The sequence below is a fragment of the Aminobacter sp. DSM 101952 genome, assembly GCF_001424795.1.
Classification (GTDB): Bacteria; Pseudomonadota; Alphaproteobacteria; order Rhizobiales; family Rhizobiaceae; genus Aminobacter; species Aminobacter aganoensis.
This window is the reverse complement of the sequence record NZ_LMCL01000003.1, coordinates 156,587-266,776: the sequence shown is the minus strand read 5'-3', so window position 1 is coordinate 266,776 and position 110,190 is coordinate 156,587. Positions and strand designations below refer to the sequence as shown.

Annotated in this window: 114 protein-coding genes and 2 tRNA genes (2 of these 116 only partly in view); 61 read left to right on the top strand and 55 right to left on the bottom strand. The window is 63.6% G+C overall.

Annotated elements, in window-relative coordinates:
* The 4 genes in view from ASC75_RS05840 to ASC75_RS05825 are tightly spaced (at most 5 nt apart) and all read left to right on the top strand, a layout consistent with a single transcriptional unit that may run on beyond the window.
* Positions 1 to 968 carry the 3' portion of a hypothetical protein gene (locus ASC75_RS05840; protein WP_156381119.1) on the top strand. Its footprint begins 193 nt before the window's first position, so the window shows 968 of its 1,161 coding nt (coding positions 194-1,161); the start codon falls outside the window, past its left edge; its stop codon occupies positions 966 to 968.
* A complete protein-coding gene (locus ASC75_RS05835; RefSeq protein WP_244487763.1) occupies positions 965 to 1,744 on the top strand; it encodes an FRG domain-containing protein in 780 nt (259 codons plus the stop codon). The genes ASC75_RS05840 and ASC75_RS05835 overlap by 4 nt, the downstream gene beginning before the upstream one ends.
* A 5-nt stretch (positions 1,745 to 1,749) precedes the next feature.
* Complete coding sequence (locus ASC75_RS05830) at positions 1,750 to 2,109, top strand: hypothetical protein (RefSeq protein ID WP_055971582.1); 360 nt, start codon at positions 1,750 to 1,752, stop codon at positions 2,107 to 2,109.
* Complete coding sequence (locus ASC75_RS05825; protein WP_244487762.1) at positions 2,093 to 2,680, top strand: VUT family protein; 588 nt, start codon at positions 2,093 to 2,095, stop codon at positions 2,678 to 2,680. The genes ASC75_RS05830 and ASC75_RS05825 overlap by 17 nt, the downstream gene beginning before the upstream one ends.
* A gap of 310 nt (positions 2,681 to 2,990) precedes the next feature.
* On the opposite strand, the gene ASC75_RS25875 is transcribed toward ASC75_RS05825, so the two are convergent.
* Positions 2,991 to 3,203, bottom strand: coding sequence for a hypothetical protein (locus tag ASC75_RS25875; protein WP_156381118.1), 213 nt, complete (start codon positions 3,201 to 3,203; stop codon positions 2,991 to 2,993).
* Positions 3,204 to 4,318: 1,115 nt separating this feature from the next.
* On the opposite strand from ASC75_RS25875, the gene ASC75_RS05820 reads away from it, so the two are divergent.
* The 6 genes from ASC75_RS05820 (at position 4,319) to ASC75_RS05800 (ending at position 9,264) form a co-directional block, all read left to right on the top strand.
* Entirely contained in the window at positions 4,319 to 4,984 is a 666-nt protein-coding gene (locus ASC75_RS05820; protein ID WP_055971576.1) for a hypothetical protein, read from the top strand.
* A gap of 365 nt (positions 4,985 to 5,349) precedes the next feature.
* Complete coding sequence (locus ASC75_RS25870) at positions 5,350 to 5,538, top strand: hypothetical protein (RefSeq protein ID WP_156381117.1); 189 nt, start codon at positions 5,350 to 5,352, stop codon at positions 5,536 to 5,538.
* 180 nt (positions 5,539 to 5,718) lie between these two features.
* Positions 5,719 to 6,240, top strand: coding sequence for a hypothetical protein (locus ASC75_RS26260; protein WP_162244895.1), 522 nt, complete (start codon positions 5,719 to 5,721; stop codon positions 6,238 to 6,240).
* Positions 6,237 to 8,009, top strand: coding sequence for an ATP-binding protein (locus ASC75_RS05810; RefSeq protein ID WP_162244894.1), 1,773 nt, complete (start codon positions 6,237 to 6,239; stop codon positions 8,007 to 8,009). Before ASC75_RS26260 ends, ASC75_RS05810 begins: the two co-directional genes overlap by 4 nt.
* A gap of 86 nt (positions 8,010 to 8,095) precedes the next feature.
* Positions 8,096 to 8,434, top strand: coding sequence for a DUF6634 family protein (locus ASC75_RS05805; RefSeq protein ID WP_055971569.1), 339 nt, complete (start codon positions 8,096 to 8,098; stop codon positions 8,432 to 8,434).
* Between the two features lie 77 nt (positions 8,435 to 8,511).
* Positions 8,512 to 9,264, top strand: coding sequence for a hypothetical protein (locus ASC75_RS05800; RefSeq protein ID WP_055971566.1), 753 nt, complete (start codon positions 8,512 to 8,514; stop codon positions 9,262 to 9,264).
* Between the two features lie 211 nt (positions 9,265 to 9,475).
* Here ASC75_RS05800 and ASC75_RS05795 read toward each other — a convergent pair whose 3' ends face one another.
* The 5 genes from ASC75_RS05795 to ASC75_RS05770 all read right to left on the bottom strand — a co-directional run bounded on the left by ASC75_RS05795 (position 9,476) and on the right by ASC75_RS05770 (position 14,791).
* Complete coding sequence (locus tag ASC75_RS05795; protein WP_156381116.1) at positions 9,476 to 9,814, bottom strand: hypothetical protein; 339 nt, start codon at positions 9,812 to 9,814, stop codon at positions 9,476 to 9,478.
* Between the two features lie 362 nt (positions 9,815 to 10,176).
* Positions 10,177 to 11,125, bottom strand: a protein-coding gene (locus ASC75_RS25130; RefSeq protein ID WP_156381115.1) for an IS630 family transposase whose coding sequence is annotated in 2 segments (ribosomal slippage) — positions 10,177 to 10,788 and positions 10,790 to 11,125 — 948 coding nt in all. Because the reading frame shifts where the segments join, the coding sequence is not laid out codon by codon here.
* A gap of 244 nt (positions 11,126 to 11,369) precedes the next feature.
* Positions 11,370 to 13,511 carry a DUF6538 domain-containing protein gene (locus tag ASC75_RS26370; protein WP_184117324.1) on the bottom strand — a complete coding sequence of 714 codons (2,142 nt, stop codon included), beginning with the start codon at positions 13,509 to 13,511 and terminating at the stop codon, positions 11,370 to 11,372.
* A gap of 147 nt (positions 13,512 to 13,658) precedes the next feature.
* Positions 13,659 to 13,732: transfer RNA gene (locus ASC75_RS05775), tRNA-Gln, on the bottom strand.
* A 114-nt stretch (positions 13,733 to 13,846) separates the two neighbouring features.
* Positions 13,847 to 14,791, bottom strand: a complete 945-nt coding sequence (locus ASC75_RS05770; RefSeq protein ID WP_055971551.1) for a YbhN family protein — start codon at positions 14,789 to 14,791, stop codon at positions 13,847 to 13,849.
* Positions 14,792 to 15,092: 301 nt separating this feature from the next.
* Between ASC75_RS05770 and ASC75_RS05765 the strand changes: the two genes are divergently transcribed.
* Both ASC75_RS05765 and ASC75_RS05760 read left to right on the top strand, forming a co-directional pair.
* A complete protein-coding gene (locus tag ASC75_RS05765) occupies positions 15,093 to 16,445 on the top strand; it encodes a Ppx/GppA phosphatase family protein (protein WP_055971548.1) in 1,353 nt (450 codons plus the stop codon).
* Positions 16,442 to 17,161: an RlmE family RNA methyltransferase gene (locus ASC75_RS05760; protein WP_055971545.1), complete on the top strand. Its 720-nt coding sequence runs from the start codon at positions 16,442 to 16,444 to the stop codon at positions 17,159 to 17,161. Before ASC75_RS05765 ends, ASC75_RS05760 begins: the two co-directional genes overlap by 4 nt.
* Here the strand turns inward: ASC75_RS05760 and ASC75_RS05755 are convergent.
* Entirely contained in the window at positions 17,156 to 18,565 is a 1,410-nt protein-coding gene (locus ASC75_RS05755) for an MFS transporter (RefSeq protein ID WP_055971542.1), read from the bottom strand. The two genes, ASC75_RS05760 and ASC75_RS05755, sit on opposite strands and share 6 nt — an antisense overlap.
* A 278-nt stretch (positions 18,566 to 18,843) precedes the next feature.
* On the opposite strand from ASC75_RS05755, the gene guaB reads away from it, so the two are divergent.
* Both guaB and ASC75_RS05745 read left to right on the top strand, forming a co-directional pair.
* A complete protein-coding gene (gene guaB / locus ASC75_RS05750) occupies positions 18,844 to 20,346 on the top strand; it encodes an IMP dehydrogenase (protein ID WP_055971539.1) in 1,503 nt (500 codons plus the stop codon).
* A 5-nt stretch (positions 20,347 to 20,351) separates the two neighbouring features.
* The gene (locus ASC75_RS05745) at positions 20,352 to 20,927 is read left to right on the top strand and encodes a hypothetical protein (RefSeq protein WP_055971535.1); all 576 of its coding nucleotides are present in this window, start codon (positions 20,352 to 20,354) and stop codon (positions 20,925 to 20,927) included.
* Between the two features lie 5 nt (positions 20,928 to 20,932).
* Here the strand turns inward: ASC75_RS05745 and ASC75_RS05740 are convergent, their stop codons facing one another.
* On the bottom strand, positions 20,933 to 21,946 hold the full coding sequence (locus ASC75_RS05740; RefSeq protein WP_055971533.1) for a hypothetical protein: 1,014 nt from the start codon (positions 21,944 to 21,946) through the stop codon (positions 20,933 to 20,935).
* Positions 21,947 to 22,152: 206 nt separating this feature from the next.
* Between ASC75_RS05740 and ASC75_RS05735 the strand changes: the two genes are divergently transcribed.
* On the top strand, positions 22,153 to 22,572 hold the full coding sequence (locus tag ASC75_RS05735; RefSeq protein WP_055971530.1) for an MAPEG family protein: 420 nt from the start codon (positions 22,153 to 22,155) through the stop codon (positions 22,570 to 22,572).
* 19 nt (positions 22,573 to 22,591) lie between these two features.
* On the opposite strand, the gene rnd is transcribed toward ASC75_RS05735, so the two are convergent.
* Together rnd and ASC75_RS05725 are read right to left on the bottom strand one after the other, a co-directional pair.
* Positions 22,592 to 23,749 (bottom strand): ribonuclease D, encoded by a 1,158-nt coding sequence (rnd, locus tag ASC75_RS05730; protein ID WP_055971527.1) that lies wholly within the window; start codon positions 23,747 to 23,749, stop codon positions 22,592 to 22,594.
* Positions 23,750 to 23,834: 85 nt separating this feature from the next.
* On the bottom strand, positions 23,835 to 25,079 hold the full coding sequence (locus ASC75_RS05725; RefSeq protein WP_055971524.1) for an MFS transporter: 1,245 nt from the start codon (positions 25,077 to 25,079) through the stop codon (positions 23,835 to 23,837).
* A 162-nt stretch (positions 25,080 to 25,241) separates the two neighbouring features.
* Between ASC75_RS05725 and ASC75_RS05720 the strand changes: the two genes are divergently transcribed.
* Complete coding sequence (locus ASC75_RS05720; RefSeq protein ID WP_055971733.1) at positions 25,242 to 25,658, top strand: GNAT family N-acetyltransferase; 417 nt, start codon at positions 25,242 to 25,244, stop codon at positions 25,656 to 25,658.
* Between the two features lie 149 nt (positions 25,659 to 25,807).
* Positions 25,808 to 27,598 (top strand): aspartate--tRNA ligase, encoded by a 1,791-nt coding sequence (aspS, locus tag ASC75_RS05715; RefSeq protein ID WP_055971521.1) that lies wholly within the window; start codon positions 25,808 to 25,810, stop codon positions 27,596 to 27,598.
* Positions 27,599 to 27,702: 104 nt separating this feature from the next.
* Here aspS and ASC75_RS05710 read toward each other — a convergent pair whose 3' ends face one another.
* Complete coding sequence (locus ASC75_RS05710; protein ID WP_055971730.1) at positions 27,703 to 28,896, bottom strand: hypothetical protein; 1,194 nt, start codon at positions 28,894 to 28,896, stop codon at positions 27,703 to 27,705.
* Positions 28,897 to 29,166: 270 nt separating this feature from the next.
* On the opposite strand from ASC75_RS05710, the gene parC reads away from it, so the two are divergent.
* Positions 29,167 to 31,473, top strand: coding sequence for a DNA topoisomerase IV subunit A (parC, locus tag ASC75_RS05705; protein WP_055971518.1), 2,307 nt, complete (start codon positions 29,167 to 29,169; stop codon positions 31,471 to 31,473).
* Positions 31,474 to 31,669: 196 nt separating this feature from the next.
* A complete protein-coding gene (locus ASC75_RS05700) occupies positions 31,670 to 32,827 on the top strand; it encodes an AI-2E family transporter (protein WP_244487765.1) in 1,158 nt (385 codons plus the stop codon).
* A 7-nt stretch (positions 32,828 to 32,834) separates the two neighbouring features.
* Here ASC75_RS05700 and ASC75_RS05695 read toward each other — a convergent pair whose 3' ends face one another.
* The 6 genes from ASC75_RS05695 to hemB all read right to left on the bottom strand — a co-directional run bounded on the left by ASC75_RS05695 (position 32,835) and on the right by hemB (position 36,953).
* A complete protein-coding gene (locus ASC75_RS05695; protein WP_162244897.1) occupies positions 32,835 to 33,737 on the bottom strand; it encodes a DMT family transporter in 903 nt (300 codons plus the stop codon).
* 49 nt (positions 33,738 to 33,786) lie between these two features.
* Positions 33,787 to 34,542, bottom strand: coding sequence for an arginyltransferase (locus ASC75_RS05690; RefSeq protein ID WP_055971512.1), 756 nt, complete (start codon positions 34,540 to 34,542; stop codon positions 33,787 to 33,789).
* A gap of 140 nt (positions 34,543 to 34,682) precedes the next feature.
* Positions 34,683 to 35,153 carry an RDD family protein gene (locus ASC75_RS05685; protein WP_055971510.1) on the bottom strand — a complete coding sequence of 157 codons (471 nt, stop codon included), beginning with the start codon at positions 35,151 to 35,153 and terminating at the stop codon, positions 34,683 to 34,685.
* Between the two features lie 65 nt (positions 35,154 to 35,218).
* Positions 35,219 to 35,575 (bottom strand): HepT-like ribonuclease domain-containing protein, encoded by a 357-nt coding sequence (locus tag ASC75_RS05680; RefSeq protein ID WP_055971507.1) that lies wholly within the window; start codon positions 35,573 to 35,575, stop codon positions 35,219 to 35,221.
* Positions 35,575 to 35,871 carry a nucleotidyltransferase family protein gene (locus tag ASC75_RS05675; protein WP_055971504.1) on the bottom strand — a complete coding sequence of 99 codons (297 nt, stop codon included), beginning with the start codon at positions 35,869 to 35,871 and terminating at the stop codon, positions 35,575 to 35,577. The genes ASC75_RS05680 and ASC75_RS05675 overlap by 1 nt, the downstream gene beginning before the upstream one ends.
* 50 nt (positions 35,872 to 35,921) lie before the next feature.
* On the bottom strand, positions 35,922 to 36,953 hold the full coding sequence (hemB, locus tag ASC75_RS05670) for a porphobilinogen synthase (protein WP_055971501.1): 1,032 nt from the start codon (positions 36,951 to 36,953) through the stop codon (positions 35,922 to 35,924).
* Positions 36,954 to 37,095: 142 nt separating this feature from the next.
* Here hemB and ASC75_RS05665 point away from each other — a divergent pair, with 142 nt between their 5' ends.
* The 15 genes from ASC75_RS05665 to ASC75_RS05595 all read left to right on the top strand — a co-directional run bounded on the left by ASC75_RS05665 (position 37,096) and on the right by ASC75_RS05595 (position 50,992).
* A complete protein-coding gene (locus ASC75_RS05665; protein ID WP_055971718.1) occupies positions 37,096 to 38,133 on the top strand; it encodes an enoyl-CoA hydratase/isomerase family protein in 1,038 nt (345 codons plus the stop codon).
* Between the two features lie 26 nt (positions 38,134 to 38,159).
* Positions 38,160 to 38,552: a DUF6163 family protein gene (locus tag ASC75_RS05660; RefSeq protein WP_156381126.1), complete on the top strand. Its 393-nt coding sequence runs from the start codon at positions 38,160 to 38,162 to the stop codon at positions 38,550 to 38,552.
* A 215-nt stretch (positions 38,553 to 38,767) separates the two neighbouring features.
* On the top strand, positions 38,768 to 39,283 hold the full coding sequence (locus tag ASC75_RS05655; protein ID WP_055971496.1) for a winged helix DNA-binding protein: 516 nt from the start codon (positions 38,768 to 38,770) through the stop codon (positions 39,281 to 39,283).
* Between the two features lie 330 nt (positions 39,284 to 39,613).
* Positions 39,614 to 40,867: a L,D-transpeptidase family protein gene (locus ASC75_RS05650; RefSeq protein WP_055971717.1), complete on the top strand. Its 1,254-nt coding sequence runs from the start codon at positions 39,614 to 39,616 to the stop codon at positions 40,865 to 40,867.
* A 177-nt stretch (positions 40,868 to 41,044) separates the two neighbouring features.
* Positions 41,045 to 42,346 (top strand): serine hydroxymethyltransferase, encoded by a 1,302-nt coding sequence (glyA, locus tag ASC75_RS05645; protein WP_055971493.1) that lies wholly within the window; start codon positions 41,045 to 41,047, stop codon positions 42,344 to 42,346.
* Between the two features lie 176 nt (positions 42,347 to 42,522).
* Positions 42,523 to 42,987: a transcriptional regulator NrdR gene (gene nrdR / locus ASC75_RS05640; protein WP_055971490.1), complete on the top strand. Its 465-nt coding sequence runs from the start codon at positions 42,523 to 42,525 to the stop codon at positions 42,985 to 42,987.
* A gap of 15 nt (positions 42,988 to 43,002) precedes the next feature.
* The gene (gene ribD, locus ASC75_RS05635) at positions 43,003 to 44,118 is read left to right on the top strand and encodes a bifunctional diaminohydroxyphosphoribosylaminopyrimidine deaminase/5-amino-6-(5-phosphoribosylamino)uracil reductase RibD (protein ID WP_244487761.1); all 1,116 of its coding nucleotides are present in this window, start codon (positions 43,003 to 43,005) and stop codon (positions 44,116 to 44,118) included.
* On the top strand, positions 44,118 to 44,735 hold the full coding sequence (locus ASC75_RS05630) for a riboflavin synthase (protein WP_055971483.1): 618 nt from the start codon (positions 44,118 to 44,120) through the stop codon (positions 44,733 to 44,735). The genes ribD and ASC75_RS05630 overlap by 1 nt, the downstream gene beginning before the upstream one ends.
* Positions 44,736 to 44,851: 116 nt before the next feature.
* Entirely contained in the window at positions 44,852 to 45,316 is a 465-nt protein-coding gene (locus ASC75_RS05625) for a 6,7-dimethyl-8-ribityllumazine synthase (protein ID WP_055971479.1), read from the top strand.
* Positions 45,313 to 45,813, top strand: a complete 501-nt coding sequence (gene nusB / locus ASC75_RS05620; RefSeq protein ID WP_055971476.1) for a transcription antitermination factor NusB — start codon at positions 45,313 to 45,315, stop codon at positions 45,811 to 45,813. The genes ASC75_RS05625 and nusB overlap by 4 nt, the downstream gene beginning before the upstream one ends.
* Positions 45,810 to 47,012, top strand: a complete 1,203-nt coding sequence (locus tag ASC75_RS05615) for an MFS transporter (protein ID WP_055971473.1) — start codon at positions 45,810 to 45,812, stop codon at positions 47,010 to 47,012. The genes nusB and ASC75_RS05615 overlap by 4 nt, the downstream gene beginning before the upstream one ends.
* 156 nt (positions 47,013 to 47,168) lie before the next feature.
* Positions 47,169 to 48,080: an ABC transporter substrate-binding protein gene (locus tag ASC75_RS05610; protein WP_055971470.1), complete on the top strand. Its 912-nt coding sequence runs from the start codon at positions 47,169 to 47,171 to the stop codon at positions 48,078 to 48,080.
* 58 nt (positions 48,081 to 48,138) lie between these two features.
* Entirely contained in the window at positions 48,139 to 49,305 is a 1,167-nt protein-coding gene (locus tag ASC75_RS05605) for an ABC transporter permease (protein WP_055971467.1), read from the top strand.
* Positions 49,302 to 50,240 (top strand): ABC transporter ATP-binding protein, encoded by a 939-nt coding sequence (locus tag ASC75_RS05600; protein ID WP_055971464.1) that lies wholly within the window; start codon positions 49,302 to 49,304, stop codon positions 50,238 to 50,240. Before ASC75_RS05605 ends, ASC75_RS05600 begins: the two co-directional genes overlap by 4 nt.
* Complete coding sequence (locus ASC75_RS05595) at positions 50,237 to 50,992, top strand: ABC transporter permease (RefSeq protein ID WP_055971461.1); 756 nt, start codon at positions 50,237 to 50,239, stop codon at positions 50,990 to 50,992. Before ASC75_RS05600 ends, ASC75_RS05595 begins: the two co-directional genes overlap by 4 nt.
* A gap of 2 nt (positions 50,993 to 50,994) precedes the next feature.
* Here the strand turns inward: ASC75_RS05595 and ASC75_RS25120 are convergent, their stop codons facing one another.
* The gene (locus ASC75_RS25120; protein ID WP_244487760.1) at positions 50,995 to 51,294 is read right to left on the bottom strand and encodes a hypothetical protein; all 300 of its coding nucleotides are present in this window, start codon (positions 51,292 to 51,294) and stop codon (positions 50,995 to 50,997) included.
* On the opposite strand from ASC75_RS25120, the gene ASC75_RS05585 reads away from it, so the two are divergent.
* On the top strand, positions 51,293 to 51,787 hold the full coding sequence (locus ASC75_RS05585; RefSeq protein WP_055971456.1) for a DUF2165 domain-containing protein: 495 nt from the start codon (positions 51,293 to 51,295) through the stop codon (positions 51,785 to 51,787). The two genes, ASC75_RS25120 and ASC75_RS05585, sit on opposite strands and share 2 nt — an antisense overlap.
* Positions 51,788 to 51,972: 185 nt before the next feature.
* The gene (locus ASC75_RS05580) at positions 51,973 to 54,114 is read left to right on the top strand and encodes a sodium-translocating pyrophosphatase (RefSeq protein ID WP_055971453.1); all 2,142 of its coding nucleotides are present in this window, start codon (positions 51,973 to 51,975) and stop codon (positions 54,112 to 54,114) included.
* Positions 54,115 to 54,284: 170 nt separating this feature from the next.
* Here the strand turns inward: ASC75_RS05580 and ASC75_RS05575 are convergent, their stop codons facing one another.
* Positions 54,285 to 54,785, bottom strand: a complete 501-nt coding sequence (locus tag ASC75_RS05575; protein ID WP_162244893.1) for an outer membrane protein assembly factor BamE — start codon at positions 54,783 to 54,785, stop codon at positions 54,285 to 54,287.
* Between the two features lie 145 nt (positions 54,786 to 54,930).
* Here ASC75_RS05575 and ASC75_RS05570 point away from each other — a divergent pair, with 145 nt between their 5' ends.
* The 7 genes from ASC75_RS05570 to ASC75_RS05540 all read left to right on the top strand — a co-directional run bounded on the left by ASC75_RS05570 (position 54,931) and on the right by ASC75_RS05540 (position 59,496).
* Positions 54,931 to 55,473, top strand: a complete 543-nt coding sequence (locus ASC75_RS05570) for a ubiquinol-cytochrome C chaperone family protein (protein WP_055971447.1) — start codon at positions 54,931 to 54,933, stop codon at positions 55,471 to 55,473.
* Positions 55,474 to 55,485: 12 nt separating this feature from the next.
* Positions 55,486 to 56,040, top strand: a complete 555-nt coding sequence (locus ASC75_RS05565; RefSeq protein ID WP_055971444.1) for a DUF177 domain-containing protein — start codon at positions 55,486 to 55,488, stop codon at positions 56,038 to 56,040.
* 105 nt (positions 56,041 to 56,145) lie between these two features.
* On the top strand, positions 56,146 to 57,213 hold the full coding sequence (gene plsX / locus ASC75_RS05560; RefSeq protein WP_055971443.1) for a phosphate acyltransferase PlsX: 1,068 nt from the start codon (positions 56,146 to 56,148) through the stop codon (positions 57,211 to 57,213).
* A gap of 12 nt (positions 57,214 to 57,225) precedes the next feature.
* Positions 57,226 to 58,197, top strand: a complete 972-nt coding sequence (locus ASC75_RS05555) for a beta-ketoacyl-ACP synthase III (RefSeq protein ID WP_055971440.1) — start codon at positions 57,226 to 57,228, stop codon at positions 58,195 to 58,197.
* A gap of 120 nt (positions 58,198 to 58,317) precedes the next feature.
* The gene (locus ASC75_RS05550) at positions 58,318 to 58,641 is read left to right on the top strand and encodes an integration host factor subunit alpha (RefSeq protein WP_055971437.1); all 324 of its coding nucleotides are present in this window, start codon (positions 58,318 to 58,320) and stop codon (positions 58,639 to 58,641) included.
* Positions 58,642 to 58,755: 114 nt separating this feature from the next.
* Complete coding sequence (locus tag ASC75_RS05545; RefSeq protein ID WP_055971434.1) at positions 58,756 to 59,295, top strand: MerR family transcriptional regulator; 540 nt, start codon at positions 58,756 to 58,758, stop codon at positions 59,293 to 59,295.
* A gap of 124 nt (positions 59,296 to 59,419) precedes the next feature.
* Positions 59,420 to 59,496, top strand: a tRNA-Pro gene (locus ASC75_RS05540).
* A gap of 127 nt (positions 59,497 to 59,623) precedes the next feature.
* Here ASC75_RS05540 and ASC75_RS05535 read toward each other — a convergent pair.
* The 9 genes from ASC75_RS05535 to ASC75_RS05495 all read right to left on the bottom strand — a co-directional run bounded on the left by ASC75_RS05535 (position 59,624) and on the right by ASC75_RS05495 (position 66,833).
* Positions 59,624 to 59,878 (bottom strand): DUF1344 domain-containing protein, encoded by a 255-nt coding sequence (locus tag ASC75_RS05535; protein WP_055971432.1) that lies wholly within the window; start codon positions 59,876 to 59,878, stop codon positions 59,624 to 59,626.
* 311 nt (positions 59,879 to 60,189) lie between these two features.
* Positions 60,190 to 60,426: a DUF1344 domain-containing protein gene (locus ASC75_RS05530; protein ID WP_055971429.1), complete on the bottom strand. Its 237-nt coding sequence runs from the start codon at positions 60,424 to 60,426 to the stop codon at positions 60,190 to 60,192.
* A gap of 86 nt (positions 60,427 to 60,512) precedes the next feature.
* Complete coding sequence (locus tag ASC75_RS05525; RefSeq protein ID WP_055971426.1) at positions 60,513 to 60,749, bottom strand: DUF1344 domain-containing protein; 237 nt, start codon at positions 60,747 to 60,749, stop codon at positions 60,513 to 60,515.
* A gap of 492 nt (positions 60,750 to 61,241) precedes the next feature.
* Positions 61,242 to 61,526, bottom strand: coding sequence for a DUF1344 domain-containing protein (locus tag ASC75_RS05520; RefSeq protein ID WP_244487759.1), 285 nt, complete (start codon positions 61,524 to 61,526; stop codon positions 61,242 to 61,244).
* A gap of 271 nt (positions 61,527 to 61,797) precedes the next feature.
* Complete coding sequence (locus ASC75_RS05515) at positions 61,798 to 62,034, bottom strand: DUF1344 domain-containing protein (RefSeq protein ID WP_055971420.1); 237 nt, start codon at positions 62,032 to 62,034, stop codon at positions 61,798 to 61,800.
* A gap of 212 nt (positions 62,035 to 62,246) precedes the next feature.
* Positions 62,247 to 63,485, bottom strand: coding sequence for an O-antigen ligase family protein (locus tag ASC75_RS05510; protein WP_055971417.1), 1,239 nt, complete (start codon positions 63,483 to 63,485; stop codon positions 62,247 to 62,249).
* Positions 63,482 to 65,017: an undecaprenyl-phosphate glucose phosphotransferase gene (locus ASC75_RS05505; RefSeq protein ID WP_055971414.1), complete on the bottom strand. Its 1,536-nt coding sequence runs from the start codon at positions 65,015 to 65,017 to the stop codon at positions 63,482 to 63,484. Before ASC75_RS05505 ends, ASC75_RS05510 begins: the two co-directional genes overlap by 4 nt.
* 97 nt (positions 65,018 to 65,114) lie before the next feature.
* Positions 65,115 to 66,251, bottom strand: coding sequence for a glycosyltransferase family 4 protein (locus ASC75_RS05500; RefSeq protein ID WP_055971714.1), 1,137 nt, complete (start codon positions 66,249 to 66,251; stop codon positions 65,115 to 65,117).
* A gap of 15 nt (positions 66,252 to 66,266) precedes the next feature.
* Positions 66,267 to 66,833 carry a polysaccharide biosynthesis/export family protein gene (locus tag ASC75_RS05495; protein WP_055971411.1) on the bottom strand — a complete coding sequence of 189 codons (567 nt, stop codon included), beginning with the start codon at positions 66,831 to 66,833 and terminating at the stop codon, positions 66,267 to 66,269.
* 201 nt (positions 66,834 to 67,034) lie between these two features.
* Between ASC75_RS05495 and ASC75_RS05490 the strand changes: the two genes are divergently transcribed.
* A complete protein-coding gene (locus ASC75_RS05490) occupies positions 67,035 to 69,230 on the top strand; it encodes an exopolysaccharide transport family protein (RefSeq protein ID WP_055971408.1) in 2,196 nt (731 codons plus the stop codon).
* Here ASC75_RS05490 and ASC75_RS05485 read toward each other — a convergent pair.
* Positions 69,227 to 70,426, bottom strand: a complete 1,200-nt coding sequence (locus ASC75_RS05485; protein WP_055971406.1) for a GNAT family N-acetyltransferase — start codon at positions 70,424 to 70,426, stop codon at positions 69,227 to 69,229. The genes ASC75_RS05490 and ASC75_RS05485 overlap by 4 nt on opposite strands.
* Positions 70,427 to 70,515: 89 nt before the next feature.
* Between ASC75_RS05485 and ASC75_RS05480 the strand changes: the two genes are divergently transcribed.
* A complete protein-coding gene (locus tag ASC75_RS05480; protein ID WP_055971403.1) occupies positions 70,516 to 71,565 on the top strand; it encodes a polysaccharide deacetylase family protein in 1,050 nt (349 codons plus the stop codon).
* A 3-nt stretch (positions 71,566 to 71,568) separates the two neighbouring features.
* Here the strand turns inward: ASC75_RS05480 and ASC75_RS05475 are convergent, their stop codons facing one another.
* Positions 71,569 to 71,787 carry a DUF2842 domain-containing protein gene (locus ASC75_RS05475; RefSeq protein WP_055971400.1) on the bottom strand — a complete coding sequence of 73 codons (219 nt, stop codon included), beginning with the start codon at positions 71,785 to 71,787 and terminating at the stop codon, positions 71,569 to 71,571.
* A gap of 159 nt (positions 71,788 to 71,946) precedes the next feature.
* Between ASC75_RS05475 and ASC75_RS05470 the strand changes: the two genes are divergently transcribed.
* Positions 71,947 to 73,041: a COX15/CtaA family protein gene (locus tag ASC75_RS05470; RefSeq protein WP_055971396.1), complete on the top strand. Its 1,095-nt coding sequence runs from the start codon at positions 71,947 to 71,949 to the stop codon at positions 73,039 to 73,041.
* Here ASC75_RS05470 and ASC75_RS05465 read toward each other — a convergent pair.
* The 3 genes from ASC75_RS05465 to speB form a co-directional block, all read right to left on the bottom strand.
* A complete protein-coding gene (locus ASC75_RS05465; protein WP_055971393.1) occupies positions 73,031 to 73,870 on the bottom strand; it encodes an aminoglycoside phosphotransferase family protein in 840 nt (279 codons plus the stop codon). The two genes, ASC75_RS05470 and ASC75_RS05465, sit on opposite strands and share 11 nt — an antisense overlap.
* A 1-nt stretch (position 73,871) precedes the next feature.
* Entirely contained in the window at positions 73,872 to 74,810 is a 939-nt protein-coding gene (gene argC / locus ASC75_RS05460) for an N-acetyl-gamma-glutamyl-phosphate reductase (RefSeq protein WP_055971390.1), read from the bottom strand.
* Between the two features lie 86 nt (positions 74,811 to 74,896).
* Positions 74,897 to 75,853, bottom strand: coding sequence for an agmatinase (speB, locus tag ASC75_RS05455; RefSeq protein WP_055971388.1), 957 nt, complete (start codon positions 75,851 to 75,853; stop codon positions 74,897 to 74,899).
* A 228-nt stretch (positions 75,854 to 76,081) separates the two neighbouring features.
* Between speB and ASC75_RS05450 the strand changes: the two genes are divergently transcribed.
* Positions 76,082 to 77,146, top strand: a complete 1,065-nt coding sequence (locus tag ASC75_RS05450; RefSeq protein WP_055971385.1) for a glycerophosphodiester phosphodiesterase family protein — start codon at positions 76,082 to 76,084, stop codon at positions 77,144 to 77,146.
* Between the two features lie 30 nt (positions 77,147 to 77,176).
* Here ASC75_RS05450 and ASC75_RS05445 read toward each other — a convergent pair whose 3' ends face one another.
* The 4 genes from ASC75_RS05445 to ASC75_RS05430 all read right to left on the bottom strand — a co-directional run bounded on the left by ASC75_RS05445 (position 77,177) and on the right by ASC75_RS05430 (position 79,206).
* On the bottom strand, positions 77,177 to 77,458 hold the full coding sequence (locus ASC75_RS05445; RefSeq protein WP_055971382.1) for a hypothetical protein: 282 nt from the start codon (positions 77,456 to 77,458) through the stop codon (positions 77,177 to 77,179).
* Positions 77,459 to 77,584: 126 nt separating this feature from the next.
* Complete coding sequence (gene rpsI, locus ASC75_RS05440) at positions 77,585 to 78,061, bottom strand: 30S ribosomal protein S9 (protein ID WP_055971379.1); 477 nt, start codon at positions 78,059 to 78,061, stop codon at positions 77,585 to 77,587.
* A 2-nt stretch (positions 78,062 to 78,063) separates the two neighbouring features.
* Positions 78,064 to 78,528: a 50S ribosomal protein L13 gene (rplM, locus tag ASC75_RS05435; protein ID WP_055971376.1), complete on the bottom strand. Its 465-nt coding sequence runs from the start codon at positions 78,526 to 78,528 to the stop codon at positions 78,064 to 78,066.
* 213 nt (positions 78,529 to 78,741) lie between these two features.
* The gene (locus ASC75_RS05430; RefSeq protein ID WP_055971373.1) at positions 78,742 to 79,206 is read right to left on the bottom strand and encodes a PaaI family thioesterase; all 465 of its coding nucleotides are present in this window, start codon (positions 79,204 to 79,206) and stop codon (positions 78,742 to 78,744) included.
* 173 nt (positions 79,207 to 79,379) lie between these two features.
* Between ASC75_RS05430 and ASC75_RS05425 the strand changes: the two genes are divergently transcribed.
* The 5 genes from ASC75_RS05425 to ASC75_RS05405 all read left to right on the top strand — a co-directional run bounded on the left by ASC75_RS05425 (position 79,380) and on the right by ASC75_RS05405 (position 83,054).
* Entirely contained in the window at positions 79,380 to 80,201 is an 822-nt protein-coding gene (locus tag ASC75_RS05425) for an enoyl-CoA hydratase (RefSeq protein ID WP_055971371.1), read from the top strand.
* Positions 80,202 to 80,203: 2 nt separating this feature from the next.
* Complete coding sequence (locus ASC75_RS05420) at positions 80,204 to 80,626, top strand: VOC family protein (protein ID WP_055971368.1); 423 nt, start codon at positions 80,204 to 80,206, stop codon at positions 80,624 to 80,626.
* 70 nt (positions 80,627 to 80,696) lie between these two features.
* Positions 80,697 to 81,218, top strand: a complete 522-nt coding sequence (locus ASC75_RS05415; RefSeq protein WP_055971365.1) for a CoA-binding protein — start codon at positions 80,697 to 80,699, stop codon at positions 81,216 to 81,218.
* A 145-nt stretch (positions 81,219 to 81,363) separates the two neighbouring features.
* Positions 81,364 to 82,647: an O-acetylhomoserine aminocarboxypropyltransferase gene (locus ASC75_RS05410; RefSeq protein ID WP_055971362.1), complete on the top strand. Its 1,284-nt coding sequence runs from the start codon at positions 81,364 to 81,366 to the stop codon at positions 82,645 to 82,647.
* A 62-nt stretch (positions 82,648 to 82,709) separates the two neighbouring features.
* Positions 82,710 to 83,054, top strand: coding sequence for a cupin domain-containing protein (locus ASC75_RS05405; RefSeq protein ID WP_184117325.1), 345 nt, complete (start codon positions 82,710 to 82,712; stop codon positions 83,052 to 83,054).
* Positions 83,055 to 83,058: 4 nt separating this feature from the next.
* On the opposite strand, the gene ASC75_RS05400 is transcribed toward ASC75_RS05405, so the two are convergent.
* The 3 genes from ASC75_RS05400 to ASC75_RS05390 all read right to left on the bottom strand — a co-directional run bounded on the left by ASC75_RS05400 (position 83,059) and on the right by ASC75_RS05390 (position 85,253).
* Complete coding sequence (locus tag ASC75_RS05400; protein ID WP_055971359.1) at positions 83,059 to 83,715, bottom strand: CatB-related O-acetyltransferase; 657 nt, start codon at positions 83,713 to 83,715, stop codon at positions 83,059 to 83,061.
* A gap of 24 nt (positions 83,716 to 83,739) precedes the next feature.
* The gene (locus ASC75_RS05395; protein WP_244487758.1) at positions 83,740 to 84,342 is read right to left on the bottom strand and encodes a class I SAM-dependent methyltransferase; all 603 of its coding nucleotides are present in this window, start codon (positions 84,340 to 84,342) and stop codon (positions 83,740 to 83,742) included.
* Between the two features lie 77 nt (positions 84,343 to 84,419).
* A complete protein-coding gene (locus tag ASC75_RS05390; protein WP_055971352.1) occupies positions 84,420 to 85,253 on the bottom strand; it encodes a hypothetical protein in 834 nt (277 codons plus the stop codon).
* A gap of 398 nt (positions 85,254 to 85,651) precedes the next feature.
* Between ASC75_RS05390 and ASC75_RS05385 the strand changes: the two genes are divergently transcribed.
* The 4 genes from ASC75_RS05385 (at position 85,652) to ASC75_RS05370 (ending at position 91,004) form a co-directional block, all read left to right on the top strand.
* Positions 85,652 to 86,284 (top strand): ATP-dependent Clp protease proteolytic subunit, encoded by a 633-nt coding sequence (locus ASC75_RS05385; protein ID WP_055971349.1) that lies wholly within the window; start codon positions 85,652 to 85,654, stop codon positions 86,282 to 86,284.
* A 301-nt stretch (positions 86,285 to 86,585) separates the two neighbouring features.
* On the top strand, positions 86,586 to 87,860 hold the full coding sequence (gene clpX / locus ASC75_RS05380) for an ATP-dependent Clp protease ATP-binding subunit ClpX (RefSeq protein ID WP_055971345.1): 1,275 nt from the start codon (positions 86,586 to 86,588) through the stop codon (positions 87,858 to 87,860).
* Between the two features lie 272 nt (positions 87,861 to 88,132).
* On the top strand, positions 88,133 to 90,547 hold the full coding sequence (gene lon / locus ASC75_RS05375) for an endopeptidase La (RefSeq protein ID WP_055971342.1): 2,415 nt from the start codon (positions 88,133 to 88,135) through the stop codon (positions 90,545 to 90,547).
* A 184-nt stretch (positions 90,548 to 90,731) separates the two neighbouring features.
* Positions 90,732 to 91,004 (top strand): HU family DNA-binding protein, encoded by a 273-nt coding sequence (locus ASC75_RS05370; RefSeq protein ID WP_055971339.1) that lies wholly within the window; start codon positions 90,732 to 90,734, stop codon positions 91,002 to 91,004.
* A gap of 76 nt (positions 91,005 to 91,080) precedes the next feature.
* Here the strand turns inward: ASC75_RS05370 and ASC75_RS05365 are convergent, their stop codons facing one another.
* From ASC75_RS05365 to ASC75_RS05350, 4 genes are all read right to left on the bottom strand, one after another.
* Positions 91,081 to 91,500: a hypothetical protein gene (locus ASC75_RS05365; RefSeq protein ID WP_244487757.1), complete on the bottom strand. Its 420-nt coding sequence runs from the start codon at positions 91,498 to 91,500 to the stop codon at positions 91,081 to 91,083.
* 165 nt (positions 91,501 to 91,665) lie between these two features.
* Positions 91,666 to 92,760, bottom strand: coding sequence for a Xaa-Pro peptidase family protein (locus tag ASC75_RS05360; protein ID WP_055971337.1), 1,095 nt, complete (start codon positions 92,758 to 92,760; stop codon positions 91,666 to 91,668).
* 79 nt (positions 92,761 to 92,839) lie between these two features.
* A complete protein-coding gene (locus tag ASC75_RS05355) occupies positions 92,840 to 94,432 on the bottom strand; it encodes an ABC transporter substrate-binding protein (RefSeq protein WP_055971334.1) in 1,593 nt (530 codons plus the stop codon).
* Complete coding sequence (locus ASC75_RS05350; protein WP_055971331.1) at positions 94,432 to 95,103, bottom strand: XRE family transcriptional regulator; 672 nt, start codon at positions 95,101 to 95,103, stop codon at positions 94,432 to 94,434. The genes ASC75_RS05355 and ASC75_RS05350 overlap by 1 nt, the downstream gene beginning before the upstream one ends.
* 202 nt (positions 95,104 to 95,305) lie before the next feature.
* Here ASC75_RS05350 and ASC75_RS05345 point away from each other — a divergent pair, with 202 nt between their 5' ends.
* From ASC75_RS05345 to ASC75_RS05325, 5 genes are read left to right on the top strand one after another with little or no spacing between them, the layout of a single operon-like run.
* Positions 95,306 to 96,307 (top strand): ABC transporter permease, encoded by a 1,002-nt coding sequence (locus ASC75_RS05345; RefSeq protein ID WP_055971705.1) that lies wholly within the window; start codon positions 95,306 to 95,308, stop codon positions 96,305 to 96,307.
* Positions 96,307 to 97,209 carry an ABC transporter permease gene (locus tag ASC75_RS05340; RefSeq protein WP_055971328.1) on the top strand — a complete coding sequence of 301 codons (903 nt, stop codon included), beginning with the start codon at positions 96,307 to 96,309 and terminating at the stop codon, positions 97,207 to 97,209. The genes ASC75_RS05345 and ASC75_RS05340 overlap by 1 nt, the downstream gene beginning before the upstream one ends.
* The gene (locus ASC75_RS05335) at positions 97,206 to 98,036 is read left to right on the top strand and encodes an ABC transporter ATP-binding protein (RefSeq protein ID WP_055971325.1); all 831 of its coding nucleotides are present in this window, start codon (positions 97,206 to 97,208) and stop codon (positions 98,034 to 98,036) included. The genes ASC75_RS05340 and ASC75_RS05335 overlap by 4 nt, the downstream gene beginning before the upstream one ends.
* Positions 98,033 to 98,776, top strand: coding sequence for an ABC transporter ATP-binding protein (locus ASC75_RS05330; protein ID WP_055971319.1), 744 nt, complete (start codon positions 98,033 to 98,035; stop codon positions 98,774 to 98,776). Before ASC75_RS05335 ends, ASC75_RS05330 begins: the two co-directional genes overlap by 4 nt.
* A 14-nt stretch (positions 98,777 to 98,790) precedes the next feature.
* The gene (locus tag ASC75_RS05325; protein WP_055971317.1) at positions 98,791 to 99,297 is read left to right on the top strand and encodes a hypothetical protein; all 507 of its coding nucleotides are present in this window, start codon (positions 98,791 to 98,793) and stop codon (positions 99,295 to 99,297) included.
* Positions 99,298 to 99,386: 89 nt separating this feature from the next.
* On the opposite strand, the gene ASC75_RS05320 is transcribed toward ASC75_RS05325, so the two are convergent.
* From ASC75_RS05320 to ASC75_RS05270, 11 genes are all read right to left on the bottom strand, one after another.
* Positions 99,387 to 100,148, bottom strand: a complete 762-nt coding sequence (locus tag ASC75_RS05320; RefSeq protein ID WP_055971314.1) for a hypothetical protein — start codon at positions 100,146 to 100,148, stop codon at positions 99,387 to 99,389.
* Between the two features lie 159 nt (positions 100,149 to 100,307).
* A complete protein-coding gene (gene panD / locus ASC75_RS05315; RefSeq protein ID WP_055971311.1) occupies positions 100,308 to 100,760 on the bottom strand; it encodes an aspartate 1-decarboxylase in 453 nt (150 codons plus the stop codon).
* A 26-nt stretch (positions 100,761 to 100,786) separates the two neighbouring features.
* Complete coding sequence (locus tag ASC75_RS05310) at positions 100,787 to 101,770, bottom strand: beta-ketoacyl-ACP synthase III (protein WP_055971309.1); 984 nt, start codon at positions 101,768 to 101,770, stop codon at positions 100,787 to 100,789.
* Positions 101,767 to 103,032, bottom strand: a complete 1,266-nt coding sequence (locus ASC75_RS05305) for an adenosylmethionine--8-amino-7-oxononanoate transaminase (protein ID WP_055971305.1) — start codon at positions 103,030 to 103,032, stop codon at positions 101,767 to 101,769. The genes ASC75_RS05310 and ASC75_RS05305 overlap by 4 nt, the downstream gene beginning before the upstream one ends.
* On the bottom strand, positions 103,029 to 103,682 hold the full coding sequence (gene bioD, locus ASC75_RS05300; RefSeq protein ID WP_055971303.1) for a dethiobiotin synthase: 654 nt from the start codon (positions 103,680 to 103,682) through the stop codon (positions 103,029 to 103,031). The genes ASC75_RS05305 and bioD overlap by 4 nt, the downstream gene beginning before the upstream one ends.
* Positions 103,679 to 104,815: an 8-amino-7-oxononanoate synthase gene (locus ASC75_RS05295; protein WP_055971300.1), complete on the bottom strand. Its 1,137-nt coding sequence runs from the start codon at positions 104,813 to 104,815 to the stop codon at positions 103,679 to 103,681. Before ASC75_RS05295 ends, bioD begins: the two co-directional genes overlap by 4 nt.
* Positions 104,812 to 105,810: a biotin synthase BioB gene (bioB, locus tag ASC75_RS05290; RefSeq protein ID WP_055971298.1), complete on the bottom strand. Its 999-nt coding sequence runs from the start codon at positions 105,808 to 105,810 to the stop codon at positions 104,812 to 104,814. The genes ASC75_RS05295 and bioB overlap by 4 nt, the downstream gene beginning before the upstream one ends.
* Before the next feature lie 60 nt (positions 105,811 to 105,870).
* Positions 105,871 to 106,722 carry a carboxylating nicotinate-nucleotide diphosphorylase gene (nadC, locus tag ASC75_RS05285; RefSeq protein WP_055971704.1) on the bottom strand — a complete coding sequence of 284 codons (852 nt, stop codon included), beginning with the start codon at positions 106,720 to 106,722 and terminating at the stop codon, positions 105,871 to 105,873.
* A 3-nt stretch (positions 106,723 to 106,725) separates the two neighbouring features.
* Positions 106,726 to 108,261 carry an L-aspartate oxidase gene (locus ASC75_RS05280; RefSeq protein WP_055971295.1) on the bottom strand — a complete coding sequence of 512 codons (1,536 nt, stop codon included), beginning with the start codon at positions 108,259 to 108,261 and terminating at the stop codon, positions 106,726 to 106,728.
* Entirely contained in the window at positions 108,258 to 109,232 is a 975-nt protein-coding gene (nadA, locus tag ASC75_RS05275) for a quinolinate synthase NadA (RefSeq protein ID WP_055971696.1), read from the bottom strand. The genes ASC75_RS05280 and nadA overlap by 4 nt, the downstream gene beginning before the upstream one ends.
* A gap of 82 nt (positions 109,233 to 109,314) precedes the next feature.
* A protein-coding gene (locus ASC75_RS05270; RefSeq protein ID WP_055971693.1) for a hypothetical protein crosses the window boundary here: on the bottom strand, positions 109,315 to 110,190 show its 3' portion. 69 nt of this gene lie beyond the right edge of the window; only the last 876 of its 945 coding nucleotides appear in the window; the start codon falls outside the window, past its right edge; its stop codon occupies positions 109,315 to 109,317.

Genomic DNA, 110,190 nt, shown 5'->3' with positions numbered 1-110,190 from the left:
TGGTTCTTTCCAGACACGAGCTGATCTTCGAGTATCTCGATACGCTGCAGAAGTCGTTTGTTCCAGATATGCCCGACGATACGGAGCAAGAGGAGCCCCTCACGTTGAACGGCGACGTCGTTCTGCGTTTTGGGTTTATGGAGGGAACCGCCAAGGTCGAGGGCCGTACTGTTGTTTACGACCCACAGAACTCTTACGCGAAATTCCACGCGAATGGCTCGACCGCTGACAGACTAGCGATGATCCTTTCTGAGGAGGAGCTTTTCGGTTTTGGCGGCCTGGACGACGCACCCCGGACCGATGATAATCTCGCAGCGGCAGCGCAGAATGTTTTCGAGAGCAAGCCTGCTCCGCAGATCATCCTGACCAAGGACCGGTTGGGAGGGCTTCAGGTATTTTTCGACGGGTCTCCGATCCCGATAAAGAGCTACGCTGCCGAAAGCTATTTCCGCATTGGCGTAGGGGATGTTCTCGCCGCGGCCTTCGCACATGCATGGGGCGAGCTTGGAATGGAGCCTGTGGAAGCGGCGGACTTCGCAGCACGAAGCATTGCCTATTTCGTCGAGGATGCTCGGCTACCTCTACTTCCACCGCAGCAGCTGTCCGATCTTCGCCACAGCCACAAGGATGGTGATCATCTGCGACTCCTTGGTGTCGGACGCTTCGAAGCGAAGTCGCTCGTCATGCAAACTGAAATCCTGATTAAGAGCTTCGGCGGCTCGACGGCTTTTACGTATATAGATTGGGACGGGGAGATCCGCGCGGAAGGGCCGATTGACCTGCTCATCATCGGATCGAGTGAGAGGCCCTCGATCAGTGAAGAAATACGTGAGCTTATAGGAGAGCCAAAGGTGGTGTTCTGGCCAGAGCGCGATCGTCGGACGGTCCAACTGTGGTTTCCTGCATCGCGGATAGCAGGCGACTTCCCCAGCGCTCTCTATCACGCTATGCGGAGCCCATCACCATGACTGCGATGCGACCAACTCGAAAACCATTGCCTCGCGCGGTCGAGAAGCGTCCGCATGGTGCGCCAGGACCTGCGGAATATGAGGCGATGGTCCGCGATACGCAGGCCCGGTGGATCAAGTTCATCGAGTTTGTCGATGCAAAAGCACACCCCATGCGGGTCTTTCGGGGGTGCGGCTCGGAAACCCACGAGTTCATTCCGACCGTCGGACGACCGCCTGCCGTGTATTCAACCCTACACGAGGAAAGGGTCTTTCGAGCCTTCCAGCAATCTGCGGGACCGATGTTCCAACTTCCCGTCGTAGGTGACTGGAATTGGCTTGCGGTCGCCCAGCACCATGGACTTCCAACTCGCTTGCTGGATTGGACCACGAACCCTCTAGTTGCCTGCTATTTCGCGATCTCAAGTGGAAAGCAAAACGAAAATGCCGTCGTCCATGCGGTCAATATCCCGTCCGAGGACATTGTAGATCCGGTAAAGAATCCGGATCCCTTCTCGATCGATCGCGTGATGTTCCTAGTTCCAGCAAAATCGGCTCCGCGTATTGTAAATCAGCGTGGCCTGTTCTCTGTCCACAATCGGCCGGATAAGCCATGGCTGCCTAAGAACGCCGACAAGTTCATCATTCCAGCCAGTATGCGGTCGAGATTTCGGCGAACGCTTTTCAAGATGGGCATCGATCAAAGTCACATCTATCCGGATATCGGCGGTCTCTGCGAAACCTTGAAGTGGCGCTACATCGAAAGGATCGGCATTGGCACTCCGATGATCGGGTGACGGATATGGATGACAAGAACAGAATGCTGCGCCGGAAGATCGTCGTGGCAGTGCAAGCGACGGACTATCAGGACACACAGGCCTGGTCGGATCTCGACCTGCTTTCGACATCGACTCAAATCGACACGGTAGAAACCTTCGAGAATGAAATCCGGTTCGAAGGGGATCAGTTTCAGGGCCCTCTGACCTGGTATGTTGTCCTGCGCTACGGAATGAACACTGATGACCCGCTGGAGACTTCAGAGAGTTTCCCGGGGACTTTCCACGGCAGGGTCGTCGACTCCGAGCCGGTCATCGATGACATGACGGTCGATACGTCGTCATTCCATGGCGAGATTGCCGATCACGATGCCTCTGATTTCTAACTTCGGCGGCATGAACCGCGCTTCGGGCTGGGTGAGTCTTGCAGCTTTCATCGGCTGCGTGCCGGCAGCGAACTGGCTCATTGCGCATTTTGGAACAGTTTGTGTTCCGGACGGCCCGTGCCTTATTCCCGTCTGGCCGGGCATTCTGGCGCCGTCCGGGGTGCTTCTTGCAGGCCTCTCGTTTGTTCTTCGTGACCTCGTGCAGGAGGCGCTCGGAGTCTTTTGGGCGATTGCTGCGGTATTGATCGGTGGCCTCATCGCGGCGTTCATCGCGTCGCCAGTCTTGGCGGTGGCCTCAGTGACCGCTTTCCTGTTTGCGGAAACGGTCGATCTGCTCGTCTTTTCCGGGCTGCGTCGACGTGGACTGGTGCTCGCGTCCGTTACTAGCAGCGTCATCGGCCTGCTCCTCGACAGCTTGATCTTCGTCCAGATCGCATTCGGAGGTTCAGCCTACATCGTCGGGCAGTCCATCGGGAAAGCTTGGATGATTCTGGCTGCGCTACCGCTGCTCATCGCGATCCAGCGAGCGCGAGGGGGCGCTGCCGATCGACGATCGCATGTTCGATCATAGTTATCGTGGAGGTAGTTGCGCTGCGTCTCGCGGGAGAAGCGCCGCATGCTCATGTCGTCGATCAATCGCTGGCGCAGTGGGCTGATGGGTGTGTCGAGATGGAGGTGCTGCATGACCGGCTCCTTGTTGAAGAAGCCCGTCATGCTCTGCCGCTGCCGGACGACGCTCAATGCAAGCGCGACACCCAGCCTCTGCCTTCTACCTCAGCCGCTGGCGACCTCCCGCGCAGCGGGTTCGTTCAGCGGCCGCAAACGGGACATATGGCGCCGGAGGCCGACCGTTGGCGTCTAGTGCCAAGTAAGATGGCAAGTCATTCGTCCTGGCTCTTCAAGTCTCCGCTTATGTCGGCCTGTCGGGGCGCGTTGTTCAAAGTGGGCAGGCTTTCACCCTTCTTGAAGAGAGCTTCTTCCAAGTCAGGCACCCGATACGGCTGCTCGGCTGGCGGATTAAGCGCCAGTTCACTTGGTGGACCATCGCGCGAGAAACGCGCATAAAGATCCGCTCCTGTCGCAGGTTTTCTCATGAGCGGCGACACCTTCTGCAAGGTTGTATTGTGACGCCGCCCAGGCCGGCGCGCAAGCAGCAGGTGGTGGGTGACCGAAGCTGCTGCGTCTGTCCAATTGCACTGTGGGTTGCGGACGGCGCGCGGGCTTGGTTGCAGAAATCCGACATGCCGTGAAGACGGAGGCTTCGCTTGGCGGTGTCGATGGCGTCACGTTGTCCATGAAGGTCAGGCAAAGTTTGCCTAGTTTGGCACCATGCTCGGGTGGCGCCGCAAATCTACGCGAACATTGCTTTGAAACGGTATCGATCGGTCAGCCATGTAAGGCCGTCAGGCCGCGGTGATGCCAGGAAGTACTCGTGGATGCCGATCGGCATAAGTTACTCATGATAATCCCTGGCGAAGAATTTTCGCAATCCAAGTAAGAAAGTTTTCCGTTGCGACAATAAGTGGAAAAATTCAGACTTTTTGGTAGATACAAGTTTTGAAGTTACTTTGTCCTTAAGTATTTCGTGTTTTGACCTGTCGAATAATTGTTGGCATAATGGGTTGTCCTTTAGATTTGCTTCTCGCAATTCTTCAGGCACGAGCTGAAGCGCCATCCAAGGAGTCTTCCATGGCAAAGCATACCCCTTCGACCGACCTTGCCGACGCAACACCGCTTCCCGCCAGCTTCGACATCGAGGCCCCCACGCGCGGAAGAAAGAACGCGCGCGTGGCCATCGTCCCGCCCTCCATCGCGACGCCTGCAGCAGGCGAGGCTCCGGACTATGCCGCTCTCGGGATCCCGGTCGAGGCGGTCCCCGCCCTGGAAGTGGCGCGCGTGCGGTTGGCCGCTCTCGGCCGGCTCGAGACATCGCATGTCTATGAGTACGGCGCGGTCATCCATGACGTGCGCGAGGCGGCGCCCGACCAGGCAACCTTCGCCAAATGGGCCAAGAAGATTCTGAATCTTTCGCGGCGCGGTGCTGAGAACTACGTCTCTGTTTATCGGGTCTTGAGCCCGTACCGGAACCGTGTCGAGGCCCTGCGCCTCAGGCCGAGCACACTTTATCTGATGGCAAGCGCCCCAGCCGGAGCGCATCGAGGACCTGCTGTCGCAGCAGGAAGCTGGCCACAAGCTAGCGGTCAAAGACGTGAATGCGATCCTTCGCGAAGGCAACGAGCCGGAGACCGAGAAACGGGCTGTTTCAAGAGGTGGTGTCGCAGGCCTGAGAGCCCAGATCGCCGAGAAGACGGCCTGTGGCGCAGCCGCGATGATGGACACGGCCTTCGATGTCCTCAAGGCGATCCACGTCGCCCTCGAGCCGCACCGCCAGGGCAAACGGGTGCCCAAGGATGCGACCATGCGGCCGCTCATTCATCCCGCCCGTTTGCTGCGCGAGCAACTGGAGTCGCTGATCTGGCTCGCTCAACCGGCGGGGCAGGGGTTCCAGGATGGCGTCGTGCATGTGATGCCGCTGAGCAGAGATGATGACTGGTACAGGCTCTGGGCAATGCTGCAGGATCTTGGCGGCTACGAGAGCTGGCCGCAGGCTGCCGACATCGGACCTTGGCTCACCGACACTGTGGTGCCGCAGCTCGAATGGCTCGTCGGCGATCGCGCGGAGAAGGCGGCTGCCGTGATCGATGAGATGGCGAAAGCTGCCGCTGCGCGCGACAAGGCCGCGAAGAAATCGGGTGCGAAGGCTAGCGCCAACAAGACGGGCAAGGGAGCCAAGGCAACCAGGCGAGACAGCATCGAGACCTTGTCTGCGGCCGTGGACGCCATTGCCATCCGACCGCGCTCGATCAACGTCTGATCCGGCGTTCATGGCGGTGGCCATTGGCTATCTTTGCTGGCCCAGCACCGTCATCTCGCCGCTTTCAGCCCGATCGGCCCGGTTCTCCGGGCCGATCTGCTTTGAAGGATACGGACCCGTTGAGACAGCGCTGTCTGATGCAGTTGCACTGCCCGGTATTCGACCGAGCCCCTGGCCAATGAGCCCATCCTTAACCTAACGATCGTTCTTTTTTATCGGGCTCGCATTTTAAGGGCTCAGATCTCCCGCAGATCCTGCCAGGATGAGTCTGCTCGGCCAAATCAGCCGGGCAAGACGGCCCTCGACGGTGTTGGCGCACCATCGAAGGCCTGACCCAGATCCCTTACGCAGAAGGCCCTGAGCTTATGAGCACCTTTATCCCATCATTTGTGAACGACAAGTCACGGGACTATGTCGGCGGCCCCGTCGACATCGATTCGGTTCTGTTCAGCGAGGCGGTCGCACCGGTCAGCCTGGGCGGCCTCCTCGGCTCGGCAGGCGCAAGGTCGCGCGATCACTATGAGTGTCTGATCATCCCCGTCAGTGCCTGGTAGCCGTCGGGCGAGGAGCCCGCTTCTACCCTCAGGCAAAGTTTGCCTGAGGCAGGACTCGGGTCAGATGTTAGGCCGCATCGACAGGTCTGACATCGCCTGCCGTGCTCCGCGTCATCGCCAGATCCATCATTTCTGTTCCAGCTTTACCCGCGGCTTCGCCGCGGGCGGGAGATTTTGCCCATGTTCGAGCCTCATCCCGACAATCCGAAGCGACATTCTGATTCCGCGTCTCCGTCGCCAGTCAGCGACCTCACTGGAATTGCCGCGAACTCATCGTCCCGCGACCAAGGTCTGATCCGACAGTCACTGCACGGTCTCGGCAAGCAGCCGATGTCACATGCCGCCGACCCTGACGCGTGTCCAGTTTCGAACCGTGAACGACGCCCGGGTGGCTCCATGCAGACCGTGCTGGAACTGCTCGGCCACAGCCCGGAATGCGCACGGCTGGCCCGGGCAGGGCTGCTGACATCATGCCATTGCCGCCTGAAAGCGGCCGACGATCCGGCTGTCGTCGTTGGCCTTGCCGTCCATTTTGCCCGGTCGGCACTCATGCATGGCGTGCCGCTGCCGGCTTCGGTCGCCGAGCAGCTTGCCAAGGCTGTCGAGGCAGGGGATCCGGCATGCCGTTCGGTTGCGAAGTGGCTTGCCGATCTCGGGCTGCTGGAGTTCGCGCCGCATTTGTCGGCCGAGGAGGGCCGATGATGGAGGCGCGTCTTGCGAGATTTTTTGTCGGGCGGCTCCGACGCCGGGCGGCCAGTGAAGCCGTCCATGACGCGGTCGCCAGCGGCATCCTGCGCGTTCGCCAGGAAGATCGGACGGACTTTGGGTCTGTGGCCGGGGCGCGCGCTTTTGCCGTCGGCCCTCTGGTCGCGGGGACATCAGCGGAAGACGCGCTGCGGATGATCCGCCGCAGCAGTGCCGCCGGGCGCGCCAGGCGCAGCGATGACAACGCCGATTTCTTCCGCACCGCCTCGGTGAAGCTGCGCAGTGACGGAAGCCGGGGCGGCGACGGAACCACGCAGGCCGATGCCGATGGCAAGACAAACCCTCGGGTCGCGCACCAGGCGCGTGCGCTTCTCGACGCCGTTCGAGCCTCCGCCATGCCTTTGCGGGCTGGCGATGTCGCAGCCGCGCTTTTGATCGCGCAAGCTGCCGACAAGAGGGGTCAGCCGCCGGCGGAGATCGCAGCAGCCCTTTCGATGCTCTCACCGATGGTCACGGTTACGGCCGAAGTCGAAGGTTTCGAAGAGACCGTCCTGGGCCTGCTTGTGGGCGGTGTGCTCGCGCCAGGGCGGGTCGCTGTCAGTGAGGGCAGTGAGCTGTCGCGATCCGGGTCGCTGCGCTTCTCGCGAGCCAGGGATCCAAGATGGCACGCAATCGTCTTCAAGGCGTCGGAACTGGACGACGATGGCGACTGGCGGGAGCGCCAGCTCGGTTTTGCCGCCGAAAGCGGTTATCCGATCGTCGGCATCTCCGAGCGCGGCGGGGTAATCCCGGAGGCTTTGCGACGGGTCGCTGCCGTACATCTCGACTGCGGACCGCTGACACCTGACATCGTGATGAACACGATGCTTGTGGTCCTGGGCTCGCGCCACGATGATCGTCTTGATCCCGAGCATGCAGCGGTCCTTACCCTTTCGGATCTCGCGCTTGCCGTCCGTCCGGGCCAGTCACCGGAACGCGCTTTCGAACTGCTCGGCGAACTCGGTCGCCGGCGCGTCAGGGCGAAGCAGGAAACGGGGAGCACGGGGAGTGCCGGGCACGCGACTGCGGGCGGTCTGGCGAAGCGCAAGCCGGGCCGCGACTCAGGCAGCGGTGCCGATGTCATCCAGCCCCGCATGCCGGGCAGCACGACATCCGATCGGTTCCTTCCCCGCATCGAAACCCTTGCCGGATATGGCGAGGCTGCCGAATGGGCGATGTCGCTCAAGGAAGACCTGGAGCTATGGCGGGCGGGCGAACTTGCCTGGTCGGAAATGAGCACCAGGATCTTGTTGTCGGGGCCGCCAGGTACGGGCAAGACATTGTTCGCTCGGGCTCTGTGCAACACCCTTCAAGTGCCGCTGGTCGCAACGTCCGTGGCGACCTGGCTGGAGCCGGGCTACCTGGGCGATGCGCTCAGGCGCATGAGCGCAACCTTTGCCGAAGCGGAAGCCATGAAGCCGGCGATCGTCTTCATCGACGAGATCGACGGGATTGGCCGCCGCGAACGGCGCGGCGAGTGGGATCAATATTGGACATCGATCGTCAACAGAGGTCTCGAACTTCTTGATGGCGCGGTCAAAACGCCGGGTGTCATTGTTGTTGCAGCGACGAACAATGCTCAGGCAATCGACCCGGCGCTGCTGCGGTCGGGTCGGCTCGAGAAACATGTGGACATACAGCCGCCCGGCATCGCGGCCCTGGCCGGCATTCTGCGCCACCATATTGGCGACGATCTCGAAGGCATCGCCGCCAGCGCGGCGGTTTGAACAGGCTGGCACGCGGCCGCTGATCCCATCCAGGAAATCACTACCGAACCAAGAACGATGCCTATTGCACAGGAATGCCCAGACTCATGCTGATGTTCGACCCACAGAACGGCCGCCATGACCCTCGTTTTGAGCGCGAGACCGACCGGCTGATAACCCTTGCTTCCGACCTGGAGAAAATCCGCAATGGTGCCGATCCCAGGGATCTGACTGCTGGAGCGCCGATCCTCGATCAATGGATTGTTGCCGAGCACTCGGTTCCCTGCCTGGCCGGCCTGTCGTCCGGTCACCCGATCCTCACCGGCACAGGCAGGCTGATCGCGACATCGGATCTTGTGCTCGTCGCCCACGACCAATCCTGGGCGCGGACCCGTTCGCGCTTCTATCGCCTCGGTCGGCCAGGTGGTGCTGCATCCAATTCCTAGGCTCACAGATGACGAACCGGAAATGAGTGAGGGGACCGGAGTGAACTCAGGCAAACCCATGGAGAAAAAGACAACTGATGCATGAGCATGCCCTTGATCCTGGCACCCGGGCGGTGCTGCATACCCTTGCGCGGCAGGCGAGTGGGCTGACCGGCGCCGATGTCGAGCGGATCGTGCGTGAAGCGCGCCAGAAGGCCCGCCGCGAACGTCGTCACCTGAGCTTCGACGATCTGCAGGCCGGGCTTGCCGCCACCAGGCCAATCTGGCCCGAGACGCTGCGGCGGCGCATGGCGATCCACGAAGCCGGTCATGTCGTGGCGCATCTGGCGCTCGGCACGGCCCGGATCGAGACAGTCACCATCGACGGCCCACAGGGCGGGCATGTCGAAGGCGAGACCTACAGTCTGGTTGCCCAGAGCGAAGCGGGCATTACTGCCCAGATCGTTACGAGGCTGGCCGGTCGCGCCGCCGAGGAGGAGCTTCTGGGAAGTGTGTCGGCTGGTGCTGGCGGTTCACCACGCAGCGACCTCGGCCTGGCCACCGAGCTTGCTGTTGCGATGGAAACGACGCTGGGCTTCTCCAAAAAGATGCCGCTGCTCCACAGGCAGGTTGAGGCAAAGTTTGCCCAACTGGCGGATGGCACCGACCTCGCCATCCGTGTCAACGGCCGGCTCGAGCATGCCTATCGCCAGGCGCGGGAGCTCATCCGGCGCCATCTTCCCTCGGTCCAAAGGATCGCCGATGCGCTGATGACGGTCGGCACCCTCGATGGAAATGAACTCGATGCGCTGATGTCCAACAATGGCTGTAACGGAAATACCGAATTCTGAATCGGTGGTGCCGAAAACGCCGTTTGGTGAAGTAATGGGGGGAGAACGAATAGGGCCATGTAAACGCCGTTTGTGTCAGCGATATCGTGCCCGGGGAATGCGCGGCCGCGTGACAAGCCATGCGGCCGCGCCTTCGTCGAAGTCGGGGCGGGGTGTCCTGCCACCACAATGCCAGGTCCGGCAGCATGGCCGGGCGAGGGGACCCGCTTGGTCAGTTCCCGTTTCCATCGTCGGTGGCCTTGATCTCGTGCCGCCGCAAATGCGGCTTCGGGAAAAAGTCCCAGCCGTCTTCGTAACGTTCGAGCAGCCCTTCCCACGCGGCTCGCGTTGCCTTGGCACTGAATCCCTGGTCGACCAGCTGTCGCGACACCTCCGCGATCACTCGGCCCAGCAGGCGATCACTGCCACGCTGCTGCGCCGACACGATCATGTAGCGCAGCATGGCCCGTGCGATATCGTCGCGATCGGGAGCCCGTTCCTGCCTGCGCTTCGCCCGGTACTCACGCTGATAAATCCGTTGCCTCTCCAGTCTCTCGTGTCTCCGCGCCATCGTCATCCTCCTCATCATGGTGCAGGACAATGGTCGGCTTTGGCCATGCAAGCGACAAACGCCGTTTGCGATGTAACGACGTTTTCGAATTCTGAATCGTTTGCCGAGGCTTCTGAATCGCGGCGCCCGAGATCAGAATCCGAATAGCGCAAATTTTTCTGATTTGTTTCGAGTTGCCGGGGACATGAGCCGACCTACCGCCTCGTTGAGTGAACATGTCCAAGCGCCGGCATCATTTGTGGAGTTTTCTAGGGGCTTGTGGGCTGGTGGCGCCAGCGCAAGGCCTTGGCGCCACCATCAGTAATCGGCCGTTTCATTTGATGTCGCCGCGCCCGCGCCGTCGTGGTCGGTGCTAGAGCCTTTCACGTTTTGACGGAAGCGTATCCGGCGTTTGCGAAGTAGTTCTTGCATTCGCCTGGTTCGATGGTTGCGACGAGGTGTCCGATGTGGCGCCAGGTGTCCTCGACGGTGCGCTTCTGGGCTTGGCGCATCCAGTGTTTGATCTTGGCGAAGGTCTGCTCAATGGGATTGAGGTCTGGGGAATAGGGCGGCAGATACCAAAGCCTGGCGCCAGCGGCCTTGATCATCTGCCTGATGGCGGCCGACTTATGACTTCCGAGGTTGTCCATGACGACGATATCGCCGGGCTTCAGGACTGCAACGAGTTGCTGCTCGACATAGGCGCGGAAGCATTGGCCGTTGATCGGTCCGTCGAAGACGCAAGGTGCCGTGAGCCGATCCCAGCGCAATGCACCAAGGAAGGTCAGTGTGCGCCAGTGGCCGTGCGGAGCCAGGCCGCGCAGCCGTTTGCCCTTCGGCCCCCACCCGCGCAACGGCGCCATGTTGGTCTTGATCCAGGTCTCATCGATGAAGACAAGGCACTGCGGATCCAGGCTGCCCTGCCACGACTTCCAGCGCTGGCGGCGACGGGCGATGTCGGCCCGGGCCTGCTCAAGGGCGAACAGCGTTTTTTTTGAAGCTCAGGCCCTCGCGCCTCAAGAACATCCAGACCGCATTGCGTGAGACCGTCACCCCGCGCGCGGCCAACTCGTCCTTCAGCCGATGCAGCGTCAGGTCAGATGTCTGGTTGATCCGCTCCACGATGAACGCCCGATGCGGCTCCAGAACCCGCTTGCGGTGCCCGCCCATCTTGCCTGGCGCCACCGAGCCGGTGGCACGGTAACGCTGCGACCACTTCACAACCGAGGAAACTGCAACGCCAAAGCGCGATGCCACTGCTCGGCAGTTCTCGCCGGCGCCAACCGCCGCAACAACACGCTCACGAAGATCGTTCGAAAGGGCTCGCGTCATCAGATGCTGGCCTCCGCCCAGCCAACATCTTGAATCACAAACGACCTTCTTTGGGAATCCTACGATTCTCTCAAGAGATGAAACGCTCTAAGGCGATGTCCCAGGCACGGTCTCAAGTAATTGGACGAATGATCTGGATGGCTGCTGTTTCCTCGGTTGTTGCCGGAAAGCAGCTTCGAATGGCCGCTCGTGTAGACCTGCAGCCAAATTTGCCTGGCCCCAACGCGGGCAATCATGCCAATTTTCAATCCAACTTTCTGCGGGTCTTGGCCCGTTCTGAGCGTACAGATCGAGCGTCGGCGAGGCGCTGAGACCTTGAGCGCCCCGCCCAGGGCGGTGACTGACGCTTGGCGACCCAGGGCAGAAGCTGAAGTGGTTGCGGCTCAAGATGCCCCGTCACCGTCGGATAGTTCGCCAGAGCTGAGCGGACAAGCGGCAGCCCCGCAGCGTTGGTGTAGCGAACGCTCGTCTCTCCACGACTCAGACGTCCGGAAATATCGTCAATGATTTCGATGCTGACGCGCTTTTGCTTCAGGGTATTGGCGTTGCCGTGTCGAAGCGCATGCAAAAAGCGGGCCCAGACGTCTTGCCCAGCCACTTCACTTTTTTTGACCAAAGGCATGAAGTCCTTGTAGAATCGATCGCCAGCATCGTTGTCCGAGGACTGAGTGTAAAGTTCCGGAAACAGGGCACTGTAGCCGAGATCGCGGATCGCCCGGACATAAGGCAGGAGGCCGAGGCGCAGCACCTCGTCTGGAACAGGCAAAGTGCGGACAGATTGACTGTTCTTGATCCGACGCAGTGCATTAGGACGGATTTCGATCGCCCAACCGTTCGATGTCTCGACGATGTCTTTCACGGCAAGCCCTGCCATCTCGTTGCGTCGCGACCCGAGATACGCAAGGAGCATTGGGAGGTAATAGTTTGCGCTGTGAAATACCTGGCCGCCCGCAACGCCCTGTTCCTCGGCGCTTCGGCATCCGGTGAATACCGCCATGTCGAAAAGCGGCCTGAGCCTGTTCTCGTCCGGCTTATCCGTCAGGGTTCTCAGGTCGCCTGACTTGAGCTTCGCCGGCCTAAGGCCATCCATGCTAAGGTCGGCCACGGCAAATCCACGCCCACGCAGACTTCTCAGAAATTCGCCCAGGTTCGTCAGGTGCTTGCGGATCGTGTTGGCCTCGAGGCCAATTTTTGGCGGCTGCTGGTTTCGAGCTTTTGCGATTTCGACCTGGCGTGACGCGGCCTCGCGCAACTCCCTGGTGGAGAGGCGACGCAACCGCGAACTCTGGCCATAGGTGGTTGGAATCTCGTCGAAGTGGTCGCGTAGCCGCCCCAAGTGGAACTGGGTAATCTCGGCCGAGGTCTTGACGCCATGTTCTCCGAGAATGCCAACAAATGTCGCGACGACGACGCGCACGTCCTGGCCAGTTTTTCGCTCCCAGTCCTTCTTGCCAGCGATCAATTTTTGGCAGCGCGTCATGAATTCGGTGACAGGAAGCGGGATGTCTTTCGGCGGCGGCGCAGAAAGCGGTACGGGCGTTGCGGCATGTTCGGCAACGACCACAGATTGCTCTGGCATCAAGTATTCGCTTTGGACTCGTGTTTCGGAATCCGTGGGCGAGGCACCCTGTTCGACGACCGCAGACTGCGTGGCGAAGGGCTTGGCCACGGACGGAGTTCCATTGTCAGTCGCCGCCATCACCTTGTCGGCCAATATTTCGGCGACGTTCGATCCTCTCAATTCCGGATAGCGTGAAGGCACTGCGAGCAGCATGTCTGCCTTGGCGCGCATCAGTTGTGCTGTCGCGCGTTCGCGGTTGATCAGCGTGTCGGCGATCCCGTGCGCTGCCATATCGGCGACGAGCGCCTTTTCGAAGTGGCTGTGCCGACAGTCAGCCTGCTCTTGCGTGAACGCAGTTGCGATCGTGGCAATGCTCGGTTCTGGAATGCTGGCGCGCTCGAGCGCTGACCGTCCTGGGCAACCCGGTTCGAAGGAGAGCTTGCGCATAGTGCCGAACAGCTCGATCAGGCGGTAGGCCCAGCCGATCTCGATATCGGCCTTGGCGGAAAGGGCTGCGTCTGTCCCCACACGACGCGCAGCGAACGACAGATTGTCGAGGTGCTCGCTCATGCGGACCGCTTCCGCGCGGAAAAGCGATTCGAGCTGGTCCTTCGTCGTCACCGCGGCTCCTGGCGTCAGCTTCAACTCGTGCAGCAGCGTGTTGAGGCGCCGCGCCATGTACTGGGCCTTTCTATGGTCAGAGAGGTGGAGACTTAGTGAAAGGTGCCGTTCGGCAATTTCCGAGAACTGGCGCGGAATGCGCGGCCGCCAATGGAACATGTTGCCCCTGCGGACGAGATTCTGGATTTCGTGACGTCTTCCCATGCCGGACTGCCTCTCGCGTCTGAAGGGCATGGCAGTCCGAATGTGCGCAGCCCTGTGCCTCAGTTGTGTGCACAATCGCGGAAAGGCATCGAAAACGGATTCGCAGCGATCTGTTTTACGAACGATTTCAATGGCTTGGAAATTAAATGGCTGGGGAACCTGGATTCGAACCAGGACTAACGGAGTCAGAGTCCGTGGGTCTACCGTTAACCTATTCCCCAGCAGGCCGAAGCTTGTCCGGCGCCGGCGGGTCGCGTTGGACGCGGCCACCTGTGCGCGCCTTGTAGCCGGAGCCGGGAAATAGTCAACCCCATCGGCTGCGGCAATTTTGGTTTTCAGGCCTCGTCCTTTTTGGTGCCCCGGCCGAATTGCGAATGCTCGAAGGCAAGCACCGCCATGATCCCGAGAATGAGCGGGATGATGAGGTAGAACAGCCTGAAGACCAAAAGCGCGGCGAGCACGGCCGCCGGATCCATTTCCGACAGGCCGGTAAGGAACACCACTTCGAGCACACCCAGTCCGCCCGGCGCATGCGAGGCCTGCGCCACCGCAAACGAGAACAGGAAGATGCCGAGCACGATCAGGTAGCCCGGGTTGTGCTCGGCGGGCAGGGCGAAATAGATGATCGCCGCGGCAGCCAGGATTTCCAGCGGACCGATGATCAGCTGGCGCGCCACGATCGGCAGCGCCGGATAATGCAGGCGGAAGCTGCGGATGGCGAGCGGCTTGAGATGCAGCCAGCTGCCGAAGACGTAGGCACCGACCGACAGCAGCATGGCAACGCCCAGTGCGATCCACCATGCTTCGTAGCTGCCCTCTGTGTAGCGGTCGAGCAGGCCAGGCTCGAGCAGAATCACCACGCCGCCGACGAACACGCTCGAAAGCACGAAGGTGAACCAGCAGATGCCGACGAGCACGCCGACCTCCTGGCCGGTCAGCCCCTTGGAGGCATAGGCGCGATAGCGGATCACCGCGCCCGAAAATACCGAGCCGCCGATATTGTGCGACAGCGCGTAGGTGGTGAAGGAGCAGACGGTGACGAAGAACCACGACACACGCTTGCCGACATGCAGGAGCGCGATGTGGTCATAGCCGGCCAGCGCGCCATAGGCGACGATCGAACTGATCGCGGCGAGGATCCAGCCGTGTAGGGGGATGGCGGTCAGGCCGTCCCAGACATCGTCGAGGGAGATTTCGCGCCATTCATGATAGAGCAGCCAGGCGGATACGGCGACGGCGGCGAGCCCGATGACGGGCCAGATAAAGTCCTTGATCTTCATGCAGCAGCGCTTGCCCGTTCCTTTCGGTCTGGCGTTTCAGTCCCTCGTTGTGGCTATGCGTCCGCCCGCACGACCGGCTCGTCCTCAAGCTTTGCCTCATCGAAGCCGGCTATTCAACCCGAGCAGCGGTTTTCGACAGGCCAGGCAGCGGGCCAGCAGATGGCGCCGTGCCGCGTTGCCAAATTTCAGCGCCGGCGGGCCTTGGTGATCGGGGCCGGCGCTGATAGTCTGGCGCCAACACAAGATGAGATGCGCGTGCAGCGTCCGAAAGGTTCGCGCGGCGCCAGAAGGAAGTTGCAAGGTGAAGGACCGCGAAGCCGACGTCAGGGCGTCGGATGCGGGTGTCTCCGGGGATGGTCCGTCGCGTCAAGGCGGGGACACTCCCCGACCGGGCCGTCAGGCCGCCGTGCGACCGGTCAACGGTCACGGCAATGGGGACGCCGCGCAACCAAAGGGCAAGACCAGGAAAAGGCGCAAGCGCCGCCGCGGCCGCAAGGTTTACGCGCGCGACGGCGTCCAGCCTGCGGCTGGCGGCAAGCCGGCGGAGGTCGCCGCGCCTTTGGCCGGGCCGGCCGTTTCTGTAAAGCCAGGCAATACGGCCGCAAGGGCTGATCTGGCCGAACAGCCGCGCCGCATGCCGGTGTCGGACCTGCCGGTCTTTGCCGCGCTCGACCTTGGCACCAACAATTGCCGGCTGCTGGTGGCCGTGCCCGGCCGGCCGGGCCAGTTCCGCGTGATCGACGCCTTCTCGCGCATCGTGCGGCTGGGCGAGGGGCTGTCGGCGTCGGGCCGGCTCGGCCAGGCGGCCATGGACAGGGCGGTCGAAGCACTCAAGGTCTGCAGCGACAAGTTGCGCAACCGCAAGATCAAGAAGGCGCGCCTGATCGCCACCGAGGCCTGCCGCTCGGCAGCCAACGGCGCCGAGTTCATCGATCGCGTCGAGCGCGAGGCAGGCCTCAAGCTCGAGATCATCGACCGCCAGACTGAAGCGCGGCTCGCGGTCTCGGGATGCGGTTCGCTGGTCGAGCGCGACACTGACGGGGTCGTGCTCTTCGACATCGGTGGCGGCTCCTCCGAGATCGCCCTGATCGATGTTTCGCGCCATCGCTCGCCGCGGTTGGCGAATCACATCGTCTCGTGGACGTCGCTTCCGGTTGGGGTGGTTTCGCTCGCCGAGCGCTTCGGCGGCCGTACGGTGACGCGCGAGATCTTCGCGGCGATGGTCGAGGATGTCGCCAACCGCCTGCGCTCGTTCGACGGGCGGGATCGCCTGGCGCATGTCGTGTCGAGCCCGAAATTTCACCTGTTGGGGACCTCCGGCACGGTCACCACGCTTGCCGGCGTGCATCTCGAACTCGACCGCTACGACCGCCGCCGCGTCGACGGCCTGTGGATGGACGGAACCAGCGTCGACCGCATGGTCGAAAAGGTGCTTGGCTGGGATTTCCAGCAGCGGGTGGCCAATCCCTGCATCGGCGCCGACCGCGCCGACCTCGTCCTGGCCGGTTGCGCCATTCTGGAGGCTATTCGGGCGGTCTGGCCGTCGGAGCGGCTTCGTGTCGCCGATCGCGGCTTGCGCGAGGGCATTTTGAGCGAATTGATGGCCGACGACGGCGTGTGGCGCCGCAACTGGCGAAACGGACAGCGCACATGACCAAGAAACCAAGACCAGCGGTAGGAGCGGGCGCGACGCGCGTTCTCCGCACCAAGATCAAGAAGAAGCACGGCCTCAAGGAATCGTCGCGTCGCTGGCTCGAACGCCACATGAACGATCCTTACGTCCAGCGCTCGAAGGCCGACGGCTACCGCTCGCGCGCCGCCTACAAGCTGATCGAGATCGACGACAAGCATCATCTGCTGAAGCCGGGCATGAAGGTCATCGATCTGGGTGCTGCCCCCGGCGGCTGGTGCCAGGTGGCGGCTGCCCGCACCAGCTCGACTGCCGAAAGCCCGCATGTAGTGGGCATCGACTATCTCGAGATGGATGCGGTGCCCGGCGCGCCCGTCCTGCTCATGGATTTCCTCGACGATGCGGCCCCCGCGCGCCTGTCCGAGGCGCTCGGCGGCGCGCCCGACCTGGTGCTGTCCGACATGGCTGCGCCCACGACGGGGCACCGGCGCACCGACCACATCCGCACCATGCATCTGTGCGAGGTTGCCGCCGACTTTGCCATCTCTGTGCTGAAGCCGGGCGGGCATTTCCTGGCCAAGACCTTCCAGGGCGGCACCGAGGCCGAGCTTTTGACGCTGCTCAAGCAGAATTTCCGCACCGTCCACCACGTCAAGCCGCCGGCCTCGCGTGACGAGTCGGCGGAGCTCTATCTGCTCGCCAAGGACTTCAAGGGCCGGTCCGAGCCGGACGCCTCATAGCTGCTGCGGCTCGTCCGCTTCGCGCCGGCGCAGGCGGTGGCCGGAAACCGAGCCGCCGGCATCGGCCGCCATGCGTGCGTACATCAGTGCCGGCAGACCCGAAATGAGCGCGACCGTCAGGAACGCGAAGGTGAAGCCGGCCCCGCCGATGGCCTGGCCGGTGGCCAGCGACCATAGTTCCAGTGCGCCGCCGCCCACTGCCACGCCGAGCGCCACCGAGGTTTGCTGGGCGACTGCCGAAATCGCCGTGGCCTGGCCGCTCTGGGCCGCTTCGATGTCGGCAAAGACCAGCGCGTTCGACGACGTGAAGAAGAGCGAGCGCAGGAAGCCTGCCAGGAACAGCACCAGCAGGATCACGAGATAGGGCGTCTGGGATGTGAACAGCGCATTGGCGGCCATCAGCCCGGCTGAAGCCACCGAAGCGACCGTCAGCACCGTGCGGAATCCCATGCTCTTCAGGATTTTTGGCGCGACGAACTTCATCGACAACGCACCCGCCGCCGTGGCGAAGGTGATCATGCCGGACTGGAATGGCGACAGCCCGAAGCCGAGCTGGAACAGCAGCGGCAACAGGAACGGCGCCGCGCCGACGCCGACGCGAAACAGCGATCCGCCGAGGATCGCCGTGCGGAAGACCGGGTTGGCGAAAAGCTTGAGTTCAAGCAGCGGGTACGGCGTCCGCCGTGCGTGGCGGATATAGAGCAGGGCTGCGGCGAGACCGACGGCAATGGTGACGACGCCGACCATGGGCGGAAGCGCTGGCAGGCTGACCACCGACAGGCCGAAGACCACCCCCGAGGCCGCGATGGCCGAAAGGAAGAAGCCGCGCACGTCGATCGGCCGTGTTGCCTCCGGCGGGATCTCGGGCAGGAAGCGCCCTGAAAGCCAGATGCCCAGCGCGCCGATGGGAATATTGATCAGGAAGATCCAGTGCCAGGCAAAAAAGGTGGTGATGAAGCCGCCGACCGGCGGGCCGATGAGCGGACCGACGAGTGCCGGGATGGTCAGCGTGGCCATTGCCGCTACCAGCCCGCTCTTTTCGGTGGTACGCACCAGCACCAGGCGCGCCACCGGCGTCATCATCGATCCGCCCATGCCTTGCAGGAAGCGCGCGAGCACGAATTCGCCGAGCGATCCCGAGATCGCGCAGGCGACCGAACCCAGCATGAAGACGCCGATGGCGACGCGGAAGACCAGCTTGGCGCCAAAACGGTCGGCCATCCAGGCGCTGATGGGGATGAATATGGCGAGGGAGACGAGATAGGCCGTCAGCGCCAGCTTGAGCGCGATCGGGCTCGTGCCGATGTCGGTCGCGATCGCCGGCAGCGAGGTGGCGATGACGGTCGAATCCATGTTCTCCATGAACAGGGCGACGGCAAGGATGAGCGGGGTGGTTCTGTTCACGGACTTTTCCGCAGTGGCGCATGCATCTGGAGGCAGCCAAGCGCGCCATCCGCGCTGACCGTTAACATGGATGCGGCAGCCTGTCCGCAGCCAGCACATGCGGCCCGTGCGGTCCAGTCGGCGCAATGAAGGCGCCTCTGCGTCGATTGCGCCTTTGCCGCGCTTTTCATCGGCCCGAAGACGTGGTACCAGCCACCGCCAATCCTGAAAGGGAAAAGACGAGTCGGCGCTGCATACCAGACGGGTCCAGCGTCCTTTCACGCATTCCGAGGTTGGCCATGGCAAAAATCATTGAATCCTCCACCGGCGCTCTGGCGCTGACCTTTGACGACGTGCTGCTGCAGCCCGGCCATTCCGAGGTGATGCCCGGCGAAACCGACATCAGCACCCGCATTGCCGGCGATATCGATCTCAACGTGCCGATCATTTCAGCGGCGATGGACACGGTGACCGAAGCCCGTCTCGCGATCGCCATGGCCCAGGCCGGCGGCATCGGTGTCATCCACCGCAACTTCACCCCGGTCGAACAGGCCGAGCAGGTCCGCCAGGTCAAGAAGTTCGAATCGGGCATGGTGGTCAATCCGGTCACCATCGGCCCGGACGCCACGCTGGCCGACGCGCTCGCCCTGATGCGGACTCACGGCATTTCGGGTATTCCGGTCGTCGAAAATGGTGGCGCCGGTGGCCAGAAGACCGGTCGCCTGGTCGGCATCCTGACCAACCGCGACGTGCGTTTTGCGTCCGACCCGGCGCAGAAGGTCTATGAGCTGATGACGCGCGAGAACCTGATCACCGTCAAGGAGACGGTCGAGCAGGACGAGGCCAAGCGGCTGCTGCACCAGCACCGCATCGAAAAGCTTCTCGTCGTCGACAAGCACGGCAATTGCGTCGGCCTCATCACCGTCAAGGACATGGAGAAGTCGCAGCTCAACCCGAACGCCTCCAAGGATGCGCAGGGACGCCTCCGGGCGGCGGCGGCCACCAGCGTCGGCGACGATGGCTTCGAGCGTGCCGAGCGCCTGATCGACGCCGGCGTCGACCTGCTCGTCATCGACACGGCCCATGGTCATTCCCAGCGCGTGCTCGACGCCGTGGCGCGGGCCAAGAAGATCTCCAATTCGGTCCGCATCATGGCCGGCAACATCGCCACTGCCGACGGCGCCCAGGCGCTGATCGACGCGGGCGCCGACGCCGTCAAGGTCGGCATCGGACCGGGCTCGATCTGCACCACGCGCATTGTCGCCGGTGTCGGCGTGCCGCAATTGTCGGCCATCATGTCGGCGGTCGAGGTGGCGCAGAAGGCCGGCGTGACCGTCATCGCCGACGGCGGCATCAAATATTCGGGCGATCTCGCCAAGGCGCTCGCCGCTGGCGCGGATGCGGCGATGATCGGATCGCTTCTGGCCGGCACCGAGGAGAGCCCGGGCGAGGTCTATCTGCACCAGGGCCGCTCGTTCAAGGCCTATCGCGGCATGGGCTCGGTGGGTGCCATGGCGCGCGGCTCGGCCGACCGCTATTTCCAGGCCGAGGTGCGCGACACGCTCAAGCTGGTGCCCGAAGGCATCGAGGGCCAGGTGCCCTACAAGGGCCCTGTCGGTGGTGTCTTGCACCAGCTTGCCGGCGGCCTCAAGGCGGCGATGGGCTATGTCGGCGGGCGCACGCTTGCCGATTTCCGCGAGCGCGCGACCTTTGTGCGCATCTCCAATGCCGGCCTGCGCGAGAGCCACGCCCACGACGTGACCATTACGCGCGAAAGCCCGAACTACCCCGGCGGCATGTGAGCCCCATGATCATGCGGCTGCGGCGTCACGCGGCCGCGCTGGGCGTCGTCGCTGCGGCGGTGTTTGCCGCAATGACGCTGCTGGAGTTCCTCTATTTCCGCAGTCTGAGCGGCGGCCTGCCGTCGCTCGACCTGCGTTTCTGGGGCTTCTCCGAGAGCGAGGGTTTTGCCTGGATCGCAGCTCTCGGCCGGCCGGGCGCCGAGGTCATTCTCGTTTGGCACTACCTGACGTTCGACCTTGTCTTCCCCGCGCTTCTTTCGGCGGCACTGATCAGCCTGATGCTGAAGACGGGCGAGAGGCTGCCGCATTTTGCTGTCCTTTCGGAGACGACGCGCTCGGTCGTGGCGCTGGCGTTGGTGCTGCCTTACACGATTGCCGACTATGCCCAGAACATCGTTGTCGCGCGGGTCCTCGCGGACCCGCCATCGGCAGGAGCGAGATCGATGGCGCTCGCCTCCGGCCTGATCGTCGCCAAGTTTGCGTTTCTGGCAGTGTCGGTCGCGGTCATCGCAACCTTTGTGCTTGCGGGCCTGCGGAGCGCAAGGCGGTCAGCAGGCGTCGGCGACCGCAAGGCGCGCTGATCGGCTTATGGCCGGTCTCGATAGTTCCGCACGAATTCGGCCGCTGCGGTGAATTCGAGATAGTTCGCAAGCAGCCCGCGCAGGCCCTTGCCTTTGCCGTCGTTGTCCTTCTCGGCCGCGTCCTTGGCGATTTCGGACATGTCCAGTTCCGGATCGGGGCCGACTTGGCCGGCTTCCGGATCCGAAGACGACACGGTTTCGCTCATTCCGTTCAGGGCCTGGACGACGGCCAGGGCGGCCTCCAAGCCGTCCGGACCAGACGTATCGTTTCTGGCCTCGGCTTGCTCCAGCGCCTCTCGGATCGTGTCGGGAATTGCCGCCGCTTGGTCGAGCTTTTCCTTGGCCTCGGCTGTCCTGACAGCTTTGAGGTCGTCGGCGATCGTCTCCTTGTCGACGACGTCGATCGAAGACCCTTTCTGTTCGACGAGTGTTTCTTCGACCGACTTGGCCCCGGACGTTGCCGCGTCCAACCGCTGCGACGCCTTGCTGCCGGCCTGGCCGGCCAGGCCTTCCGACGCCGCGTCGTAGACCCTCTTTGCGGCATCGCTTTCCGGTTCAGCGAACGCCTCGAACAGATCGATCGTGCTCATCCCCTGGAGACGGAACCCTGCAGCATCCTCGAGAACTTTTCTGAGATCTCCATCGCCGTTCAGGTAGTCGGACCTGAAACTCTCCAGCACGAGCTTGGCGACAGCGCGGAAGGTGACGCCGTTCTCGCCTGGTTTCGGAATCCGGAAGTCGTCTCCGGTGCCCACCCCGGCAAACTTGATCAGCGCTTGCTCGCGCCACTTGTTGCCGGCCTCGACCTCTTCCGGGTCGCCGTCACTGCCCAAGCCCAGCTTGTCGTTGAGGTAGTCGACAGCCCGCTCGACCATCGAGAACATCACTTCCATCGGCGTCAGGCTGATGCCGAAGTAATATTCGTTGATCGCTTGCATGTCCTTCGGACGGGCCGGTGCAGCCTGCGTCATGTCGCCGGGCTGCTTCACGCCCCCCACAGCCTGGGCATCCTCGCGCATTGCGCGTTCGCGGGCGTAGGTTCCGGCCTGGATGACTGTTAGAGCGGGTTGGTAGCGATTGGCGGTTGCAGGGAGCATCATGTTTCGATTGACCGTTGAACTGCGACGGCACAGTTTCGGCGATGGCCGTAAATTCTCCCTTAAGCAGAATGGAGTTCCGCGTAGATGATTCGGCGATTTGATATGAGCTTGTTGAGGTTGTTCTTATGAATCAGGCTGCCATTTTCTGGCCGATGCTCGCACAGGTGCTTTTGGTCTACATCGCCTATGTCGTGCTGGGCATGCGGCGCAGGCAGGCGGTGCGCGCTGGCGAGGCCCGGGTCAGTCAGTTCAGGACGCGCGCCGCCGAGCCGGAGCTGAGCGTCACGGCCGCCAACAACGTCATCAACCAGTTCGAACTGCCGGTGCTGTTTTACGTGGCGTGCCTGTCGCTCTACGTGACCGAGGGCGCGTCATTCGTCAGTGTCGGGCTTGCCTGGCTTTTCGTCGCCACGCGTTATGCGCACGCCTGGTTTCACCTGACCGCCAACCGGGTCAGGTTTCGCAGCCAGGCCTTCATCCTGGGCTGGCTGGTGCTCGGGCTGTTGTGGGTCTGGTTTGCCCTGCACCTTGCCGGCGCGGTCTGAACCGCGCCGTTCAGGCAGGTCAGGCTTCGATCTCGAACACCGCGATCTTGCGCTTGTCGAACCGGATGGCGATCTCGCCGCGCACCAGCTTGAGCGCCATCTCGCCGAACACCGAGCGGCGCCAGCCTTGAAGGGCAGGGACGTCGGCAGCTTCGCCTTCGGCGGCGATCCTATCGATGTCGTCGCCCGAAGCGAGCACCTTGGGTGCCACGCCTTCCTTCTCCGACACCAGGCGCAGCAGCACCTTGAGCAGTTCGGCCGCCGCGCTCGAACCCTCGGGCGGCTGGAAGGTCTTGGGCAGTTTGGGCATCTGGTCGCGCGGGATCTCGAGCGCCGCATTGACGACGCCGAGCAGGGCGGTTGCCGAGGACGAACGTTCCCAGCCTTTGGGCGTGGTGCGCAGGCGCGACAGCGCGGTGGTGTCGCGCGGCGCCTGCTGGGCGATCTCGTAGATCGCGTCGTCCTTGAGCACGCGTCCGCGCGGTACGTTGCGTTCGCGTGCCTCCCGCTCGCGCCACGCGGCGACGGCCTGCACGATGGCGAGCTCCTGCGGCTTGCGCAGGCGCATCTTCAGCCGCTTCCAGGCGTCTTCAGGATGCGGGTCGTAGGTTGCCCGCGAGGTCAGCACTTCCATCTCTTCGTTCAGCCAGTGCGCGCGGCCTTCGCGCTCCAGCTCGGTGACGAGGTGTTTGTAGACGTCGATCAGGTGGGTGACGTCGGCCAGCGCGTATTCGAGCTGCTTTTCCGACAGCGGCCTGTGGCGCCAGTCGGTGAAGCGCGATGACTTGTCGATGCGGCCACCGGTGACCTTCTGGACGATCTGTTCGTAGGAAACGCTGTCGCCGAAGCCGCAGACCATTGCCGCCACCTGCGTGTCGAAAACAGGATGCGGGATCAGTCCGCCGAGATGGAAGACGATTTCAATGTCTTGCCGCGCGGCATGGAAGACCTTGGTCACCGCTTCGTTGGCCATCAGTTCGAAGAACGGTTTCAGGTCGAGCCCGGGCGCGAGCGGATCGACAAGCGCCGAAACGCCAGGCGCTGCCATCTGGATCAGGCAGAGCTCGGGCCAGAAAGTGGTTTCGCGAATGAACTCGGTGTCGACCGTGACGAAGTTGGATTTTTCGAGAGCGGCAACGGCGGTTTCGAGTTCGTCCTGGGTCGTTATTACATGCATAATATTGCTTTTATCAGAACGCGTTGTCTTTCCATTTCAGTCGAGCGGCCATTCGTCAAGCGCTTGCCGCGTCCGGTAATGAAGTCTAGTCGGCGTCCGGACCGCTCGCCGGGCCGTTTCGGCCTGCCAGGCGGGCGAAAATCGGCGACGTTCGGAGCAAGGCGATGAAGCGGCCGCGCCTGCCGGCCGGCACCGGCGAGCGCGATCCCATGCGATAGACGATGACCGCCACGAACGCGACGTAGACAGCTGCGCTGAAGCTGAAAAGCGCATGCGGCCCCAACTGTTCCATGACGATCGAGGCGACGACCGGACCGGCGATCGCGCCGACCGAGTAGAACAGCATCAGCGCGGCGTTGACCAGCACGAACTCGCCCTTTTCAGCGCGGTCGTTGGCGTGCGCCGCCGACAGCGAATAGAGCGGCATGGCAAACGAGCCGAAGATGAAGATCAGCACGAAGTTGGCCAGCGGCGAATTGCCGGCAAGGAAAACCAGCATCAGCGCCGAGGTCATCGCGCCAACGGTGGTGACGAGCAGCACCTTGCGGCGATCCCACAGGTCGGACATGTAGCCGAGGGGGTACTGGACCAGCGCGCCGCCGATGATGCCGACGCTGACGAAGGTGACGACGTCGGTGACGGACAGGCCGATCTGCTCGGCATAGATCGGGCTAAGCGTCCGAAACGCGCTGTTGGTGACGCCGACGAAGATGCAGCCGATGCTGCCGAGCGGCGAGATGCGCCAGGCGCGCTTCAAGTCGAGCTTGACGTCTTCGGGCGGCGTCGGGTTGGAGCGGTCGCCGAGCGAGACCGGCACCAGCGACAGCGTGATCATGATCGACATGATGGCGAAGATGGTGAAGCCGTCGGCGCCAAAGACCGGGATCATGAACTGCGCCCCGGTCACCGACGCGATGTCGATGATGCGGTAGATGGCCAGCACCCGGGCGCGGTCGTGGTTGGAGACGCCCGAATTGAGCCAGCTCTCCATCACCGTGAACAACCCGGCAAAGCAGAAGCCCGTAGCGAAACGGATGAGCGACCACATCACCGGGTCGATGACCACCACCAGCATCAGCGTCGCGGCGGCAGCGATGGCTGCGAGCGCTGCGAAGGCCCGGACATAGCCGACGGCCTTCATGATGCGGGTGATGAAGAGACAGCCGAGCAGGAACCCCATGAAATAGAAGGTGCCCATCAGCCCGATCGTCGATGCCGAAAAGCCCTCTTGCGCCCCGCGCAGCGCAATCAAGGTGCTTTGCAGGCCGTTGCCGCCCAAAAGGATGCCGGCGGTGATCAGGAGCGGGATGAGGGGGCGGATGGAGGACATTCAGCAACGCGGTAAAAGGTGAGTTGGCTATAGTTACTCCGTCGGGTCAATGCCAGTCGCCCCCTGGCGCGACATATTCCGTCGGCTGCGCCAACGTGGCGAGCGCCGTGACGGTTAGCTTGCGCAGCCGCCGTTCTGACGGATGGCGAAGGGGAGCTGATGATGACGACACTGACGGTCAGCACGAGCATCGATCGAGAGACGGCAGAGCTCATCGGCGACGGCTTGAACGCCTACAACTACAAGACCGCAGGTCCCCACAATGAGCAGGATCTGTGGATCGTCGCACGCGACGGGGATGGCGCAGTGGCAGGCGGATTGAAGGGCTCGTCGGAATATTCGTGGCTTTTCGTGGAATGGCTCTGGATCGACGCGGGCCATCGCAGCCGCGGCCTTGGCGTCCAGTTGCTCGGCAAGGCCGAGGAAGTGGCGAGGCTCCGGGGCTGCATCGGCGTTCATCTCGATTCGTACACCTTTCAGGCCCCCGAGTTTTACAAGCGGCTGGGCTATGAGGAGTTCGGCCGTATCGATGACTATCCGGCAGGGCATTCGCGCATCTGGCTGAAGAAGCGCCTTTAACTCGGGCGTTCTGCGTGGTGGAGCCGCCCGAACTGGTGGCTTTACCTTGACAAAACCGGGCACCCATGCGCTTTTCCCGCCAAATTTCGGCCCGGGCGCATCGGACGCCTCGACGCCGTATGACAACAGCCCGAACCGGAATATTTGCCATGCACCGTTACCGCAGCCACACCTGCGCTCAATTGAGGAAATCCGACGTCGGTTCCGCCGTCCGCCTGTCCGGCTGGGTGCACCGCGTGCGAGATCACGGCGGCCTGCTGTTCATCGACATGCGCGATCACTACGGCCTGACTCAGATCGTCGCCGATCCCGATTCGCCGGCCTTCAAGGTCGCCGAGACCGTGCGTGGCGAGTGGGTCATCCGCGTCGACGGCGAGGTCAAGGCGCGCATGGCCGAAGCCGTCAACGGCAACCTGCCGACCGGCGAGATCGAGGTTTTTGCCGGCGAGATCGAGGTTCTGTCGCAGTCCAAGGAATTGCCGCTGCCGGTGTTCGGCGAACCCGAATACCCCGAGGACATCCGCCTCAAGTATCGCTTCCTCGACCTGCGCCGCGAAACGCTGCACAAGAACATCGTCCAGCGCACCAAGATCATCGCCGAAATGCGCAACCGCATGGGCGCCGAGGGTTTCACCGAATATTCGACGCCGATCCTGACGGCGTCGTCGCCGGAAGGCGCGCGCGACTTCCTGGTGCCGTCGCGCATCCATCCGGGCAAGTTCTTTGCCCTGCCGCAGGCTCCGCAGCAGTACAAGCAACTGCTTATGGTTGCCGGCTTCGACCGCTACTTCCAGATCGCGCCCTGCTTCCGCGACGAAGACCCGCGCGCCGATCGCCTGCCGGGCGAGTTCTACCAGCTCGACCTCGAAATGAGCTTCGTGACCCAGGAAGACGTCTGGAACACGATGGAGCCGGTGATGCGCGGCGTGTTCGAGAAGTTTGCCGACGGCAAGCCGGTCACCCAGCAGTTCCGCCGCATTCCTTATGATACCGCGCTGCGCACCTACGGCAGCGATAAGCCCGACCTGCGCAACCCGATCGAGATCCAGGAAGTCACCAGCCATTTCGACGGCTCGGGCTTCAAGGTGTTCGCGGGCATGATCGCCGCCAACCCGAAGGTCGAGGTCTGGGCGATCCCGGCCAGGACGGGTGGCAGCCGAGCATTCTGTGACCGCATGAACTCGTGGGCGCAAAGCGAGGGCCAGCCGGGCCTCGGCTACATCTTCTGGCGCAAGGAAGGCGACAAGCTCGAAGGTGCTGGTCCCATCGCCAAGAACATTGGCGAAGAGCGCACGGAAGCAATCCGCCAGCAGCTTGGCCTGTCGGATGGCGATGCCGCGTTCTTCGTTGCCGGCGATCCCAAGAAGTTCGTGTCGTTCGCCGGTGCCGCCCGCACCCGCGCCGGCGAGGAATTGAACCTCGTCGACCGCGACCGTTTCGAGCTGTGCTGGATCATCGACTTCCCGTTCTACGAATGGCTGGAAGAAGAAAAGAAGATCGACTTCGCCCACAACCCATTCTCGATGCCGCAGGGCGGCATCGATGCGCTGAACAGCCAGGACCCGCTGACCATCAAGGCCTATCAGTACGACATGGTCTGCAACGGCTTCGAGATCGCTTCCGGCTCGATCCGCAACCAGCTGCCCGAGACGATGGTCAAGGCGTTCGAGATCACCGGCAAGTCACGTGAGGAAGTCGAGGAGCAGTTCGGCGGCCTATACCGCGCCTTCCAGTACGGCGCTCCGCCCCATGGCGGCATGGCTGCCGGTGTCGACCGCGTGATCATGCTGCTCGTCGGCGCCAAGAACCTGCGCGAAGTGACGCTGTTCCCGATGAACCAGCAGGCGCAGGACCTGCTCATGAATGCCCCTGCCGAAGCTCAGCCGCAGCAGCTGCGCGAGCTGTCGCTGCGCGTCGCGGTGGCCAAGAAAGAAGCTTAGCAAATCCGCGCAAGCGACTCTTTTGACTCAAAAAAATCTGGCGACTCAACAAGAAAAGCCCGGCATCGCTGCCGGGCTTTTTTGTTTCAATATAGCAATCAGGATCAATCCTGATTGGCCGTGACCGTCAGGCCGAGCGTCTTGGGCAGGTCCTTGGGGTTGGACATGCCGCTGGCTGCCAGCAGAGCGAACGGAACCGGCGAGGCGGGCTTGGCTGCGATCTCGATCGACTTGGGGTCGTCGAGATAGGCGGTGACGGCTGCCGTCACCTGCGTTGCCAGTTCCGGATTGTTGAGCTCCATCAGCAGGAACGGCACGATTGCCTTGGCCTGGTTGGCGATGTCCTTGGCCGACATGCCCTGCTGCTTGCCGACATATTCGAGAACCTTGTTGGTCACCGAATCGTCGTCGAAGCGAACGGTCGCGCCGTTGAAAGTGAGTTGCTGCATCAGGCCGAGCATGGCGAGGCCCTGGGCCGAGTTGTCCGTGCCTTCTGGCTGGTCGGCCATCTTCTTCTGCAGGTCCTGGACCGACTTGAGGAAATCGACGGTGTAGCCGCCGAGGTCGAAGGTCATGCCCAGCGTGCCGGCGTCGTCGACGGTGATGTCGTAGCTCGACAGCGCCATGCGGCCGTCCGTCGGCTGCCAGGTGCCTTCCAGTTGGAAGTCGCCGCTGATGTTCTGGTAGCCGAGCGCGTCGATCGCAGCCTTCGACTGCGGATCTTCGACGAGGCTGAGGTCGGCGGTGAACTTCTCGGCCGAACCGGTGAATTCCATGGCGTTTCCATCGGCCGGAGGGGTCACTTCCGCCTGGAAATTGGTCATCTGGAAGGCCTGCTTGTCGCCGATCTTGACGCTGACGTTGTCGAGATTGGCGGTCTCGTACATCAGGAACGACGCCAGCGGATCGGTCGAGCCTTCGGCCGGCAGCGACACGTTGCCGATGGTCAGCGGGCTGACATCGACCTTGGTGGTGCCTTCGGTCAGGCTGTAGGCCTCGGTGCTGACGGTTTCGATCTTGTAGCCGCCATTTTCCTCGGTGATGCCGCCAAGCGTGACCTTGCCGACGGAAACCGGCTTGTCTTCGCCAGCCATCGCGATGCTAGCCCCTTCAAGTACGGTTTCGGAGGCGTCGCCCGAAACGCTGGTCCAGCTCAGCGCCAGGTTCTGGCCTGCGAGGACGGCCTTGAGCCGTTCGGCAACCGCGGTCGCGTCCTGGGCCAGTGCTGCATTGAGCGGAAGCGTGAAGAGAAAGGTCGATAGGGCGAGCTTGCTGAATGCAGAGCGGTATTGCGTCATCATGGTTCCCTGAGACTGTGAGGAATCGTTCACGCCATCTCCTGTCCGTCACGAACTGGACTGGATCAAGGCATTCGCGCCACATTGGCCGCAATTCGGCGCAAAAGGCAATCGCTGCAATGCAACACGCGCAAAAATGGTGAACGGCAGGCTGGTCGCGCGATTGCTACTTTAGCGAGCGCAAAAATTGATCGCATCCGGGCACCGGGTCGGCCTTGCATTTGCCGATAAGGCTTGTCGCGAATCACCCGTTCCGCTAGTCCAAACCCCATGGGAAAAGGGCTTTTGCCGCCTGGAAACGATGGCGGCGACAACATTGAACCGGTCGACCTGAAGAAGGCGCTCGAGGAGCGCTATCTGGCCTATGCGCTGTCGACCATCATGCACCGGGCCTTGCCGGACGTGCGCGACGGACTGAAGCCGGTCCATCGCCGCATCATGCACGCCATGCGGCTGCTGCGGCTCAACCCCGATCAGGGTTTCGCCAAATGCGCACGCATCGTCGGCGAGGTGATGGGCAAGTTCCACCCGCATGGCGACCAGTCGATCTACGACGCGCTGGTGCGTCTGGCGCAGGATTTCTCCGTCCGCTACCCGCTCGTCGACGGCCAGGGCAATTTCGGTAACATCGACGGCGATAGTGCCGCCGCCATGCGCTACACAGAAGCGCGCATGACCGAGGTCTCGGTCTCCTTGCTCGAGGGCATCACCGAAGACGCCGTCGATTATCGCCCGACCTACAACGAGGAAGACGAGGAACCTGTCGTCCTGCCGGGCGCGTTCCCCAATCTGCTCGCCAACGGCTCGTCCGGCATCGCCGTCGGCATGGCGACCTCGATCCCGCCGCACAATGCCGCGGAGCTGTGCAGCGCAGCCCTTCATCTCATCGACAATCCCGACGCTGCGGTCACCGACCTGATGACGTCGCCGGGCGAATGGGACCGCATCAAGGACGACCCCGAGTTGCGCCTCGGCTGCAAGGTGCGCGGCCCCGATTTCCCGACCGGCGGCAGCATCGACGATGACTGGGCTTCCATCGTCAATGCCTATGAAACCGGGCGCGGCGGCTTCCGCGTGCGTGCGATTTGGCAGCAGGAAGACCAGGGCCGTGGCACCTGGAACCTTGTCGTCACGCAGATTCCCTACGGCGTACAGAAGGCGCGCCTGATCGAAAAGATCGCCGAGCTGCTGATCGCCCGCAAGCTGCCGCTGCTCGAAGACATCCGCGACGAAAGCGCCGAAGACATTCGCGTCGTCCTGGTTCCCAAGAGCCGGACCGTCGACCCGGGCCTGTTGATGGAATCGCTGTTCAAGCTCACCGAGCTCGAGAGCCGCTTCCCGCTCAACATGAACGTGCTGTCGCGCGGCAAGGTGCCGAACGTGCTGTCGCTGCGGAGCGTGCTGCGCGAATGGCTGGATCATCGCCGCGAGGTGTTGGTGCGCCGCTCGAAATTCCGCCTGGGCGAAATCGAGAAGCGCCTCGAAATCCTTGGCGGCTACCTCATCGCCTACCTCAACATCGATGAGGTGATCCGCATCATCCGCGAGGAGGATGAGCCCAAGCGGGTGATGATGGCGCGTTGGGACCTGACCGACAATCAGGCCGAAGCCATCCTCAACATGCGCCTGCGGGCCCTGCGCAAGCTCGAGGAATTCGAGATCCGCAAGGAGTTCGACGCCCTCAGCACCGAGAAGAAGCAGATCGAAGCGCTGCTCGCCTCCGATGCCAAGCAGTGGGCGACGATCAAGTGGGAAGTCAGCGAGGTCCGCAAGCACTACGGCCCCGAAACCGAGCTAGGCCGTCGCCGCACAGTCTTTGCCGAAGCCCCTGACCACGACCTCACCGACATCGCCCACGCGATGATCGAGAAGGAGCCGGTCACGGTGGTCGTCTCCGAGAAGGGCTGGCTGCGGGCGATGAAGGGGCATCTCGCCGATTTCGGGCAGCTCACCTTCAAGGAAGGCGACAGCCTCAAGCTCGCTCTCCATGCCCAGACGACCGACAAGATCCTGGTCTTCACCACTGGCGGCAAGTTCTACACCATCGGCGCCGATCGCCTGCCGGGCGGCCGTGGCCACGGCGAGCCCATCCGCATCATCGTCGACATGGACAATGACCAGGACATCGTCACCGCCTTCGTCCACGACCCCAGGCGCAAGCTGCTGCTGGTCTCGCATGAGGGCAACGGCTTCACCGTTCCCGAGGAAGAGGTCGTCGCCAACACCCGCAAGGGCAAGCAGGTGATGAACGTCAAGGCGCCGGATGAAGCCAAGCGCTGCATCCCGCTCCAGGGCGATCACCTCGCCATTGTCGGCGACAACCGCAAGATGCTGGTGTTCCCGCTTGAGCAGATCCCCGAGATGACGCGCGGCAAGGGCGTCAGGCTGCAGAAATACAAGGACGGCGGCGTGCTCGACGTGAAGACCTTCACCATGGAGAGCGGCTTGAGCTGGCTGGATTCTGCGGACCGAACCTTCACCCGGTCACGGGAAGAACTGGTCGAATGGATCGGCACGCGCGCCACCGCCGGACGCATGGTGCCGAAAGGCTTCCCGCGCACCGGCCGCTTCGGCTAGCGTTGAAATGCGGCAGCGCGGCAAAGTTTTCGTGCGCCGCATCGCATTAGCCTCTATGATCTTCCCATCGGCGGCGTGAAGCGCCGCCGGGTGTCCAATCGGGTCCATGCCAGGGCCGAGGAGATCAAGGCCCTTGAACGTGACTGACCCCCGCAAACCGGAGCGAGAGCCGAGGCTGTTCGGCCCGTCCCAGCCGATGCGCGCGGCACTGGTGCCGCCCTTGTCGGCGGCGCGCTGGCTGCTGGTGCTGATCGTTGCCGCTGGCATCTACTTCTTCCACGGCTTCCTGGTTCCGGTCCTGGCCGCGCTTGTGATCGCCTTCGCCAGCTGGCCGCTCTACCGGCGCCTGCTGGTGGCGGTCGATGGCAACAGGACCGTCGGCGCAACTCTGGCGCTGCTGTTCATCGTCGCTTTCCTCGTCGTGCCGATCTCGTTTGCCGCGACCTATGCGGTCAACGAGATACGGGAATGGTTCGGCTGGGCGCTGGACACCAATCGCCATGGCGCGCCGACACCGGTATGGATCGCCAACCTGCCGATCGCCGGCGAATGGCTGAACGAGCAGTGGACGCGACATATCGGCCATCCCGGTTCGATCGGCGAATTGATCCAGCTGGTCAGCGGCGCCAACATCGGCAGCATCTACCGCGGCGTGCTTGCTGCCGGCGGCAGCGCCTTCGGCATCCTGCTGACGTTGCTGTTCATGCTGATCGCCCTGTTCTTCACCTATCGCGACGGCGAATCCTTCGTGGCGCAGCTCGACCGGCTCGGCGAGCGCATCCTGCCGATGCGCTGGGAACGCATCTCACGGGTGGTGCCCAAGACGATCAGCGCAACCGTCATGGGCATGACGTTGATCGCGATAGGCGAGGGCGTCGTTCTCGGCCTTGCCTATTGGGTCGCGGGCGTGCCGTCGCCGGTAACGCTTGGCGTCATCACCGGTTTCATGGCGCTCATTCCCGGCGGTGCGCCCCTGTCGTTCACGCTGGTCTCGATCTACCTGGTCGCCAGCGGCTCGCCGGTCGCCGGCGTCGCGCTGTTTTCCTGGGGATCGATCGAGCTCTTCATCGTCGACAAGACGCTGCGGCCAAGGCTGGTCGGAGGACCGATCAAGCTGCCCTTCCTGCCGACTTTTTTCGGCCTCATCGGCGGCGTCAAGACGATGGGCCTGCTCGGCCTGTTCATCGGCCCGGTGTTGATGGCCCTGCTGGTCGCGATCTGGCGCGAATGGATCCGCGAGATCGAGCTCACGGACGAGGCTGCAGCGATTGCGGCCACCCCGGAAGGGCCACCGCGCACCATCGAAGCTGTCGGGGAGACCTTGCCGCCGGCCAAGCGAAGCCAGGCAGGCTAGGCGTGGTCTAAGCGGCCTGTTGTACGGCCGCGCTTGCCTTGCGTTTGCGGCTTTCCGAGAGCTGCCAGGCCGAATGCGCAACGAGCGTGGCGATCAGGATCGCGCCCCCGATCAGGCTGTTGCGTGTCGGCACCTCGGCGAAGATCATCCAGACCCAGATCGGCGCAAGCACCGTCTCGAGCAGGTAGAACATCGCCACTTCCGGGCCGGACAGGTATTTCGGGCCGTTGGCGAGGCAGAAAAACGAGATCGGCATGATCACCGCGCCGTTGAAGATGATCCACCATGGCGCCTCGACCCGGAAACCCGTCTTGGAGACCATGTAGGCCGCCAGCACGCCCGGGATCAGGACGCCGACAAGCGCTGTGAAGCCCATGTCCTTGCCGCTGGAACGCGAAATGGTGATGGCTGAGGCGATGCAGAAGGCGGAAGACACCGCCATCAGGTCTCCGAACAGGTGGCCGGTGCCGATGGAGCTTCCGACGATGATGAGGACGCCGCCGACCATCGCCAGCATCGCAAGCATGGTCACCGGCCGCGGCCGCTCCCTGAGGAAAATCCACGACAGGACGGCCGCAAACACGGTGTTGAAGGCCAGGATGAATACCAGGTTGGCCGTCGAGGTGTTGTAGACGGCGGTGATGAAGGCGATGGATCCGAGGCCATAGAGGCCGGCGACCACAAGCCCGGCCCGGCCGGGGATGAGCTGCGGCGCGTTGCGGCTGAACGAGCGCCAGACCAGCCAGATGACGATCGCGGCCAGGAACGTCGTTCCGCTGCGCATCAGCAGGATCGACCAGTGATTGCCGTCGGCGAGCTTGATCAGCGGAATGTCGACGGTCAGCGCCATGCCGCCGATTGCGGTCAGCAGCAGGCCCTTGGAATGATTGGAATGAGTGCTTGCCACGATTTTCCCTGCCAGATGGTCGACGGCAGCGTGGAAAACGGGCCGGACGTGCTCAGATGTCGCCCTCGAAGCGTTCCCAGCCCTTCATGCCGAGATGCTCCTGGGGAGTGAAGCGCACCTTATAGTTCATCTTGCGCGAACCGTTGACCCAGTAGCCAAGATAGACGTGGGGCAGGCCCATGGCGCGCGCCCGGGCAATATGGTCGAGGATCATGAAGGTGCCAAGCGACCGTTCGTCCATTTCGGGATTGTAGTAGGAATAGACCATCGACAGGCCGTCGGCCATCTGGTCGGTCAGCGCCACTGCCATCAGTTCGCCCTGGCCCTGGCCGGTAATGAAGGTATCGGGGCCGCGGCGACGATATTCGATCACCTTGGTGTCGACATGGGTGTCCTCGACCATCATCGCATAGTCCAGAACGGTCATGTCGGACATGCCGCCCCTGCGGTGGCGTGCGTCGAGATAAGTGCGGAACAGCGAATATTGCTCGGTCGAGGGCTCTGCGTCATGCATGGCGCCGACGACGTCGGAATTGCGCTCGATCACGCGGCGCATGTTGCGCGTTGCCTTGAATTCCTGGGCCAGGATCCGGACGGAGACGCACGCCCTGCAGGTTTCGCAGGCGGGCCGATAGGCGATGTTCTGCGAACGCCGGAAGCCGCCCTGTGTCAGCAGGTCGTTCATTTCCGGGGCCTTGTCGCCGACCAGATGGGTGAAGACCTTCCGCTCGAATTGCCCTTCAAGATAGGGGCATGGGGAAGGCGCCGTCAGGAAGAATTGCGGGGAATGGGTAGGATGCTGCGTCATCGAGCGTCAGGAAGACTCCCAATCAATGTTCCCTAGCTTGGCGCTACGCGCGAAAAATTCAACATGAATGTGAAGGTAAGTGGACTCTTTGCCTTCACATTTTGGCGTAAATGTCCGTTTTGACTCGGCGAATGGCAATTTTAGCTGTCGCTGCGGCTCACCACGGTGCCAAGCAGCAGGTCGTGCAGCGTGCGCTTGCGGTCGGAAAACAGCGAGACCAGCAGGACGAGCGGCGTCAAAACCACATTGCCGGCCCAGAAAAGCACCGAATGGACGATGGCCAGGAGGCCGTCCACCGGCCTGCCGTCGAGGCGGTCGAGCCGGATGCCCATGATGCGCATGCCAGTGGTCGCCTGGTTGGGACCGCCGAGCGTCGACCAGACATAAGCGATCGCCACCAGCGGAAACAGGATTCCGAACAGCGCCCAGCCCAGGCCCAGCGTGAGGATGCCGAGGAAGAAGATGACGATGGCAAACGGGATCATCAAAAGGCCGACGATCAGATAGTCGATGCAGAAGGCCAGGATCCGCCGCGTCCGCACACCGTCATAGGCGCGCGAGTCCTCGAGCCTGCTGGTGATGATTTCGCCGTCCAGAACGCGTGCGGTCATGATATCCTCGAGAGGCGGGCAAGATTGCCCGCGCGCCTTTCCAAATGGGGAATCGCTAGGCGAATTCAAGATTCGTTGGTTCCGAGATCGGCCAGGAGCCGCTGGACGGCGCTGCGCAGGCCGGGCAGGTGATCGGTAACCACCGCCCAGACGATCGGGTCCGCAATCTTGTGATACTCATGTCTGAGGACGTTTCCGATCCCGCGAACCTGCTTCCACGGTACGTCGGGCGCGCGTTCGAGAAGTTCGTCGGGCAAATGCCGTGCGGCTTCCGAGATGATTTCGATGCCGCGTTGGACGCCGTGTTTCAGCAGCCAGTTGTCCTGGAAGTCCTGAAGCGTCTTGTCGGCGGTTGCCGCCTTGATACCATCCAGTGCATCGAGAATTTCAGCGAGGATGGGGCCGATCTTGCGCTGGCCCATCAGAACACGCGAATGGCGGAGCGTTCGATGTCGTCTTTCAGTTGCGGGTGCAGGCTGTCGCGCGTGGTCACGTCCACTTCGACGGCCATGGACTCCTCCAGCAACTGCTTGATCCCGACCAGATTGATCAGCGAGAAGCGATGACCCGGCGCGTAGTCGATGAAGAGGTCAAGGTCGCTGCCAGACGACTGCTCGTCCCGGGCGGTCGAACCAAACAGGTATAGCGACGTGGCGCCCATGCTGCGAAGTGCATCAGCGTTCTGTTGAAGTTTCCTGACCGCGTCGGACCTGTTCATGGAGGCAAGATATAGGAAATTCAGCGCCTGTTGTAGCCGAGACGTCCGCCTCAGCCCTTCAGCATCTCCGCCACCTCGGGAGCGAAATAGGTCAGGATGCCGTCGCAGCCGGCGCGCTTGAAGGCGAGCAGGCTTTCCAGCATCGCCTTTTCGCCATCGATCCAGCCATTGGCGCCCGCCGCCTTGATCATCGAATATTCGCCCGACACCTGGTAGGCGAAGGTCGGCATGCGGAATTCGTCCTTCAGCCGGCGGATGATGTCGAGATAGGGCAGGCCGGGCTTGACCATCAGCATGTCCGCACCCTCGGCCAGGTCCTGCTCGGCCTCGCGCACGGCTTCATCGGAATTCGCGTGATCGATGTAGTAGGTCTTCTTGTCGCCCTTGAGCAGGCCCTGCGTGCCGATCGCCTCGCGATAGGGGCCGTAGAAGGCGGAGGCGAACTTTGTCGCGTAGGACATGATCGCCACGTCCTGGAAGCCGTTGTCGTCGAGAGCGTCGCGGATGGCGCCGATGCGGCCGTCCATCATGTCGGAGGGTGCGATGATGTCGGAGCCCGCAGCCGCCTGCAGCACCGCAGCCGCAGCCACCTGGGCGACCGTCTCGTCGTTGACGATGACGCCCTCGCGCAGGATGCCGTCATGGCCGTGGCTGGTGAAGGGATCGAGCGCCACGTCGGTGATGATGCCGATTTCCGGCACCGCGGCCTTGATGGCACGGGTGGTGCGGTTGATCAGATTGTCGGGTTCGAGGATGTGCGCGCCAGTCTGGTCGCGCAGCCCGATGTCGACGTTGGGGAAGGTGGCAATGGCCGGGATGCCGAGCTTGGCCGCGCGCTCCGCTTCCTTGACCGCGAGATCGACCGACAGGCGGAACACGCCGGGCATCGCCGGAATGGTCTCGCGCCGGTTTTCGCCGTCGATGATGAAGATCGGCCAGATCAGGTCGTCCACCGTCAGCCTGTTTTCCTGCACCAGGCGGCGCGACCAGTCGGCCTTGCGCATGCGGCGCAGGCGTCGGCTGCCGGTGATCTCGTCGACGCTGCGTGCGCCGGCTGGCTTGGCTGGGGTGAACTTGTTCATCGCTCGTCTCCGGAATTGTGCAGTTTTTAGCATGCCGGTTTGCCCAAGACCAAGCCGCTCGATGAGGCCTGCGGCATTGACGCACCCCTGTACGGCACATTAGCTCTTCGAACCCGACCTTAACTGAGGGAATCTCTTGAACATCGATTTTGGCGGTGGCGATGAAATCCGTTTCGAGCGGACCGGCAGTGCCGGCATCGTTACCCTGACACGGCCGAAGGCCCTCAATGCGGTGACCCACAAGATGGTCGGCGCGCTGTCGCGCGCGCTCGATGCATGGCAGGTCGACCGTGACGTGGCACTTGTCGTCGTCAAGGCCGAGGGCAGGGCGTTCTCGGCAGGGGGCGATATCCTGCACATCTACGAGGCCGGCCGCGCCGGCAGCCCGCCTGTCGACTTCTTTGCCGACGAGTATCGGTTGAACGCCCAGATCGCGCGCTTTCCCAAGCCCTATGTGTCGCTGATCGACGGCATCGTCATGGGCGGCGGCGTCGGCATCTCGTTCCACGGCTCGCATCGGGTGCTCACCGAAAACGCCCAGTTCGCCATGCCCGAGGTCGGCATCGGCTTCTTTCCCGACGTCGGCGGCAGCCATCTGTTGCCCGATCTCGGTGGTTATTTCGGCATGTATCTGGCGCTGACCGGCAATCGAATTCGCTATGGCGATGCGCTTTGGTCGGGCCTTGCCACGCACACCATTGCCGCCGACGGGCAGGCCGGGCTGCTGGAGCGCCTGTGCGAGACGGGCGAGCCGGAGGCGGTTCTGCGCGGATTCTTCCACCCGGCCAAGCGTGAGACCGACCGGGAAACGCTTGAAGCCATAGCCGGGTATTTCTCCAGGCAGACGCTGGCCGAAATCATCGAGAGCCTTGTGGCGGACACCGGTGAGTTCGCGGCAAAGACGCTCGCCACCATTCAGTCTCGCTCTCCCACCAGCCTTGCCGTCACCTTCCGGCAGATACGGGCGGGGCTGACGATGTCGATGGACGACTGCATGCGCATGGAGTTCCGCATCCTGAACCGCATGCTGGCCGGTCGCGACTTCTATGAAGGCATCCGGGCCGTGATCGTCGACAAGGGATCGACACCCGTCTGGCAACCGGCGCGGTTGGCCGAGGTCGATCCGGCGGAAATCGACCGCTATTTCCAGACGCTCGGCGAAAGGGAGCTTGCCCTGTGACCGACAGTGCAGGGCGTCTTCACGAAATGCATCCTTCGGCCACGGAAAACGCCTTCGCCTGGTTCCTGCGCGTTGTTGCTGCCTACTGCCTGCTGTTCGGCATCCTCTATTGGGTTCGTCTGATCGGCGTTTATGACGGCCCGCTCTGGCGCTTCGACCTGATGCCGATCCATTGGCAGATCGCAGCCGTCACGCTTTCCGTCTTTTTTCCCTTCGCCGCCATCGGCCTGTGGATGCTTTCATCCTGGGGGCCGGTCATCTGGTTCATATGCGCGGCCACCGAGGTCGTCATGTATGCCGGCTTCCCCGATCTGTTCGGCTCGCGCCCGCTGATCGTGGCCTCCCACATCGCGGTGGCGCTGATTTACGCCGCTTTCCGCATTGTCTTGCATCTGAAGCGGCGCCGCGCGGCGCAGTAGCCAACGCTTTCAGCGCGTTGCCGGACGTTCCATAAAATACAAGGTTAATTATTCTTACTCGGAAGGGTTTTTGTTAACCCTCTTTCGAAACCAGTGGCTGGTAAGCCCTTGTTAAGCCTGACGTTTAAGTCGAATTTTATGGGTATTCGATAAGTTCGCGATCAAGGTGACATCAAACAAAAAAGTCACCAGGCGACAACAGAGAGGCAAAGACAATGATCAATTCGCGTCAGGTGGCCAAGCCCGCCATGGTTTCCGAGGACCGTAACGAAGCGATCCGTTCGCTTTACATGGAATCGCTGCAGCTTGTTGAAAGACTTCATCGTCGTCTTCTTGACGTCATCAAGGATGAGTTCGATCGCAACGGCCGCAGCGACATCAATGCGATCCAGGCTCTGCTGCTGTTCAACATCGGCAATGCGGAACTGACTGCCGGCGAATTGCGCTCCCGCGGCTACTATCTCGGTTCGAATGTCTCCTACAACCTCAAGAAGCTGGTCGAGCTCGGCTTCATCAACCATCAGCGCTCGCGCATCGACCGTCGCTCGGTCCGCGTCAGCCTGACGCCCAAGGGCCAGGACGTGGCCGAGGTCGTGGCCGGCCTCTATGACCGTCACGTTGGCTCGATCGAGCAGGTCGGCGGCATCAACACCGACGAGTTCAAGCAGATGAACCGCGCCCTGCAGCGCCTCGACCGCTTCTGGAACGACACCATCGCCTATCGCATGTAGGCCCAACGGCTCGCGCGGCGCCGCAAGTCCGCCCAAAAGGAAACGACCTCCAGTCGCAGGGCCGGTTGCAGAAATGCACCGGCTCTTCCTTTTTCGGGTCGCGGCGGCGCGATCAGGGGCGCCCCAGCCATGTTGCCGCCATATTCGGATGACTATCGAAAACCTGTGATGCGCCAGATCTGCCTGTCGGCCGTCAGCAACCCGTGCAATGAAGTCGCGTATTGCGCGCAGTGATGCCGGGTTATGGTTGGCTAATTGTTAAGTATGGTCGTCATATCGTCGCGGGAAATCTCCTGCCGGTTGAGTTGCGCGAATATGTCTGGGATGCCCATGAAAACTAGCCGCCGTTTCTTTCTCACCGGTGCCGGCGCGATCGCCATGGCAGCCATCTCGGGTGCAGCCAGCGCTCAGGACGTGATCGGCGAAGTGCTCGGTTCGTCGCGGCGCGGCAATTGGGACGATGAATTCGACGCGCGCGTCAGCCAGGGCGCCAAGGTCGCCAGCACGCTTCCCGTGTTCTCGCAGCAGACCGTGGCCTACACCCAGCAGGCCATCGGCCAGTACCAGAACATCGCAGCCCAAGGCGGTTGGCCGGTCGTTCCAGCCACCAAGAAGCTCAAGCTCGGCGTCGAGGATCCCGATGTCGAGATCCTGCGTAAGCGCCTGATGGTTTCCGGCGACCTGTCGTCGCGCGCCGGCCTTTCCAGCTCCTTCGACACCTATGTCGACGCCGCGCTGAAGCGCTTCCAGGCCCGCCATGGCCTGCCGGCCGACGGTGTCATGGGCCAGTACACCTACGCGGCGATGAACATCAGCGCCCAGGTTCGCCTTGGCCAGCTCGAGACCAATCTCGGCCGGCTGCAGGCGCAGGCCGGCACGCTGGGCCAGCGCTATGTCAACGTCAACATTCCGGCCGCTCAGGTCGAGGCTGTCGAGGACGACCGCGTCGTCCTGCGTCACACCGCCATCGTCGGCAAGGTCGATCGCCAGTCGCCGATCGTCAACTCGAAGATCAACGAGATCGTCGTCAACCCGTACTGGAATGCGCCGGTGTCGATCGTCCGCAAGGACATCATCCCGCTGATGCGCAAGAATCCCAATTACCTGACGGACAACAAGATCCGCCTCATTGCCCCCGATGGCAGCGAGGTCGATCCGATGACCGTCGACTGGTCGACCGAAGAGGCGGCCAAGTACCTGTTCCGCCAGGATCCGGGCGCCATCAACGCCATGGCGTCGGTGAAGATCAACTTCCCGAGCCCGGACGGCGTCTACATGCATGACACGCCGCAGCAGAGCCTGTTCAACAAGCTCATGCGTTTCGATTCCTCGGGCTGCGTCCGCGTCCAGAACGTCCGCGACCTCGTCACCTGGATCCTGCGCGACACGCCGGGCTGGAGCCGCCAGCATTTCGAGCAGACCATCAAGACGGGCGAAAATACCCCGGTTCCCGTCACCAACCCGGTGCCGGTCTACTTCACCTATGTCTCGGCCTGGTCGACCGGTGATGGCGTCGTTCAGTTCCGCGACGACATCTATGGCCGCGACGGGGTCGACGAGCTGCAGATCACCTCGGCGCTCTGATCCAGCCGCAACGACTTCGAAAAAGCCGTCCTTCGGGGCGGCTTTTTTCATGGTGCCGGCCCTGTGCTCCAATTGCGACAACGAAATTTCGCACGGCACATGGCGACGCTGGGTCAAGTGTGTTAATGGCCCGCCGAACCTCTCCGATGCCCCCTCCGGACCAAAGGATCTTCAGCCATGGCCGCCTCGAAAAACCTCGAATCCTTCTTTGGAACCCCGCTTTCGGAGGCCGATCCCGAAATCTTCGGCTCGATCCGCAGCGAGCTCGGGCGCCAGCGCCATGAGATCGAGCTGATCGCCTCGGAAAACATCGTTTCCCGCGCCGTCCTTGAGGCGCAGGGCTCGATCATGACCAACAAGTATGCCGAGGGTTATCCCGGCAAGCGCTACTATGGTGGCTGCCAGTTCGTCGACGTCGCCGAAGAGCTCGCCATCGAGCGCGCCAAGAAGCTGTTCGATTGCAAGTTCGCCAACGTCCAGCCGAACTCCGGCAGCCAGATGAACCAGGCCGTGTTCCTGGCGCTGCTGCAGCCGGGCGACACCTTCATGGGCCTCGACCTGAATTCGGGCGGCCACCTGACCCACGGTTCGCCGGTCAACATGTCGGGTAAGTGGTTCAAGGTCGTCTCCTATGGCGTGCGCAAGGACGACCACCTGCTCGACATGGACGAAGTCGCGCGGATTGCCCGCGAAACCAAGCCGAAGCTCATCCTGGCCGGCGGCACTGCCTATTCCAGGATCTGGGACTGGAAGCGTTTCCGCGAGATCGCCGACGAAGTCGGTGCCTACCTGATGGTCGACATGGCCCACATTGCTGGCCTGGTTGCCGGCGGCGTGCATCCGTCGCCGCTGCCGCACGCCCATGTCGTCACCACCACCACCCACAAGTCGCTGCGCGGCCCGCGCGGCGGCATGATCCTCACCAATGACGAGGATATCGCCAAGAAGATGAACTCGGCCGTGTTCCCCGGCCTGCAGGGCGGCCCGCTGATGCATGTCATCGCTGCCAAGGCGGTGGCCTTCGGCGAGGCGCTGAAGCCCGAGTTCAAGGCCTACGCGGCAAATGTCGCGGCCAATGCCAAGGCGCTCGCCGCGAGCCTCAAGGACACCGGCCTCGACATCGTTTCGGGCGGCACCGACAACCACCTTATGCTGGTCGACCTGCGTCCCAAGAACGCTACCGGCAAGCGTGCCGAAGCCGCTCTGGGCCGCGCCAACATCACCTGCAACAAGAACGGCATTCCCTTCGATCCGGAAAAGCCCTTCGTCACCTCGGGTGTCCGTCTCGGCACGCCGGCCGGCACGACCCGCGGCTTCGGCGAGGCCGAATTCCGCGAGATCGGCCAGCTCATCGCTGAAGTGCTGGACGGCCTCAAGGCGGCCAATTCCGACGAGGGCAACGCTGCCGTCGAGGCGGCGGTCAAGCGCAAGGTGGTCGACATGACCGAACGCTTCCCGCTCTATCCATATCTCGGCTAGATCGCCGCGCGGGGAGGGCTCTTGGCCCGCCTGTGAGATCTTGGAAGCCCCGTTCCGGCACGTCCGGGACGGGGCTTCTGCTTTTCGGCCGGGTTCGTCGCCAAAAGCGGTTTCCACTTTTCCGGATCATGCTTTAAGCCTTTCCTCGTCGGGGATTCGAATGACAAGGCCGAACCATGCGTTGCCCATATTGCCAGTCTGAAGACACGCAGGTGAAGGACTCCCGTCCAGCGGAGGACGGTGCTGCGATCCGCAGGCGGCGCATCTGCCCGGTCTGCGGCGGCCGCTTCACCACCTTCGAGCGCGTGCAGCTGCGCGACCTCGTGGTGCTCAAGAAGACCGGCCGCAAGGTGCCGTTCGACCGCGACAAGCTGGCCCGCTCGGTCGAGATCGCGGTGCGCAAGCGCAATGTCGATCCCGAGCGCATCGAGCGCGCTGTGACCGGCATCGTCCGCCAGCTCGAAAGTTCCGGCGAAACGGAAGTTCCCTCGGGCGAGATTGGTCGTCTCGTGATGGAGGCGCTGAAGACGCTCGACGACGTCGCCTATGTGCGCTTCGCTTCGGTCTATCGCAATTTCCGCGAAGCCAAGGACTTCCACGAGGTGCTGGGCGAGCTGAAGGGCGAGGAAGAAGCCAGCTGAGCGATGGCCAGGGACATGAGTGCATCCGAGCAGGACAGGATCGATCAGCGCTACATCGCGGCTGCCCTCAGGCTGTCGCGCAAGCATCTTGGCCTGACCTTCACCAACCCGGCGGTCGGCACCCTCATCGTCCGCGACAGCGGCAGCGGACCGGTCATCGTCGGGCGCGGTGTCACTGCCATCGGCGGCCGTCCGCATGCCGAAGCCGAGGCGCTGGCCGAGGCCGGCGACTTGGCGCGCGGCGCCACTGCCTACGTCACGCTTGAGCCCTGCGCTCATCACGGTCGCACGCCGCCTTGCGCCAATGCGCTGGTCAATGCCGGCATAACCCGCGTCGTCGGCGCAGCCAGCGACCCGGATCCGCGCGTGTCGGGCAAGGGATATGCGATCCTTCGCGGTGCCGGCATCGAGGTCAAGGAAGCCGTGCTTGCCCGCGAGGCCGCCGACCAGCTTGCCGGGTACATGAATCGGTCCGTGAGGAAGCGCCCGGAAGTGATTCTGAAACTTGCGCTTTCCGCCGATGGCATGATCGGCAGGCGAGGCCAGGGCCAGATCGAGATCACCGGGCAGGTCGCCCGCCGCCAGGTTCACGTCATGCGCGCCGAGACCGATGCGATCTTGGTCGGCATCGGCACGGCACTTGCCGACGACCCCGAACTGACCGTGCGTTTGCCCGGGTTCCGCAACCGCTCGCCGGCGCGCATCGTGCTCGACAGGCTCACGCGGTTGCCGGCGACGTCGAAGCTGGCGCGGTCGGCGCATGACGTGCCGGTGCTTGTCGCTGCCTGCCCCGAGGGCGATCCGTCGAACCGGGCCGAGCTCGAGCGCGCCGGCGTCAAGTTTCTGGCGACCGAGACCTATGACGGTCGTGTGGCGCTCCCCGAACTGCTCGAGGACCTTGCCAATCAGGGTATGTCGCGGATCATCGTCGAAGGCGGAGCCGACACCGCACGGGCCTTCCTCGACGAAGGTCTGGTCGACCGCATCGCGCTGTTTTCCGGTCCGGAAGCGATCGGCCCGGACGGTATTGCAGCTCCCATCGGCCGCGACCATATACCGGCAGGGTTCAGCCTGGTGCGCGAGGCGCGCTTTGGCGAAGACACCTTCGCGGAATGGATAAGGGAAATCTGATGTTCACCGGTATCGTCACCGACGTGGCCACGGTCGCGTCTGCAAAGCCGCTCGACCAGGGCGTCCGCTTGCGCTTCGACACCGTCTACGACCCCCAGACGATCGACATCGGTGCGTCGATTTCCTGCTCGGGCGTCTGTCTGACCGTCGTGGCGCTGCCTGACGCCACCTCCAACGCCCGCTGGTTCGAGGTCGAGGCCTGGGAAGAGGCGCTACGCCTGACCACGGCAAGCGACTGGGCCGCCGGCCGCAAGGTCAATCTCGAACGTGCTCTGAAGATCGGTGACGAGCTCGGCGGTCATATCGTCTCGGGTCATGTCGACGGCATGGCCGAGATCGTGGCGCGCGAGGACGAGGGCGAGGCGGTGCGCTTTCGCCTGGAGGCCCCGCGCGAGCTGGCGAAATTCATAGCTCCAAAGGGCTCCGTCGCCCTCGACGGCACGTCGCTGACGGTCAACAAGGTCGAGGGCACGCGCTTCGACGTGCTGTTGATCCATCATTCGCTGCAGGTGACCACATGGGGCGAGCGCAAGGTCGGCGACCGCGTCAACCTCGAGGTCGACACCATGGCGCGCTATGCGGCACGCCTTGCCGACGCTGCCAGGGAAGGGCTCTGAGCCATGCCGCCGGCCGCCGGTCTGCTGGCCAGCGGTTTCCTGCCACAGTGCTTAACACTTCGCTTGCGAACTCATCCGGTTCGGCCTAAGTCAGCCGCTCCTGCCGGAGATTTGACATGGCCAACGACAAGAAACTGAAGCTCCTCATCATCGAGGCGCGCTTTTACGATGACCTCGCGGACGCGCTGCTGGATGGCGCCAAGTCTGCCCTAGCCGCCGCCGGTGCATCCTATGACGTGGTGACCGTTCCCGGCGCGCTTGAAATTCCGGCCGTGATCTCCTTTGCGCTCGACGCTGCCGACGACGAAGGCACGCAGTATGACGGCTATGTCGCGCTCGGCACCGTCATTCGCGGCGAGACCTATCACTTCGACATCGTCGCCAACGAATCCTGCCGCGCCCTGATGGATCTTGCGGTCTCGGAATCGATCTGCGTCGGCAACGGCATCCTGACGGTCGAAAACGACGATCAGGCCTGGGCCCGTGCCCGCCGCAACGAAGGCGACAAGGGCGGCTTTGCCGCGCGTGCCGCGCTGACCATGATCGCGCTTCGCGAAAAACTCGGAGCTGCACGGTCGTGACGTCTTCTGAAGAGAAGGGCCAGCCGCCCGTTCGCCAGGCCAACAAGCGCGGGGCTGCCCGCCTTGCTGCCGTCCAGGCGCTGTACCAGATGGACGTCGCAGGCAGCGGCCTGCTCGAGATCACCGCGGAATACGAGGCTTTCCGCCTCGGCAAGGAAGTCGATGGCGCGCTCTACCGCGAGGCCGATCCCCAGTGGTTCCGTGCCATTCTCGCGGGCGTCGTCGAAAACCAGAAGACAGTCGATCCCGTCATCCGCCAGTCGCTGACCGAGGATTGGCCGCTGTCGCGCCTCGATTCGACGCTGCGCGCCATCCTGCGTGCCGGTGTCTTCGAACTGATGAAGCGCCAGGACGTCCCGGTCGCCGTGATCGTGTCGGAATATGTCGACATCGCCAAGGCCTTCTATGTCGAGGACGAGCCCAAGCTCGTCAACGCCGTGCTCGACCGTGTCTCCCGCAAGCTGCGCGGCGAGGGTAAGGGCAAGGACGCATTATGACCGGTGGCGAACGCGAAGCGCGGCGAACTGCTTATATCCTCGCCGCATCGCAAGCCATTATCGGCTCCGCCGCGCCGATCGCCTTCTCGCTCGGCGGCCTGGCCGGCTTCTACCTCCTCGACAGCGACAAGTCGCTGGCGACCGCCCCGATCACCGGCTTCAGCGTCGGCATGGCGCTCGGCGCGCTTCCCGCAGCCGCGATCATTCGCGGCCTGGGCCAGCGCGGCGGTTTCATGTTCGGCACTGCCGTCACCGCTGCCGGCGGCGCCATCGCCACGCTGGCGCTGTTCCGCTCCGAGTTCTGGCTGTTTGTCTTCGGCCTTCTGCTGCTTGGCGTCGGCAGCGCTTTCGTCCAGCAGTTCCGGTTTGCCGCTGCCGACAACGCGCCGCCCGAATTCAAGGCGAATGCGATTTCCTTCGTGCTGGCCGGCGGCATCGTCACCGCCATCCTCGGCCCGCAGATCGTCATCTTCACGCGCGAGATGTTCGCGCCCGTCATGTTCGCTGGCTCCTTTGCCGCGATCATCGGGCTTGCGGCGGTAGGCGCTGTCATTTTGTCGTTCCTGAAGGTCAGGAATGCGGCAGGCGCGCATCAGGACGTTTCCCAGGAAGATGCTCGGCCTCTGCTGGAGATCGTGACCCAGCCGCGCTTTGCCGCGGCGCTCACCTGTGCTGTCGGCACCTATGCCATCATGACCTTCGTCATGACCGGCGCGCCGCTTGCCATGGTCGGCTGCGGGTTTTCGGCGGACGAAGCTACGCTTGGCATTTCCTGGCATGTCATGGCGATGTTCGGCCCGAGCTTCTTCACCGGCCGCCTGATCCAGCGATTTGGAGTAGAGCGCATCGTTGCGCTCGGCGTGTTCCTGCTGATTGCCTGCGCGATCGTCGCACTATCGGGTATCGCGCTGTGGCAGTTCTGGACATCGTTGATCCTGCTCGGCCTCGGCTGGAATCTCGGCTTCATCGGCGCGACGGCGATCGTCTCGACTGCCTATCGCCAGTCGGAAAAGGGCAAGGTCCAGGGTTTCCACGACTTTGTCCTGTTCAGCACCGTGGCTCTCGCGTCACTGATGTCGGGCGCGGTGTACAATGCCTATGGCTGGGACATGCTTGCGTGGATCGTCTTCCCGGTTTGCGTCATATGCCTGGGCGCGCTGGCGACTCTGTCGTTCAGCCGCCGGAGCCGGATCGCCTGACAGGAGCATGTCGGCAATCAAGGCCGGCTATTCCGACAAAATACAGAATGACATTGCGCAGCCCCTGCGCATTGTGAAACCGTATGCCCCGACGGAAGCTGGATCGCCATGCTCATATGCGGTCACCGAATTCCGGGAACCAGAAGGGGCTTCACCATGCGTCAGACCAGAATCATCGCCGCGGCGGCCATTGCGCTCGGCCTTGCCACCAGCGCCGCCAGCGCGCAGGTGGTGGTGTCTTCCAAGATCGACACCGAGGGCGGCGTGCTCGGCAATATCATCAAGGCCGTGCTCGATGCCAACGACATCGCCACCACCGACCGCATCCAGCTCGGTGCCACGCCGGTCGTCCGCAAGGCGATCACCGCCGGCGAGATCGACATCTATCCCGAATACACCGGCAATGCCGGCTTCTTCTTCGAAAAGGCCGACGATCCCGTCTGGAAGGATGCCGCCAAGGGTTTCGAGACCGCCAAGCAGCTCGACTACGACGCCAACAAGATCGTCTGGCTGTCGCCGTCGCCCGCCAACAACACCTGGGCCATCGCACTGCGCAAGGACGTTGCCGACGCCAACAAGCTCGCTACCCTCAGCGACTTCGGCAAATACGTCGCCGGCGGCGGCACCGTGGTGTTGGCCGCATCGTCCGAGTTCGTCAATTCGGCTGCAGCACTTCCCGCCTTCCAGACCGCCTATGGCTTCACGCTCAAGCCCGAGCAACTGATCACGTTGTCGGGCGGCGACACGGCAGCCACCATCGGCGCCGCCGCCAACCAGACCAACGGCGCCAACGCCGCTATGGTCTATGGCACCGACGGCGGAATCGCGCCCTCGGGACTGGTCGTTCTCGATGACGACAAGGGCGTGCAGCCGGTCTATCAGCCGGCCCCGATCATCCGCGAAGCGGTACTCAAGGAGCATCCCCAGATCGAAACCCTGCTCAAGCCGGTGTTCGAGAAGCTCGACCTCGTCACGCTCCAGGAACTCAACGGCCGCGTCCAGGTCGGCGGCGAGCCGGCCAAGGCCGTCGCCGAAGATTTCCTGAAGAAGAACGGCTTTCTGAAGTAAGCTTTCCCGGCGCGTCCCATCAGGGGCGCGCCGACGGAACTGGGGACGCATCGCGACAGTGGACATCAGGTTCGACAAGCTCGGCGTGGTGATCGCCGCGATCGCCGGCTATGGGGCATTCTTGGCGCCATTTGCCACCTTTCGCGCCAACCGCATCGTCGCCGGTGAGCCGCGTTCGGTTCTCGAGGCCCTGCCGTCTCCGGTGGGGCACGGGCTGCTGGCCATCCTCGTTGCGGCGGGACTTGTGGCGCTGTTCAGGACGCCGCTGGCCGCGCGTCTTGGCGCCAGCGTCCTGGCGCTTGCTGTTCTTGCGCTGCTGATCGGCAATGCCGGCGCCTACCTGACACCGGAGGGCAATACGTTCGCCCGCGTCTCGCCGGCCTCCGGTTTCTGGCTGCTGATCTTCGCCTTCACGCTGTTGCTCGCCGACGTCCTGGCACGGCTGCAGCTTTCGCCGGCCGGACGGGTCGTCCTGCTTGGCATGGCTGCGGCAGCGATCTGGCTCCTGCTCGCCTCGGGTCAGTGGGACAGCCTGTCGATCCTCAAGGAATATGCCAACCGTGCCGACAGTTTCTGGAACGAGGCGACGCGCCATGTCCAACTGGCGCTCGGCTCGCTGGCTGCCGCGGTGCTGGTCGGCATTCCGCTGGGCATCCTGTGCCATCGCGTCGAGGCGCTGCGGGCGGGCGTTCTGAACGTGCTCAACATCGTCCAGACCATCCCGTCCATCGCGCTGTTCGGCATCCTGATCGCACCGCTCGGCTGGGTCGCCGCCAACATCCCCGGTGCCTCGGCGCTCGGCATTCGCGGCATCGGGGCGGCACCGGCTTTCGTCGCGCTGTTTCTCTATTCGCTGCTTCCCGTTGTCGCCAACACCGTCGTCGGGCTCGCAGGCGTTCCCCGGGCGGCCAACGACGCCGCGCGCGGCATGGGCATGACCGGTGCGCAGCGCCTGTGGGGCGTCGAGTTCCCATTGGCCTTTCCCGTCATCCTCACCGGCATCCGCATCGTGCTGGTCCAGAACATCGGTCTTGCCACCATCGCCGCGCTGATCGGCGGTGGTGGCTTTGGCGTCTTCGTCTTCCAGGGCGTCGGGCAGACGGCAATGGACCTCGTCTTGCTCGGTGCGGTTCCCACCGTGGCGCTGGCCTTCGCCGCCGCCATCATCCTCGACGCCGTGGTCGAACATGTCGCGACCCGCAGATCTACGACAGTGGCCGCATGATCGAAATCGAAAGCATCACCAAGCGCTATGGCGACGTTGCCGTCGTTGACGACGTCTCCATGGTCATCGAGCCGCACACGCTGACGGTGATTGTCGGCACTTCGGGCTCCGGCAAGACGACGCTCCTGCGCATGATCAACCGCCTGGTGGAACCGACGTCGGGCACGATCAAGCTCGACGGTGTCGACAACCGGTCGGTCCCGGGCCACGAACTGCGCCGCAGCATCGGCTATGCCATCCAGGGCAACGGGCTGTTTCCCCATCGCACGGTAGCGCAGAACATAGGCACCGTTCCGCTGCTTCTCGGTTGGGACGCGGTCCGCGTCAAGGCTCGGGTCGACGAACTCCTGGCGCTGCTGCAACTCGACCCCGCCGCCTTCGGCCCACGCTACCCGCACGAGCTGTCGGGCGGCCAGCAGCAGCGTGTCGGCGTCGCCCGCGCGCTGGCAGCCGAGCCCAACGTGCTGTTGATGGACGAACCCTTCGGCGCGCTCGATCCGATCATCCGCACCAAGGCGCAAGAGGATCTGCTGGCGATCCAGAAACGCTTCGGCACCACCATCATCCTTGTCACCCACGATATGGAGGAGGCGGTCCACCTTGGCGACCGCATTGCCGTCATGGATGCCGGCAAGCTGATCCAGTACGCATCGCCGACGGAAATCCTGGCAAGGCCGGCCACGGGTTTCGTCGAGACGCTGGTTGGCGCCAGCGACCGTCCCTTCAAGCTCCTGTCGCTCGGCGAGGTGCGCGATGTCGTCGAGCCGGGCAGTGCCGAAGGAGAGGGCATAGCTGCCGGGGCAACCCAGCGCGACGCGCTCGCCGAATTGTTGTGGTCCGGGCGCACAGCCATGCCTGTGACATCCGACGACGGCATGCCGATCGGCCGCGTGACGGTCCAAGGCCTTGTCAAGCGCGCCGCGAGGCCAAAATGAAGGCCTGGGTTCCGTTGCTGTTGCGGCTTGGGCTTCTGGCCCTTCTGGTTGCGTTCCTGAGCAACCCGCTGTGGTTCGAGCCGGTGCTCAGGCCGCTGACGCAGAACGGGGCGCCCGCGATCTACAATCAGGGCAGCCTGTCGTCGCTGGCGTTCCAGCACTTGCGCACGGTCGCCATCGCCACCGCTGCCGCGATCGTCGTCGCGGTGGCGCTGGCAATCCTGGTCACCCGGCCGGCCGGCGCCGAATTCCTGCCCCTGTCACGCAGCCTGGTCAACATCGGCCAGACGTTTCCGCCGGTGGCGGTGCTTGCGCTGGCCGTTCCCGCCGTCGGCTTTGGCGAGAAGCCGACCCTGATCGCGTTGTTTCTCTATGGCCTGCTGCCGATCTTCGAGAACACGTTGACCGGGCTGACCACGACGCCGGCCAACGTTGTCGAGGCGGCGCGCGGCGCGGGCATGACGGGCTGGCAACGCCTGCTCAAGATCGAACTGCCGCTTAGCCTGCCGGTCATTCTCGCCGGCATCAGGCTTTCCGTCGTGATCAGCCTTGCCACGGCGACCATCGGCTCGACGGTCGCCGCCAAGACGCTCGGCGAAGTCATTATTGCCGGGCTGCAGTCCAACAATCTCGCCTTCGTCCTGCAGGGCGGCCTGATCGTGGCGGCCCTGGCCGTGCTCATTTACGACGCGTTGACGGCGCTCGAGCGCATGGCCGCCAGGCGCATGGGACAGGTGCCTGCGGCAGGCTGAAGTCAGCGCACGCGCACAGGATGGTCGAGCGTGATTTCGAGCCGGCTGTTGTCGCCGTCGAGCACCCAGCGCCGTCTTAGGATGTAGAAATCGGCGTCGCCGACTGAAACGATGTCGCCTGCCTGGCAACCGGCTGGGATTCCTGCATCCGCAAGCAATGCGCTCTGCCCATGCCTGTCGGCATAAGTCTTGGCCGAGGCTGTCAGCACAATCATGGCCGACTGGCCTGTTGCACCATTTGCGCGACTCGCCTTTTCATTTGCGGGATGCCCCGATACTTGCTTTTCAGGAGATCTGGCCATGACCTTGCGTCTCTCTAAGATCGTGATGTCCCTCTGCCTTGCGGCATTCGCCTTCCTTGTAGCCTTCGGCAACATCACTGACTACGGCTCCAACTTCGCCTTCGTCCAGCATGTGCTGAGCATGGACACCACGTTTCCGGGCAATGCCCTGATGTACCGCTCGATCACCAATCCGACCTTGTGGACCGTCGGCTACTGGCTGATCATCGTCGGCGAGGGGCTCACCTGCGTGCTGTTCCTGATCGCCGCGTTCAAGCTTTGGCAGGCGCGCAACGGCTCCGGCAAGGAGTTCAACGACGCCAAGGGATTCGTCGTCATTGGCGCGACGATGGGCTTTCTCGTCTGGTTCCTCGGTTTCATGGTCATTGGCGGCGAATGGTTTGCCATGTGGCAGTCCAGCACCTGGAACGGCCAGGAGGCGGCATTCAAATTCTACATGACGATGCTCGCCGTGCTGATCTTCGTCAATCAGCCGGATCATGATCTGGCCTGATCCATAATCTCGACTGACATTGTGAATGGGGCGCCGAAAGCCGAGAAACACCTTGACCATATCTTGACGACCGCTGCCCTGTTTCGGATTGTTCGCCAGGGGCCGGAAACCGCATAGAGGCTACCGGTCTCGTTCACTAGCCCGGGGAGGGGAATTCCGGGCATAATCAGGGAAGAGAATTGGCAATGACAATGCTTTACGTCGTCATCGCCTGCGGCCTGCTATCTGTCCTTTACGCCATCTGGGCGACTCAGTCGGTGCTTGCATCCGACCAGGGCAATGCGCGCATGCAGGAAATCTCCGCCGCCATCCGGGAAGGTGCGCAGGCATATCTGGCGCGCCAATACACAACCATCGCCATCGTCGGCGTCGTCGTGTTCCTGCTCGCCTGGTGGCTGCTTTCCGCATCCGCGGCGATCGGCTTCTTGATTGGTGCAGTGCTTTCGGGGGCAGCCGGTTTCATCGGCATGCATGTCTCGGTTCGCGCAAATGTCCGTACCGCCCAGGCAGCCTCCAACAGCCTCGCCGCCGGCCTCGACATCGCCTTCAAGTCGGGCGCCATCACCGGCATGCTGGTGGCCGGTCTCGCCTTGCTTGGCGTCTCGGTCTACTACCTCATCCTGACCGGCCCGATGGCCTATGGCCCAGCCGATCGCGTCGTCATCGATTCGCTCGTGGCGCTCGGCTTCGGTGCCTCGCTGATCTCCATCTTCGCCCGTCTCGGCGGCGGCATCTTCACCAAGGGAGCCGATGTCGGCGGCGATCTCGTCGGCAAGGTCGAAGCCGGCATCCCGGAGGATGATCCGCGCAATCCGGCCACCATCGCCGACAACGTCGGCGACAATGTCGGCGATTGCGCCGGCATGGCCGCCGACCTGTTCGAGACCTATGCGGTGACCGTGGTCGCCACCATGGTCCTCGGCGCCATCTTCTTCGGCAGCAGCGAAGCGCTCTCCAGCGTCATGCTCTATCCGCTCGCCATCTGCGGTGCCTGCATCATCACCTCGATCATCGGCACGTTCTTCGTCAAGCTCGGTTCCAACGGCTCGATCATGGGCGCGCTGTACAAGGGCCTGATCGTCACCGGCCTGCTGTCGATCGTGGGTCTCGGCGCCGCAACCTCGCTGACCGTTGGCTGGGGCGACATCGGCACTGGCGGCGGCGTCCAGATTTCCGGCCAGAACCTGTTCATCTGCGGCCTGATCGGTCTCGTCGTGACCGGCCTGATCGTCGTCATCACCGAGTACTACACCGGCACCAACAAGCGCCCGGTCAACTCTATCGCCCAGGCGTCGGTTACCGGTCACGGCACCAACGTCATCCAGGGCCTGGCGGTGTCACTCGAATCGACCGCGCTTCCGGCGATTGTCATCGTCGGTGGCATCATCGCCACCTTCCAGCTAGCCGGCCTGTTCGGCACGGCCATTGCCGTCACCACCATGCTCGGCCTTGCCGGCATGATCGTGGCACTCGATGCCTTCGGCCCCGTTACCGACAATGCCGGCGGCATTGCCGAAATGGCCGGCCTGCCCAAGGAAGTGCGTCATTCCACCGACGCGCTCGATGCCGTGGGCAACACCACCAAGGCCGTCACCAAGGGCTACGCCATCGGCTCCGCCGGTCTCGGCGCGCTGGTGCTGTTTGCCGCCTACAGCTACGACCTGCAGTACTTCGCCGCCAACAGCGCGCAGTATCCGTACTTCGCCGATCTCGGCACGGTGTCGTTCGACCTGTCCAACCCATATGTCGTCGCCGGCCTGATCTTCGGCGGTCTCATCCCTTACCTGTTCGGCGGTATCGCCATGACCGCCGTCGGTCGGGCCGCCGGCGCGATCGTCGAGGAGGTGCGCAAGCAGTTCCGCGAAGATCCGGGCATCATGAAGGGCACGTCCAAGCCCAACTACGCCCGCGCGGTCGACCTGCTGACCAAGGCTGCGATCAAGGAAATGATCATCCCGTCGCTGCTGCCGGTGCTGGCGCCGCTGGTCGTCTATTTCGGCGTGCTGTTGATCTCCGGCTCCAAGGCCTCGGCCTTCGCGGCCCTCGGCGCTTCGCTACTCGGCGTCATCGTCAATGGCCTGTTCGTGGCCATCTCGATGACCTCGGGCGGTGGTGCCTGGGACAACGCCAAGAAGTCGTTCGAAGACGGCTTCACCGACAAGGATGGCGTCAAGCACCTGAAGGGTTCGGAGGCCCACAAGGCGTCGGTGACCGGTGATACCGTCGGCGATCCCTACAAGGACACCGCCGGTCCGGCGGTGAACCCGGCGATCAAGATCACCAACATCGTAGCCCTCCTGCTGCTCGCCGTCCTGGCGCACAGCTGATCGGCATCCGGCAGGCGCAGTCGCCTGCCGTCGGTGTCTGCTCGACAGAACCCCGCCCGCACACCTTGCGGGCGGGGTTTTTCACGTATCGGCGAGAGAGGGCAAAGAAAAACCCGCGGGATTGCTCCCGCGGGTTCTGTTGCCTGAGATTCTGAAAAGTCTTGTACGGCTTAGCTGCCGCCGAAAATGCTGCTGGCCGCGCTCGAGCCCATCTTGCCCGCGCCTGCAAGCAACTGGCCGAGGAAGTTCTGGTCCTTGCCACCCGTCGGTGTGGTGCGCGAGATGAAGTCGAACACCTTGCCGTCCTGCATGCCGTAATTGGCAATGTTGGTGACGCGTCCGTCGGCGCCGAAATAGACCGCCAGCACGCGCTGCTCGACGAGCTTGGGCTTGGCGAAGGCGACGGCGCGCTTGCGCGTCTGGGAGATGTAGTAGAACACCTCGTTGTCGAAGGTCGCCGTCGTCGACGGCGTGCCGAGTGCAAGCAGGACCTGCTCGCGGCTGGAGCCCACCGGCACGGAATCGATCGACTGCTGGTCGATGACGTAGCCCTGCGTCAGCGTCTCGCTGGGGGTCAGGTCACCGAAGGTCTTCGAGGTGTTGCACGCCGAAAGCGCGGCAGCGGCCGCGATCAGCGAAACAGCGCCAACCGGACGCAACGAAAATGGCATCTTGAATTTCAGCGAGTGCAACAACAACTCCATCCTGTCGTGCCAGAGCCTCTGCTTGCGCGAAGCCGCAAAACCGGTAAACCAGCTTGCGCGCCGATGCAACAAGGCCACTTAGCGAAACGGGTCCCCGGGAGACCGCCCTCAAATGTTCCAGCGTCTGTTTGGCCGTGAACGCCAAGCCAACCGCGCCATCACGGACGCGCTCTATACACGAATCGTGGCGGCGGCGCGGCAGGAGCCATTTTATTCCGCCTGGGACGTGCCCGATACGCCGCTCGGACGTTTCGAGATGCTTTCCCTGCACATGTTCCTGTTCCAGCACCGCCTGCGCGGCGAAACGGGTGCGCCCGCCGAGATTGCGCAGCTGCTCATCGATGAGTTCTTCCTCGATGTCGATCATTCCCTGCGTGAGCTCGGCATCAGCGATGTCGGCGTGCCCAAGCGCATGAAGAAGCTGGCGAAGATGTTTTATGGCCGCACCGAGTCCTACAAGGATGCGCTCGAACGCGACGATCACGCCGCCCTTGCTGCGGCGCTGATGCGCAACGTTCGTCCCGACGCCAGCGAATGGCCGCAGGCGTCCGACCTTGCTGCCTACGTCTTTGCAGCGAATCGGCTCCTGGCGGAACAGCCGTCGCAGGATATATGTGCCGGCAAACTGACCTATCCTGTGCCGCAGGCAGCCTGAAGGAGGCGACCCATGAAACTTGTCGAGACCCGGAGCCCGGTTTCCTTCCCGGTAAATGTCGCCCGGCTGCCGCAGAAGGGCATGGCCGTTGTCGTCGATGCCGATGCGGCCCAGCGTGCTGCCCTTGCCGAAGCTCACGGCCTGGTTTCGGTTGAGCGCTACAAGGCCGACCTCGTGGTCAGCAAATGGAAGCGCAACGGCGTCAAGGTCAGCGGCCGCGTACAGGCGCGCATCACCCAGTCATGCATCGTCACGCTCGACCCGGTCGAGGCGACCATCGACGAGGATGTTGAAGGCGTCTACCTGCCCGAGGATTCCAAGCTGGCCCGGCAGGGCTTCAATGCCGCTGGCGAAATCCTGCTTGATGCCGACGGTCCCGACAGTCCCGAAACCTTCACCGGCGACACGATCGACGCAGGCGCCCTTGCTGAGGAATTCTTCGGCCTGGCCATCGATCCCTATCCGCGCAAGACCGGCGCTGCGGTCGCCAGTTCCGGCGATGGCGACATCGAGCCGGAAGAGAGCGAATTCCAGAAAAAGCTCCGCCTGATATCCAAGAAACTTTGAAAACGCCCGCCGTTTCGCGTAATCCCGGTTGTGCGGTCGTCCAGAACCGCTATTTTCGCCGGACTTTTGCCTGCCCTGCGACGCCAACAGTGAGATGACCGACGCGTGATCAAGATTTCCATTGATGCCATGGGTGGCGATCACGGCCCCTCCGTGATCATTCCCGCCTTGGCCAAGGTCGCCACCAGGCGCACCGATATTCGCTTCATCATCTACGGCCGTGAGGAAGTGGTTCGTCCCGAATTGGCCAAGCAGCCGCGGCTGGCCGCCGTCAGCGAGTTCGTTCACTGCGAGGTTGCGGTCCGGATGGACGACAAGCCCAGCCAGGCTCTGCGCCAGGGCCGCTGGAAATCCTCGATGTGGAAGGCCATCGAGGCGGTCAAGTCCGACACCGCCGATGCCTGCGTCTCCGCCGGCAACACCGGCGCGCTGATGGCGATGTCGAAGTTCTGCCTGCGCACCATGGCCACCATCGATCGTCCGGCGATCGCCGCCCTGTGGCCGACGACGCGCGGCGAAAGCGTGGTGCTCGATGTCGGCGCCACCATCGGCGCCGACGCGCACCAGCTCATCGATTTTGCCATTCTCGGCACCGGCATGGCGCGCGCGCTGTTCGGCATCGAGCGGCCCACCGTTGGCCTGCTCAATGTCGGCGTCGAAGAAATCAAGGGCCAGGAAGAGGTCAAGGAAGCCGGGCGCATGCTGCGAGAGGCCAACATGGCCTCGATGAGCTACCAGGGCTTCGTCGAGGGCGACGACATTGGCAAGGGCGTCACCGACGTCGTCGTCACCGAAGGCTTCTCCGGCAACATCGCGCTCAAGACCGCCGAAGGCACCGCGCGCCAGATTGGCGGCTATCTGCGCGAGGCGATGAGCCGCACGCTGATGGCCAAGATCGGCTACATCTTCGCCAAGGGCGCATTCGACAGGCTGCGCGAAAAGATGGATGTCCGCCGCGCCAATGGCGGCGTTTTCCTCGGCCTCAATGGCATCGTGGTGAAGAGCCATGGCGGGGCCGATGCGGACGGTTTCGCCGCCGCCATCGAAATGGCCTATGATATGGTCCGGAACCGGCTGCTCGACCGCATCGAGGCCGACCTGGACCTGTTTCATGCACGCAACCCGCATGCCGCGATGGGCCGTCCCATCGCTGCGGTCGAAGATCAGGAATAGGAACTCTTTGAAGTGATCAGATCAGTTGTGCGCGGCATCGGTTCGGCGCTGCCCCGCCGCATCATGAAGAACTCCGATTTCGCAGGCATGGTCGAGACCTCGGACGAGTGGATCGCCCAGCGCACCGGCATCCGCCAGCGCCACATCGCCGCTGACGACGAAACGACGGCCTCGCTCGGCGAGGCGGCAGCGCGCGCTGCCCTCGACAATGCCGGCCTGACGCCCGACGACATCGACCTGATCGTGCTGGCGACGTCGACGCCCAACAATACGTTCCCGGCCACCGCCGTCGAGATCCAGAACCGGCTCGGCATGCGCCACGGCTTCGCTTTCGACATGCAGGCGGTGTGCAGCGGCTTCGTCTATGCCGTCACCACCGCCGATCTTTACATCAAGGGCGGTCTCGCCAGGCGCGTGCTGGTCATCGGCTCGGAAACCTTCTCGCGCATCCTCGACTGGACCGACCGCTCGACTTGCGTGCTGTTCGGCGATGGCGCCGGTGCGCTGGTGCTCGAGGCCGAGGAAGGGCAGGGCACCGTCGCCGACCGTGGCGTCCTGGCGGCCAGCCTGCGCTCCGACGGCACCCACAAGGACAAGCTTTATGTCGACGGCGGCCCGTCGACGACCGGCACCGTCGGCCATCTCAAGATGGAAGGCCGCGAGGTTTTCAAGCACGCCGTCGGCATGATCACCGACGTGATCGAGGACGTTTTTGCCCGGACCGGAGTTTCTGCCGAAACCCTCGACTGGTTCGTGCCGCACCAGGCCAACAAGCGCATCATCGATGCCTCGGCCAAGAAGCTCGGCATCACTGAGGAGAAGGCCGTGGTGACCGTGCATCTCCATGGCAACACGTCGGCCGCCTCTGTGCCGCTCGCGCTCTCCACCGCCGTCGCCGACGGCCGCATCAAGAAGGGCGATCTCGTCATGCTTGAAGCCATGGGCGGTGGCTTTACCTGGGGTGCCGTCCTCATCAGGTGGTAATTCTGGCGCTTCGGCCGCCCCTCCGCAACGTCAAGGCATCGGTCCTTGACCTTGACGGATCAATTACTTAACCTCCGCCGCGTTTGCTGAATTTCAGATTTTTGAGGATTGGACCGTCGCATGGGGGGAAAGACACTTACGCGTGCCGACCTCGCTGAATCCGTCTACCGGAAAGTCGGCCTTTCGCGCACCGAATCGGCGCAACTGGTCGAAACGGTTCTCGACGAAATCTGCGAAGCGATCGTGCGCGGCGAGACCGTCAAATTGTCGTCTTTTGCCACCTTCCACGTCCGCGACAAGAACGAACGTGTCGGCCGCAACCCCAAGACCGGCGAGGAAGTGCCGATCCTGCCGCGCCGGGTGATGACCTTCAAGGCATCCAACGTGCTCAAGAGCCGCATCCTGCGCGCGCACCAGAACGGCAAGTCGAAAGCCGCCAAGTAGCGAATACTCCGGCCTAAACGGTTGAAAGCCTGGTGTGTGATTCGCACCGGGCTTGAATGTTGTCGCACAAACCGCTGAAATGAATCACGAATCGTTTTTGCGAAAGTGGCGACCATGGACAAGAGCCCCGACGCCTTCCGCACCATAAGTGAAGTGGCTGAAGATCTCGACCTGCCGCAGCACGTGCTGCGCTTCTGGGAGACGCGTTTCACCCAGATCAAGCCGATGAAACGTGGTGGCGGCCGCCGCTACTACCGGCCGCAGGATGTCGAACTCATTAAGGGCATCCGCCACATGCTCTATGAGCAGGGCTACACCATCAAGGGCGTGCAGAAGCTGCTGCGCGACAACGGCAACCAGTTCCTGGTCGCCGTCGGCAGCGGTGACATGAAGGCTGTCGAGGCGATCGCCCAGCGCAAGCAGGCCGAGGCCCCGCTGACGCCGGCGGCCCAGCCGCGCAGCACCGACGAGGAGATGCTGGTCGGCGAGGCGCGGGCCAAACCGAGCCGCCGCTTCTTCGGCCTGGGCAAGGGCGAGGAGGACGGGCCTGTCGCCGCCGACAGCGGCAAGCTGTCCCGCGACAACCGCGCCCTGCTGCAGGAGGCGCTGTTCGACCTTCTCGAGTGCAAGCGGCTGCTCGATCAGGTGCGCTGAAGCGGCCGCACGGCCGTTTTGGCCAGCGGCATCAATATCTTGTCTGGCGATCAAGAAGTTTGGCGGGAAAGCCGCCGAATTGGGTTGACCGGGACGGCAATATCAAGATACATCGCGACCGGTCCGGAGTGTAGCGCAGCCCGGTAGCGCACTTGACTGGGGGTCAAGGGGTCGTCGGTTCGAATCCGGCCACTCCGACCATTTTATCCCTTCCCCTGAATTCCATTTGTATCGCGAGCCGAACGGCTCGCTGCCGCGTTCCGCAGGAACGCCATGGACGCGAGCGCCCATGGCGTAGGTCGAAGCGTGCCGCAGGCGGCACCGGCAGTCACATCATCGACTGCGGGCTGACGAAGACATTGCGCACGACGTCGCCCTCGTCGTTGAGCAGGATCGTCACCTTCTCGCCGACCTTGATCGACGGCAGGGCGACATCGCGCGGTACTGTATAGCTGCCGCCATGGTCCAGGGTGATGACGCGAGCGCCGGCATTGAACCGGGCGACGATGCCGCTGGCGTCGGATGCGAAGGCCGATCCCGAAAAGAGGGCCATCGCGGCGGCGGCAAGAATGAGCTTGTTCATGATCGTAACTCCCATGGTGGTTGTTGAGGTCCGGTGCCCCGGGGCGCCTCGGGTGACATCGACAATTACGACCGGCAGCGCCCGCTTGTTGCGAGCGCGGTGGTAAACTCGGGACACGTTTTGATCACGCGATCTTGCCCTGTGCCCTGAAACCGGAAGGCAAAGCCATCGTTCACGCATGGCATCCGGGGGCGGCGGGTCTGCGCTGAAGCCATGGCTCATCGCAGAAAAAGAAAAAGCCACGGGCGGGGGCCCATGGCTTTTCTCAGTCCGACAGGCCGATGGACATCGGCCTCCCTGTGCGGCCTCATTTAGCGGAGAACCGCCTGGACCTTGTCGCCTTCGTCGTTGAAATGGATCGAGACGGTTTCGCCGGCCTGGATCACGGGCAGGGCGACGTCACGCGGGACGGTGTAGCTCTTGCCGCTCTCCAGCGTAATGACGCGCGTTTCGGGATTGATGTTGCCGACGACACCGCTTGCAGTCGAGGCAAATGCGGCGCCGGTCATGAGCGAGAGTGCCGATGCGGCGAGGATGATCTTCTTCATTTTCGTAGTCCTTTCGTCGTTGCGTAGCGTGGCCGAAATCTCTGTTCGGCTGCCATTTCTTGTTGCGGGTGCCGGCGTCGCCGCATCTAGCGGAGGACGGCCTGGACCTTGTCGCCTTCATCGTTCAACTGGAGCGAAACGGTGTCGCCAGCCTGGAGCGCAGGCAGGGCAACGTCGCGCGGAATGGTAAAGCTCTTGCCGCTTTCAAGAGTAATGACGCGCGTGTCGGTGTTGATGTTGCCAACAATTCCGCTTGCCGGAGAAGCAATGGCAGAGCCAGCGATGATCGAAAGTGCCGATGCGGCGATAATGATCTTCTTCATTTCCGTATTCCTTTCATTTTCCGGTAGCGTGGTCGAAATCTTTATTCGGCCGTTTCGCTTACCATCACCAGATAGGTCCCTATCTCTGCGATTGCTACAGGCCGGTCGGTCACTCTGATTCACAAAGCGGTCACGCCGTGTTGAGCCGGCAAATGGTGCCGGACTGTTCACAAAAGCGGCTTCGTGTGGGCAATGGCCGGCAGTGGATGTGAGCCCGGTCGCGGTCCTTGCCCGGGGTGCTGGTGGGGGCGTTGTCGGCCCCAAATCAGTGCCGACGCTCGGTATGGGCAGGAAGGCAGGCTATGCCGGGTCGCCGGGCTTTGGGCCTGCCGGCAGGCCCGCGTGGCGGCCAGGGAGCGCGCGCGGGCATGCTCGGCGGCTATCCTGAAGCCCAAACGCAAAGAAAGCCACGGGTGGGAGGGCCCATGGCTTTCTTTCAGAGATAGCTGTTTCTTGGTACTGGGCACCAAGTCTTCGCTCAGGCCGTCGTACTTAGCGGAGGACGGCCTGGACCTTGTCGCCTTCGTCATTCAGCTGGATCGAGACGGTGTCGCCGGCCTGGATCGCAGGCAGGGCAACGTCACGCGGAATGGTGAAGCTCTTGCCGCTTTCGAGCGTGATGACGCGGGTATCGGAGTTGATGTTGCCAACAACGCCATTTGCAGACGAAGCAAAAGCAGCGCCGGTCATGATGGAAAATGCCGAGGCGGCGATGATGATCTTCTTCATATTCGTATTCCTTTCAAGTTTTTTGGCGGTTTGGAACTTCTTGTTCAATTTTCTCGCCGACCACAAACACATAGGTACCTATCTTTGTGATTACTATCAGTCGTTAGGTGGCGAATCGGTGCCGCACTGTTCACAAAAGTAGGTCGATGTGGGTGGGGCTGTTGCTGTGCGTCGTTCGGGTATCGCGCCATCTTTGCGAACTGAATTGGCTGCGTGCAGTTGGCCGGAGCCCGGACGAAAATAGCCATGGGTGGGAGGGCCCATGGCTATTCAAAATTGACGAATCCTCGATGCGATCATCGAGGTATCCGCAGTCTGTTTAGCGGAGAACGCTCTGGACGCGGTCGCCTTCGTCGTTGAGCTGGATCGAGATCTTTTCGCCGACCTGGATCGCCGGCAGAGCAACGTCGCGCGGAATAGTATAGCTCTGGCCGTTCTCGAGCGTAATAACGCGAACGTCGGAGTTGATCTTGGCAACAACGCCGTCGGCGGATGAAGCAAGAGCTGCACCGGTCATGAGAACGAACGCAGAAGCGGCGAGGATGAACTTGTTCACGACAATATTCCTTTCATTTTTCGGTAGCGAGGCCGAGAGGTTTTGTCGGCCGTTTCGCTTACAGAATGTACATAGGTACCTATCTTTTAGATTGCTACAGGTCGAACGGTAACTCTGTGTCACAAAACGCTCACGGCGATTTGAGCCGGCAAAACGTACCGGGCTGTTCACCAAAGCCGGAGTGATGCGCGTAAGTGCCGAATGTAGCTGCGTCAGTGCGTGTGCAGCGCGAGCGTGCGCTGGTGGCGTGCCTCGAGCGCGATCGCGCCCCAGATCAGGCCGAGCAGCAGGTAGAAATGGCGCCAGTGGTCGGTGTCGATGACGGTGCCGAGGGCGATGTGGCCAAGGAAGACGACATAGGCCGACAGCAGGTAGGGCTGCCACGGTCGGTTGCGCAGCAGGATGCGGAAGCCGGCGGCTACGGTCCACACGATCAGCGTCAGGTAGCTGGCGAAGCCGAGCCAGCCATAATCCATCAGCGCCTTGAGCCAGATGTTGTGCGTGTCCTCGCCATAGATCTGGCCGAAGACCAGCGGACCGATGCCGAGCGGCTTTTCGGTGGCCAGCAGGAAGCCGATGCCGTAGCGCGCGAAGCGGCCGAGGCGCGCGCCGTCATAGTCCTGCACGAGCTGGGCGCGTGTCGTGAACAGTTCGCCGACGCCGGGAATTTGCAGCGCGATGAGCAGGGCCGTGGTCAGCAATGTCACCACGGCCATGCACATGACCACGAGCCTGAGCCGGAAACGGCCGCTGTTGCTCTGCAGGAACAGGAAGCCGGTGAGCAGGATTGCCGAGGTGGCGAACAGGCCCCAGGCACCGCGCGAGAAGGACAGGAAGATGCCGCCGGTGATGATCAGCAACAGCATCGCATCCAGCGCCATCCTGGCGGAACTTCCGGTCAGGACGCGGTAGAGCAGGTAGATGCCCGGTAGCGTGAGGAACGGACCGAAGACGTTGGGGTCCTGGAAGGCGCCGGCGGCGCGATCGAACTTGGTGAACATCTCGGCCCCCGGCACGGCGCCGAAATATCCGGCAATGCCGAGCAGCGAGGTGACCACGGCCGACGTCACCCAGGACAGGAAGATGACCCGGTAGAGCTTCGGGTCGGTCTCTGTCACCGCGGCAAAGAAGATCGCCGTGAACGCCAGGAACAGCGACACCGCCAGATAGAGCGGCGTGTTCATGAGGTTCGGCATCTGGGTCATCGAGATCATGCCGCCGATGTTGAACACCACGAGCAGGACGACGAGCGGCGTGATCGCCCGCGTGATGCGCAGCCCGAACAGCGACCAGACGGCGATCAGCCCGGCCATGTAGAGCTCGTAAGGGGCCGGTTCGCGAATGACGAAGCCCGACAGCAGCACGCCCAGCGCGATCGCACCGGAGGCGACCAGCCCGATCAGCTTGGCATTGATCGCGGCTCGCGGCAGCTCATATGTGATCGCGCTCAATAGGCGTTTTCCGTGTCGAGCAGGCGGATCGGCGTGAGGAACAGGATCCTCATGTCGAACCAGAGCGACCAGTTCTCGATGTAGTAGAGATCGAATTCGGTGCGCTTGCGGATCTTCTCGTCGGTATCCATCTCGCCGCGCCAGCCATTGATCTGTGCCCAGCCGGTGACGCCGGGCTTGACCTTGTGGCGGGCGAAATAGCCGTCGACCACTTCATTGTAGAGCAGGTTGTGCGATTGGGCCGCCACCGCATGCGGGCGTGGGCCGACCAGCGACAGGCTGCCGAACAGCGAGTTGAAGAACTGCGGCAGCTCGTCGATCGAGGCCTTGCGGATGAAGCGGCCGACACGGGTGACGCGGGGGTCGTTCTTGGTCACGCTCTTGCGCGCCGAAGGGTCGGACTGGTCCGTATACATCGAACGGAACTTGTAGACCTCGATCACCTCGTTGTTGAAGCCGTGGCGCTTCTGCTTGAACAGCACCGGGCCCTTACTGTCGAGCTTGATGGCGACGGCGGTGGCGATCATCACGGGCGAAAAGACGATGATGCCGAGCAGGCTGAACGCGATGTCGAATGCGCGCTTGGCGACCGAATCCCAGTCGTTGATCGGCTTGTCGAAGATATCGAGCATCGGCACGGCGCCGATGTAGGAATACGAACGCGGCCGGAACTGCAACTGGTTGGAGTGTGCCGACAGGCGGATGTCGACCGGAAGCACCCACAATTTCTTGAGCAGTTGCAGAACCCTGGTCTCCGCCGTCAGCGGCAGCGAGACGATCAGCATGTCGATGCGGGCGATGCGCGCGAACTCCAGCAGTTCCGAAACCGTCCCGAGCTTCGGATAGCCGGCGACGATCGGTGGCGACCGCTTGTCGTCGCGGTCGTCGAAGATGCCGCAGATGCGGATGTCGTTGTAGGGCTGCTGCTCGATCGAGCGGATCAGCACTTCGGCCGCCTTGCCGCCACCGACGATGACGGCGCGCCGCTCCATCCGTCCGTTGCGTGCCCATCTGCGGATGACGCGCGCCATGATCAGGCGCAGGCCGATCAGCAACCACAGGCCAAGCACGAACCAGCTGCCGAACAGCAGGCGGGAATATTCCGCCGAAACCTTCATGAAGAAGGCCGTGACCGCCATCAATGCGAAGGTCGTTGCCCAACCCAGGGCGATCCGCCCGATCGAGGCGCCCGGTCGCAGCATCGACTGCAGCTGGTAGCAATCCATGACCTCGAAGAAGAGGACGGCAGCAAGGGACCCGGCCAGGATGACGAGCGGATATTGCCAGCTGAGATGGCTGAGAAAGCCGACATGGTAGGCAAAAAGCGCCAGTCCAGAGATGACGAGCACGGCGAACTCGGCGAGGCGCAGCCAACCGCTGACCATGACCGGGGACATGGTGTCGCGCCGGTATTGGGCAGCCACCTCCTGGGCGACACTGCTCAGCTTGGCGCTATCGGATTTGGTGCCGTCGCCGCTAGCCGCCTTGACGGCTTCCGCACTGAAGCGGTGCTTTGGGTCGAAATTGCTCATGGTCGTCGATCTGTTGGCCCGTCGCCGGATTGCCAGATGGGCTTAGCAAAGATGAGCTAAGAAACCCTTGAGCGGGTCGGATGCCTTCTAAAGGTCTTCAACTGCGGCTTGGTGCGAGGGCCGAGAAATATGCTTTCTCGATGTCGCTGGCCATCACGCTCACCCCGAAGCGGGACTTCAGTTCGACAGGCCCGGGCATCAGTTTTCCATAGGCAACGGGGTTTTCCAGCGACGAGCGCATCCTCTCGCCGATCTCTTCGGCACTGGGCATGACCAGGGCAGGGGAGTTCGTTCCGAGGATTTCGGGAATGCCGCCCACCGCGGTTGCAATGATGGGTTTGCCCGCGGCCAGGCTCTCGAGCACGATATAGGGCATGGCCTCGGCGCGCGAGGGCACCACGACGCAGGCAGCAAGGGCGAACGCCAGCCGCGCCGGCATGGGCGGCATGAAGCGGACGTCGCCGGCAAGGCCCAGTCTTTCGACCTGCGCACGGTAGCGCGGCAGGTCCTCGCCGTCGCCGACCATCACGGCGGTGACGTTGCGGCCGAGATGTTGCCGCAGCCTGGCCAGCGCATCGATGAACAGGTCCGGCCCCTTCAGGTCGCGCATCATCCCGATGTACAGAAAGTCGGCGCCGCCCACGGGCACCGGCTCGAACTCTTCGTCCCGCAGCCCGTTATAGACCAGGCTGTTCGGCACGCGCGGAGCGCCCACCTTGCGGATGAAGGTCCGGCGTTCGTAGTCGGAGACGAACAACAGGTGGTCGGTGAAGCGTTCCATCAGCCGTTCGAGTCCGAAGAACAGCTTTCCCGTAAGGGTCCTCTCGTCATAGTGCAGACTGCCGCCATGCGGCGAATAGAGGCGGGCCACGCAATACCTTGAAACCCGCAACAGTGAGCCGAACGCACGCGCATAGACGCCACCCTTGGCGCCGTGCCCGTGCAGCACGTCCGGCCGCAATTCCTTGATGATCTTGTAGGTGCGCCAGCCGGCGGCGATGTCGCCGGGCCCGACGTGGCGCTGCATCGTGGTGCGCCAGATCCCGAGCGCCAGCATCGGCTTGATCGCCTCGAACAGCCGCTCTTCGTGATCGCCGCCCGTGGACAGGTCGCAGATGATGCCGACCTGGTGGCCGGCTGCCACCTGTGCCTCTGTCAGGTCGCGCACATGTCTGAAGATGCCGCCGACCGGCGACCTGAAGCAGTGGACGATCCGGAGTTTGCGGGGCGCGATCTGCTGCACGGCGGCTTAGAACAGCCGTTCGCGGACGTAGATCGTATCGCCGGGCAGGAGCGGGTCGCTGGTCAGCACGCGACCGGTCATCACCTTGCCGTTGATGTCGCGGGTGATGTCGACATTGCCCTGGTTGGCGCGGGCGCTGTAGCCGCCGGCCATGGCCACGGCCTTTTGCACGGTCAGCCCGGGGACATAAGAATACTGGCCCGCGGCCCCGACTTCGCCCATGACGAAGATCGGCCGGTAGCGGTCGACTTCGACCGAAACGTCAGGATCGCGCAGATAGCCCTGGCGCAGCTTGGCTGCCAGTGCCTTCTCGACCTCCTGCGCAGTGTAGCCGCGCGCCGGAACGCCGCCGACGAGCGGGAAGGAGATGTAGCCCGACTGGTCGACGCTGTAGGTGTTCGTCAGCCCTTCCTGCTCGAACACGGTGACCCGGATGCGGTCGCCGGCGCCGAGGCGGTATGGCTGGTCGAGGACTTCATGAAAGGCAGCCGGTGCCGGTTTGTAGCTCGAGCAGCCGGTGAGGGCGAGCATGACGGCAACAAGCGCGTGGCTGGCGGCAAGGGAGCTTTTCATTTCGGCAGACACACCTTCGACTGCTTGCCGCCACGCTGCGGGAGATCGGTTGGCGTCCGTTATCGTCTTGTTAGGGTTAATGCCCGGTAAAGGCCTGGGCGGTCTCTGTGGCATGGGCCGTGGGAAGGGGCTGCGGCCGTTAACGCCTGGGTTACCATGTTTGTTTACCGTGCGGCCTGCTTAGCCTCGGAGTAGGAATGCATGTCGGGCGTTCAATCCACTGCCGGTGATGTCGATGTTGATCTCGGCCATCTCTTTGCCAGCCTGGCGAGGAACTGGTTGCGCTTGCTGTTGGTTGCAGTGGCCGTCACCGCGCTCGCCTTCGTGCTGGCGTCGATGGCAACGCCGAAATACCGCGCCGAGACGCGTCTTCTGATCGAAACGCGCGAGTCGGTCTTCACGCGGCCCGACGGCAGCAGCGAGAGCGAGCGTCCCATTCTCGACGAGGAGGGGGTTACCAGTCAGGTCGAGGTCGTCGGCTCGACCGACATTCTCAAGCAGGTCGCCAGGCAGCTCGATTTGGCCAGCCGGCCGGAGTTCGACGCGGCCGCCGACATGTCGACGCTTTCGCGCCTCATGGTCATCGCCGGTCTGAAGAGCGATCCCAACGAATTGCCGCCAGAAGAACGCGTGCTCAAGTCGTTCCGTGAACAGCTGACGGTCTACCGCGTCGAAAAATCCCGCGTCATCGTCATCCAGTTCTCCTCCTCCGACCCAAAACTTGCCGCCGATGTGCCGAACGCCATCGCCGATGCCTATCTGGCCTTCCAGCGCGGCGCGAAGCTTGAATCAAACACCGAGGCGACCGACTGGCTGAAGCCCGAGATCGACGACCTCAACCAGCGCGTCAAGGACGCCGAGGCGCGCGTCGCCAGCTTCCGGGCACAGTCCGACCTGCTTGTCGGTCAGAACAATTCAGTCCTGGCCACCCAGCAATTGTCCGAACTGTCGAGCGAGCTGTCGCGTGTCCGCGCCAGCCGCTCCGCCGCCGAGGCGACGGCCCAGAGCGTACGCCAGGCGCTGCAGCGCGGCGGTTCGATCGATGCCGTGCCGGAAGTGCTCTCGTCGGGCCTCATCCAGCGCCTGCGCGAACGGCAGGTGCAGCTCAAGGCGGACATCGCCGATCTTTCGACGACGCTTTTGCCGAACCATCCCCGCATCAAGGCGCTCAACTCCCAACTCGCCGATCTCGACGTCCAGATCCGCTCCGAGGCCGAGAAGGTGCTCAAGGGGCTGGTCAACGAGGCCGCCAATGCCGACCTCCGTGAAAAGCAGCTCGTCGCCGCGCTCAACACGCAAAAGGCCGAATCGGCCCGGGCGTCGGAAGAAGAAGTCGAACTGCGGGCACTGGAGCGCGAGGCGGCGGCCCAGCGTGCGCTGCTCGAATCCTATCTCACCCGCTACCGCGAGGCCTCCTCGCGCCAGGACCGCAACTATCTGCCGGTCGACGCGCGCGTCTTTTCGCGCGCCATCGTGCCGTCCGAATCCTACTTCCCGAAGATCGTGCCGATCGTCGGCGCAGCCTTCGTCGGTTCGCTGCTGCTGATGGCAATCTTCACGCTGCTGCGTGAACTGTTCTCCGGCCGTGCCATGCGCCCCGCTGCCGGATCCCGCGTAACGCCGGTGACGCAGGTCGCCATGCCGGCGCGCCGCGCGGCAAGCCTGCCCGACGAAGCGGAGCCGCAGTCGTGGGATGACGCCGGCGAGCCGGCCGTCGCCGTCGAATATGAAGACACGCAGCCCGAAATCCAGACGCTTGACGACGAGGAGCCGCTCGTCGCCGCGACGCCGACCCAGCCCCATGCCGGCATCAGCATCGAGACGGCAGCCGAAAGGCTCATCGCCGGCGGTGCCGCACGCGCCATCTTCATTTCGCCCGAGGGGGACGATGCGGCAGCGACGGCCGTCCTGGTGGCCCGCGAAGTGGCCGACACGGGACTGCGCGTGTTGTTGCTGGATCTGACCGCGTCAGGTGCGGCGTCTCGGCCGATGCTCGACGGTGGCCGCTATCCCGGCATCACCAACCTCCTTGCCTCTGAAGCCCAGTTCAGCGACGTCATCCGCGCCGACCACTATTCGGACTGCGATGTCATGCCGGTGGGCACCGCCGATCCGGCGCGCGCGATGCGTGCCGCCGATCGCCTGCCGATCATCATGGAATCGCTGACGACGGCCTATGATCTGGTGGTTGTCGAGTGTGGCCCGGCCGATGCCGACGAGATCAGGCGCCTGGTCGGCGATGGCACCGAGGTGCTGGTCAGCTTCCTTCAGCATGACGACGAGATCGCCGATGTGGCCGACGGCCTGCGCGCCGGTGGCTACGAGGACGTCATCCTGGTGACGCCGGTCGGCCACGACTTGCCGACGACGCCACTGCCGACACGCTCGGCGGCCTAGTCTTCCTCGGCGGCGGGGGCGTCCTTGCCGCGCACGCCTGACCTCAGCCGCTTGAGCATTGCCCAGAGCCTGGCGTTGTTCTTGACCGCGCTCTTGAGCCGCGAGATCGATTTCAGGGCCAGCGCATAGAGCCGGCCCTTCACCGTCAACGGCACCAGAACGTCCGAGTGCTGGATTTCGACGTCGCACCACTGGCGCTTGTACGGCTCGTCGCCGACACTGAAATCGTAGATGTCGAAGCCCTGGTCGCAGGCTTCGGATATGTTGTCGAAGAAAAGGTATTCGCCGGGGCTGGCAAAGGCCAGCTCGTCGTCGGCGATGGCGCCGAACTCGCAGACCAGGCGGTTCCCGGCCCGGCTCGATCCGGTGACGGCACGGTACTTTCCGCCGACCTCCAGCCCGTGCAGGACAAACGGCGGCGGATCTTTCTGCAGCGCATCGGCAAACAGCTTGCGGAAGAACGTGCGGACGCTGGCGTCGGCGAAGACGTCGACAATGCCCATCGCGCCAAAACGCTGCTCCTTCATGGCGAAGAAGGCGTCCAGCATGGCGTTCGCATCCGCTTCGGTGGTGGCAACGATGCGGCGGGCACCACCCACGGTTTCGTATTTCCGTTCCTGGCTGCGATGCCGCTTGCGTTTTCTCTTGCCGCTGGTGCGAGCCAGAACAGCCTCGAAGCCGCCGTCGAGATTGACGGCAAGGGCAACGTTGGGGCTTGGCGTGGAAGCCAGCTTGAGCAGCGGATTTGGCAGCCCGTCGAATTCGGTAATCAGGCGGTCGAACGCGACGATGTCGATATCAGGCCGCGCCCGCCGGATCGAGCCAACGAGCGTTTCGATCGCGGCGGCGCTCGCCGTCGCCGGCCAGGTCCGGTCCACGGCCGGAAAATTGCCGTTCGCGTGCTTGCCGCTGAGAAAGCGTGCGATGCGGAACGGCCCTTCGCGGGTCACTTCCAGGGTTACCGAGAGCACCGGGCGTCCCTTGGCGCTCAATGTGGCAATTAGCGCATCGACGGTGTGTGTTTCGGTCCATGCGGCTGCCCATTCCGCGCTCTGCGATGGTCCCGCAACGCTGGCCAGCCTGCCATAGGCCGCCATGGCCTCGGAGGAGGCTGCGACCGCGACTGCACTCATCGCATTGCCGGAAGTCGCGACTTGGCGCGTCAGCATCTCGCGGTCTGCGGCAGCGTCAACCATACTTCAATCCTTGCCGGCTATTCATCGGCATACAGGACGCGTCCCCTGCGTGTTCGATGCAGCCAAGCCTATGCGCCAAAGGTGAAGGAATGATCGACGCAGCCCGTAAGCTGGCTTTCCTGCTGATCGGACATGCCGGCCTGGGCGCCTTGGCCAAGCCTCTTGTGGGCGGCGTTGGCGCAATCCTGATGCTGCACCGTGTCACCGCCTTCTCTGGTCGGCCGGACGGGCCCAACCGCCATCTCAGCATCACGCCCCAGTTCCTCGACGCGCTGATCGGTGAGATGAAGCGCTTGGGTCATGCCTTCGTCTCCATGGACGAGGCCGTTGCGCGCCTGCGTTCGCCGGGCAGGGGCGGCCAGTTTGTGGCATTGACCGCCGACGATGCCTATCGCGACAACCTGACCGAGGCGCTCCCCGTTCTGGAAACCCATGCGGCACCGATGACCATCTACGTCGCCCCGGGCCTGACCGGCGGCGATGCCGATCTCTGGTGGGAAGTGCTCGACGATATCGTCGAGGCGGCAAAGCCGCTCTCTGTAGCCATGCCGGATGGCGAGATGAAGCTCGATTGCTCGACGGCGGAAGGGCGAGCAAACGCTTTCCGGCGCCTGTCGGCCCACATCACCAGCGAAGTGCGCGAGGAAGACCAGCGCACAGTCCTGCGTCGATGGGCTGCCCAAGCCGGCGTCGACGCCGCCGCGCTTAACAGCAAGCTGCTGATGACCTGGGACGAGATCAGGCGATGTGCCGCGCATCCGCTGCTCACCATCGGCGCGCATACGGTACACCACTACAATCTCAAGCGCCTGAGCAGGGAAGCCGCAGTGCGTGAAATGTACCGCTCGCGCAGCATGATCGAGGCTGAGCTGGGCTTTGCACCTCGCCATTTCGCCTATCCCTATGGCTATCCGGCGGCGGCGGGTTTGCGCGAGACCGAACTGGCGCGCGAAGCAGGCTATCTCTCGGCGGTGACGACGCGCCACGGCATCCTGCGGCCCGAGCATGCCGGGAGCCTGCATGCCCTTCCCAGGCTGTCGGTCAATGGCAGGCACCAGGATCTGGCGGCAATGCGGGCGATGCTGTCGGGCGCGACGACGCTTTTGGCAAATCGCGGCCGGCGGGTGGTTACGGTCTGACGGCTAGCGGCCGGCGGCCTTGGACGGCTTGAGCATCCATTTGATGATCCACATTGCCGGCAGGATCCACAGCAGGCCGCTGAAGAAGAAGAAGGCGAGGTGGACGACCGGGCCCGATTGCGACAGCTGCGCGACGGCAACCATCGTCGCCACCAGCGAGTAGACGATCACCAGCAGCACCAGCAGCACGGTGCCGATCAGCTTCTTGACGCGAACGGGCATTTCTTCATCCTTTGTCCAGGCTTCGCATAGTCGCTCTGGCCAGGCGGCGCAACTGCCGAGGCGGCGCGGCGCGACGGCGTGTCGCGTGGGCCGAACTTGCCAGCGGGGCCACTATGGTCCACCAGTCCCGCGGTTTCGAACGAGCCGGGAACGATCGCAATGTCTGCCATGACCAACACTGCCGCACCGCTTGCCGAGCGAAACCGGGAACTGCGCAACCGCGCGCTCGTACGCGGCTGGCTCTACGTCGTGCTCTTGGTCCTGTTCGCTCTCGTCATGGTCGGCGGCGCCACGCGCATGACCGGCTCGGGACTTTCCATCACCGAATGGAAGCCCATCCACGGCGTCATCCCGCCGCTCAACCAGGCCGAATGGCAGGAAGAGTTCGAAAAGTACCAGCAGATCCCGCAATACGAGCAGGTCAACAAGGGCATGACCGTTGACGAGTTCAAGGGCATTTTCTGGTGGGAGTGGGCGCATCGCCTGCTCGCCCGCGGCGTCGGCTTCCTCGTTGCCATTCCGCTCGCCTTCTTCTGGCTTTCCGGCCGCCTTGAGCGCCGTCTCAAGCCGCGTCTCGTCGGTCTTCTGGCGCTTGGCGGTTTCCAGGGCTTCATCGGCTGGTGGATGGTTGCCTCGGGGCTTTCGGAGCGGGTTTCGGTCAGCCAGTACCGCCTTGCAATCCACCTGACCTTCGCCTGCATCATCGTCATGGCCGTCGCCTACATCGCGCGCGGGCTGGCAAGCTATTCGGAAAAGCCCGCCGATCGCCGCGTCCAGCGCTTTTCGGGCATCATGGTGCTGCTGGTCATGTTCCAGATCTATCTCGGCGCGCTGGTCGCCGGCCTGCACGCCGGCCTCAGCTACAACACCTGGCCGCTGATGGATGGCGCCATCATCCCCGGCGACCTGCTCGTCATCGAGCCGCTCTGGCGCAATTTCTTCGAAAGCCCCAAGACGGTCCAGTTCGTCCACCGCATTTTTGCCTACACGGTCCTGGTGGTGGCCCTGTGGCACGCGTTTTCGACGATGCGCGTAGCGCCGGCGTCGACGCATGCGCGCCGGGCTTGGCTGCTTGCGCTGCTGATCCTGGGGCAGGGCGCGATCGGCGTCGGCACCCTGCTTGCGCAGGCGCACATGCATTGGGCGCTGCTGCACCAGGGTTTTGCGCTTCTCGTACTAATTTTCGCCACCGCCCATTGGCGCGGCACCAAGGGCGCCTATCCCCTGGAAAACGACGTGGAAGTCAGAAGCTAGAGCGCACCTTGCGGATCGCTTCCACGACCGCGAGTTCGCTCTGCTCGTCCTCGGCGTTGTTGTCTTCGGCATGCCAGGACGCCGACAGGCAGCCCCAGGCGATGGCATGGTCGAGGATCGCGTCGGGACGCTGGCCCAGCGTCCTTGCGAATGTCTCGGCCATGTAGGCGACCCGTTCGGGGTCGAGGCTGAGGTCGTGCCGGTACAGCGGATTGTAGAACAGGTTTGCCGCGTCGAAGGCCGGGTCGCCAATCAGGCCCTTGGGATCGATCACCAGCCAGCCGCGCTCGCCAAGCAGGATGTTGTCGTGGTGCAGGTCGCCGTGCAGCACGCGCAATTCGTGCGGATTTGACAGCAGGCGCTCGGCAATCGTGGCGGCCTCGACATAGGGGCTTTCCGCAGCGGCGTCGCGATCGCCGTTGGCCTTCTTGAACAGGCTCGCGTAGCGTTCTCTCAATGGCTGCAAATCGGCGGGAGGAGGGGTGTCGGACGGCGACAACAGCCTTGCCATCGCCTCGTTGGCGATGTCTGTCGCATGGCGGTCCCCATGTTCGTTCAACTCATAGGTCAGCAGCCGGTCGCCGGCATATTCGAGAAGCATGTCGTGCCCCTCTAAGCCCAGCAGCCGGACTGCTCCCATGCCACCGCGCCACGACAGGTAATGCGCGCCGCGAAGCTCGTCGGCGACGTCGTCGAAAGGCTTGAGCGCCTTGACGACGGCTGGAGTGCCGTCTGCCCGCCGCACCTTCCAGATGCGGCTGGAAAACGTCTCGGCGATAAGCTGCGGATCGGTGACGTTCCAGCGCGCCGGAAAGACAGCCTGATCCACTTTAGTGCTTGAGCCCGAGCATCAGGTCCATGTTCTGCACCGCCGCACCCGAGGCACCCTTGCCGAGATTGTCGAGCAGGGCGACGAGATTGACCTGGCCTTCGCCCTCGGTGCCGAAGACGTAGAGCTTCATGCGGTCGCTGTCGGCCAGTTCGGTCGGGTCGAGGCGAGCGAGCTTGGCGCTCGTTGCCAGCGGCACGACTTCGACGATGTCCTGCCCGGCATAGTGCGAAGCGAGCCTGGCGTGGATGTCGCCCATCGACACCGCTCCGTTGAGATCGGCGAGGTGCAGCGGCACCTGCACGATCATGCCCTGGGCGAAGCGGCCGACCGACGGCGCAAAGATCGGCCGCCGCTCGAGCAGGCCGTGCTGCTTCATCTCGGCGACGTGCTTGTGCGTCAGTGGCAGCCCGTAGAGGAAATGCGGCGAGGCGATGTGATCCTCGCGGCTTGGGTCTTCCATCTGGGCGATCATCTGCTTGCCGCCGCCGGTATAGCCCGAGACGGCGTTGACGCTGACCGGATAGTCGGCGGGCAGGATGCCTGCCGCGACCAGGGGCCGGACGAGCGAAATGGCGCCGGTGGGATAGCAGCCCGGGTTGGCGACCAGCCGCGCATCGGCGATGCGCTGGCGCTGGGCCGCGTCCATTTCGGCAAAGCCATAGGCCCAGTCGGGATGGGTGCGGTACGCCGTCGACGTGTCGATCACGCGCGTCGAGTTGTTGCCTTCCAGGATGCGCACCGCTTCCTTGGATGCATCGTCGGGCAGGCACAGGATGGCGACGTCGGCCTCATGCAGACGCTCGGCTCGGAGGTCGACGTTGCGGCGCTCGGCCTCCGGAATGGACAGGACGGCCAGATCGTCGCGCGCAGCGAGCCGCGTGCGGATCTGGAGGCCAGTGGTGCCGTGCTCGCCGTCGATGAAGATTTTCGGTTTCATTGTCTGTCGTTCCGTCGAAAAATAAGCAGTGTCAGAGGGTTGTGGCTAAAATCGGACTCAATTCGGCAAGCCGTTGATTCATCGCCTCAGCCGTTGTCTCGTGCCTTCCGTTCAGCCAGCAGGCCGAGATAGTGCATCGCGACCGTCGATCCGGCGATGGCGGTAATATCGGCATGGTCGTAGGCCGGTGCAACCTCCACGATGTCGGCGCCGACAATATCGATCTGGGTCATCTGGCGCAGCACCGAAAGGATCTTGGCCGACGACGGGCCGCCTGCCACCGGCGTGCCGGTGCCGGGCGCGTAGGCCGGGTCGAGGCAGTCGATGTCGAAGGTGACATAGGTCTTCTTGCCGCCGGTGCGCTCGGCGATGGCATAGGCGATGTCGGCGGCGCGCATCTCCTCGACCTCGTGGCCGTAGAGGATCTTGATGCCGAAGTCTTCCGGCGCGTGCGTCCGGATGCCGATCTGGATCGAGCGGTCGGGGTCGATGATGCCGTCCTTCACCGCGCGGCCGACAAACGAACCGTGGTCGATGCGCTTGCCGTCGTCAGGCCAGGTGTCCTGGTGGGCGTCGAACTGCACCAGCGCCATCGGGCCGTGGATCGCGGCATGCGCCTTCAGCACCGGCCAGGTGACGTAATGGTCGCCGCCGAGCGTCAGCAGGAAGGCGCCCGACTTCAGGATCTTGGCCGCCTCGCGCTCGATGGCGCCGGGCGTCTTCTGGTGGTTGCCGCTGTCGAGCAGGCAGTCGCCATAGTCGATGACCGACAGATCGTCGAACAGGTCGCGGTTGAACGGATATTGCGGGTCGCAGTCGAAGATCGCCGAAGCGCGGCGGATTGCCTGCGGCCCGAAGCGCGCGCCCGGCCGGTTGGTCACCGCGGCATCGAACGGAATACCCCAGACGACCGCGTCGGCGCCGTTGACGTTCTTCGAATATTTGCGGCGCATGAAAGACAATGCCCCTGCATAGGTCGGATCACTCGAACGGCCGGTGTTCGTCCGCGCGGTAAAGGCGTGATCGATCGATGAAGCGGGCATGGGCAGTCTCCTCAGTCGGTCTATCGGAATGCGAGGCGCAAGAACTACAGAAGCAGGGCGCAAGATGCCAGCCCCGTCGCGTCCGGCGTATGACAGCCCCGCAACCCGCGCTTTCTCCGGCCATTGCCCGCATTTTCTCCGGTCATTTGAATGTCATCTGCCCTACACGCCCCTGTCACCGCAGCTGGGTAAGTCGTTGCACGCATCCTCTAGCGTGGAGCGATTCCAATGCGGACAGTCCTGGCAGGCACAGCCTCGCTACTCCTTGCACTCGGTCTTGCCACCGCGAGCCATGCCGGCTCCCGCGTCGAGCAGATCCTCGAACGCTACGAGAATGCCAATCGTTGGCGCGACCACGTCATGGTCGTTGCCCATCGCGGCGGCGGGCTGGAAGCAGGCAAGTCGCGCTATCCCGAAAATTCCATCGCCTCGATCCGCGGCGTCATCGCCTCGGGCGCCGAAATGGTCGAGATCGACATCCGCCGTTCGAAGGACGGCGAGTTGATCGTCATGCATGATAGCTGGCTCGACCGGACCACCAACTGCAGGGGCGAGGTCATTGCCCGCACCATGGACGAACTCAGGCGCTGCCGACTCGTCGTCGAAGGCACCGGTGCCGTGACCGGCGAGACGGTGCCGACACTGCGGGAAATGCTTGCGGTCACCAAGGGCAGGATCCTGGTCAATCTCGACAACAAGCTGGAGACGGCCGACCTCGCCGACATGGTGGCGCTGGCGCGAGCCATGGGCATGGAGGAGCAAGTCGTGGTCAAGGCGAATCTCTGGAGCGCCGAACGCCTGGCTTCGGTCAAGGAAACCATGAGTCGGGTCGGCAGCGGCTTCCAGTTCATGCCGATCATCGCCGACGACGCGGTGCGCGATGCCGGCTTCATCGCGGCGGCGGGGCGGGCCTTCTCGGCGCGGGCTGTCGAATTGATCACCTGGCGCGGCAACGCCGACAAGATGACGGAAACAGGCGGACCGCTGTTTTCGGCCAGGGTGAGGGCGGCGTCCATCCGCGACAACTGGCACATCTGGGTCGACACCCACGCCATCGTCAACAAGCCGGGCGGCTATCTCTCCGGCGGTCGTGGCGACGAACTGGCTGTCGCGGCAGGTTTTCCCAACGACGTGTTCGGCTTCTGGGCGGAGCGCGGCGCCACCATGATCCAGACCGACGAACCAGGGGCGGCCATCGATTGGCTGGCAGCCAATGGCTATCGCGTGCCCTATGCCGACGCCGACGAATCGGTGGCCGCGGCAACGGGCGATGCCCCGGCGCCAACTAACTGACGGGTGCGATGGCGGTGCGAGCGCTGTCGGCTAGTACTCGCTGGATCTCCGAAGAGCCTTGCGCCGGTCCTTGAGCGAATATTTCGAGCCGCCTTCCTTGAGCATCCTTCGGCCCTGCTTCTTGCAGCGGCTGTCGGCCTTCCTGGCAGCTTTTCTTGCATCGGCGCCTTTTTCCAGCGCCCTGTCATGGGCCCGCATCCAGCAGGTATCGAACTGCGACGACCGTTTCAGGAACTTGTTGGTGGCCGCATCCACCGTCGTGGCGGGAGCGGCGAAAGCCACCGCGAGGGCCAATGCGAGCATGCGGACCATCGAGATCTCCCATCCGGGCTGTTCGGCATCTGCGCAAGGATCATACGTCAGCCATGGCCGGACGGCATGCAAAAAGAAAAGGCCGCCCGAAGGCGGCCTTTCCGAAAACTGCAGGTCCCGAGGCGCTTAGCGCTTCGAGAACTGGAAGCTACGACGGGCCTTGGCCTTGCCGTACTTCTTACGCTCGACGGTACGGCTGTCGCGGGTCAGGAAGCCGCCCTTCTTGAGCACGCCGCGCAGCGTCGGCTCGTAGTAGGTCAGCGCCTTGGAGATGCCGTGACGAACGGCACCGGCCTGGCCCGACAGACCGCCGCCGACGACGGTGGCGATGATGTCGTACTGGCCGACGCGGTTTGCCGCGACGATCGGCTGGTTCAGGATCATCTGCAGCACGGGACGGGCGAAGTAGGCCGCGAATTCCTTGCCGTTGACGACGATCTTGCCGGAGCCGGGCTTCACCCAGACGCGGGCGATGGCGTCCTTGCGCTTGCCGGTGGCATAGGCGCGGCCGCTCTTGTCGAGCTTCTGGACGTGGACCGGAGCTGCCGGCTGTGCGGCGGCAGCGACAGTGCCGAGTTCTGCGAGCGAGCTGAGATCAGCCATGATTACGACGCCTTCTTGTTCTTGGCGTTCAGCGCGCCGACGTCGAGCGTCACAGGCTGCTGAGCGACATGCGGATGTTCGGCGCCTGCATAGACGCGAAGGTTCTTCATCTGGCGACGGCCGAGCGGGCCGCGCGGGATCATGCGCTCAACCGCCTTCTCGAGAACGCGCTCGGGGAAACGGCCTTCGAGCAGCTGGCGCGCGGTGCGCTCCTTGATGCCGCCGGGGTGGCCGGTGTGCCAGTAATACACCTTGTCGGTGAACTTCTTGCCGGTGAACACGACCTTGTCGGCGTTGATGATGATGACGTTGTCACCGTCGTCGACGTGGGGCGTGAAGGTGGGCTTGTTTTTGCCGCGGAGGATGTTGGCGACGATGGTGGCGAGACGGCCGACGACGAGACCCTCGGCGTCGATCAGCACCCACTTCTTCACCACGTCCGCAGGCTTCTGCGAAAAGGTTGCCATGGTTACATGCTTTCGTTTGGGACCTTCCGGAGAAGGCGTTTCTTGTTGCTTTCATTGGCGAAGGCTGTCCCTGCCGCCAATAACAAAACGGCGACCCGAACGGGGCCGCTGCTTTGGTTGGGCTTATAGGCGAGGGCGGCTGGCCCGTCAAGCGCATCGAAACGGGTGCCATCTCATTAAAGATAGCAAAAACAATACGATAGTAGTGCGGTATTATTTTACCGCACCGGTTGGTCGCTTCGGCGGGATCGAGTAGGTGCCGGTTGCATGTGCCACGGTCTGCTGGTCGGGCCCTGCGACGATGTCGATATCGAACACCATCAGGCTCCTGCCCAGCTTCAGGATGCGGCAGTGGCCGTCGATCGGACCGGCTTCGGCCTTGCGCATGAAGTTGATGTTGAGGTTGGTCGTCACCGACAGCGCGTCCGGACCGGCGTGGCTGAGCACACAGACATAGCCGCCAATGTCGGCGAGCGTGAAAAGCGATGGCCCCGAAACCGTCCCGCCCGGCCGGAGATGGCGTTCGTCGGCGTTGAGCCGGACCGTGCAGCCCCCGGGGAAGACCTCCGTCACCTGGTAGAAATCATAGTGCTCGTTGAGCTGGGGGTAGACTTCCTTCAGGAGGCGGTTGACCTCCTGCGCCGTCATCGTCGGCGTCAATCCGTGCTGCTCAGGCATTGGCTCTTTCCATCGGCTTGCGGGCTCCCGCACCACTTTTCTGCATCTCGTGCGAACCTTTGGATTCGCTGCAGGCACATAGTTGGGAACCAAAACTTGAGTGCAAGCGTATATTCTCCAAATTCGAGGCTGGCGATTCTCCTTTCGCCGCATTGAGTTCACTTGGGGGCATCATGGCCGAAATCGTCGCCATCAAGCGCAGCGTACCGGAAGGTCCGGTGCGTTCGAGTCTGGACAAGGGCGTCCTGCGCCTCGTGCTCGCCAATCCGCCGGCAAATGCCCTTTCGATAGAGACAATGACTGCACTCCAGGCTCAGCTGGACGGCGCCCGCGACGACAAGGCTGTGCGCGTCATCGTGCTCGCGGCCCAGGGCAACGTGTTCTGCGCCGGCCACGATCTCAAGGAGATGACGGCGCACAGGGGCGATGCCGATCGCGGACGTGCCTTTTTCGAGCTGACCATGTCGCGCTGTTCGGCGCTGATGCAGTCGATCGTGCGCCACCCCAAGCCCGTCATCGCCGAAGTCGACGGTCTGGCGACCGCAGCCGGACTGCAACTGGTCGCCAGCTGCGACCTTGCCATCGCCACCGATCAGGCTGCCTTCTGCACGCCGGGCATCAACATCGGCCTGTTCTGCTCGACGCCGATGGTGGCGCTGTCGCGCAACGTCTCGCGCAAGCAGGCGATGGAAATGCTGCTGACCGGCGAGACGATCGACGCCACGACCGCGCGCGACTTCGGCCTGGTCAACCGTGTGGTGCCGCGCGAGTACCTGAATCACATTGTCGGAAAATACGCCCAAACCATTGTTTCCAAATCGCCTTCGACACTGAAGATCGGCAAGGAGGCGTTCTACGCCCAGGCCGAGATGGGGCTCGTCGAGGCTTATGACCATGCCGCCCGGGTGATGGTCGAAAACATGCTGGCAAGCGACGCCGAGGAGGGCATTGGCGCCTTCCTCGCCAAGCGCCAGCCGGAGTGGAAGGGAGAATAGACGTGGAACCGCGGATTTCTCTCGTGACCCTGGGGGTCGACGATCTCGACCGCGCCGCGCGCTTCTATGAGGCGATGGGGCTCAAGCGCAATCAGTCGATCACCGAAGGCGTCGCCTTCTTCCAGATGGGTGGCCTGGTGCTCGGTCTCTGGGGGCGCGAGCACCTGTCGTCCGACGCGGGCATTGCCGGCGGCAAGGGCGGCTTTTCCGGCGTCTCGCTGGCCTACAACACGCGCACCGAAGCCGAAGTGGACGAAATTCTCGCCGCGGCAGAGAAGGCCGGCGGCCACATCGTCAAGCAGGCGCAGCGCGCCTTCTGGGGCGGCTGGTATGGCTATTTTGCCGATACCGAAGGCCATCTCTGGGAAGTCGCCCACAATCCCGACTTCGCGATCGCCGAGGATGGCAGCATCTCGCTGCCGTAAGGCACAGCCTGCCCTGTCGGATTTGCGGCCATTGCCGAAAGGCGGTATCCAGCCTCGAACGAGGACGGCCATGAACCACGACACCTACGACGATGCCTACATCGCCGGAATCCTGAATTCGGTCCGCACCATCGCCGTCGTCGGCGCGTCGGCCAACGACGTCCGTCCGAGCTATTTCGTTACCAAATACCTCATCGCCAAGGGCTACGACGTCTACCCGGTCAATCCGGGCCACGCCGGCAAGGAAATCCTCGGCCGCATGACCTATGCCGGCCTCGCTGACATTCCCGTGGCGATCGACATGGTCGACATCTTCCGGGCGTCGAGCGCCGTGCCTGCCATCATTGACGACGTGCTCAGGCTCGACCCGCTGCCCGCGGTCGTCTGGATGCAACTGACAGTTCGCCATGACGAGGCTGCCGCGCGCGCCGAAGCCGCAGGCATCAAGGTGGTCATGAACCGCTGCCCCAAGATCGAATATGCCCGACTGGCCGGCGAGATTGGCTGGACAGGCGTCAATTCCGGCGTGCTGTCGTCGAAGCGGCCGGTGATGCGGCAAGGCTTCCAGAGTTTCGGCATCCGCGCAAAATAAACAGCGGCAGGCGTTGCTTTCGGGCGGCACGCGGAAATTTCGTCCACGACTACCAGCCAGTCTGAAATTTTCGTCTTTGCATTCCGTCGCGGGCTCCGCCAAAGATGTCAGCCGAATTTGATGGACCTAGTCTTTGGAGAGAACCATGTCCCAGCGTACCCCGGGCTTCAACACGCTTGCCGTCCATGCCGGCGCGAAACCCGATCCGGCCACTGGCGCGCGCGCCACGCCGATCTACCAGACCACGTCCTATGTCTTCGATGACGCCGACCACGCCGCTTCGCTGTTCGGGCTGAAGGCTTTCGGCAACATCTACACCCGCATCATGAACCCGACCCAGGCCGTGCTCGAAGAGCGTATCGCGGCCCTCGAAGGCGGCACGGCAGCGCTCGCTACCGCCTCCGGCCATGCGGCGCAGATGCTGGTGTTCCACAATCTGATGCGCCCGGGCGACAATTTCATCGCAGCCAACAAGCTCTACGGCGGCTCGATCAACCAGTTCGGCCACGCCTTCAAGAACTTCGGCTGGGAGGTCCGCTGGGCCGACACCAACGATCTCGCTGGTTTCGAAAAGCACATCGACGGCAAGACCAAGGCGATCTTCATCGAGAGCCTTGCCAATCCCGGCGGCATCTTCGTCGACATCGAGAAGGTGGCGGACATTGCCCGCAAGCATGGCCTGCCGCTGATCGTCGACAACACGCTGGCGAGCCCGTATCTGATCCGCCCGATCGAGCACGGCGCCGACATCGTCGTGCATTCGCTGACCAAGTTCATCGGCGGCCACGGCAATTCGATCGGCGGCGTCATCGTCGACGGCGGCACCTTCGACTGGTCGAAGTCGGGCAAGTACCCGATGCTGTCGGAGCCACGCCCCGAATATGGCGGCGTCGTGCTGCACGAAACCTTCGGCAACTTCGCCTTTGCCATCGCCGCGCGCGTGCTCGGCCTGCGCGATCTCGGCCCGGCGATCTCGCCATTCAACGCGTTCCTGATCCTCACCGGCCTGGAGACGCTGCCGCTGCGCATGCAGCGCCATTGCGACAATGCGCTCACCGTCGCCGGCTGGCTCTCCGACCATCCCAAGGTCGAATGGGTCGCCTATCCCGGCCTCAAGAGCGACAAGAACCACGCGCTGATGAAGAAGTACTCGCCGCAGGGCGCTGGTGCCGTCTTCACCTTCGGCCTCAAGGGCGGCTACCAGGCCGGCGTCAAGTTTGTCGAGGGCCTCGAGCTGTTCTCGCACCTTGCCAACATCGGCGACACCAAGTCGCTCGTCATCCATCCGGCCTCCACCACCCACCGCCAGCTCTCCGACGAGCAGAAGGTGGCGGCTGGCGCTGGCCCTGACGTCGTCCGCCTGTCGGTCGGCATCGAGGACGTCAGCGACGTCATCGCCGACCTCGAACAGGCGCTGGCCAAGGTCTGATCGGTCATGCAACAGTGGCCCCGGCCCCAAGCCGGGGCCATTTTTGCATCCTGGGGGTGGACTTGCCGAGATTCCTGACGATCGAGACCGATGGCATCGAGCCGGAAGCCGGTGCTCCGGCGGAAGGCCGGCTGATCTCCGGCGATCCGAAATTCCGCACCTGGAACGCCGAGGAAGCCGAAGGCGGCCTCTATGCCGGCATATGGGAGGCGACCCCCGGCAAGTGGCGCATCGAATACGACGAATGGGAGTTCTGCCACATCCTGTCGGGCGTTTCGGTGCTTGCCGAGGAGGGCGGCGAGACCCGCACCGTGCGTGCCGGCGACAGTTTCGTGCTCAGGCCCGGCTTCAAGGGAAGCTGGGAAGTGCTTGAAACGACTCGCAAGGAATACGTGATCCGCGTCTGAACAGTCACGCCCGCCCGTCGTCATATTTTGCCGAGGCGCTTGCCAGTGCGTCGATCTCGCTTGCGCAAAGCAGCGGTTTCAGCGCCTCGAATTTCTCCGCCGTCCAACTGTAGACCTTCAGCTCCAGCAGCCGGTCGAGGGTGGCCTGGGGGAAACGCGTCTTGATCGGCACTGCCGGATTGCCCGCAACGATCGTGTAGGGCGCCACGTCCTTGGTGACGATCGCGCCTGACGCGACGATCGCGCCTTCGCCGATGGTGATACCAGGCATGATCATGGCACGCATGCCGATCCAGGCGCCGTCGGCGATGACCGTGTCGCCCTTGCCGGCATAGGCGTCGACGATGAATTCAGCGAAGGGATAGAGGCTGAACCAGTCCGTCCGGTGCGTGTGGTTCCCGCCGAGCAGGATCACCGCCTCGGCACCGATGCAGACATAGTCGCCAATATGCAGTTGGTCGATCGGCCATGCCGGTTCCCACGCCTTCAGGCTGTAGTCGTCGCCATAGAGGTAGCGCACTACGCTGTCTTCGAACGATCCCGTCCACGCATTGCTGTAATAGCTGTGCGTCCCGCGAATGCGGATGTTCGGATTTCGGACGGTCTCGTGCAGGTACTCCACCTTGGACCAGTGTTTGTTCGTTTGGGTCGGATCATTCATCGCGGGCATTCCATTTGGTTCGAATTAGCCGGCCTTGGTGGCGACGGCATGAAGCCAGTCCGTCGGCTGGCCGTCATAGCCGCTTCCGGTTTCCCGGCCGATCTCCAGGGCACTCCAGCGCTCCGTGCCATAGGCCTGTGCCAACCATTCGGGAGACGGGTAATTGTAATACCTTCCGAAGCGATCGCGTCCTTCGGCTTGGCCGGCCTTGAAGCTGGCGTAGAATACGCCACCCGGCTTGAGCGCTGCATGCACCCGACGGACGATCGAAGGCAGTTGAGGGCGCGGCACATGCAACAGGCAGGCATTGGCCCAGACGCCGTCGTAGCTGTCTTGGTCGTCGATGTCCTCGAAGAGCAACACCTTGACCGGTCGTCTGAGGCGTTTCGCGGCGGCGGCAGCGATCTCGGGCGTGCCATCGGTCGGCATGACATCGAAACCGCTCGCCAGCATCGCTTCGCTGTCCTGCCCGGCGCCGCAGCCAAGTTCGAGCACGCGGGCTCCCATCGGCAGGCGCGCCATGAAGGTGCGAAGGTGGCGCCTGTTCGCCGGTTCGCCCCGCGTCGTATAGGCTTCTGCCTCGTTCGCGTAGAACTTGATCGTCTGGTCGTCCTTGGCTTGCGTCACGGGTCTTGCCCTTTTCAAGTTACGTCCAGACCCTTGAGTGCCAAGCATCGCTTGATGGCCTCCCGCTCTAAGGCTCGTCAGTGCGGCTCGCAAACGACCTGTGGCCGGGTGGTAGGGTTTGGATGCTCGGCCAGGGACTCTGGTAGAAATGCTTGGCTGCGATAAGACCAGTTTTGCATGTCGTACCGGACGCCGGAATCCACGATCAAAAGACCATGATTTCTCAGGAAGTTCGGGCCGCTTTGGCCTTGGTAGCGCGGCTCGCGGAAGGTAAGCAGCGATAAGTCCAAAATGTTGCCAGCGGTCCGTGCGCCCGATTGAATGCAATATGGGCGACCGCTTGCGCTCCTTTGCGCCTTTTCGAGAACAACAGATGCGGTGAAGCCGGCGAGGGCAATCGAGGCGCTCGCGGTCGCTGCGACTACCATGCATGCGATACCGTAGGGGTCTTCGGATAGTGGCCTCGACTCTTTGCGACTACGCCAAATCGCCTGCTGCAACGACAACACTGCGCAAGCCGTGAGCAGCGCGAAAACCACGTCTCCTCGCCAGCGGCTGAAGATGCCGAGTCCAAACAGGAGCATTAGGATGGCTGGAACTGCGGCCAGCAAGGCCAATATTTCATCGTGGTGAGAGGTCGGCGTTTTCGCCGCGCGGAATAGAAGCAGCATTGACCCCGCAACAAACATCGCGACGAGCCCGAAAACCAATGCGCTTGCAACGAGTCTGGCCAAGCCCAGGCGGTCATCCGACGCAATCAAAGGCCCATGCAGCATCGCGGCGATCAGGCAGGCGTTTAGTGTGAACACTGCAAAGGAAATCGGCCACCTTGCCACTGCCAGGCCAAAGGTCGCCAGTAGTAGAGGTGCGTAGATAGCCAGGAGTATTACGAAATTTAGGTCGACCAGCATGTTTCGCCATTGTTGTCAGCTATTGCCTTCAGTTACAGCAACCGAAGAGGTCCCGGAAATATCTTTGCACCGCGAGTTTGATGTATGGTGTATGAGCCGCATCGGTGGCGAAATCTGTGACGGACGCAGATTCCTTGCCGATCTCGACTGATTGGCGCGAAGAATGGCTCAAGTGCCAGACGATCGCATCGCAGGTTCGGCTCATTTGTCGAGTCAGGGGAGGGTGACGGGGGGCGCGGCCATTGAGCCAGCGCTTGCCGAAAGTTAGCGGCAGCTGAAATCAAGCCCCTTTACCGGCCTTGCACAATGATGACGCGGCATCCTATTTACAGGGCAAAGCCTCTGAACCGATTCTGCCCGCCCGGAGCCGGAATCCCATCTCGATAAAGGGATAGTCGATGAAGAACCCCGTCGAAACATACATGAACCTCGTTCCGATGGTGGTCGAGCAGACCAACCGGGGCGAGCGCGCCTACGATATCTTTTCGCGCCTGCTCAAGGAGCGCATCATCTTCATCACCGGCCCGGTCGAAGACGGCATGGCGACGCTGGTTTGCGCCCAGCTGCTGTTCCTCGAAGCCGAGAACCCGAAGAAAGAGATCAGCCTCTATATCAACTCGCCCGGCGGCGTGGTGACTTCGGGCATGGCGATCTACGACACCATGCAATTCATCAAGCCGGCGGTTTCGACGCTGTGCATCGGCCAGGCCGCCTCGATGGGCTCGCTGCTGCTTTGCGCCGGCCACAAGGACATGCGCTTCGCCACCCCGAATGCCCGCATCATGGTCCACCAGCCTTCGGGCGGCTTCCAGGGCCAGGCTTCGGACATCGAACGCCACGCCCAGGACATCATCAAGCTCAAGCGTCGTCTCAACGAAGTCTATGTCAAGCACACGGGCAAGGACTACGAGACCATTGAAAAGACGCTCGACCGCGACCATTTCATGACTTCGGACGAGGCACGCGACTTCGGTTTGATCGACAAGGTCATCGATAGCCGTGAAGCCGTTGAGGGTGCCACCGCTTCGTGATTGGACGCTGCGACCTGCCGATCGGGTCACATCTCGCATTTTTGAGATGTCCTGCGGCATTTCGGACACATTTTGCTGTTCCCTCGGCGAAAGCGGCGGCCTACGTTAAGGCTGCGTTGAGCTTCGACGGCTTAGCGTTGTTCAAGGGTGCCGCGACTCGTTGCAGCGACTTCTGGAATGTGAGTTGTACGGAGCTCGTTGCGGCGGCCAGGGGCTGGCGGTGGCGGCGTCCGGCGTTAGATTGCATATGCGCCCACAAGCCACTCCATCGGCCGGGCGGCAGTGAAAGGACTTGGACAAGATGAGCAAGGTCAGCAACGGCGGCGGCGACTCCAAGAACACGCTCTATTGCTCGTTCTGCGGCAAGAGCCAGCATGAGGTGCGCAAACTCATCGCCGGTCCGACCGTCTTCATCTGCGACGAGTGCGTCGAACTGTGCATGGACATCATCCGCGAGGAGAACAAGACCTCGATGGTGAAGTCGCGCGAGGGCGTGCCGACACCGCAGGAAATCCTCAAGGTTCTGGATGACTACGTCATCGGGCAGCCCTACGCCAAGCGCGTGCTGTCGGTGGCCGTCCACAACCACTACAAGCGCCTGGCCCATGCCGGCAAGAACAACGACGTCGAGTTGGCAAAGTCGAACATCCTGCTGATCGGCCCGACCGGCTGCGGCAAGACCTTGCTCGCCCAGACGCTGGCCCGCATCATCGACGTGCCGTTCACCATGGCCGATGCGACGACGCTGACCGAAGCCGGTTATGTCGGCGAGGACGTCGAAAACATCATCCTCAAGCTGCTGCAGTCGGCCGACTACAACGTCGAGCGCGCCCAGCGCGGCATCGTCTACATCGACGAAATCGACAAGATCTCGCGCAAGTCGGACAATCCCTCGATCACCCGCGACGTCTCGGGCGAGGGCGTCCAGCAGGCGCTGCTGAAGATCATGGAAGGCACCGTCGCTTCCGTGCCGCCTCAGGGTGGCCGCAAGCACCCGCAGCAGGAGTTCCTGCAGGTCGACACCGCCAACATCCTGTTCATCTGCGGCGGCGCCTTTGCCGGCCTGGACAGGATCATCTCGGATCGCGGCCGCAAGACCTCGATCGGCTTCGGCGCCACGGTCGCTTCGCCGGAAGATCGCCGCACCGGCGACCTGTTCCGCCAGGTCGAGCCTGAGGATCTGCTGAAGTTCGGCCTGATCCCCGAGTTCGTCGGTCGTCTGCCGGTTCTGGCGACGCTCGAGGATCTCGACGAGCCGGCGCTGATCCAGATCCTGACCGAGCCGAAGAACGCGCTGGTCAAACAGTACCAGCGCCTGTTCGAGATGGAAAACGTCGACCTGACCTTCCACGAGAACGCCCTGTCGGCGATCGCCAAGCGCGCCATCGAGCGCAAGACCGGCGCCCGCGGCCTGCGTTCGATCATGGAAGCGATCCTGCTCGACACGATGTTCGAGCTTCCGGCCCTCGAAGGCGTCCAGGAAGTGGTGATTTCGGATGAGGTGGTGACCGGCAGCGCCCGGCCGCTCTACATCTATTCCGAGCAGAAGGAAAAGAAGGGCAACGTCAGCGCCTGAGGCCTGCCGTTTTCCCTTGAACCGCTCCAGCGAACGGCGCCCCAGCGGCGCCGTTCGGCATTTGGAGGTTTGCCGATCCCGGGTCGCTACACGGCAACGTGTTTGGCCTTGATGTTTACCCGGCGAAGCTCCAACTAACGGAGAAGAGGCGATGGGGTCTGTTCCGTGCTCTAATATGCCGCGCGGTAATCGGCGGTAGGCGGAACCGTCCATGGTCGTTAATATGAGATTCGCGGTTGGCCTTGCGCGACCGCGATATGAAAGGTTGGACAATGGCCAAAATATCCCGCTCTTCCAGCGAAGGAACCTTCGCAGTCCTGCCGTTGCGCGACATTGTCGTGTTCCCGCACATGATCGTCCCGCTGTTCGTGGGGCGTGAAAAGTCGATCAAGGCCCTGGAAGAGGTGATGGGTCAGGAAAAGCAGATCCTGCTTGCGACCCAGATGAATGCCGCCGACGATGATCCCGAGCCGGATGCCATCTACGACATCGGCACGCTCGCCAATGTGCTGCAGCTGCTGAAGCTGCCGGACGGCACCGTCAAGGTGCTGGTCGAAGGCACGACGCGCGCCAGGATCCAGTCCTTCACCGACAAGCCCGATTTCCACGAGGCCCACGCTCTCATCCTGACCGAGCCGGAAGAGGAAGAGGTCGAGGTCGAGGCGTTGTCGCGCTCCGTGGTTTCCGACTTCGAGAACTACGTCAAGCTGAACAAGAAGATTTCGCCCGAAGTGGTTGGTGCCGCCAGCCAGATCGAGGACTATTCCAAGCTCGCCGACACGGTGGCCTCGCATCTTGCCATCAAGATCACCGAGAAGCAGGAAATGCTCGGCACGCTGTCCGTCAAGGAGCGGCTTGAGAAGGCGATGGGCTTCATGGAAGCCGAGATCTCCGTCCTGCAGGTCGAAAAGCGCATCCGCAGCCGCGTCAAGCGGCAGATGGAGAAGACCCAGCGCGAGTACTACCTCAACGAGCAGATGAAGGCGATCCAGAAGGAGCTCGGCGAAGGCGAGGACGGCCGCGACGAGGCCGCCGAGATCGAGGCCCGCATCAAGAAGACGAAGCTGACCAAGGAGGCCCGCGAAAAGGCGGAAGCCGAGCTGAAGAAGCTGCGCTCGATGTCGCCGATGTCGGCCGAAGCCACCGTCGTGCGCAACTATCTCGACTGGATCCTGTCGATCCCGTGGGGCAAGAACTCCAAGGTCAAGCAGGACCTCAATTTCTCCCAGGAGGTGCTCGATACCGACCACTACGGCCTCGACAAGGTCAAGGACCGCATCGTCGAGTATCTCGCGGTGCAGAGCCGCCAGAAGAAGCTGAAGGGTCCGATCCTCTGCCTCGTCGGCCCTCCCGGCGTCGGCAAGACCTCGCTCGGCAAGTCGATCGCCAAGGCGACCGGCCGCGAGTTCGTGCGCATGGCGCTCGGCGGCGTGCGTGACGAGGCCGAGATCCGCGGTCACCGCCGCACCTATATCGGCTCGATGCCCGGCAAGGTCATCCAGTCGATGAAGAAGGCCAAGAAGTCCAACCCGCTCTTCCTGCTCGACGAGATCGACAAGATGGGCCAGGATTTCCGTGGCGATCCTTCGTCGGCGCTGCTCGAGGTGCTCGACCCGGAACAGAACGCAACGTTCATGGACCACTATCTCGAGGTCGAGTACGACCTTTCGAGCGTGATGTTCGTGACGACGGCGAACACGCTGAACATTCCTGCGCCCTTGATGGACCGCATGGAACTGATCCGCATCGCCGGCTACACCGAGGACGAGAAGGTCGAGATAGCCAAGCGGCACCTGATGCCGAAGGTGGTTCGCGATCACGCGCTGCAGCCCAAGGAGTTCTCCGTCTCCGAGGATGCGATCCGCGCCGTGATCCAGACCTACACGCGTGAAGCAGGTGTCCGTAGCCTCGAGCGCGAGCTGATGAAGCTCGGGCGCAAGGCGGTCACCGAGATCATCAAGACCAAGAAGAAGTCGGTGAAGGTCACTGCGGCCAACCTCGACGACTATCTGGGCGTGCAGCGCTATCGCTTCGGCCAGGTCGAGGGCGAGGATCAGGTCGGCGTGGTCACGGGCCTTGCCTGGACCGAGGTCGGCGGCGAGCTGCTGACGATCGAAGGCGTGATGATGCCGGGCAAGGGCCGCATGACGGTCACCGGCAACCTGCGCGACGTCATGAAGGAGTCGATTTCGGCTGCGGCGTCCTATGTCCGCAGCCGCGCCATCGATTTCGGCGTCGAGCCGCCTTTGTTCGACAAGCGCGACATCCACGTGCATGTGCCGGAAGGCGCGACACCGAAGGATGGTCCATCGGCTGGTACGGCCATGGCCACCGCGATCGTGTCCATCCTGACGGGCATCCCGGTCAGGGCGGATGTCGCGATGACCGGCGAGATCACGTTGCGTGGTCGGGTGCTGCCGATCGGCGGCCTCAAGGAGAAGCTGCTTGCAGCGCTTCGCGGCGGCATCAAGAAGGTGCTGATCCCGGAAGAGAACGCCAAGGACTTGGCCGACATTCCGGAAAACGTGAAGAGCGGCATGGAGATCATCCCGGTCAGCCGCATGGGCGAGGTCATCAAGCACGCGCTGGTACGCCAGCCCGAGCCGATCGAGTGGACTGAGCCGGTCGACGTTCCCGCGGCCAAGACGGACGCGGGCGACGATGCCGGCAAGGGCTTTGCTCATTAAGTTGCATCTAAAGTTGCACTGAAAACGGAAAAGCCGGGCCCGCGCCCGGCTTTTTCATGTGAAAAAAGCGCGGAATTCCGGGCTTTGTGGGCCTTTTCGACTTGGTTGTGCCCAAGCTTCTTTCTAAAGTCCGTGTCCTACCGGCTGAGTCTATGTCCCGGTTTTCTCATGGAAGGGAATTTGAATGAACAAGAACGAACTAGTGTCCGCCGTCGCCGAGGCTGCCAAGCTCTCCAAGGGCGATGCGCAGTCCGCTGTTGATGCAGTGTTTTCCGTCATCACCGGCGAACTGAAGGGTGGCGGCGATGTCCGGCTTGTCGGTTTCGGAAATTTCACCGTGTCAAAACGTGCGGAGTCCACCGGCCGCAACCCGCAGACCGGCGCGGAAGTGAAGATCCCGGCTCGTACCGTCCCGAAGTTCTCGGCCGGCAAGGGCCTCAAGGACGCGGTCAACTGATCGCTGTCTGAGAGACAAATGCTTGAAAAGCCGGGCTTGCCCGGCTTTTCTTTTGCCTGCACGGGCAGGGGCGGGATCAGTGGATCTCTGTTTTCGACCGGCTGATGAAGAAGCCGTGCCCGTCGTCGCGGTTGCAGCTCAACCCGGCTTTCGTCGCCTCGCAGCTGAACGGTCCCTTCTTCCAGCTGTTGCCATATTCAAGCGTGTGCGAGCCGTCGCAGCAGCCGGTGTCGCCGACATTCTGGTAGCGCTTGGCCTTTCCCGATTTGCCGAGGATGAACCTCTGGTAGGCCGGTTCGATGCGGTCGCAGCCGAGCTCCGGGCCGCCGTCCTCGGGCATGTAGACATCCGAGCCGCCTGCGGGCGTGTACTGGCAGCCGACATTGCCCGACGGCATGTTGAAATAGACCACGCCGCCATCCGCCGGGAAAGTCTGTTCCACGGCGCTCGCATTGGTCGACATCAAGGCAATCACCGCCACGAGAAAAGATCGCACAGCCCCTCCAGTGCAGTATCCAGGCTCCTGGCTGCAACGATAGCTTTGTGCCGGGCCGTTGAACAGCCTGCCGGCCGGCCCTTGGCGCGTGGCAGCAGGGCATGTAACCCCAACAAAAAAAGGGCCGCTGCTGCGGCCCTTTCGTCTGTCGAGAGGCGGTTAGGCCTATGCCTTGACCACGAAGGCCTCGCGCGGCAGGTCGGACAGCACCTCGGCGCGGTTGCCGCGCAGGATCACGATCTCTTCCAGCCGCAGGCCGAAGCGGCCCTGCAGGTAGATGCCGGGCTCGATCGAGAACACGTTGCCTTCCTGCAGGATCGTTTCCGACGTGCCGGTGATGTAGGGCTGCTCGTGGATGTCGATGCCCAGGCCGTGGCCGGTACGGTGCAGGAAGTTCGGGCCATAGCCGGCCGCCGCAATGACGTCGCGGGCGGCCTTGTCGACTTCCTTGGCGGCAACGCCGGGCTTGGCGGCCGCTATCGCCGCCTGCACCGCGCGTTCGAGCACGCCATGCACCTCGTCGAAGCCTTCCGGCTTGTCGCCGAACACGCCGACGCGGGTCATGTCGGAGGGATAGCCGTCCTTGCGGCCGCCGATGTCGATCAGCACGGCCTCGTTCGCCCTAAGCTTGCGGTTGCCGGTGTGGTGGTGGGGGAAGGCTCCGTTTTCGCCGAAGCAGACGCTGACGAACTCACCCACGGCGCCGTTCCTGGCATAGAAGTCGCGGATCGCCTGGCCGACTTCCAGTTCGGTCACGCCGTCCTTGAGCGCGGCAAAACCTGCCTTCATGGCGCCGTCATTGAGCACGGCATTCATCTTCAGCAGCGCGTATTCCGCCTCGTCCTTCTTGCCGCGCAGGAAGCTTACCGTGTCGTTGAGGAAGCTGCGCTTGGCGCCACCGGGGAGGGCATCGAGCAGCAGCAGCGCGAAGTCGGCGCGCATCGTCTCGTCGAGCGCAACCGAAAGGCCTTCCTTGACGCCGCAATCGGCGAGCAGCTGAGCAAGTGCGGCCTGCGGGCCGTCAGCGTCGGCCCAGGGGTAGAAGGGCAGCTTGGTGAAGGGGCGCTGGCTGTCGGCGTTCAGTGCCGGCATCAGGAAGCCGGCGTGCTTCTGCGCAACGAGCAGCAGCACCGGGCGCTCGTCGCCATGCGGCGACATGCCCGTGAGCCACACCAGATGCGACGAGGGGCCGACGACCACGAGGTCGGTTCCCGTCTCAGCCATGCGTTCGCGCAGGCGCGCCATCCGCTCTTGGTACATTGTCTTTGCCTTCCGAGATTCTGCTTTGTGGTAAGGAAAAAGGGCCGCTCTCGCGAGCGGCCCTGGCGTCTTGCCTGGGTTAGTTCTTCTTGACCAGACGGTAGTAGACGAAGTCCGACGTCGCGCCATTGACGTAGCCGTCGACGTTCTTGGCCCGCGCCACCTGGGTCGCGGCCTGGAACATGATGACGATCGGCGACTTCTCCTGCACCTTCTTCTGCAGGTCGACATACATCGCGCTGCGCTTGGCCTGGTCGGGCTCGGCGAGCGCTGCCTTCGTCTCCTTGTTCAGCTCTTCAGGCACGGCCCAGCCGTTCCGCCACGTGGTGGTCGACTGGTAGTTTCCGTCCGAGTTGTCCTCGTTGTAGGCGAAGGCCTTGGCGTTGGAGTGCGGGTCCATGAAGTCGGGCCCCCAGTACAGCAGCATCGCCTCATGCGTGCGGGCGCGGTACTTGGTGATCACCTGCGAGCCCGTGCCCGGGATGATCTCGAAGTTGATGCCGGCTTCGGCGAAGCTTGCCTGCAGCGACTGTGCCATGTCGGTGAACGGCGTCGAGTTGATGACGTCGAGCGTGACGGTGATCGGCGTCTTGACGCCGGCATCGGCCAGGATCTGCTTGGCCTTGGCCGGGTCGTAGGTGTAGGGCGTCTCGTCGAGCGAGCCGGGGAAGCCCGACGGCCAGAATGCCTGGTGCGTCTGCATCTGGCCCTTCAGGAAGGTGTCGGTCATGCCCTTGTAGTTGACCAGGTAGCGCGCGGCATCCCACACGGCTTCCGGCTGCAGCGCCTCGTCCTTCTGGTTGAACGACAGGAAGTGCACGGCCGCCTGCGGATAGGTCTCGGTTACCAGCGTATCCTTGCCGGCGATCGTCGCGATCTGGTCCGAGGTCAGGTTCTTGGCCATGTCGACGTCACCCGATTCCAGCAGCAATTGCTGGGTCGCCGCTTCGGCGACGTGGCGGATGATGACACCCTTGATGGCCGGTGCGCCGTTGAAATACTCGGCATTGGCCGTCAGGTTGATCAGTTCGCCCGGGCGGAAGGCCTTGAGCACGAACGGGCCGGTGCCTGCCGAGTTGGACTTCAGCCAGCCATTGCCCATGTCGCCATTGGCCTCGTTGGCCTGGAGCGTGACCGCGTCGACCACCGAGGCGGGGCGGGCCGCCAGGACGTTGAGCACGAAGGCCGAGGCGAAATCGCCCTCATATTTGACCACGACCTTGTTGCCGTCGGCCTTGACCATCGAATCGAAGTTTTCCGGCGTCCAGCCGAGCTGGGTCAGGATGAAGGCGGGCGCCTTGTTGAGCACGATGACGCGCTTCCACGAATAGACCACGTCTTCGGCGCGCAGCGGATTGCCGGAGGTGAACTTGACGCCGTCGCGCAGCGTGAAAGTGATGGTCTTGGTGGCGTCGTCGGCTGCCCATTCCTTGGCGAGGCCGGCTGCCAGCGTCTTGGTGTCGGCGGCATCGTACTGGACCAGGCGGTCGTAGGTCTGCGCGACATACTCGCCCGAGGAGAATTCGTAGGCCTCGGCCGGGTCGATGCTGACGATGTCGTCGATGTTCTGCGCCACCACCAGGATGTCGGCCGGCGTGGTGGCCAGGCTGATCGCCGGCGTCATCGGCATGGCAAGCGCCGCCGCAAGCAGCGCGGCTTTGAACAGTTTCATCATTTTCTCTCCTTTTTGGTTCCCGTTTTCTTTGTCTCGGCCCGTGAACCGCGCAGGGCCGGATGTTCCGTGCGTGATCTGAACATCGGCAAGGTGCCGGTCCAGAGCATGCGCGCGAATGTGTCGGTGTCGTTCGACCAGGAATGCGGGCGGTTGCCGCGGAAATGCAGGCTGTCGCCGGCCGTAAGCACCATTTCGTCGTTCTCGAGGCGCTGGGTGATCGAGCCTTCGAGGATGAACAGGATTTCCTCGCCCTCGTGGCTGACCGTCTCGGAGCGATAGCCGGGCGGAACATTGAGGATGAAGGACGACAGCACATTGCCGGTGAAGTCGGCGGCGATGCGCTCGTAGATGATCGAAGACCCGTCGACCGAGAAACGGTTGCGCTGGTCGGCTCGGGTCAGCCCGTCCTCCATCGAGGGGGTGGCGATGAAATAATCCACAGCCACGTCGAGGCTGCGGGCGAGCTGGGCGAGGGTGCCCAGCGACGGGGTGGCATGGTCGCGCTCGACCTGGCTGAGATAACCGACGGAAATGCCCGCCGCGTCGCACAATTCCTGCAATGTCATCGACAACTGCCTGCGGCGCGCACGGATCAGTGCGCCCACCTTCGGCTGGCTCGCCGTCGCGTTCTTGCTGGCCTCCGAGGACACGCCGAATTTTGCTCCCATCAAAATTTTTTTGATCTAAGCAAAATTATTTGTATAGTCCAAGCGGAATTTTGCTCGACAGACAACATCCGTGCCGCATCCGCAGCGCGGCCAATGTGGTAGGAACAGACACCGCGTGGCATCAGAAACCGACTCCGCCGCTCAGGCGCTTCCAACAGGGTCCGGCGGCTCGCCGCGCAATGCGCGGCAAGCCTGGAAAACGCTGAAGGGGGTACTGGGCGTCCTTGCCGCCGTTGCCTTCACCTTCCTCGGCCTCCTCGCCATCACGTTCTTCATTGGCCGCGTCGTGCCGATCGATCCGGTGCTCGCCGTCGTCGGTGACCGCGCGCCCCGCGCCGTCTATGAGGCCGCCCGCATCGAGATGGGGCTCGACAAGCCGCTGATCGTCCAGTTCTTCAACTATGTCGGCAATGTCCTGACCGGCGACCTCGGCATGTCGGTGTCGACCGGCAAGCCGGTGGCCGAGGACTTGGCCCGCGTCTTCCCGGCGACCCTCGAAATGGCCACGCTCGGCATCATCATCGGCGTGCTGATGGGCGTGCCGATGGGTGTTTATGCCGCGAGCCGCCAGGGCAGCCTGCTCGACCAGGTCATCCGCGTCGTCGGCCTGCTCGGCTATTCGGTGCCCGCCTTCTGGCTCGGCCTCGTCGGCCTCGCGCTGTTCTACGCCAAGCTGCAATGGGTCGGCGGCCCCGGCCGGCTCGACATCTTCTATGACGGCATGGTCGACCCGGTAACGGGCCTGATCCTCATCGACAGCCTGATCGCCGGCGAAACCGACATCTTCTTCAATGCGCTCTCGCATATCGCCCTGCCGGCAGCAGTACTCGGCTTCTTCAGCCTGGCCTACATCGCCCGCATGACACGGTCCTTCATGCTCGACCAACTGGCGCAGGAATATGTCACCACCGCCCGCGTCAAGGGCGTCTCGGAGCGGCTGGTGCTGTGGCGCCATGCCTTCCGGCCGATCCTCGTGCCGCTCATCACCGTCATCGGCCTGTCCTATGCCGGCCTTCTCGAAGGCTCGGTGATGATCGAGACCGTCTTCTCCTGGCCCGGCATCGGCAATTACCTGACCACCGCGCTGCTCAATGCCGACATGAACGCCGTGCTCGGCTCGACGCTTGTCATCGGCGCGGTCTTCATCGGCATAAACAAGATTTCGGACGTGCTCTACCGCGTCCTCGACCCGAGGGCACGCTGATGATCACCCGCGACTGGCTTCTCGACGATTCCCCGACCTCGCGCCTCCAGGCGCGTCTCGGCCGCAGCTACCGCCTTGCGCGCTCCCTGATGCGCAATCCCCTGGCCATGGTCGGCGCGATCATCGTGCTGACGCTCATCCTGGTGGCGTTGTTCGCGCCCTGGATCGCCACCCATTCGCCGGTCGGCCAGGACCTGGCCATGCGGCTCAAGCCGCCGAGCTGGGACAACTGGATGGGCACCGACGAGCTCGGCCGCGACATCTGGAGCCGCGTCGTCTATGGCGCGCGCATCACGCTGATGATCGTGGCGCTGGTGGCCGTCCTTGCCGCTCCCGTCGGCCTCGTCATCGGTGCTGTCGCTGGCTATTTCGGCGGCTGGACCGATCGCATCCTGATGGGCATCACCGACATCTTCCTGTCGATGCCGAAGCTCATCCTGGCCCTGGCCTTCGTCGCGGCCCTCGGGCCCGGCATCCAGAACGCCATCATCGCCATCGCCATTGCCACCTGGCCGGGCTACGCCCGCATCGCCAGGGCGGAGACGCTGACCATACGCAACTCGGAGTTCGTTGCGGCAGTGGAATTGCAAGGTGCCTCGTCGTTCCGCGTCATCGTCAATCACATCCTGCCGCTCTGTACGTCGTCGATGATCATCCGCGTCACGCTCGACATGGCCGGCATCATCCTCACCGCCGCCGGCCTCGGCTTCATCGGCCTCGGCGCCCAGCCGCCGCTGCCCGAATGGGGCGCGATGATTTCGCGCGGCCGTTCCTTCATCCTCGACCAGTGGTGGGTCGCGACCATGCCCGGCTTTGCCATCGTCATCGTCAGCCTCGGCTTCTGCTTCCTCGGAGACGGCCTGCGCGATGTCCTCGACCCCAAGCATGGAGACCGCCAATGAGCGCCTTGCTTGAAATCGAGAACCTGCGCGTCACCTTTCCGACGGCGCGCGGCCCGATAGACGTGGTCAAGGGCCTGTCGCTGACGCTCGGCCGCGAGCGCCTTGGCATCGTCGGCGAAAGCGGCTCTGGCAAGTCGATGACTGGCCGCTCGATCCTGCGGCTGATCCGTGCCCCCGGCAAGGTCACCGCCGACAGGCTGCGCTTCGACGGCGTCGACCTGCTCGCCCAGTCGGAGCGGCAGATGCGCGCCATCCGCGGCGCCCGCATCTCCATGGTCATGCAGGACCCGAAGTTCTCGCTCAACCCGGTCATGACTATCGGCGACCAGATCGCCGAGGCGTTGCTGACCCACCAGAAGCTCGGCCGCGCCGACATCAGAGGCCGCACGCTCGCCATGCTGGAGGCCGTGCGCATCAACGACCCCGAGCGCGTGCTCGGCCTCTACCCGCACGAGGTCTCCGGCGGCATGGGCCAGCGCGTCATGATCGCCATGATGCTGATCCCCGAGCCGGACCTGCTCATCGCCGACGAGCCGACCTCGGCGCTCGACGTCTCGGTCCAGGCGCAGGTGCTCGAGATCATCGACGACCTCGTCAAGCGCAAGGGTATGGGCCTGATCCTGATCAGCCATGACCTCGAATTGGTCTCCAGCTACTGCGACCGCATCCTGGTGATGCGCAGCGGCGAGGTGGTCGAGGCGTGCGATGCCGGCGAGCTCAAGAACGCCAGGCATCCCTATACGCGCGGCCTGCTGGCTTCGATCCCGCGCATCGACGAAAGCCGCGACGAGCTTCCCGTCCTCGAACGTACTGGGGCCTCGACATGAACGCGCTGGCGATCGACAACCTCGACATCTCCTATGGCGACTCGAAGGTCACCCACGGCATCGGCTTCAACGTTGCCGAGGGCGAGAGCTTCGCTCTGGTCGGCGAAAGCGGTTCGGGCAAGACGACCGTGCTCAAGGCCATCGCCGGCATGGCGAAGAGCTGGACCGGCTCTATTTCGGTGTTTGGCGAGCAACGCACGCATGGCATCGACCGCGGCTTTGCCCGCCAGTGCCAGATGGTGTTCCAGGACCCCTACGGCTCGCTCCATCCGCGCAAGACGGTGGATGCGACGCTGAGCGAGCCGATGGCCATCCATGGCATGGGCGACAGCGGTGCGCGTGTCGACGAGGTCATGCAGTCGGTCGGCCTCGACCGCCGCTTCCGCTTCCGCTTCCCGCACCAGCTCTCGGGCGGCCAGCGCCAGCGTGTCGCCATCGCCCGCGCCCTGATCCTCAAGCCCAGGCTGTTGCTGCTCGACGAACCGACGTCGGCGCTCGACGTGTCGGTACAGGCCGAGATCCTCAACCTGCTCAAGCGCCTGCGCCGCGAGCAGGGGCTGACCTATCTGATGGTCACCCACAATCTTCCTGTCGTTTCGTTCCTGTGCGACCGCCTTGCCGTCATGCGTCATGGCCGGGTGGTCGAGATCGCTGATGTCGGCCAGCTCAAGCGCGGCGAGATGCAGGATCCCTATTCGCGCGAACTGACCAGGTTCAGCGCTGCTCATCCCCAGACTTGAAATAGAGGTACGTCATGACAGAGACCAATTTCGCCGAGGCGCTGGCCGCCTTCGATGCCGCCATTGCGACCACGACTGACGTCGAGGGCGTGTGGAAGGCGCTCCAGGCGCTGGCCGATGTGCTCGTCGGCGCCAAGCTGTTCACGGTGATGAAGCTTGACTGGGCCACCGAGGTCTCGGCCCGCACCTACACCAGTCACCCGGACGCCTATCCGGTGTCGGGCACCAAGCCGATCAACCGCACCCACTGGTTCGACACCATCCACGTCAAGCGCCAGCCCTTCGTCGCCAATACCATTAAGGACATTGCCGACGTGTTCCCCGACCACGAGACGATCTGGTCGCTCGGCTGCGGTTCGGTGCTCAACTGGCCGGTCTTCGTCGGCGACATCATGCTCGGCACCGTCAACATGCTGCATGACGAGCATTACTACACGCCTGCGCGCGTCGAGGCAGCCAGCCGCCTGTCGCTCGCCGCTAAGGCGGCGTTCCTCGCCGTCGAGCACCTCGAGCGCCGCTAGGACCTTGTGAGCGTGGCCAGTCGCCGCGCGCTTGATTCGTCTGCCGGCGCTTCTTGTGCCGGCAGACCCATTTCCCCGATCGGGCCTCCCTAGGACCCTGCAAGGATTTCGGCGAGCGGGCTGCCGGGCGGCGGGCCGGACGTCGGCGTAATCGAGTTGTTGTAGAGGTGGATCGCGTAGGTCCTTGGCGTCGTGACGTCCCTGACCGACAGCCCAGCGTCGAAGAGCAGGTCGGTCATCGCCTGATGGACAGGATAGAAGGCGTCCATCGGGAGCGCTTTGTCTGCCAGGCCGTATTTCTTGATGAGAAAAGTGAGCAGTTGCGGGCCAGTCGCCCCCCAGCGCGTCCGCCTGATATCACGCCCAAGCCCGACTTTCTCGAGTCGCTTGTAAACCGCCGTCTTGCCTGGCGACCACCATGGCGCGATGAAATGCCGGCCGGAGGTGAATAGGACGAGGCTCTTGACGAGTTTGCTGTCGGCCGGTGCCTTCAGGACGGCATTGTTGACGACGTTGTTGCTCTCCCACCCGAAAAGCCAGTCTTGCTCAGGAAACGGTCGGACGCAGTAGACATCGCAGTCGGCGTAGATGCCGAGCCCTGCCTGAAGCAGCCTGTAGCGGTAGATGTTTGCGGTCAGCGCCAGGCTCTTCTCGTGCCTGTAGGTCACGATCTCGCTTCGTGACAGCAGCTGCGAGGCATCGAACATCTCGACGCCATCGGGCGTGTCCTTGGGCGTTTCGAACGCGTGCAGCACCGTGCGGTGCCCATGCCGCCGAAACGAGCGGATGCAGGCGGCGTGCAATGGACCGAGCTTGTCTCCGATCCACACGAAATTGACGGTTTCGCCCATGGTGCCTTGCCGGTCGGGTGACTGGAATGCTTTCAGGGTGTGCGAGTTGTTTCGATCGTCGCCCGCACATGCCTCTGGTTGCAATCTTTGCGGGAAATTCAGCGGCACGGCAACAGCACAGGAATGTCTCGCCCTGGGCTATGCCTCTGGAGCGTCGGCCTAGTGGCTGCTCACCAGCGCAGGGATGGCAAGGCTCGCGCTCGTCTCGTCCAGGATCGAGAAGGCGTAGCGGCCGAACTGGTCGCGCTCGACCGAATAGGTCAGCCGGTCGGCGATGCGGTTGTCCTTGTCGAAGGTCAGCACGCGCGGCTTGAGCGTGGTGATCTCGTTCTCGTTCACATAGACCGAGTTGCAGATGATGATCTGGTCGCCGGCCTGGCAGGTGCGGGCGGCGGCCCCATTGAGGATGCAGCAGCGCGAGCCGCGCTCGCCGAGGATCACATAGGTCGAAATCCGCGCGCCGGAATTCTTGTTCCAGATCTCGACGAACTCCATCGGCAGGATGCCGGCTTCCTCGCAATGGTCGGGGTCGAGCGTGATCGAGCCGTGATAGTTGAGGTTGGCTTCGGTAACGTGGATGCCGTGCAGCTTGCCGGCGACGATCTTGCGCATTCTTCCTCCTGCTAGGCCAGCGTCGTTCACATTCCCAGCACCAGCGCACCGCCCGTCAGGCCGGCGCCGGCTGCCGCCAGCAGCAGCGTTTCGCCGCGCTGGAACGGCTGGGCCCGGTACGCCAGCGACAGCGACAGCGGGATCGTCGCGGCGGATGAATTGCCGTATTCGGCGATGGTCTTGACGATCCTGTCGTCATCGATGCCGAGCGACTTGCCGACGGCGTTGAAGATGCGGGCGTTGGCCTGGTGTGGCACGAAGCGGCTGACCGCTGCTGTGTCCAACCCAGCGGCAGCGAGCGCCTCCGTCGAGCAACGGCTCATCATGTCGACCGCCTTGGCGAACACTGCGCGTCCGTCGGCGATGGTCATGCGCGTTTCGGCGATGTCGAGCTCGTCGGAAAATGGCCGGTTGCTGCCGCCGGCGGGGATCTGGATCAGGCCGTAGCCGCCGCCGTCGGCAGCGACCGAGGCGCCCTGGATGCCGTGGCCGGGATCGTCCGAAGGCGCAAGCACCACGGCGCCGGCGGCATCGGCGAACAGCACCGCACTCGCCCGCTCGGCCCGATTGATGCGGCGGCTCAGGATGTTGGCGGCGATGACCACGGCCGGCTTGTTGTGCAGGCGCACGAAACCGTCGGCGAAGGTCATAGCATAGATGAAGCCCGCACAGGCGCCGGCAAGGTCGACCCCGCCTGCATGGGCGAGGCCGAGCCGGTGCGCCACCAGCGGCGCGCTCGGCGGCAGCAGGTGGTCGGGCGTCGAGGTGGCGAGCAGCAGCAGGCCGATGTCCGCGCGCGCGATGCCGGCCTGTTCGAGCGCCATGTCGCCGGCCTTGACGGCAAGCTCCGACAACGTGTCCCGGGGCCCGGCCCAGAAGCGCGCACGAATGCCCGTGCGGCCCTCGATCCAGCCCGCATCGAGCCCGAGGCTCGCCTCTATCTCGGCGTTCTCTACCCGGCGGCCCGGCACGTGGTGGCCGAAGCCGGCGATGCGCGCGGTGCGGCTCATCCGGCACCACCGGCAAGTTCGGCTGCCTCGTCGACGGCATCGTAGAGCCGGTCCAGTTCAGCCGAGGCCACGCAATAGGGCGGCAGCACGTAGATGACGTTGCCCAGTGGCCTGATTAGCAACCCGCGTTCGAGGAAGAAGGCGCGTAGCTTCGGCCCGACCTCTGCGAGATAGCCGGCCTTGCCGACACGTAGGTCGAGCGCGGCGATGGTGCCGGTCGTGCGCACGTTCTCGAAGCGCGGATCGGCGCCGAACCGCGCAACCTTGTCGGCCTGCATCCGCGACAGTGCCGCCACCCGCTCGGCCACCGGCTCGTCGCGCCAGATCGCGACATTGGCAAGGGCTGCGGCACAGGCGATGGGATTTGCCGTGTAGGAGCTCGAATGGAAGAAGGTCTTCGCCCGGTCCGTCGAAAAATGCGCCCGGAAGACCGCATCGGTCGCAAGCGTCGCTGCCAGCGGCACCGAGCCGCCGGTCAGCCCTTTGGAAGTGCATAAGATGTCGGGTGCAATGCCTGCCTGCTCGCAGGCGAACATGGTGCCGGTGCGGCCCCAGCCGGTCATCACCTCGTCGGCGATCAGCAGCGTGCCGGATTTTTCGGCGATGCGCTTGAGCTCGGCCAGCACCCGGGCCGGGTACATCAGCATGCCGCCGGCACCGAGCACCAGCGGTTCGACGATCAGGGCAGCGGCCTTGCCGTCACAGATCAGCGCCTCGAAACGGTCCAGCGTTTCCTGCTCGCGTCCGGCCACGGGGAAGGGGATGGTATCGACCTCGAACAGCAGCGGGTCGTAGGCGGCGTTGAACACGCCGCGTTCGCCGACGCTCATCGTGCCGATCGTGTCGCCATGGTAGCTGTGCTCCATGACCACGATGCGCGAGCGCGCAGCACCGTTGTTGCGATGGAAGCCGAGCGCCATCTTCAGCGCCACTTCGACGCTGGTCGAGCCGCTGTCTGAGTAAAACACCCAGTCGAGCCCGGCAGGCGCCATCTCCACCAGTGCCGCGGCCAGCTGTTCCGCGGGTTCGTGGGTCAGGCCGGCGAAGATCACCTGGTCGAGCGTTTCGGTGGCGGTGCGGATCGCCTCGACGATCTTGGGCGCGCGGTGTCCATGGGTGACGACCCACCACGACGAGATCGCGTCAAGGATGCGCTTGCCGTCGGACGTCTCGACATAGGCGCCCTCGGTGCGCGTGATCGTCGGCGGCACCGGTTCGGTGGCGTGCTGGGTGAAAGGATGCCAGACGGCGGAACGGCTCATGGCTTTGCCTCGAAGAACTGGGCCTCCAGGAAATCGGCGGCATTGAAATTCGCCTGCATCGCCTCGGCCAGCGTCTGCGGCGTCAGCGCGTCGAGCCTGGGCAGGCGTCCGAGCACGCGCACCTTGCCCATCTCGGCGATGGTACTCTGGGTGTCCGCCATCTCGTCGCCGATGAAGGTTACGCCGAGCAGCGGGACGGCGCGGCTGCGCAACGCCTCGATGGAGAGCAGCGTGTGATTGATCGTGCCGAGCCCGGTGCGGGCGCAGAGCACCACGGGGATAGCCCAGCGCGCGAAGACGTCGATGTAGAGCGTGTGCCGGTTGACCGGCACCATCAGCCCGCCTGCGCCTTCGACGACCAGCGGCCGCTCGGTTGGGGGCAGGGCGAGTTTGTCGGCATCGATCTCGACCCCGTCCAGTTCAGCGGCGCGATGCGGCGACAATGGCGCGTTCAGGCGCCAGGCCTCCGGCAGCACCCGATCCTGGGGCAGGCCGGACAGGCGCGCGACGATCTCGCTGTCGGTCTCCTCTTCGATGCCCGACTGCACCGGCTTCCAGTAGACACTGTCGAGCAGGGCCGTCAGGCCCGCCGCGAACACGGTCTTGCCGATGCCGGTGTCCGTGCCTGTCACGATGATCGCCTGGCTCATCGGTCCCATTCCTCGGCGAGAGAGTCGAACAGCGCCGAAACGTCGTCCTCCCCGACATTGAGCGTCAGCGAGACCCGGAGCCGTGCCGTGCCTTCCGGCACGGTCGGCGGGCGGATGCCGCGCACGTCGAAACCGCGCGCCTGCAGGGCTTCCGCAAGTTGCATCGCCTTCGCATTGTCGCCGATGACGATGGGCAGGATCTGCGAGCCGCTTGGCTGGAAGCCAAGTGCCTGTGCCCGCTTTCCTGCAAGCGTCACAAGCCCGGCCAGTCGCTCGCGGCGTGCGGGTTCGTCGGCCAGGATGTCGAGCGCTGCCATGGCCGCCACCGCCATCAGCGGCGAGGGCGCCGTGGCGTAGATGAACGGCCGGCTGCGGTTAACGATATAGTCGGCAAGCACGGCTGGTGCGGTGACGATCGCGCCCGAGCCGCCCAGCGCCTTGCCGCAGGTGTGCAGCACCACGACATTGTCGCGGCCTTCGAGATGGTGCGCCAGCCCGCGCCCCTCGGGGCCGTAGACGCCGGTGGCATGCGCCTCGTCGATGAACAGGAAGGCCTCGTGCCGGTCGGCCACGGCTGTGAGCTCGTCCAGCGGAGCGCGGTCGCCATCCATGGAATAGAGGCTTTCGGCGACGATCCATGCACGCCCGGTGCCACCACCCTCGCGCCACGCCTTGATCGCATCGTCCACCGCATCGGCGTCGTTATGCCTTGCCTCCGCCACCTCGGCACGCCCGGCGCGGGCGCCTTCATGGGCGCTGGCGTGGATCAGCTCGTCGAGCACGATCAGGTCGCCCTTCTGCGGCAGGGTCGTCAGCACGGCGAAATTGGCGACATAGCCGCCGCCGAAAAACAGCGCCTGTTCCGTGCCGAAGAAGCGCGCCGACTTCGCTTCCAGCGCCTCGTGTTCGGGATCGTTGCCGCGCAGCAGCCGTGAACCGGTAGCGCCGACGGGCGTGCCATTGGCAAGCGCCACGGCCACCGCATCGGCCAGGCGCTTCGAGCCGGCCAGCCCGAGATAATCGTTGGAGGCAAAATCGAGCCCGGCGCGGCCGCTCAGCGAGCGCAACCGGCTCTTGCGGGCCAGCCCGCGCAGGCTGGCCTCGTAGCGGTCGAGCAAGGCTCGTCCGCTCACTGCGCGTCGCGCTCCATCGGCTGGATGCCGAGACGGCGGAACAGCGCTGTGTCCTTGTCTTCGCCGGGGTTCTCGGCGGTCAAGAGCGTGTCGCCGACGAAGATCGAGTTGGCGCCGGCGAAGAAGCACAGCGCCTGCATCTCGTCGCTCATCGCCGTGCGGCCGGCCGACAAGCGCACATGCGACTTGGGCATCATGATGCGGGCCAGTGCGATGGTACGGACGAATTCGATCGGCTCGATCGGATCGGCCTCGCCCAGCGGGGTGCCTTCGATCGGGATCAGCATGTTGATCGGCACCGAATCGGGATGCTCTGGCAGGTTTGCCAGCGTCATCAGCATGTCGATGCGGTCGGTCTTTTCCTCGCCCATGCCGACGATGCCGCCGCAGCAGACCTTGATGCCGCTGTCGCGGACATTGGCCAGCGTGTCCAGCCGGTCGGCGAAGGTGCGGGTGGTGATGATCTCGTTGTAGTAGCGCTCGGAGGTGTCGATGTTGTGGTTGTAATAGTCGAGTCCGGCCTCCTTCAGCCGCTGTGCCTGGCCGAGATCGAGCATGCCGAGCGTCATGCAGGTCTCCATGCCGAGGTCCTTGACGCCCTCTATCATGGCGACCACCGCGTCCATGTCGCGTTCCTTGGGGCTGCGCCAGGCAGCGCCCATGCAATAACGCGTTGCACCGGCGTCCTTCGCCTTCTTCGCCTCGGCCAGAACGCGCTGCACTTCCATCAGCTTCGAGGCCTTGAGGCCCGATTCATGGCGCGACGACTGGCTGCAATAGCCGCAATCCTCGGGGCAGCCGCCGGTCTTGATCGACAGCAGGCGCGAGAGCTGGACACGGTTGGGATCAAAATTCTGGCGGTGGACGGTCTGTGCCCGAAACAGCAGGTCGTTGAAGGGCAGGTCGTAGATCGCCTGGGCTTCCGCCCGGGTCCACTGCGGCTGCGCCCCGCTGATCTCGGTTGCGGCTGCATTCAGGTGCAAGTCGGCGTTCATACGCTCTCCATTGCCAAGAGTTGTCTGTGCCATCCCGCCGCGGCGGGACCATTGCCTCGGTCAGGCGACCGTGTCCAGTCCAATATCGAGGATCGGCGCACTGTGCGTCAGCCAGCCGACCGAAATCAGGTCGACGCCGCTGGCCGCGATATCCCGCGCCGTCGCCGGGCTGACCCGGCCCGATGCCTCGGTAATTGCCCGTCCGCCGACCATTTCGACGGCCCGGGCAAGCGTTTCCGGCGTCATGTTGTCGAGCAGGACAGCATCGACGCCGAGGGCCAGAACCTCATCCAACTGTTCGAGCGTGTCGACTTCGACCTCGATCTTCACCAGATGCCCGACATTGGCCTTGGCCCGCTCGATGGCGGCCTTCACGCCTCCGGCGATTGCGATGTGGTTGTCCTTGATCAGCACGGCGTCGTCGAGTCCGAAGCGGTGGTTGGAGCCGCCGCCGGCGCGCACCGCATATTTTTCCAGCGCGCGCAGGCCGGGCGTGGTCTTCCGCGTGCAGACGATGCTTGCCTTGTGACCGCGGACCGCCTCGACGATGCCGGCGGTGGCCGTGGCGACGCCGCTGAGATGGCAGAGGAAATTGAGCGCCACGCGTTCGGCGGTCAGCAAGCCGCGCGCTGGGCCGCTGAGCGTGGCGATGGCATCGCCGGCCACGAGCCTGCTGCCATCAGGCCTCGCGACCTTCATCTCGATGGCGGGGTCGATCAGCCGAAAGGCAAGCGCCGCCAGGTCCAGCCCGGCAACCACGCCCGGCTGGCGCGCCGCGAGCACGACGGTCGCCCGATCGTCGGCGGGTACGACGGCGTCAGTGGTAATGTCGCCGGCGCGGCCGAGGTCTTCCAGCAGTGCTGCCCGAACCAATGGCTCGAGCATGATTTGCGGCAGGGGCGAGAGGGTCATCATTCAGGCACTCCGGGCAAGCGGCGTGGCGTCGAGTGCTGCAGCAGTCTCCAGCGCCTCGACCAGGGTGATCTTCGAGCGCCGTGCGACGGTCGCGCGAAGAGGGAAGTCCGCCCGGCTGTGCGCGCCGCGGCTTTCTTCGCGCCGAAGGGCGGCGACAACCATCATTAGCGCCACCGCCGCCGGGTCGGAGGCCGGACTGGCTCCCCCGGCAAGGGGCAGCAGCGTCAATGCCGCTTCGCGCAGGCTTTCGCCGTCGCGCGTTACGCCCAGTGCCGGCGAGGCGATGCTGCGAACCAGCACGGGATCGGGCCGCATGGGCACTGAAGGCATGGCGATGGTCTTCCGTCCCATGCCGGGCGAGGCAGTGACGCTTTTGGCCACCCAGCCGGCCATCACCACCGCCTCGGTCAGCGAATTGCTGGCAAGCCGGTTGGCGCCGTGCAGGCCGGTCGAAGCGACTTCGCCGCAGGCCCACAGGCCGGCCACCGAACTGCGGCCGTCGGCGTCCACGGTGATGCCGCCCATGTGGTAGTGCGCCGCCGGCCGCACCGGGATCGGATCGAGCGCCGGGTCGATGCCGGCGTCGCGGCAATAGCCGGAAATGGCCGGGAAGCGGCCGGCAAAGCCTGCACCCAGGCAGGCTCGTGCATCGAGAAACACGCGGTGCCCCCGCGTCAGGTGGCGGTGGACGCCCCGCGCCACGGCGTCGCGGGTGCCGAGTTCCGCGCCCGGCAGGTCGGCCAGGAAACGCCGGCCCGTCTCGTCGATCAGTACGGCGCCTTCGCCGCGCACAGCCTCGCTGATCAGCCGCATTGGCCGCTGCGCACCGTCGAGTGCCGTCGGATGGAATTGCACGAATTCGAGATCGGCGAGTTCGGCGCCCACGCGCGCGACAAGCGCCAGCCCCTGGCCGAAGCAGCCGAGCGGATTGGTGGTGTCATGGAACAGGCCGCCGACACCGCCGGTGGCGAGCACCACGCGGCCGGTCGCAAACGACAGCTCACCCGATGCTCCTGCGGCGAGCACGCCGGTGATCGCGCCGTCCTCGACCAGCAGGCGCCGGGCTTCGAAGCCCTCGACGATGGTGATTGACGCAGTCCGCCTGACGGCCGCGACGAGCGCCCGCATCAATTCGCTTCCGGTTGCCGCACCGGCTGCATGCACGATGCGCCGGCGGCTATGGGCGGCCTCCAGCCCAAGCTGCGGGGCGCCATCCCTTGCCCGGTCGAAAGCGACTCCGAAATGTTCCAGCCTCTCGATTGCCGCGGGCGCTGCCGCGATGATGCGCCTCGCCACGGCCTCGTCGCAAAGCCCGTCGCCTGCCGCCAGCGTGTCGGCCAGATGCAGGGCAGGGCTGTCGTCGCCGCCGATGCTGGCGGCAAGCCCGCCCTGCGCCAGCGCGCTCGACGCTTTGCAGCCGAGCGGTGCCGCCGACAACAGCACGACCGGCTCCGGTGCCATCTCCAGCGCCGTCATCAGCCCGGCCAGGCCGCCGCCGATGATGACGGGACAGCCTGAAGGCGCGCTGAGGCTCATACGGCGAGCATCCGCTCGACCGCCAGGCGGGCACGCGCGGCAACGGCGGGATCGATGGTCACGGCATGTTCGTTGCGTCCCAGTGCGGAACGGATGTTACCGAGCGTGATCCGCTTCATGTGCGGGCAGAGATTGCACGGCCGGATGAACTCGACGTCGGGATGCTCGACGGCGACGTTGTCGCTCATCGAGCATTCCGTCACCAGGACGACGCGCGACGGCTTCTTGGTCCCGACATAGTCCGACATGGCTGCGGTCGAGCCGGCGAAGTCGGCCTCGGCAACGACCTCCGGCGGGCATTCGGGATGTGCCAGCACGGTGACGCCGGGATGGGCGGCGCGCATCTCGCGGATGTCTTCGGGCGTGAAGCGCTCATGCACCTCGCAATGGCCTTTCCAGGCGATGATCTCTACATCGGTCTGCTTGGCGATGTTCTGCGCCAGATATTCGTCCGGCAGCATCAGCACGCGCGGCACGCCGAGGGATTCGACCACGGCCTTGGCATTGCCCGATGTGCAGCAGATGTCCGATTCAGCCTTCACCGCAGCCGACGTGTTGACGTAGGTCACGACCGGTACGCCGGGGTAGCGCTGGCGCAGCAGGCGGATGTCGTCAGGCGTGATCGAATCGGCCAGCGAGCAGCCGGCGCGCATGTCGGGGATCAGCACCGTCTTGGCGGGGTTCAGCAGCTTCGCCGTCTCGGCCATGAAATGCACGCCGGCGAGAACGATCACGTCGGCCTCGACCTCCATCGCCTTGCGGGCGAGCGCCAAGCTGTCGCCGACGATGTCGGCCACGCAGTGGAAGATTTCCGGCGTCTGGTAGTTATGCGCCAGGATGACGGCGTTGCGTTCGCGCTTGAGCTTGAGGATGGCGTCGATGTCGTCGGAAAACACCGGCCATTCAATGGCGGGAATGACGCGCTGGACGCGGTCATAGAGCGAGGCGGCGGAAGGGGTCATGCCAGACATCATCATCCTTATTATGCTCTAGTTGAGTATAATAAGGACATATGCTTATCATGAGCATAAGTCCTGTCAAGCGGCGATTTGCTTATTTGGTTCCGGCGACCGGGCGATCGTCGAGCACGGCATGGCGGAAACGGAACAGTTTGGCCGGGCGTCCGCCGGTGTCGGCGCTCATTTCGCCAGTCTCCTCGACGAGGTCCTGCTGTTCGATGAGCCGGCGAAAATTCTGCTTGTGGACCGTCACGCCGGCCAGCGCTTCGACCGCGCGCTGCAGTTGCAGCAGCGTGAAGGATGGCTGCATCAGTTCGAACACCACGGGACGGTATTTGATCTTGGTCCGCAGGCGGCCGATGCCGGTGGCCAGGATCCGCCGGTGGTCGCCGGTCATCGCCTTGCCGGGAACGGTCGCCGCAATCTTTGCGCCCGCTGCGCGAACCGCTTCGTCGACCAGCCCTGCCTCGTAGAGCAGTTCGTAACGTTGCAGCACCATTTCTTCGTTCCAGTGGCGGTCGTCGAAACCGAAGGCGGCCGCAGCACGGCGCAGGCGGTTCTGTCGCGTGTCCTGCTGCTCGGCCTCGTCGGCCCACTGGCGCAGGCGCGGCACGATGATGTCGCCGATGATTTCAGGCGCGCCGGTGCGATGGTCTTCCCATGGAAAGAACTCGTACCAGTTGCGCCAGCTTCCCGGCGGCGTGCGGTGCGAGGGTTCTTCGCAGGTCAGGCCGAGATAGCTGATCGAGATCACCCGGCCGGCCGGTTCGTCGCTGCCGCGGTCACGGTCGGCAAAGGTGTAGAGCTGTTCGATATAGCCGACCGGATGGCCGGTCTGCTGCTCCACCCAGTTGCGCAGTCCCGATTGCAGCGAGCGGTGGATAAGTTCGAACGGACCGGAGGGCAGGGCGGAGCCATCCTTGACGGTCAGCACCACCGGGTTGCCGTTGGGGGCTGCGACAAGCACCGC

What these genes read in the sequence shown, in the direction of transcription:
- ASC75_RS05835 (WP_244487763.1), top strand. Translation starts at nt 965, where the DNA reads ATGACTGCGATGCGACCAACTCGAAAACCATTGCCTCGCGCGGTCGAG.
- ASC75_RS05830 (WP_055971582.1), top strand. Translation starts at nt 1,750, where the DNA reads ATGGATGACAAGAACAGAATGCTGCGCCGGAAGATCGTCGTGGCAGTG.
- ASC75_RS05825 (WP_244487762.1), top strand. Translation starts at nt 2,093, where the DNA reads ATGCCTCTGATTTCTAACTTCGGCGGCATGAACCGCGCTTCGGGCTGG.
- ASC75_RS25875 (WP_156381118.1), bottom strand. Translation starts at nt 3,203, where the DNA reads ATGAGAAAACCTGCGACAGGAGCGGATCTTTATGCGCGTTTCTCGCGC.
- ASC75_RS25870 (WP_156381117.1), top strand. Translation starts at nt 5,350, where the DNA reads ATGAGCACCTTTATCCCATCATTTGTGAACGACAAGTCACGGGACTAT.
- ASC75_RS26260 (WP_162244895.1), top strand. Translation starts at nt 5,719, where the DNA reads ATGTTCGAGCCTCATCCCGACAATCCGAAGCGACATTCTGATTCCGCG.
- ASC75_RS05810 (WP_162244894.1), top strand. Translation starts at nt 6,237, where the DNA reads ATGATGGAGGCGCGTCTTGCGAGATTTTTTGTCGGGCGGCTCCGACGC.
- ASC75_RS05805 (WP_055971569.1), top strand. Translation starts at nt 8,096, where the DNA reads ATGCTGATGTTCGACCCACAGAACGGCCGCCATGACCCTCGTTTTGAG.
- ASC75_RS05800 (WP_055971566.1), top strand. Translation starts at nt 8,512, where the DNA reads ATGCATGAGCATGCCCTTGATCCTGGCACCCGGGCGGTGCTGCATACC.
- ASC75_RS05795 (WP_156381116.1), bottom strand. Translation starts at nt 9,814, where the DNA reads ATGGCGCGGAGACACGAGAGACTGGAGAGGCAACGGATTTATCAGCGT.
- ASC75_RS26370 (WP_184117324.1), bottom strand. Translation starts at nt 13,511, where the DNA reads ATGGGAAGACGTCACGAAATCCAGAATCTCGTCCGCAGGGGCAACATG.
- ASC75_RS05770 (WP_055971551.1), bottom strand. Translation starts at nt 14,791, where the DNA reads ATGAAGATCAAGGACTTTATCTGGCCCGTCATCGGGCTCGCCGCCGTC.
- ASC75_RS05760 (WP_055971545.1), top strand. Translation starts at nt 16,442, where the DNA reads ATGACCAAGAAACCAAGACCAGCGGTAGGAGCGGGCGCGACGCGCGTT.
- guaB (WP_055971539.1), top strand. Translation starts at nt 18,844, where the DNA reads ATGGCAAAAATCATTGAATCCTCCACCGGCGCTCTGGCGCTGACCTTT.
- ASC75_RS05745 (WP_055971535.1), top strand. Translation starts at nt 20,352, where the DNA reads ATGATCATGCGGCTGCGGCGTCACGCGGCCGCGCTGGGCGTCGTCGCT.
- ASC75_RS05740 (WP_055971533.1), bottom strand. Translation starts at nt 21,946, where the DNA reads ATGCGCGAGGATGCCCAGGCTGTGGGGGGCGTGAAGCAGCCCGGCGAC.
- ASC75_RS05735 (WP_055971530.1), top strand. Translation starts at nt 22,153, where the DNA reads ATGAATCAGGCTGCCATTTTCTGGCCGATGCTCGCACAGGTGCTTTTG.
- rnd (WP_055971527.1), bottom strand. Translation starts at nt 23,749, where the DNA reads ATGCATGTAATAACGACCCAGGACGAACTCGAAACCGCCGTTGCCGCT.
- ASC75_RS05725 (WP_055971524.1), bottom strand. Translation starts at nt 25,079, where the DNA reads ATGTCCTCCATCCGCCCCCTCATCCCGCTCCTGATCACCGCCGGCATC.
- ASC75_RS05720 (WP_055971733.1), top strand. Translation starts at nt 25,242, where the DNA reads ATGACGACACTGACGGTCAGCACGAGCATCGATCGAGAGACGGCAGAG.
- aspS (WP_055971521.1), top strand. Translation starts at nt 25,808, where the DNA reads ATGCACCGTTACCGCAGCCACACCTGCGCTCAATTGAGGAAATCCGAC.
- ASC75_RS05710 (WP_055971730.1), bottom strand. Translation starts at nt 28,896, where the DNA reads ATGACGCAATACCGCTCTGCATTCAGCAAGCTCGCCCTATCGACCTTT.
- parC (WP_055971518.1), top strand. Translation starts at nt 29,167, where the DNA reads ATGGGAAAAGGGCTTTTGCCGCCTGGAAACGATGGCGGCGACAACATT.
- ASC75_RS05700 (WP_244487765.1), top strand. Translation starts at nt 31,670, where the DNA reads ATGCGCGCGGCACTGGTGCCGCCCTTGTCGGCGGCGCGCTGGCTGCTG.
- ASC75_RS05690 (WP_055971512.1), bottom strand. Translation starts at nt 34,542, where the DNA reads ATGACGCAGCATCCTACCCATTCCCCGCAATTCTTCCTGACGGCGCCT.
- ASC75_RS05685 (WP_055971510.1), bottom strand. Translation starts at nt 35,153, where the DNA reads ATGACCGCACGCGTTCTGGACGGCGAAATCATCACCAGCAGGCTCGAG.
- ASC75_RS05680 (WP_055971507.1), bottom strand. Translation starts at nt 35,575, where the DNA reads ATGGGCCAGCGCAAGATCGGCCCCATCCTCGCTGAAATTCTCGATGCA.
- ASC75_RS05675 (WP_055971504.1), bottom strand. Translation starts at nt 35,871, where the DNA reads ATGAACAGGTCCGACGCGGTCAGGAAACTTCAACAGAACGCTGATGCA.
- hemB (WP_055971501.1), bottom strand. Translation starts at nt 36,953, where the DNA reads ATGAACAAGTTCACCCCAGCCAAGCCAGCCGGCGCACGCAGCGTCGAC.
- ASC75_RS05660 (WP_156381126.1), top strand. Translation starts at nt 38,160, where the DNA reads ATGCATCCTTCGGCCACGGAAAACGCCTTCGCCTGGTTCCTGCGCGTT.
- ASC75_RS05655 (WP_055971496.1), top strand. Translation starts at nt 38,768, where the DNA reads ATGATCAATTCGCGTCAGGTGGCCAAGCCCGCCATGGTTTCCGAGGAC.
- ASC75_RS05650 (WP_055971717.1), top strand. Translation starts at nt 39,614, where the DNA reads ATGAAAACTAGCCGCCGTTTCTTTCTCACCGGTGCCGGCGCGATCGCC.
- glyA (WP_055971493.1), top strand. Translation starts at nt 41,045, where the DNA reads ATGGCCGCCTCGAAAAACCTCGAATCCTTCTTTGGAACCCCGCTTTCG.
- nrdR (WP_055971490.1), top strand. Translation starts at nt 42,523, where the DNA reads ATGCGTTGCCCATATTGCCAGTCTGAAGACACGCAGGTGAAGGACTCC.
- ribD (WP_244487761.1), top strand. Translation starts at nt 43,003, where the DNA reads ATGAGTGCATCCGAGCAGGACAGGATCGATCAGCGCTACATCGCGGCT.
- ASC75_RS05630 (WP_055971483.1), top strand. Translation starts at nt 44,118, where the DNA reads ATGTTCACCGGTATCGTCACCGACGTGGCCACGGTCGCGTCTGCAAAG.
- ASC75_RS05625 (WP_055971479.1), top strand. Translation starts at nt 44,852, where the DNA reads ATGGCCAACGACAAGAAACTGAAGCTCCTCATCATCGAGGCGCGCTTT.
- ASC75_RS05615 (WP_055971473.1), top strand. Translation starts at nt 45,810, where the DNA reads ATGACCGGTGGCGAACGCGAAGCGCGGCGAACTGCTTATATCCTCGCC.
- ASC75_RS05610 (WP_055971470.1), top strand. Translation starts at nt 47,169, where the DNA reads ATGCGTCAGACCAGAATCATCGCCGCGGCGGCCATTGCGCTCGGCCTT.
- ASC75_RS05600 (WP_055971464.1), top strand. Translation starts at nt 49,302, where the DNA reads ATGATCGAAATCGAAAGCATCACCAAGCGCTATGGCGACGTTGCCGTC.
- ASC75_RS05595 (WP_055971461.1), top strand. Translation starts at nt 50,237, where the DNA reads ATGAAGGCCTGGGTTCCGTTGCTGTTGCGGCTTGGGCTTCTGGCCCTT.
- ASC75_RS05585 (WP_055971456.1), top strand. Translation starts at nt 51,293, where the DNA reads ATGACCTTGCGTCTCTCTAAGATCGTGATGTCCCTCTGCCTTGCGGCA.
- ASC75_RS25120 (WP_244487760.1), bottom strand. Translation starts at nt 51,294, where the DNA reads ATGGCCAGATCTCCTGAAAAGCAAGTATCGGGGCATCCCGCAAATGAA.
- ASC75_RS05580 (WP_055971453.1), top strand. Translation starts at nt 51,973, where the DNA reads ATGACAATGCTTTACGTCGTCATCGCCTGCGGCCTGCTATCTGTCCTT.
- ASC75_RS05575 (WP_162244893.1), bottom strand. Translation starts at nt 54,785, where the DNA reads ATGCCATTTTCGTTGCGTCCGGTTGGCGCTGTTTCGCTGATCGCGGCC.
- ASC75_RS05570 (WP_055971447.1), top strand. Translation starts at nt 54,931, where the DNA reads ATGTTCCAGCGTCTGTTTGGCCGTGAACGCCAAGCCAACCGCGCCATC.
- ASC75_RS05565 (WP_055971444.1), top strand. Translation starts at nt 55,486, where the DNA reads ATGAAACTTGTCGAGACCCGGAGCCCGGTTTCCTTCCCGGTAAATGTC.
- ASC75_RS05550 (WP_055971437.1), top strand. Translation starts at nt 58,318, where the DNA reads ATGGGGGGAAAGACACTTACGCGTGCCGACCTCGCTGAATCCGTCTAC.
- ASC75_RS05545 (WP_055971434.1), top strand. Translation starts at nt 58,756, where the DNA reads ATGGACAAGAGCCCCGACGCCTTCCGCACCATAAGTGAAGTGGCTGAA.
- ASC75_RS05535 (WP_055971432.1), bottom strand. Translation starts at nt 59,878, where the DNA reads ATGAACAAGCTCATTCTTGCCGCCGCCGCGATGGCCCTCTTTTCGGGA.
- ASC75_RS05530 (WP_055971429.1), bottom strand. Translation starts at nt 60,426, where the DNA reads ATGAAGAAGATCATCCTCGCCGCATCGGCACTCTCGCTCATGACCGGC.
- ASC75_RS05525 (WP_055971426.1), bottom strand. Translation starts at nt 60,749, where the DNA reads ATGAAGAAGATCATTATCGCCGCATCGGCACTTTCGATCATCGCTGGC.
- ASC75_RS05505 (WP_055971414.1), bottom strand. Translation starts at nt 65,017, where the DNA reads ATGAGCAATTTCGACCCAAAGCACCGCTTCAGTGCGGAAGCCGTCAAG.
- ASC75_RS05495 (WP_055971411.1), bottom strand. Translation starts at nt 66,833, where the DNA reads ATGAAAAGCTCCCTTGCCGCCAGCCACGCGCTTGTTGCCGTCATGCTC.
- ASC75_RS05490 (WP_055971408.1), top strand. Translation starts at nt 67,035, where the DNA reads ATGTCGGGCGTTCAATCCACTGCCGGTGATGTCGATGTTGATCTCGGC.
- ASC75_RS05485 (WP_055971406.1), bottom strand. Translation starts at nt 70,426, where the DNA reads ATGGTTGACGCTGCCGCAGACCGCGAGATGCTGACGCGCCAAGTCGCG.
- ASC75_RS05480 (WP_055971403.1), top strand. Translation starts at nt 70,516, where the DNA reads ATGATCGACGCAGCCCGTAAGCTGGCTTTCCTGCTGATCGGACATGCC.
- ASC75_RS05475 (WP_055971400.1), bottom strand. Translation starts at nt 71,787, where the DNA reads ATGCCCGTTCGCGTCAAGAAGCTGATCGGCACCGTGCTGCTGGTGCTG.
- ASC75_RS05470 (WP_055971396.1), top strand. Translation starts at nt 71,947, where the DNA reads ATGTCTGCCATGACCAACACTGCCGCACCGCTTGCCGAGCGAAACCGG.
- argC (WP_055971390.1), bottom strand. Translation starts at nt 74,810, where the DNA reads ATGAAACCGAAAATCTTCATCGACGGCGAGCACGGCACCACTGGCCTC.
- speB (WP_055971388.1), bottom strand. Translation starts at nt 75,853, where the DNA reads ATGCCCGCTTCATCGATCGATCACGCCTTTACCGCGCGGACGAACACC.
- ASC75_RS05450 (WP_055971385.1), top strand. Translation starts at nt 76,082, where the DNA reads ATGCGGACAGTCCTGGCAGGCACAGCCTCGCTACTCCTTGCACTCGGT.
- ASC75_RS05445 (WP_055971382.1), bottom strand. Translation starts at nt 77,458, where the DNA reads ATGGTCCGCATGCTCGCATTGGCCCTCGCGGTGGCTTTCGCCGCTCCC.
- rpsI (WP_055971379.1), bottom strand. Translation starts at nt 78,061, where the DNA reads ATGGCTGATCTCAGCTCGCTCGCAGAACTCGGCACTGTCGCTGCCGCC.
- rplM (WP_055971376.1), bottom strand. Translation starts at nt 78,528, where the DNA reads ATGGCAACCTTTTCGCAGAAGCCTGCGGACGTGGTGAAGAAGTGGGTG.
- ASC75_RS05430 (WP_055971373.1), bottom strand. Translation starts at nt 79,206, where the DNA reads ATGCCTGAGCAGCACGGATTGACGCCGACGATGACGGCGCAGGAGGTC.
- ASC75_RS05425 (WP_055971371.1), top strand. Translation starts at nt 79,380, where the DNA reads ATGGCCGAAATCGTCGCCATCAAGCGCAGCGTACCGGAAGGTCCGGTG.
- ASC75_RS05415 (WP_055971365.1), top strand. Translation starts at nt 80,697, where the DNA reads ATGAACCACGACACCTACGACGATGCCTACATCGCCGGAATCCTGAAT.
- ASC75_RS05410 (WP_055971362.1), top strand. Translation starts at nt 81,364, where the DNA reads ATGTCCCAGCGTACCCCGGGCTTCAACACGCTTGCCGTCCATGCCGGC.
- ASC75_RS05400 (WP_055971359.1), bottom strand. Translation starts at nt 83,715, where the DNA reads ATGAATGATCCGACCCAAACGAACAAACACTGGTCCAAGGTGGAGTAC.
- ASC75_RS05390 (WP_055971352.1), bottom strand. Translation starts at nt 85,253, where the DNA reads ATGCTGGTCGACCTAAATTTCGTAATACTCCTGGCTATCTACGCACCT.
- ASC75_RS05385 (WP_055971349.1), top strand. Translation starts at nt 85,652, where the DNA reads ATGAAGAACCCCGTCGAAACATACATGAACCTCGTTCCGATGGTGGTC.
- clpX (WP_055971345.1), top strand. Translation starts at nt 86,586, where the DNA reads ATGAGCAAGGTCAGCAACGGCGGCGGCGACTCCAAGAACACGCTCTAT.
- lon (WP_055971342.1), top strand. Translation starts at nt 88,133, where the DNA reads ATGGCCAAAATATCCCGCTCTTCCAGCGAAGGAACCTTCGCAGTCCTG.
- ASC75_RS05370 (WP_055971339.1), top strand. Translation starts at nt 90,732, where the DNA reads ATGAACAAGAACGAACTAGTGTCCGCCGTCGCCGAGGCTGCCAAGCTC.
- ASC75_RS05360 (WP_055971337.1), bottom strand. Translation starts at nt 92,760, where the DNA reads ATGTACCAAGAGCGGATGGCGCGCCTGCGCGAACGCATGGCTGAGACG.
- ASC75_RS05355 (WP_055971334.1), bottom strand. Translation starts at nt 94,432, where the DNA reads ATGAAACTGTTCAAAGCCGCGCTGCTTGCGGCGGCGCTTGCCATGCCG.
- ASC75_RS05350 (WP_055971331.1), bottom strand. Translation starts at nt 95,103, where the DNA reads ATGGGAGCAAAATTCGGCGTGTCCTCGGAGGCCAGCAAGAACGCGACG.
- ASC75_RS05340 (WP_055971328.1), top strand. Translation starts at nt 96,307, where the DNA reads ATGATCACCCGCGACTGGCTTCTCGACGATTCCCCGACCTCGCGCCTC.
- ASC75_RS05335 (WP_055971325.1), top strand. Translation starts at nt 97,206, where the DNA reads ATGAGCGCCTTGCTTGAAATCGAGAACCTGCGCGTCACCTTTCCGACG.
- ASC75_RS05330 (WP_055971319.1), top strand. Translation starts at nt 98,033, where the DNA reads ATGAACGCGCTGGCGATCGACAACCTCGACATCTCCTATGGCGACTCG.
- ASC75_RS05325 (WP_055971317.1), top strand. Translation starts at nt 98,791, where the DNA reads ATGACAGAGACCAATTTCGCCGAGGCGCTGGCCGCCTTCGATGCCGCC.
- ASC75_RS05320 (WP_055971314.1), bottom strand. Translation starts at nt 100,148, where the DNA reads ATGGGCGAAACCGTCAATTTCGTGTGGATCGGAGACAAGCTCGGTCCA.
- panD (WP_055971311.1), bottom strand. Translation starts at nt 100,760, where the DNA reads ATGCGCAAGATCGTCGCCGGCAAGCTGCACGGCATCCACGTTACCGAA.
- ASC75_RS05310 (WP_055971309.1), bottom strand. Translation starts at nt 101,770, where the DNA reads ATGAGCCGCACCGCGCGCATCGCCGGCTTCGGCCACCACGTGCCGGGC.
- ASC75_RS05305 (WP_055971305.1), bottom strand. Translation starts at nt 103,032, where the DNA reads ATGAGCCGTTCCGCCGTCTGGCATCCTTTCACCCAGCACGCCACCGAA.
- bioD (WP_055971303.1), bottom strand. Translation starts at nt 103,682, where the DNA reads ATGAGCCAGGCGATCATCGTGACAGGCACGGACACCGGCATCGGCAAG.
- bioB (WP_055971298.1), bottom strand. Translation starts at nt 105,810, where the DNA reads ATGAACGCCGACTTGCACCTGAATGCAGCCGCAACCGAGATCAGCGGG.
- nadC (WP_055971704.1), bottom strand. Translation starts at nt 106,722, where the DNA reads ATGACCCTCTCGCCCCTGCCGCAAATCATGCTCGAGCCATTGGTTCGG.
- ASC75_RS05280 (WP_055971295.1), bottom strand. Translation starts at nt 108,261, where the DNA reads ATGAGCCTCAGCGCGCCTTCAGGCTGTCCCGTCATCATCGGCGGCGGC.
- nadA (WP_055971696.1), bottom strand. Translation starts at nt 109,232, where the DNA reads ATGTCTGGCATGACCCCTTCCGCCGCCTCGCTCTATGACCGCGTCCAG.